The 115,343-nt window shown below is 37.1% G+C and carries 113 protein-coding genes, 3 pseudogenes, 1 riboswitch and 1 other annotated feature (1 of these 118 only partly in view); of the genes and pseudogenes, 44 read left to right on the plus strand and 72 right to left on the minus strand.

Annotated features, from left to right (window positions below; translation table 11 throughout):
* From QUF99_RS24355 to QUF99_RS24385, 7 genes are all read right to left on the minus strand, one after another.
* On the minus strand, positions 1-780 hold the beginning of the coding sequence (locus tag QUF99_RS24355) for a DNA translocase FtsK (RefSeq protein WP_289373525.1). It extends 3,003 nt beyond the left edge of the window; the window shows 780 of its 3,783 coding nt (coding positions 1-780); the start codon lies at positions 778-780; its stop codon lies off the left edge, out of view.
* Positions 781-954: 174 nt separating this feature from the next.
* Positions 955-1,854, minus strand: coding sequence for an N-acetylmuramoyl-L-alanine amidase (locus tag QUF99_RS24360; protein ID WP_289373527.1), 900 nt, complete (start codon positions 1,852-1,854; stop codon positions 955-957).
* Between the two features lie 227 nt (positions 1,855-2,081).
* Positions 2,082-2,696, minus strand: a complete 615-nt coding sequence (ytpR, locus tag QUF99_RS24365) for a YtpR family tRNA-binding protein (RefSeq protein ID WP_289373529.1) — start codon at positions 2,694-2,696, stop codon at positions 2,082-2,084.
* Positions 2,693-3,505, minus strand: a complete 813-nt coding sequence (locus tag QUF99_RS24370) for a DUF1444 domain-containing protein (RefSeq protein ID WP_289373531.1) — start codon at positions 3,503-3,505, stop codon at positions 2,693-2,695. Before QUF99_RS24370 ends, ytpR begins: the two co-directional genes overlap by 4 nt.
* A gap of 81 nt (positions 3,506-3,586) precedes the next feature.
* Complete coding sequence (locus tag QUF99_RS24375) at positions 3,587-3,901, minus strand: thioredoxin family protein (protein WP_289373532.1); 315 nt, start codon at positions 3,899-3,901, stop codon at positions 3,587-3,589.
* A gap of 82 nt (positions 3,902-3,983) precedes the next feature.
* Positions 3,984-4,493 carry a DUF84 family protein gene (locus QUF99_RS24380; protein WP_289373534.1) on the minus strand — a complete coding sequence of 170 codons (510 nt, stop codon included), beginning with the start codon at positions 4,491-4,493 and terminating at the stop codon, positions 3,984-3,986.
* A gap of 368 nt (positions 4,494-4,861) precedes the next feature.
* The gene (locus QUF99_RS24385) at positions 4,862-5,935 is read right to left on the minus strand and encodes a M42 family metallopeptidase (RefSeq protein ID WP_289373536.1); all 1,074 of its coding nucleotides are present in this window, start codon (positions 5,933-5,935) and stop codon (positions 4,862-4,864) included.
* Between the two features lie 142 nt (positions 5,936-6,077).
* Here QUF99_RS24385 and QUF99_RS24390 point away from each other — a divergent pair, with 142 nt between their 5' ends.
* Entirely contained in the window at positions 6,078-6,389 is a 312-nt protein-coding gene (locus QUF99_RS24390) for a PepSY domain-containing protein (RefSeq protein ID WP_289373538.1), read from the plus strand.
* Positions 6,390-6,599: 210 nt separating this feature from the next.
* Here the strand turns inward: QUF99_RS24390 and QUF99_RS24395 are convergent, their stop codons facing one another.
* The 7 genes from QUF99_RS24395 to trmB all read right to left on the minus strand — a co-directional run bounded on the left by QUF99_RS24395 (position 6,600) and on the right by trmB (position 14,684).
* A complete protein-coding gene (locus tag QUF99_RS24395) occupies positions 6,600-7,751 on the minus strand; it encodes a thiolase family protein (protein WP_289373539.1) in 1,152 nt (383 codons plus the stop codon).
* Complete coding sequence (locus QUF99_RS24400; protein ID WP_289373541.1) at positions 7,748-8,620, minus strand: 3-hydroxyacyl-CoA dehydrogenase family protein; 873 nt, start codon at positions 8,618-8,620, stop codon at positions 7,748-7,750. The genes QUF99_RS24395 and QUF99_RS24400 overlap by 4 nt, the downstream gene beginning before the upstream one ends.
* A 313-nt stretch (positions 8,621-8,933) precedes the next feature.
* Positions 8,934-10,049, minus strand: coding sequence for a CaiB/BaiF CoA transferase family protein (locus QUF99_RS24405; protein ID WP_483298642.1), 1,116 nt, complete (start codon positions 10,047-10,049; stop codon positions 8,934-8,936).
* A complete protein-coding gene (locus QUF99_RS24410) occupies positions 10,049-11,194 on the minus strand; it encodes an acyl-CoA dehydrogenase family protein (protein WP_289373544.1) in 1,146 nt (381 codons plus the stop codon). Before QUF99_RS24410 ends, QUF99_RS24405 begins: the two co-directional genes overlap by 1 nt.
* A complete protein-coding gene (locus QUF99_RS24415) occupies positions 11,191-12,762 on the minus strand; it encodes a fatty acid--CoA ligase (protein WP_289373546.1) in 1,572 nt (523 codons plus the stop codon). The genes QUF99_RS24410 and QUF99_RS24415 overlap by 4 nt, the downstream gene beginning before the upstream one ends.
* Before the next feature lie 324 nt (positions 12,763-13,086).
* Positions 13,087-13,950 (minus strand): YtnP family quorum-quenching lactonase, encoded by an 864-nt coding sequence (locus QUF99_RS24420; RefSeq protein ID WP_289373548.1) that lies wholly within the window; start codon positions 13,948-13,950, stop codon positions 13,087-13,089.
* An 80-nt stretch (positions 13,951-14,030) separates the two neighbouring features.
* Complete coding sequence (gene trmB, locus QUF99_RS24425) at positions 14,031-14,684, minus strand: tRNA (guanosine(46)-N7)-methyltransferase TrmB (RefSeq protein ID WP_289373550.1); 654 nt, start codon at positions 14,682-14,684, stop codon at positions 14,031-14,033.
* A gap of 449 nt (positions 14,685-15,133) precedes the next feature.
* Between trmB and QUF99_RS24430 the strand changes: the two genes are divergently transcribed.
* Positions 15,134-15,412 carry a YtzH-like family protein gene (locus tag QUF99_RS24430; protein WP_289373551.1) on the plus strand — a complete coding sequence of 93 codons (279 nt, stop codon included), beginning with the start codon at positions 15,134-15,136 and terminating at the stop codon, positions 15,410-15,412.
* A gap of 2 nt (positions 15,413-15,414) precedes the next feature.
* On the opposite strand, the gene QUF99_RS24435 is transcribed toward QUF99_RS24430, so the two are convergent.
* From QUF99_RS24435 to pepV, 4 genes are all read right to left on the minus strand, one after another.
* Entirely contained in the window at positions 15,415-16,212 is a 798-nt protein-coding gene (locus QUF99_RS24435; protein WP_289373552.1) for a phosphotransferase family protein, read from the minus strand.
* A gap of 426 nt (positions 16,213-16,638) precedes the next feature.
* Complete coding sequence (pulA, locus tag QUF99_RS24440) at positions 16,639-18,780, minus strand: type I pullulanase (RefSeq protein WP_289373553.1); 2,142 nt, start codon at positions 18,778-18,780, stop codon at positions 16,639-16,641.
* Positions 18,781-18,922: 142 nt separating this feature from the next.
* The gene (thpR, locus tag QUF99_RS24445; protein WP_289373555.1) at positions 18,923-19,477 is read right to left on the minus strand and encodes an RNA 2',3'-cyclic phosphodiesterase; all 555 of its coding nucleotides are present in this window, start codon (positions 19,475-19,477) and stop codon (positions 18,923-18,925) included.
* Between the two features lie 352 nt (positions 19,478-19,829).
* Complete coding sequence (gene pepV, locus QUF99_RS24450) at positions 19,830-21,236, minus strand: dipeptidase PepV (RefSeq protein ID WP_289373556.1); 1,407 nt, start codon at positions 21,234-21,236, stop codon at positions 19,830-19,832.
* 357 nt (positions 21,237-21,593) lie between these two features.
* Here pepV and QUF99_RS24455 point away from each other — a divergent pair, with 357 nt between their 5' ends.
* Positions 21,594-21,815, plus strand: coding sequence for a DeoR family transcriptional regulator (locus tag QUF99_RS24455; RefSeq protein ID WP_000805512.1), 222 nt, complete (start codon positions 21,594-21,596; stop codon positions 21,813-21,815).
* 64 nt (positions 21,816-21,879) lie between these two features.
* Here QUF99_RS24455 and QUF99_RS24460 read toward each other — a convergent pair whose 3' ends face one another.
* Positions 21,880-22,614 carry a pseudouridine synthase gene (locus tag QUF99_RS24460; RefSeq protein ID WP_289373558.1) on the minus strand — a complete coding sequence of 245 codons (735 nt, stop codon included), beginning with the start codon at positions 22,612-22,614 and terminating at the stop codon, positions 21,880-21,882.
* 42 nt (positions 22,615-22,656) lie between these two features.
* Positions 22,657-24,312, minus strand: a complete 1,656-nt coding sequence (locus QUF99_RS24465; protein WP_289373560.1) for a putative polysaccharide biosynthesis protein — start codon at positions 24,310-24,312, stop codon at positions 22,657-22,659.
* Positions 24,313-24,466: 154 nt separating this feature from the next.
* Between QUF99_RS24465 and QUF99_RS24470 the strand changes: the two genes are divergently transcribed.
* Both QUF99_RS24470 and QUF99_RS24475 read left to right on the plus strand, forming a co-directional pair.
* A complete protein-coding gene (locus tag QUF99_RS24470) occupies positions 24,467-25,738 on the plus strand; it encodes a BaiN/RdsA family NAD(P)/FAD-dependent oxidoreductase (RefSeq protein WP_289373561.1) in 1,272 nt (423 codons plus the stop codon).
* A gap of 269 nt (positions 25,739-26,007) precedes the next feature.
* Complete coding sequence (locus QUF99_RS24475; RefSeq protein WP_289373564.1) at positions 26,008-27,453, plus strand: MDR family MFS transporter; 1,446 nt, start codon at positions 26,008-26,010, stop codon at positions 27,451-27,453.
* A gap of 113 nt (positions 27,454-27,566) precedes the next feature.
* On the opposite strand, the gene QUF99_RS24480 is transcribed toward QUF99_RS24475, so the two are convergent.
* Positions 27,567-27,890, minus strand: a complete 324-nt coding sequence (locus tag QUF99_RS24480; RefSeq protein ID WP_289373566.1) for an ArsR/SmtB family transcription factor — start codon at positions 27,888-27,890, stop codon at positions 27,567-27,569.
* On the minus strand, positions 27,891-28,325 hold the full coding sequence (locus QUF99_RS24485; RefSeq protein ID WP_289373568.1) for an SRPBCC family protein: 435 nt from the start codon (positions 28,323-28,325) through the stop codon (positions 27,891-27,893).
* A 600-nt stretch (positions 28,326-28,925) separates the two neighbouring features.
* Between QUF99_RS24485 and QUF99_RS24490 the strand changes: the two genes are divergently transcribed.
* The gene (locus QUF99_RS24490; protein ID WP_289373569.1) at positions 28,926-29,147 is read left to right on the plus strand and encodes a DUF3973 domain-containing protein; all 222 of its coding nucleotides are present in this window, start codon (positions 28,926-28,928) and stop codon (positions 29,145-29,147) included.
* A 34-nt stretch (positions 29,148-29,181) separates the two neighbouring features.
* On the opposite strand, the gene QUF99_RS24495 is transcribed toward QUF99_RS24490, so the two are convergent.
* Both QUF99_RS24495 and QUF99_RS24500 read right to left on the minus strand, forming a co-directional pair.
* Positions 29,182-29,364, minus strand: a complete 183-nt coding sequence (locus QUF99_RS24495) for a sporulation protein Cse60 (protein WP_289373570.1) — start codon at positions 29,362-29,364, stop codon at positions 29,182-29,184.
* Between the two features lies 1 nt (position 29,365).
* On the minus strand, positions 29,366-29,602 hold the full coding sequence (locus QUF99_RS24500) for a DUF2553 family protein (RefSeq protein WP_289373572.1): 237 nt from the start codon (positions 29,600-29,602) through the stop codon (positions 29,366-29,368).
* Positions 29,603-29,934: 332 nt separating this feature from the next.
* Here QUF99_RS24500 and QUF99_RS24505 point away from each other — a divergent pair, with 332 nt between their 5' ends.
* Complete coding sequence (locus QUF99_RS24505; protein ID WP_289373573.1) at positions 29,935-30,429, plus strand: CarD family transcriptional regulator; 495 nt, start codon at positions 29,935-29,937, stop codon at positions 30,427-30,429.
* Positions 30,430-30,625: 196 nt separating this feature from the next.
* Here the strand turns inward: QUF99_RS24505 and QUF99_RS24510 are convergent, their stop codons facing one another.
* The 5 genes from QUF99_RS24510 to QUF99_RS24530 all read right to left on the minus strand — a co-directional run bounded on the left by QUF99_RS24510 (position 30,626) and on the right by QUF99_RS24530 (position 34,358).
* A complete protein-coding gene (locus tag QUF99_RS24510) occupies positions 30,626-31,795 on the minus strand; it encodes a nitrate/nitrite transporter (RefSeq protein ID WP_289373574.1) in 1,170 nt (389 codons plus the stop codon).
* A 91-nt stretch (positions 31,796-31,886) separates the two neighbouring features.
* The gene (gene moaD, locus QUF99_RS24515) at positions 31,887-32,120 is read right to left on the minus strand and encodes a molybdopterin converting factor subunit 1 (RefSeq protein WP_289373576.1); all 234 of its coding nucleotides are present in this window, start codon (positions 32,118-32,120) and stop codon (positions 31,887-31,889) included.
* Positions 32,117-32,587 carry a molybdenum cofactor biosynthesis protein MoaE gene (locus QUF99_RS24520; protein ID WP_286122328.1) on the minus strand — a complete coding sequence of 157 codons (471 nt, stop codon included), beginning with the start codon at positions 32,585-32,587 and terminating at the stop codon, positions 32,117-32,119. Before QUF99_RS24520 ends, moaD begins: the two co-directional genes overlap by 4 nt.
* Positions 32,584-33,105, minus strand: a complete 522-nt coding sequence (gene mobB / locus QUF99_RS24525; protein WP_289373578.1) for a molybdopterin-guanine dinucleotide biosynthesis protein B — start codon at positions 33,103-33,105, stop codon at positions 32,584-32,586. The genes QUF99_RS24520 and mobB overlap by 4 nt, the downstream gene beginning before the upstream one ends.
* Positions 33,069-34,358 (minus strand): molybdopterin molybdotransferase MoeA, encoded by a 1,290-nt coding sequence (locus tag QUF99_RS24530; protein ID WP_289373580.1) that lies wholly within the window; start codon positions 34,356-34,358, stop codon positions 33,069-33,071. Before QUF99_RS24530 ends, mobB begins: the two co-directional genes overlap by 37 nt.
* Positions 34,359-34,454: 96 nt before the next feature.
* Here QUF99_RS24530 and moaC point away from each other — a divergent pair, with 96 nt between their 5' ends.
* A complete protein-coding gene (moaC, locus tag QUF99_RS24535; protein ID WP_286122331.1) occupies positions 34,455-34,946 on the plus strand; it encodes a cyclic pyranopterin monophosphate synthase MoaC in 492 nt (163 codons plus the stop codon).
* A gap of 41 nt (positions 34,947-34,987) precedes the next feature.
* On the opposite strand, the gene QUF99_RS24540 is transcribed toward moaC, so the two are convergent.
* The 3 genes from QUF99_RS24540 to QUF99_RS24550 form a co-directional block, all read right to left on the minus strand.
* Complete coding sequence (locus tag QUF99_RS24540; RefSeq protein ID WP_289373582.1) at positions 34,988-36,001, minus strand: molybdopterin-synthase adenylyltransferase MoeB; 1,014 nt, start codon at positions 35,999-36,001, stop codon at positions 34,988-34,990.
* A gap of 17 nt (positions 36,002-36,018) precedes the next feature.
* Positions 36,019-37,032, minus strand: a complete 1,014-nt coding sequence (moaA, locus tag QUF99_RS24545) for a GTP 3',8-cyclase MoaA (RefSeq protein ID WP_289373584.1) — start codon at positions 37,030-37,032, stop codon at positions 36,019-36,021.
* Between the two features lie 561 nt (positions 37,033-37,593).
* A complete protein-coding gene (locus QUF99_RS24550; protein ID WP_289373586.1) occupies positions 37,594-37,929 on the minus strand; it encodes a winged helix-turn-helix transcriptional regulator in 336 nt (111 codons plus the stop codon).
* Positions 37,930-38,069: 140 nt separating this feature from the next.
* Here QUF99_RS24550 and QUF99_RS24555 point away from each other — a divergent pair, with 140 nt between their 5' ends.
* From QUF99_RS24555 to narI, 6 genes are all read left to right on the plus strand, one after another.
* Positions 38,070-38,741 carry an NAD(P)H-dependent oxidoreductase gene (locus QUF99_RS24555; RefSeq protein WP_289373587.1) on the plus strand — a complete coding sequence of 224 codons (672 nt, stop codon included), beginning with the start codon at positions 38,070-38,072 and terminating at the stop codon, positions 38,739-38,741.
* 131 nt (positions 38,742-38,872) lie between these two features.
* Positions 38,873-39,565, plus strand: coding sequence for a Crp/Fnr family transcriptional regulator (locus QUF99_RS24560; RefSeq protein ID WP_289373589.1), 693 nt, complete (start codon positions 38,873-38,875; stop codon positions 39,563-39,565).
* 217 nt (positions 39,566-39,782) lie between these two features.
* Positions 39,783-43,460 (plus strand): nitrate reductase subunit alpha, encoded by a 3,678-nt coding sequence (locus QUF99_RS24565; protein ID WP_289373591.1) that lies wholly within the window; start codon positions 39,783-39,785, stop codon positions 43,458-43,460.
* A complete protein-coding gene (gene narH, locus QUF99_RS24570) occupies positions 43,450-44,925 on the plus strand; it encodes a nitrate reductase subunit beta (RefSeq protein ID WP_289373593.1) in 1,476 nt (491 codons plus the stop codon). Before QUF99_RS24565 ends, narH begins: the two co-directional genes overlap by 11 nt.
* Before the next feature lie 19 nt (positions 44,926-44,944).
* Complete coding sequence (gene narJ / locus QUF99_RS24575) at positions 44,945-45,475, plus strand: nitrate reductase molybdenum cofactor assembly chaperone (protein ID WP_289373594.1); 531 nt, start codon at positions 44,945-44,947, stop codon at positions 45,473-45,475.
* A gap of 17 nt (positions 45,476-45,492) precedes the next feature.
* Positions 45,493-46,182, plus strand: a complete 690-nt coding sequence (gene narI, locus QUF99_RS24580) for a respiratory nitrate reductase subunit gamma (protein WP_289373596.1) — start codon at positions 45,493-45,495, stop codon at positions 46,180-46,182.
* A gap of 25 nt (positions 46,183-46,207) precedes the next feature.
* Here narI and QUF99_RS24585 read toward each other — a convergent pair whose 3' ends face one another.
* The 4 genes from QUF99_RS24585 to QUF99_RS24605 form a co-directional block, all read right to left on the minus strand.
* On the minus strand, positions 46,208-46,537 hold the full coding sequence (locus QUF99_RS24585; RefSeq protein ID WP_289373598.1) for a hypothetical protein: 330 nt from the start codon (positions 46,535-46,537) through the stop codon (positions 46,208-46,210).
* 18 nt (positions 46,538-46,555) lie between these two features.
* Positions 46,556-46,780 (minus strand): spore germination protein, encoded by a 225-nt coding sequence (locus QUF99_RS24590; RefSeq protein WP_289373599.1) that lies wholly within the window; start codon positions 46,778-46,780, stop codon positions 46,556-46,558.
* Positions 46,781-46,875: 95 nt separating this feature from the next.
* Positions 46,876-47,181, minus strand: coding sequence for a rhodanese-like domain-containing protein (locus QUF99_RS24595; protein ID WP_289373601.1), 306 nt, complete (start codon positions 47,179-47,181; stop codon positions 46,876-46,878).
* Positions 47,182-48,025: 844 nt separating this feature from the next.
* Positions 48,026-49,150 (minus strand): homoserine O-acetyltransferase family protein, encoded by a 1,125-nt coding sequence (locus QUF99_RS24605; protein WP_289373605.1) that lies wholly within the window; start codon positions 49,148-49,150, stop codon positions 48,026-48,028.
* 422 nt (positions 49,151-49,572) lie between these two features.
* Here QUF99_RS24605 and QUF99_RS24610 point away from each other — a divergent pair, with 422 nt between their 5' ends.
* The 5 genes from QUF99_RS24610 to QUF99_RS24630 all read left to right on the plus strand — a co-directional run bounded on the left by QUF99_RS24610 (position 49,573) and on the right by QUF99_RS24630 (position 54,404).
* Positions 49,573-51,366, plus strand: coding sequence for a spore germination protein (locus QUF99_RS24610; protein WP_289373606.1), 1,794 nt, complete (start codon positions 49,573-49,575; stop codon positions 51,364-51,366).
* Between the two features lie 16 nt (positions 51,367-51,382).
* Entirely contained in the window at positions 51,383-52,477 is a 1,095-nt protein-coding gene (locus tag QUF99_RS24615) for a spore germination protein (protein ID WP_289373607.1), read from the plus strand.
* Positions 52,453-53,532 carry a Ger(x)C family spore germination protein gene (locus QUF99_RS24620; protein ID WP_289373610.1) on the plus strand — a complete coding sequence of 360 codons (1,080 nt, stop codon included), beginning with the start codon at positions 52,453-52,455 and terminating at the stop codon, positions 53,530-53,532. The genes QUF99_RS24615 and QUF99_RS24620 overlap by 25 nt, the downstream gene beginning before the upstream one ends.
* 143 nt (positions 53,533-53,675) lie before the next feature.
* The gene (locus tag QUF99_RS24625; RefSeq protein WP_286122346.1) at positions 53,676-53,861 is read left to right on the plus strand and encodes a hypothetical protein; all 186 of its coding nucleotides are present in this window, start codon (positions 53,676-53,678) and stop codon (positions 53,859-53,861) included.
* Between the two features lie 114 nt (positions 53,862-53,975).
* Positions 53,976-54,404, plus strand: coding sequence for a pyrophosphohydrolase domain-containing protein (locus QUF99_RS24630; protein ID WP_289373612.1), 429 nt, complete (start codon positions 53,976-53,978; stop codon positions 54,402-54,404).
* A gap of 376 nt (positions 54,405-54,780) precedes the next feature.
* Here the strand turns inward: QUF99_RS24630 and QUF99_RS24635 are convergent, their stop codons facing one another.
* From QUF99_RS24635 to QUF99_RS24695, 13 genes are all read right to left on the minus strand, one after another.
* Positions 54,781-55,380, minus strand: coding sequence for a TasA family protein (locus tag QUF99_RS24635; RefSeq protein ID WP_289373614.1), 600 nt, complete (start codon positions 55,378-55,380; stop codon positions 54,781-54,783).
* Between the two features lie 267 nt (positions 55,381-55,647).
* Positions 55,648-59,883, minus strand: a complete 4,236-nt coding sequence (locus QUF99_RS24640; protein WP_289373616.1) for a S8 family serine peptidase — start codon at positions 59,881-59,883, stop codon at positions 55,648-55,650.
* A gap of 561 nt (positions 59,884-60,444) precedes the next feature.
* The gene (locus QUF99_RS24645; protein ID WP_289373618.1) at positions 60,445-61,734 is read right to left on the minus strand and encodes a helix-turn-helix transcriptional regulator; all 1,290 of its coding nucleotides are present in this window, start codon (positions 61,732-61,734) and stop codon (positions 60,445-60,447) included.
* A gap of 560 nt (positions 61,735-62,294) precedes the next feature.
* Positions 62,295-63,221, minus strand: coding sequence for a hypothetical protein (locus QUF99_RS24650; RefSeq protein ID WP_289373620.1), 927 nt, complete (start codon positions 63,219-63,221; stop codon positions 62,295-62,297).
* Positions 63,222-63,368: 147 nt separating this feature from the next.
* On the minus strand, positions 63,369-65,777 hold the full coding sequence (gene leuS / locus QUF99_RS24655; RefSeq protein WP_289373622.1) for a leucine--tRNA ligase: 2,409 nt from the start codon (positions 65,775-65,777) through the stop codon (positions 63,369-63,371).
* Positions 65,778-65,843: 66 nt separating this feature from the next.
* Positions 65,844-66,132 (minus strand) — a binding site (T-box leader).
* A gap of 50 nt (positions 66,133-66,182) precedes the next feature.
* A complete protein-coding gene (locus QUF99_RS24660) occupies positions 66,183-67,376 on the minus strand; it encodes an MDR family MFS transporter (RefSeq protein WP_289373624.1) in 1,194 nt (397 codons plus the stop codon).
* Positions 67,377-67,726: 350 nt separating this feature from the next.
* Entirely contained in the window at positions 67,727-68,527 is an 801-nt protein-coding gene (gene codY / locus QUF99_RS24665) for a GTP-sensing pleiotropic transcriptional regulator CodY (protein ID WP_289373625.1), read from the minus strand.
* 642 nt (positions 68,528-69,169) lie between these two features.
* Positions 69,170-71,020, minus strand: coding sequence for an FtsX-like permease family protein (locus QUF99_RS24670; protein WP_289373627.1), 1,851 nt, complete (start codon positions 71,018-71,020; stop codon positions 69,170-69,172).
* Between the two features lie 16 nt (positions 71,021-71,036).
* On the minus strand, positions 71,037-71,798 hold the full coding sequence (locus QUF99_RS24675) for an ABC transporter ATP-binding protein (RefSeq protein ID WP_289373628.1): 762 nt from the start codon (positions 71,796-71,798) through the stop codon (positions 71,037-71,039).
* 191 nt (positions 71,799-71,989) lie between these two features.
* Positions 71,990-72,682, minus strand: coding sequence for a hypothetical protein (locus tag QUF99_RS24680; protein ID WP_289373630.1), 693 nt, complete (start codon positions 72,680-72,682; stop codon positions 71,990-71,992).
* Between the two features lie 333 nt (positions 72,683-73,015).
* Complete coding sequence (locus QUF99_RS24685; RefSeq protein ID WP_289373632.1) at positions 73,016-73,378, minus strand: VOC family protein; 363 nt, start codon at positions 73,376-73,378, stop codon at positions 73,016-73,018.
* A gap of 137 nt (positions 73,379-73,515) precedes the next feature.
* A complete protein-coding gene (locus tag QUF99_RS24690) occupies positions 73,516-73,665 on the minus strand; it encodes a hypothetical protein (protein WP_017153776.1) in 150 nt (49 codons plus the stop codon).
* A gap of 15 nt (positions 73,666-73,680) precedes the next feature.
* Complete coding sequence (locus QUF99_RS24695) at positions 73,681-73,944, minus strand: YtzC family protein (RefSeq protein WP_289373633.1); 264 nt, start codon at positions 73,942-73,944, stop codon at positions 73,681-73,683.
* A gap of 120 nt (positions 73,945-74,064) precedes the next feature.
* Here QUF99_RS24695 and mnmL point away from each other — a divergent pair, with 120 nt between their 5' ends.
* The 5 genes from mnmL (at position 74,065) to QUF99_RS24720 (ending at position 78,012) form a co-directional block, all read left to right on the plus strand.
* Positions 74,065-75,024 (plus strand): tRNA modification radical SAM protein MnmL/YtqA, encoded by a 960-nt coding sequence (gene mnmL, locus QUF99_RS24700; protein WP_289373635.1) that lies wholly within the window; start codon positions 74,065-74,067, stop codon positions 75,022-75,024.
* Complete coding sequence (gene mnmM / locus QUF99_RS24705) at positions 75,021-75,593, plus strand: tRNA 5-(aminomethyl)-2-thiouridylate-methyltransferase MnmM (RefSeq protein WP_289373636.1); 573 nt, start codon at positions 75,021-75,023, stop codon at positions 75,591-75,593. Before mnmL ends, mnmM begins: the two co-directional genes overlap by 4 nt.
* 95 nt (positions 75,594-75,688) lie before the next feature.
* On the plus strand, positions 75,689-76,531 hold the full coding sequence (locus tag QUF99_RS24710; RefSeq protein WP_289373637.1) for an ABC transporter ATP-binding protein: 843 nt from the start codon (positions 75,689-75,691) through the stop codon (positions 76,529-76,531).
* An 18-nt stretch (positions 76,532-76,549) separates the two neighbouring features.
* A complete protein-coding gene (locus tag QUF99_RS24715) occupies positions 76,550-77,239 on the plus strand; it encodes an ABC transporter permease (protein WP_289373640.1) in 690 nt (229 codons plus the stop codon).
* A 77-nt stretch (positions 77,240-77,316) separates the two neighbouring features.
* Complete coding sequence (locus QUF99_RS24720) at positions 77,317-78,012, plus strand: aspartate/glutamate racemase family protein (protein WP_289373642.1); 696 nt, start codon at positions 77,317-77,319, stop codon at positions 78,010-78,012.
* A gap of 207 nt (positions 78,013-78,219) precedes the next feature.
* Here QUF99_RS24720 and QUF99_RS24725 read toward each other — a convergent pair whose 3' ends face one another.
* A complete protein-coding gene (locus QUF99_RS24725) occupies positions 78,220-78,432 on the minus strand; it encodes a hypothetical protein (protein ID WP_289373643.1) in 213 nt (70 codons plus the stop codon).
* Positions 78,433-78,568: 136 nt separating this feature from the next.
* Here QUF99_RS24725 and QUF99_RS24730 point away from each other — a divergent pair, with 136 nt between their 5' ends.
* Together QUF99_RS24730 and QUF99_RS24735 are read left to right on the plus strand one after the other, a co-directional pair.
* Positions 78,569-78,784 carry a helix-turn-helix transcriptional regulator gene (locus QUF99_RS24730; protein WP_289373645.1) on the plus strand — a complete coding sequence of 72 codons (216 nt, stop codon included), beginning with the start codon at positions 78,569-78,571 and terminating at the stop codon, positions 78,782-78,784.
* A gap of 2 nt (positions 78,785-78,786) precedes the next feature.
* The gene (locus QUF99_RS24735; RefSeq protein ID WP_289373647.1) at positions 78,787-79,077 is read left to right on the plus strand and encodes a hypothetical protein; all 291 of its coding nucleotides are present in this window, start codon (positions 78,787-78,789) and stop codon (positions 79,075-79,077) included.
* A gap of 50 nt (positions 79,078-79,127) precedes the next feature.
* Here the strand turns inward: QUF99_RS24735 and QUF99_RS24740 are convergent, their stop codons facing one another.
* Positions 79,128-80,189: a tetraprenyl-beta-curcumene synthase family protein gene (locus tag QUF99_RS24740; protein ID WP_289374760.1), complete on the minus strand. Its 1,062-nt coding sequence runs from the start codon at positions 80,187-80,189 to the stop codon at positions 79,128-79,130.
* Positions 80,190-80,254: 65 nt separating this feature from the next.
* Entirely contained in the window at positions 80,255-81,058 is an 804-nt protein-coding gene (locus QUF99_RS24745) for an alpha/beta hydrolase (RefSeq protein ID WP_289373649.1), read from the minus strand.
* Between the two features lie 73 nt (positions 81,059-81,131).
* On the opposite strand from QUF99_RS24745, the gene QUF99_RS24750 reads away from it, so the two are divergent.
* The 3 genes from QUF99_RS24750 (at position 81,132) to QUF99_RS24760 (ending at position 83,683) form a co-directional block, all read left to right on the plus strand.
* A complete protein-coding gene (locus QUF99_RS24750; RefSeq protein WP_289373650.1) occupies positions 81,132-81,644 on the plus strand; it encodes a gamma carbonic anhydrase in 513 nt (170 codons plus the stop codon).
* A gap of 303 nt (positions 81,645-81,947) precedes the next feature.
* Positions 81,948-82,490 carry a phosphatase PAP2 family protein gene (locus QUF99_RS24755; protein WP_289373651.1) on the plus strand — a complete coding sequence of 181 codons (543 nt, stop codon included), beginning with the start codon at positions 81,948-81,950 and terminating at the stop codon, positions 82,488-82,490.
* A 50-nt stretch (positions 82,491-82,540) separates the two neighbouring features.
* A complete protein-coding gene (locus tag QUF99_RS24760) occupies positions 82,541-83,683 on the plus strand; it encodes a glycosyltransferase family 4 protein (protein ID WP_289373653.1) in 1,143 nt (380 codons plus the stop codon).
* 54 nt (positions 83,684-83,737) lie between these two features.
* On the opposite strand, the gene QUF99_RS24765 is transcribed toward QUF99_RS24760, so the two are convergent.
* From QUF99_RS24765 to metK, 3 genes are all read right to left on the minus strand, one after another.
* Positions 83,738-84,331 carry a molybdenum cofactor guanylyltransferase gene (locus QUF99_RS24765; RefSeq protein ID WP_289373655.1) on the minus strand — a complete coding sequence of 198 codons (594 nt, stop codon included), beginning with the start codon at positions 84,329-84,331 and terminating at the stop codon, positions 83,738-83,740.
* Positions 84,328-84,837, minus strand: a complete 510-nt coding sequence (locus tag QUF99_RS24770; protein ID WP_289373657.1) for a MogA/MoaB family molybdenum cofactor biosynthesis protein — start codon at positions 84,835-84,837, stop codon at positions 84,328-84,330. The genes QUF99_RS24765 and QUF99_RS24770 overlap by 4 nt, the downstream gene beginning before the upstream one ends.
* 337 nt (positions 84,838-85,174) lie before the next feature.
* Positions 85,175-86,374, minus strand: coding sequence for a methionine adenosyltransferase (gene metK / locus QUF99_RS24775; RefSeq protein WP_289373659.1), 1,200 nt, complete (start codon positions 86,372-86,374; stop codon positions 85,175-85,177).
* Positions 86,375-86,541: 167 nt separating this feature from the next.
* Positions 86,542-86,663: riboswitch (SAM riboswitch) on the minus strand.
* 231 nt (positions 86,664-86,894) lie between these two features.
* Here metK and pckA point away from each other — a divergent pair.
* Positions 86,895-88,481, plus strand: a complete 1,587-nt coding sequence (gene pckA, locus QUF99_RS24780) for a phosphoenolpyruvate carboxykinase (ATP) (protein ID WP_289373660.1) — start codon at positions 86,895-86,897, stop codon at positions 88,479-88,481.
* Between the two features lie 291 nt (positions 88,482-88,772).
* Here pckA and QUF99_RS24785 read toward each other — a convergent pair whose 3' ends face one another.
* A complete protein-coding gene (locus QUF99_RS24785) occupies positions 88,773-89,153 on the minus strand; it encodes an ATP synthase subunit I (protein ID WP_289373662.1) in 381 nt (126 codons plus the stop codon).
* A 245-nt stretch (positions 89,154-89,398) separates the two neighbouring features.
* Here QUF99_RS24785 and QUF99_RS24790 point away from each other — a divergent pair, with 245 nt between their 5' ends.
* On the plus strand, positions 89,399-89,620 hold the full coding sequence (locus tag QUF99_RS24790; RefSeq protein ID WP_289373663.1) for a hypothetical protein: 222 nt from the start codon (positions 89,399-89,401) through the stop codon (positions 89,618-89,620).
* 28 nt (positions 89,621-89,648) lie between these two features.
* Here the strand turns inward: QUF99_RS24790 and QUF99_RS24795 are convergent, their stop codons facing one another.
* Both QUF99_RS24795 and QUF99_RS24800 read right to left on the minus strand, forming a co-directional pair.
* Entirely contained in the window at positions 89,649-90,554 is a 906-nt protein-coding gene (locus tag QUF99_RS24795; RefSeq protein ID WP_289373664.1) for a DMT family transporter, read from the minus strand.
* Positions 90,555-90,863: 309 nt separating this feature from the next.
* Positions 90,864-91,187, minus strand: coding sequence for an iron-sulfur cluster biosynthesis family protein (locus tag QUF99_RS24800; RefSeq protein ID WP_289373666.1), 324 nt, complete (start codon positions 91,185-91,187; stop codon positions 90,864-90,866).
* A 281-nt stretch (positions 91,188-91,468) separates the two neighbouring features.
* Here QUF99_RS24800 and QUF99_RS24805 point away from each other — a divergent pair, with 281 nt between their 5' ends.
* Positions 91,469-92,386: a Nif3-like dinuclear metal center hexameric protein gene (locus tag QUF99_RS24805; RefSeq protein WP_289373667.1), complete on the plus strand. Its 918-nt coding sequence runs from the start codon at positions 91,469-91,471 to the stop codon at positions 92,384-92,386.
* Positions 92,387-92,719: a hypothetical protein gene (locus QUF99_RS24810; protein ID WP_289373669.1), complete on the plus strand. Its 333-nt coding sequence runs from the start codon at positions 92,387-92,389 to the stop codon at positions 92,717-92,719.
* 353 nt (positions 92,720-93,072) lie between these two features.
* On the opposite strand, the gene QUF99_RS24815 is transcribed toward QUF99_RS24810, so the two are convergent.
* The 4 genes and pseudogenes from QUF99_RS24815 to ald all read right to left on the minus strand — a co-directional run bounded on the left by QUF99_RS24815 (position 93,073) and on the right by ald (position 97,745).
* Positions 93,073-94,881: an acyltransferase family protein gene (locus QUF99_RS24815; protein ID WP_289373671.1), complete on the minus strand. Its 1,809-nt coding sequence runs from the start codon at positions 94,879-94,881 to the stop codon at positions 93,073-93,075.
* A gap of 436 nt (positions 94,882-95,317) precedes the next feature.
* A pseudogene (locus QUF99_RS24820) lies at positions 95,318-95,533 on the minus strand (amino acid permease C-terminal domain-containing protein); the annotation flags it as partial.
* Positions 95,534-95,637: 104 nt separating this feature from the next.
* Positions 95,638-96,636 (minus strand): bifunctional threonine ammonia-lyase/L-serine ammonia-lyase TdcB, encoded by a 999-nt coding sequence (gene tdcB / locus QUF99_RS24825; RefSeq protein ID WP_289373672.1) that lies wholly within the window; start codon positions 96,634-96,636, stop codon positions 95,638-95,640.
* Positions 96,633-97,745, minus strand: coding sequence for an alanine dehydrogenase (ald, locus tag QUF99_RS24830; protein ID WP_289373674.1), 1,113 nt, complete (start codon positions 97,743-97,745; stop codon positions 96,633-96,635). The genes tdcB and ald overlap by 4 nt, the downstream gene beginning before the upstream one ends.
* A gap of 652 nt (positions 97,746-98,397) precedes the next feature.
* Between ald and QUF99_RS24835 the strand changes: the two genes are divergently transcribed.
* Positions 98,398-99,747: an APC family permease gene (locus QUF99_RS24835; protein WP_289373676.1), complete on the plus strand. Its 1,350-nt coding sequence runs from the start codon at positions 98,398-98,400 to the stop codon at positions 99,745-99,747.
* A 481-nt stretch (positions 99,748-100,228) separates the two neighbouring features.
* Here the strand turns inward: QUF99_RS24835 and QUF99_RS24840 are convergent, their stop codons facing one another.
* Positions 100,229-100,525, minus strand: a complete 297-nt coding sequence (locus tag QUF99_RS24840) for a DUF3986 family protein (protein ID WP_289373678.1) — start codon at positions 100,523-100,525, stop codon at positions 100,229-100,231.
* 121 nt (positions 100,526-100,646) lie between these two features.
* Here QUF99_RS24840 and QUF99_RS24845 point away from each other — a divergent pair, with 121 nt between their 5' ends.
* The 3 genes from QUF99_RS24845 to QUF99_RS24855 are packed head-to-tail and all read left to right on the plus strand — an operon-like array spanning position 100,647 to position 103,223.
* Entirely contained in the window at positions 100,647-101,648 is a 1,002-nt protein-coding gene (locus tag QUF99_RS24845; protein ID WP_289373679.1) for an ABC transporter substrate-binding protein, read from the plus strand.
* A gap of 11 nt (positions 101,649-101,659) precedes the next feature.
* Positions 101,660-102,424, plus strand: coding sequence for an ABC transporter ATP-binding protein (locus tag QUF99_RS24850; RefSeq protein ID WP_289373681.1), 765 nt, complete (start codon positions 101,660-101,662; stop codon positions 102,422-102,424).
* A complete protein-coding gene (locus QUF99_RS24855) occupies positions 102,417-103,223 on the plus strand; it encodes an ABC transporter permease (protein WP_289373683.1) in 807 nt (268 codons plus the stop codon). The genes QUF99_RS24850 and QUF99_RS24855 overlap by 8 nt, the downstream gene beginning before the upstream one ends.
* A gap of 59 nt (positions 103,224-103,282) precedes the next feature.
* Here QUF99_RS24855 and QUF99_RS24860 read toward each other — a convergent pair whose 3' ends face one another.
* The 3 genes from QUF99_RS24860 to QUF99_RS24870 all read right to left on the minus strand — a co-directional run bounded on the left by QUF99_RS24860 (position 103,283) and on the right by QUF99_RS24870 (position 105,660).
* Positions 103,283-104,224, minus strand: a complete 942-nt coding sequence (locus tag QUF99_RS24860) for an IS3 family transposase (protein WP_353958373.1) — start codon at positions 104,222-104,224, stop codon at positions 103,283-103,285.
* On the minus strand, positions 104,146-104,466 hold the full coding sequence (locus tag QUF99_RS24865) for a helix-turn-helix domain-containing protein (protein WP_289368028.1): 321 nt from the start codon (positions 104,464-104,466) through the stop codon (positions 104,146-104,148). Before QUF99_RS24865 ends, QUF99_RS24860 begins: the two co-directional genes overlap by 79 nt.
* Positions 104,467-104,565: 99 nt before the next feature.
* A complete protein-coding gene (locus tag QUF99_RS24870; protein WP_289373684.1) occupies positions 104,566-105,660 on the minus strand; it encodes a recombinase family protein in 1,095 nt (364 codons plus the stop codon).
* A gap of 305 nt (positions 105,661-105,965) precedes the next feature.
* Here QUF99_RS24870 and QUF99_RS28605 point away from each other — a divergent pair.
* Positions 105,966-106,052 (plus strand): annotated as a pseudogene (locus QUF99_RS28605) (HAD family hydrolase); the annotation flags it as partial.
* A 63-nt stretch (positions 106,053-106,115) separates the two neighbouring features.
* On the opposite strand, the gene mutTA reads toward QUF99_RS28605, so the two are convergent.
* Together mutTA and QUF99_RS24880 are read right to left on the minus strand one after the other, a co-directional pair.
* Positions 106,116-106,595 carry an antimutator 8-oxo-(dGTP/GTP)ase gene (mutTA, locus tag QUF99_RS24875; protein ID WP_286122389.1) on the minus strand — a complete coding sequence of 160 codons (480 nt, stop codon included), beginning with the start codon at positions 106,593-106,595 and terminating at the stop codon, positions 106,116-106,118.
* Positions 106,596-106,680: 85 nt separating this feature from the next.
* Positions 106,681-106,995 carry a hydrolase gene (locus QUF99_RS24880; RefSeq protein WP_289373689.1) on the minus strand — a complete coding sequence of 105 codons (315 nt, stop codon included), beginning with the start codon at positions 106,993-106,995 and terminating at the stop codon, positions 106,681-106,683.
* A gap of 108 nt (positions 106,996-107,103) precedes the next feature.
* On the opposite strand from QUF99_RS24880, the pseudogene ytzI reads away from it, so the two are divergent.
* Positions 107,104-107,187: pseudogene (gene ytzI, locus QUF99_RS24885) on the plus strand (YtzI protein); the annotation flags it as partial.
* Between the two features lie 115 nt (positions 107,188-107,302).
* Here ytzI and luxS read toward each other — a convergent pair.
* Positions 107,303-107,776 carry an S-ribosylhomocysteine lyase LuxS gene (gene luxS / locus QUF99_RS24890; RefSeq protein ID WP_289373690.1) on the minus strand — a complete coding sequence of 158 codons (474 nt, stop codon included), beginning with the start codon at positions 107,774-107,776 and terminating at the stop codon, positions 107,303-107,305.
* Between the two features lie 127 nt (positions 107,777-107,903).
* On the opposite strand from luxS, the gene yidD reads away from it, so the two are divergent.
* On the plus strand, positions 107,904-108,134 hold the full coding sequence (gene yidD / locus QUF99_RS24895) for a membrane protein insertion efficiency factor YidD (protein WP_289373692.1): 231 nt from the start codon (positions 107,904-107,906) through the stop codon (positions 108,132-108,134).
* Here the strand turns inward: yidD and QUF99_RS24900 are convergent.
* Positions 108,131-108,694, minus strand: a complete 564-nt coding sequence (locus QUF99_RS24900) for a beta-class carbonic anhydrase (protein WP_289373693.1) — start codon at positions 108,692-108,694, stop codon at positions 108,131-108,133. The two genes, yidD and QUF99_RS24900, sit on opposite strands and share 4 nt — an antisense overlap.
* Before the next feature lie 225 nt (positions 108,695-108,919).
* Here QUF99_RS24900 and cydA point away from each other — a divergent pair, with 225 nt between their 5' ends.
* Both cydA and cydB read left to right on the plus strand, forming a co-directional pair.
* Complete coding sequence (gene cydA, locus QUF99_RS24905) at positions 108,920-110,266, plus strand: cytochrome ubiquinol oxidase subunit I (RefSeq protein ID WP_289373694.1); 1,347 nt, start codon at positions 108,920-108,922, stop codon at positions 110,264-110,266.
* Positions 110,256-111,284 carry a cytochrome d ubiquinol oxidase subunit II gene (gene cydB / locus QUF99_RS24910; protein ID WP_289373696.1) on the plus strand — a complete coding sequence of 343 codons (1,029 nt, stop codon included), beginning with the start codon at positions 110,256-110,258 and terminating at the stop codon, positions 111,282-111,284. Before cydA ends, cydB begins: the two co-directional genes overlap by 11 nt.
* A gap of 274 nt (positions 111,285-111,558) precedes the next feature.
* Here cydB and QUF99_RS24915 read toward each other — a convergent pair whose 3' ends face one another.
* A complete protein-coding gene (locus QUF99_RS24915; protein WP_289374761.1) occupies positions 111,559-111,792 on the minus strand; it encodes a spore germination protein in 234 nt (77 codons plus the stop codon).
* Between the two features lie 271 nt (positions 111,793-112,063).
* Here QUF99_RS24915 and QUF99_RS24920 point away from each other — a divergent pair, with 271 nt between their 5' ends.
* Positions 112,064-113,092, plus strand: coding sequence for a YdcF family protein (locus QUF99_RS24920; protein WP_289373698.1), 1,029 nt, complete (start codon positions 112,064-112,066; stop codon positions 113,090-113,092).
* An 85-nt stretch (positions 113,093-113,177) separates the two neighbouring features.
* Here QUF99_RS24920 and QUF99_RS24925 read toward each other — a convergent pair whose 3' ends face one another.
* Positions 113,178-113,561: an FCD domain-containing protein gene (locus QUF99_RS24925; RefSeq protein ID WP_353958414.1), complete on the minus strand. Its 384-nt coding sequence runs from the start codon at positions 113,559-113,561 to the stop codon at positions 113,178-113,180.
* A 413-nt stretch (positions 113,562-113,974) separates the two neighbouring features.
* Here QUF99_RS24925 and QUF99_RS24930 point away from each other — a divergent pair, with 413 nt between their 5' ends.
* Positions 113,975-115,261 carry an erythromycin esterase family protein gene (locus QUF99_RS24930; RefSeq protein WP_289373701.1) on the plus strand — a complete coding sequence of 429 codons (1,287 nt, stop codon included), beginning with the start codon at positions 113,975-113,977 and terminating at the stop codon, positions 115,259-115,261.
* Positions 115,262-115,343 lie beyond the last annotated feature (82 nt).

Below are 115,343 nucleotides of genomic sequence, written 5' to 3' on the forward strand. Positions count from 1 at the left end.
TTGTTTTTCAGCTGAGGTTGCACGAGGTTGAGCAAATGCATCCACATCTTCCTGTTCTTCTGATGGAGTAAGTGAAAGATCGGAAACATAACCGTTTTTCTCCAGCCATTCATCAACAACTGATTTCTCTTCTGTTGAGCTCTTTTGTTGTTGCGCAGCATCATGTTCTGGCATATCCTCTTGTTGCTGCTTCTCAGCAGATTGATTAGGTACTGCTGATACATCAGACAGAGAATATCCTTTTTTCTCCAACCAAGCATCAACGACTGCTTTTCCTTCTACGCATATTTCAAGATCTTCCGTTTCTTTTTCTTCCACCTGAACCTCCTGATTTTCTACCGATGGACGATTATATCCAAAGATAGGCGAAATCATTTCTGTTGGACGAAACGGTCTTCGGCTACTCTCTTGCACTGGTATAGAAGTCTTCTTCACGACATGTTCAACTACCGGCTCTATGACTGTATCGACTTGTTCTACTTCTACATGTCGGTGCCTACGTCTCTCCCTATTCGGTGTTGGTCGTTGTACAAATTGCTGCTGAAAATGCAACGTTTCTTCTACATTCTCCTCATCAAATCCCTCATCAGGTATTAATGGGAAACGGCATTTTACACCTGCATTTCGACTAGACATTTGCGCTTCTCTTGCTTCAGTGTAGTGGTTTACACGAGGAATTCTTGGCTTACCTTCAGTTTGTATCGGTGTTTCTTTATTAACCACTGTTTTTTCTTCCTGTTGTTCCTCTTTGTTAAACAGCTTTTTCATCCAATCTAACATGCTTACCACTCTTTCTACTAAATAGTAACACCCTTTATTGTATCAGCATTCGGCAAAAAGTGCAGGTAAAATTACGCTCCTGCATTTTATCCTATGATATTCGAATTTTCTAGCCGAATTGTTCATAAGTGCTACAGTAAAAAAACAGCAGTCTCAAATAGATGGGACTGCTGTTTAGCTCTTACTTTTCTGATATTCTTCTACGCTATCTGCTACATTTTGTAGTAAAGGATCTAAATAGTTCCGATCTGATAGTTTCTGATCTTCTTCAGAATTGGACATAAACCCAAGCTCAAGTAAAACACCCGGGACTTTTGACCAATTGAATCCTGACAGGTCATCACGGAACTTGATCCCATTTACTTGTACTTGTTTGTTTTCTTTCATTCTGTTGATGATAAACTGAGAAACTTGTAAACTTTCTTCGTAAATCCCTTTTGTATATTCACTTCCTTCTGCGGGAGTCAAAACAGCAAAACCTTTTTGCGCTGGACTTTCAGAGCCATCTGCATGAAGACGCAAAAACAAATTAGCTTGCTGTTCATTAGCAAATGTTGCTCGCTCTCTATTGCTCATGTTTACATCTTGTGTTGTCCTTGTCATTCGCACATCGAACCCTTTCGCCTCTAACATTTCTTTCAATATAAAAGCGGCTTCTAACACAAGCTCGGATTCTCTCTTTTTCGTAACAACACCCGTCGTTCCATCGGTCACTTTATACTTTTGTTTTGTTGCACCTGGACCAATTGGTTCTAGATTTAAGTTTGCTTTTTGCTGATGACCTGGATCGATAACAACAATAAACTTTGGTTGTTCTTGCTTTATGGCAGGGGCTTTCTCAGTTTTTTCTGCTTGCTCTTCCTTTTGTTGTGCTGAAGGATCTGTCTCCACACTTTTCTCTTCATTTTGTTGTAAAGAAGGTGCTTCTTGTGTTTGTTCTACTTCCTTTTTAGTTTCTTCTTGTACAGAAGAAACTTCTTTTGTTTTCGAGATATCTTTTGTCGGTTCCTTAGAGCACGCTACCACGTATACCCCGAGTAATACAATCGTAAACATACCCTTTATATATTTCATTGTGCATCTCCTATCCGCTTTACACACTCGTTATAAAGTGAAACTGCCATCAGTGTAAGATGAAGCTACCCACTGATGGCAGTTTCACTTTATATTTTTCTAAATTTTAACTAATCTGTTTTTGAAATACAATCTAAATTTTAAAAATAATCATTACAATACAAACATATTTTTGCGAAAAAAAAATGGTCTCATTATTATAATGAGACCATTTTTAATGTATGAGATTAAAATGTAAATTCTTGTCCAATTTCATAGCCATCTTCTAACACAAGAATTCCTTTTTCTTGCGGAGCATCTGGAAGCTCTAATTCACGTGCAGAGCAAATCATTCCAGCGGATGGAATACCGCGAAGCTCAGCTGGCTTAATTAGCATACCACTTGGCATTACAGCACCGATTTTTGCGACAACAACTTTTTGTCCCGCATCAACGTTTGGTGCGCCACATACGATTTGTAATGTATCTGTACCGATTTCTACTTTACAAATGTTTAATTTATCAGCATTTGGATGCTTTTCTTTTTCAGCTACATAACCAACAACAAATTTTGGTGAAAGGTCTGCTTCTACTTTTTCTTCAAAGCCGTTCTTTGCTAAAATCTCATTGATTTTTTCAACAAGCTCTTTTGTTAAAGTAATGTTTCCAGATTCCTTTACTTCTACATAAGAAGACGCATTAAAGAGGTTAAATCCTCCTGTTACGTTGCTTTCACGATCATAAACGCGAGCAACATCTCCTTTGCGGTCAAATGTACGATTTTCTAATGTAATATCTTGCAAGGCAACAATTAATGTATCGCCAATTCCTTCAAGGTTGTAAAAAACGTTCACTTCGTTCATCCTTTCTCTTTTCCATTTGTCTGCTTCCGATTTTTCGCTAAAATAAAGATTGGCTCAAAGTCCCCATCTTCATATACGAATGAAAGTGATGTAATCGGAACATGACCTTCTGCAAAAAACTTCATTGTCATTTGTGCAATAATATCATAACCGATTTCGTTCACGATATCAGCAACAATTAATACATCTTGGTGCGGAACAGCCACAACCATGTCGCCAGAAATCTTCTCACGCATCGTTTGTAATAGCGATTCATTTAAAATCCGGCTTGCATCATAGCCATCATTTGTATTTAGGAAATAGAATGTATTGTCAGCTACTTCATCCTGTTTAAACGTATAGCTTAATGAACGAACATTAAACAATGCCATCTCACGTACTTGCTGCTCGGTAAGTCCTAGTTTTTGTAATAAACGTTCATCGATGAGTCGATATGTTTTATTCGAGTCTAATGCATAATAAATGCGCGTTTCCGCTGTATGGTCGGTCATGAGGAATGGATTTCCTTCTTCCGCTTGCTTTGGGAAAGAAGTAGAGCGAATAACCGGTAAAATTTTTGCTGCACTACTTTCTTCTTTATGCATAGCAAGCAGTGCTTCTTCTACGTAATACGCAACCTCTTCAATCGCCGTTTCCTTTTTCACTTCCCATTTCGCCACAACTCCTGGGAGCGAAACGTTAATTCCTTTTTTCGTATCTTTTTGTTCAATACGAAGTGTATCTTTTTCGCTATCATAATGAAATTCCCATTCTGGACGAGCCAATCTAGTCATTAACTCTTCTTTCATCTTTTTGCTTGTCATTTTCATTTCGTTTGCCTCCCTTCCAAAAAAAGAACCTCCCCCGCGAAGGTAGAGGTTGTTTCTTACAATTCAATTGGCGATATCGCCTTATCTTAACCCTTCAATAAACTCTTCAATTTGTTCTTGTGTTTTGCGATCTTTGTTTACATAGCGTCCAGTTTCTTCCCCTTTATTGTACGCTACAAAGCTAGGAATGCCAAATACATCTAATTTGATACATAAGTCAATGAACTCATCACGATCTACATAGTAAAATGAGAAATCGCTATATTTCTCTTCTACTTCCCGCATAAATGGGTCGATAAAACGGCAATCTGGGCACCATTCTGCTGAGAACATAAAAATGACTTTCTCTTCATTTTTTAACTCTTGAAATTGCTCCATACTTTCTAATGATTTCATCTATATTTCCTCCTCTAACGAAGTGTATCTTTTCATGTTTAATCTTCTTTTATACTACCATACATCACGCACTGTGCAAGATTTATGCTTGTTTTTCATCATACTTATATTGTCCAACTAACAGCTTTACAACGTGTACAAATAATTGTGTCCGATCAACATAATGATCAGTAAAAATTCCGATCGCACCTTCATGGCTACGAATATCTTTCCGCTTTACAAATGCCTCCATCACTTCACTCAGCTCTTTTCCCCTCTCAAGAGGAACAAGAAAATCATCAGGCAACTTAATTCTCGCACCGCCCGCAACAAACACTTTTCCCGCGCTTGTCGCTAAAGCACCCCAATTGCACATAAACAAACCGTGCTCTGTTTTCATTACACCGCCTTCTAGTCCTATACCGATGTCAGCTTGTTCTTCTTTTAGCGCTTGCTTCGCTCTATTGATTGCCCCTTGCATCGTTTCTTCATCAGAAAACGGCTGTGCTGCTACTCCTGAAGGAACAGAAACAGAAGTAATATTCGCCTCTTTCCATACTTCCTGTACGGCTCCTACTTTTGTTTGATTTTTCGATCCGACTGCTACTTTCATATTGTTCACCTCTATATAAATCAGTGCTACAAAGAACCAAAGATAATTGACACTCTTATTCTTTCTTTATTTTTAACTCTGTATGAAGTAAAAAAGGAACCGTCCGCCTTAAAAGAATGCTTTTTTATCAGTTCCTCACCATATATCCTTTTTGATTTCCCAACATATCAATTGCGGCTACGAAAACAAAAGAAGACCCCCACTCGTTTTCTCCTTTTGGTTTCACATGGCATGGGGCTAAAAAAGGCACTGACCGCCTCTATGCATGGTCAGATGCTCTCTCCCACCTAAAAAAGAAAGGTTTTATGTCGGTTTTGTAATTTGTATTTATATATACGAAAAGAAAAGGCCGAAGACGGCCCTTTCTTTTAAGCGTTGTTTTTAATTGTTTCCAATGTTGTTTTATCTGTTGCTTTTACAAGTTTCGTAATCAATTCTTTTGCCGCCGCATAATCATCAACATGTAAGATAGAAGCATGTGTATGAATGTAACGAGCACAAACACCAATTACTGCTGATGGAATACCAGAGTTACTTGTATGTACACGACCAGCATCTGTACCACCTTGTGAAATGAAGTATTGGTATGGAATATTATGTGTTTCTGCTGTATCTAAAATAAATTCACGCATTCCTCTATGTGTTACCATTGTACGGTCATAAATACGAAGTAATGCCCCTTTTCCTAACTGACCGAACTGTGTTGTATCACCAGATGCATCATTTGCAGGACTTGCATCAAGAGCGTAGAAAATATCAGGTTGAATCATATTCGCAGCTGTTTGTGCTCCACGAAGCCCAACTTCCTCTTGAACAGTTGCACCAGAGTATAACGTGTTTGGCAATGTTTCATCTTTTAATTCTTTTAACAATTCAATCGCAAGGCCGCAACCGTAACGGTTGTCCCAAGCTTTCGCCATAATTTTTTTTTCGTTTGCCATTGGCGTAAATGGACAAATTGGAACGATTTGCTGTCCTGGCTTTACACCAATTTCAAGTGCTTGCTCATAGCTATCTGCACCTATATCAATTAACATATTTTTTATATCCATCGGTTTGGCACGCTGCGCGTCACTTAATAAATGGGGTGGGATAGAACCAACAACCCCAACGATCGGACCATTCTTCGTCATAATTTGCACACGCTGCGCAAGCAATACTTGACTCCACCAGCCGCCTAGCGTTTGAAAACGAATCATCCCGTTTTTCGTAATTTGCGTGACCATAAAGCCAACTTCATCCATATGACCAGCTACAAGAACGCGCGGGCCGTTTTCATCCCCTTTTTTCAAACCGAACACACTACCTAATCCGTCTTGTACAATTTCATCTGCATATTTACTTAACTCTTGTTTCATAAAGTGGCGTACATCATGTTCGAATCCTGAAGTACCTTGTAATTCTGTTAATGTACGAAATAACTCTAATGTCTCTTTATTCACGAAGTTCCCTTCCTTCAAACCTTAGTAGAATGCTTCTTTTATTGTAACGAAATTTTCGAAATGTTTCTAGTTTCTTCTTTTTTCATTTGAATTGCATTATACTTATTATTGACATACTATTTCATAGAATTGAGGTGAATATATGAACTGGAAGGGTTTACTAGCTGGTCTTGGAGTAGGATTTGCAGCTGGTTATCTTGTTGCAAACAAAGTTCAAGAACAATCCCATATTTCTTCAGAAAAAGCATTAAAAATGGTGAAACAAGCATTAAGTCATAAAGGTGAAGTTACTGGCTCTTGGGTACATATGGTTCCAGAGACATTTGAAAAATACGATGTCGCATACGAAGTATATCGTGGCGGTCTCACAACAATGATGAACGACATACAAGAACGATTTGAATTTTTAGTAGATGCAAAAACAGGTACTGTTTTAGAAGTAAAAGCTGCTTGAAAGAACTCGAAAAATCCGAAAACATAAAGTGAACCTTTGATTAGTGGGGGATTCTTCATCCCCCACTAATCATTAGCCCTAACCAATCGGGCTTTTACGGACAGTAATAATCCCCCTAACTGCTTTGCTTCTTACAGAGCTTTGAGATGAGGGTATTACTGTCCGCCAATAGCGGGATAGCAGCGTGCAGATGAATTTCCGCACGCCTTTTCACATTCTTTCAATTATCATCGCTGTTGACATCCCATGTCCGATGCAAATTGTCAGTAGGCCGTACCTTCCCTTCCGCCTCTCCAATTCATGAAGAAGAGAAGTCATTAATTTTGCACCAGTTGCCCCAAGTGGATGACCTAATGCAATCGCACCACCGTTAACATTCACCTTTTGTAAATCTGCTTCCATTTCCTTTTGCCATGCTAAAACAACCGATGCAAATGCTTCATTGATTTCTACAACATCCATATCATGAATTGTTAAATTTGATTTTTGTAACACCTTTTTCGTCGCAGGGATAACGCCATCAAGCATTATCGTCGGATCAGAACCAACAACCACTTGATTAATAATACGAGCACGCGCTTTACAACCTAGCTCTTTAGCTTTTTCACTATCCATCAGCAAGATTGCTGCAGCACCATCACTAATTTGACTTGCATTTCCTGCTGTAATCGCTCCATTTTCTTTAAATACTGTTCTTAAATTGGCTAGCGCTTCGTAAGAAGTATCCCTTCTCGGACCTTCATCATTTTCAACTAATATTTCATTACCTTCTTTATCTACACCGCGCAGTGGTACAATCTCTCGCTGAAAGTGTCTAGATTCAATAGCTTGAAGTGCTCGTCTATGACTTTCTAGCGCGTAAGTATCTAACTGTTCACGGGTAATACCATATTTTTCAGCAATCATCTCAGCAGATACACCTTGATGCACAAATTGATACTTTTCATGAAGACTATTTGGGATTGTCTGTTCATTTCCATCACTTAAAATAGGAACTTTTGTCATATGTTCAACACCAGCCGCGATCGTAATATCCATATCCCCTGATTTAATTTCTTGCGCGGCAAAGTGAATAGCTTGTTGCCCAGAACCACAAAGCCGATTAATCGTTACCGCTGGAACTGTAATAGGAAAACCCGCTTCAAGTGCCGAAAGTCTCCCGATATTAAAACCTTGCTCGTTAATTGGCGTTACACACCCCATAACAATATCTTCTACGAGCTCTTTCTCAATATTCCCCCGTTTTGTTACTTCACCCAGTGCAACTGCTGCAAGTTGCACTGGGTGAAGTAAACGAAACGCCCCATTTCTTTTACCAACTGGCGTACGTACAGCCTCAACAATGACAACGTCCCGCTTCATATTTTCTCGCCTACTTTCCCTTTTTGATAATCATAAAAACCCTTACCAGTTTTTCTGCCAAGCTGTCCTGCTTCTACAAGTTTCACAAGTGTTTGCGGTGCTCTAAATCTATCACCAAATGCTTCCATTAGTCCTTCGCTCGCAAATAGCATCGTATCTAAACCTACATAATCTGCTAATTCAAATGGTCCCATTGGATAGTTCAAGCCAAGCCTAATCGCCTTATCAATATCCTCTTTACTTGCGATTCCTTCTTCATACATACGCATGCACTCTAACATATGAATAGCAATTGCCCGTGACGTCACAAATCCCTGCATATCTTTCACAACAACCGTTTCTTTCCCGCTTTCTTCTGACACTGTTCTTACTGCTTGTATCGTACTTTCTGCCGTAACCACTCCTCGTACAATCTCAACGAGCTTCATAACAGGAGCGGGATTAAACCAATGCATCCCCACTACTTTCTCTGGACGATTTGTTACACTTGCAATCGCAGTTACACTTAATTCAGACGTATTCGTTGCTAGAATAGTAGATTGCGATGTATACAAATCTAGCTTTTGAAAAATCTCCTTCTTTAACTGTAATTTTTCTGGTACCGCTTCAATAACAAGCTCTACATTTTGACAAGCTTCTTCCAGTATAACTGTAGAAGTAATATGAGTTAGAATGCTATTTTTATCTTCCTCTGTCATACGCCCTGCGTTCACGAACCGACTCAAGCTTGTCGTAATAGCTCCATACGCTTTTTGTAAACTTTCTTCTGATACGTCATACATTTTCACATATTTACCGCCCATTGCTAACGCTTGGACAATCCCACTCCCCATAATCCCTACACCAATTACTGCGATATTTTGAATCATTATTTTCCTCCTATAATTATTTTCTATATAAATCCATTTTGATTTTTCGACATATAAGCCGTGGCTATAGATAACAAGAGGTGACCTGCACTCGTTTTCTCTCTTTGTTTTCACTATGTCTGGGCAGGAAAAAGGATCTGACCCTGACCACTTCTATGCATGGCCGGATACTCTCTCCCACCTAAAAAGAAGGGCTTTATGTCGGTTTTTTAATTTGTATTTATATATTTACTCCTTTAGAATTCATTTCAAAAACGAATCATTTTTTCGAAATATTCTTACACATTAGTGAACAATGGATCTCTCTAATTATTCATACACGAACTCGCCCAATCACATCTAATTGTTCCAACCTCTCAATCTCTAACTTTGATAATCCAAGTTTTTGCAACACTTCTTCTGTATGCTCACCAAGCTTTGGCGGATTCGTAAATGTGTGACTCGTATGTGTAAATACATATCCTTTCTCGTTTACTAGATGTCTTGTAAATGGTGACGACGATAATTCATTTGTCTCCAAAATAGGCGCCAAACAACAATCCACTTCTATCGCAAATTTCGTCCAATACGCCAATGGCTTACTAGCAAAGATTACTTTCATTTGCTCATAAATGATTTGACCATCTTGAGCTAGTTCATATTGCTTATCGCTCCATTCTACTCTTCCTACCGCTTCACAAAAGGAATGCCAAAATTTATGTTCAACTGCTCCAAACGCAACAAACCTTTCATCACTCGTTTCATAGATGGAATAACATATAATCTTACCGCTAAGTAAATCTAACCCATGACGTTTGTTATACATTTTTTCAAGCATAATATGATTGTTCATTAACATCATTAAGCTATCTGCAAGGGAAATATCGAGATAACTCCCTTCCCCAGTTCGCTCTCTTTGAAACAATGCTGCCATAATTTTTTCTGACGTCATCATTCCGCCTACCTCATCTCCAAGGGTAATTTTGGGATGAACCGGGATGCCTTCTTGATCTTTCAACTGCGCTAATACGCCACTTACTGCCATAAAATTTATATCGTGGCTTGCAAGGTTCGAATGTTCTTTCTTTTGTCCATATCCAGTTAATGAAGCATAAATGACACTTTTATTTATCCGTTTAACTTCTTGGTATCCAAGGCCAAGACGGTTCATTACGTTAGGCCGGAAGCTTTCTATTAAAACGTCAGCTTTTTGAAGAAGTTTTTTCACTACCGCTACTCCTTCTGGATGCTTTACGTTTATTGCAATACTTTTCTTATTACGATTATTTGCATAAAAAAACGCCTGATTATCTGACTCCAACCCTCTTGCTAAATCACCATAAAGCGGTTCTACTTTGATTACTTCTGCACCTAAATCAGCAAGGCGCAGCGCGGCATACGGACCTGGTAAGTAATGAGAAAAATCAACAACTGTTATTCCTTTCAGCATCATAAGCCCATACTTTTCGCAATAATATTTTTCATAATCTCATTCGTTCCAGCATAAATCGTGCTTACTGGAATATCACGATAACGTCGCGCAATCTCATATTCTTCCATATATCCATATCCGCCGTGCAGCTGTACGCACTCTGCTGATACTTTTTTTGCAAGATCTGTTAACCACCACTTCGCCATCGATACTTTTGTCACGATGTTCTCACCATTCATATGAGCAGCAATACAGTCATCTACAAATGTTCTACCAATTTCAATTTCTGTATACATCTCTGCTAATCGAAACTGTACCGTTTGAAAATCACTTATATTTTTTCCGAATGCTTTTCGCTCTTGTACATAGTTTTTCGTTACATGTAGCATCACTTCTGCCGCTGTTTTAGCAGCAACTGCAACGATGAGACGTTCTTGCTGCAACTTTTCCATGAGATAATAAAAGCCTTTCCCTTCTTCTCCTAACAAATTCAAAGCAGGAACTTTTACATCTTCAAAAATAAGTTCTGCTGTATCTTGACTATGTAAGCCGATTTTTTTAAGTTTTTTCCCTCTCTTAAATCCTTCCATTCCTCTTTCTAAAACGAGTAAACTCATGCCCTGATGAGCTGGCTTGACACTTGTATCTGTCTTACAAACAACAACGATTAAATCCGCATGAATACCATTTGTAATAAATGTTTTTTCACCATTCACGACATAATAATCGCCTTCTTTTTTTGCAGTTGTTCCAATACTCGCCAAATCAGAACCTGTTCCTGGCTCCGTCATCGCAATTGCAGTTATATATTCGCCGCTTACGCATTTTGGTAACCAACGCTGCTTTTGTTCTTCTGTTCCATACTGCGTGAAGTATGGAACAACAATGTCATTATGCAAACCAATTCCAATTAAACTTGATCCAACCTTTTCAAGTTCCTCGTTAATGACAACCGAATATCCAAAATCAGTACCCGCTCCACCATACTGCTCATCTACCATTGGACAAAGAAAGCCTTTATTCCCCATACTTGTCCATAAAGAACGAGGAATCATTCCTTCTTTTTCCCATTCGTTATAGTATGGATATGCTTCTTTTTCTAAAAATTTATGAAAGGCATCACGAAAAATGTGATGCTCTTCCTGTAAATACTTATGTCTCATCGTATTCTCCCCTTAGCCTTCGCTTCTGCCCCTTGGCTGCGTAAAATAAATTTTTGAATTTTACCGCTCGCATTTCTTGGCAGTTGTTCAACAAATACATAGCGGCGCGGACGTTTATAATCAGCAAGCTTGTCACTTGTTTTGCAATACTCATCTAACATCTCTTCGGTAAGAGACTGATCTTTTGAAACAATGTATGCAAGGACACGTTCTCCCCAAATCTCATCTTTTTCTCCAAGCACCGCAACATCTAGAATGCTTTCATGTGTATACAAAAAGTCCTCGACCTCACGTGGATAAATGTTTTCTCCGCCACTAACGACCATATCATCAACACGGTCTGCAATGTACAAATAACCATCTGTATCTACATAACCTAAATCTCCTGAATGGTACCATCCTTTATATAATGCTTTTGCTGTCGCCTCTTCATCGTTGTAATACCCTTCCATCAAACAGGAACCTCGCATAATAATTTCTCCGATTTCATACGGTCGTAATATATCATTTGGTTCAGATAGCCCTTCTTCATTTGGACGAACAATACGAATTTCATGATTATAGGCAGCCTTTCCTGCAGAACCTACTTTAGAAAGCTGCTCATTCTCTCGTAAAAAAGTAACTGCCGGTCCCATTTCTGTCATACCATAAGCTTGTACTAATGAAACATTCAATTTTTCATCACAAGCTTTTACAAGTGCCGGTGCCATTGAAGCTGCCCCATATAAACCGTACCTGAGAGAAGATAAATCATACTGTACTAAATCTTCCTGCAACATCATATTCCACATTGTAGGTGCCGCAAACATAACAGTAACTTTCTCTTTTTCAATCGTTTCAAGCACATTCTTCGCATCAAAATGGTGCAGAATAATATTCGCTCCGCCGCTATGTACCCTTGGAACGAAGCAACAATGTAGCTCAGCACAATGAAACATCGGCGCTGTTACAAGACCACGACTATTTTCGGTATAATGTAAATATGCGATCCCTATTAAACTTTGATCAATAATTTCTCGATGACGGTGGAGTACTCCCTTCGGATAACCAGTTGTTCCACTTGTATACATAATGGAACAAATATCATCTTCTTTTACTTCTACTGTTTTAAATTTCGGTAATGCATTGGATAATTTTTCTTCATAAGAAATAGAAAACGGTGGATGATTTTGGTCAATGTACCAGAACTGAATATGAGGAAATTGTTTATGAATACTTTGTACTTGAGAGGATAATTGCTGTTCAAAAAGTACGATTTTTGGCGAAGCATCTTCTAATATATAAATGAGTTCTTGTGGTTTTAGCCTAAAATTAATTGGGTTAAATATGGCTCCAATTTTTGCACAAGCGAAACATGTAGTTGCTAGTTCACTACTATTAAAAAGAAATGTCGAGACGCGGTCACCTTTTTGTATACCACTTTTTTGAAGTGCATGAGCTAGCTTGTCCACCTGTTCATTCCATTCTGTATACGTCCAGCGAATCTTTTTTTTCGGTTCAACAATCGCTTCTTTATCTGGATAATTTCCAGTAGTCAATTCAAGCAGCTTTCCAATCGTCATATACAATATGTTTCCCCCTTTCAAATAAAATGCTTACACTGTAAAACGCATAATAATGTAGTAACTCAGGGATATTATAACAATTTTCAGAATATTTTAAAGATGATTCTTTCGACAAATAGTTACAATTACGTAGTTGGCAGTTGAAAGAGAACATAAAGTGAAACTTTAATCAGTAGGGGGGTTCTTCACCCCCCCTACTGATTATTAGCCCTCACGAATCGGGCTTTTACGAGCAGTTTATTCACCACCTAACTTCTTTGCTTCTTGCAGAACTTTGAGGTGGGGATATTACTGCACGCGAATAGCGGGATAAAAAATATAAAAGTCTTACACTTCACTTGATACATCTACTTCTTTTCGCTCTACCTTCTCTACCATAGTTCCTTCCTCATTCCACTTCACAGCCCGGTAATAAGCATCATGGTAAAATGTAAACCATGCCTTTTGCTCCGTGCCATACTTTATCCATTTTTGCTTATGTTCAATTGATGTCATTGGATAATCATCGTACGCCATAACCCACAGTACATTTTGATGGGCATGCGTTGGTAAAAGATCCGCTAAATGTAGCAACGTTTCTTCCTTACTTTGAACCACAATAACCGCATGTCCATCGCTGTGCCCACCTGTATGTACCATTCTTACTTCATCCGTCACATGAATTTCCTCTGGGAAAGTAACGACTTGCTGCACAATCGGCTCCCAATTTTCCTTCCAATATGTATTCCGTGAGCGAATATTAGGATTTCTCATTTCATCCCATTCCGTTTGTGACACATATATTTTTGCATTTGGAAATGTTGGAACAAGCTTATCATCTTCCCATTTCGTTAAGCCTGATGCATGATCAAAATGAAGATGCGTCATTAACACATAATCAATATCTTCATTTTTCAAGCCAAGCTCGCTAAGTGACTGTTCAACCGATGATTCTTCTGTCACTCCTTGATTTCGCTTCATCTTCTCATTCATTTTATTGTTTCCTATGCCTGAATCAATCAGCATATTTCCATCTTTCGTTTGTAAAAGCAATGGATCTGTTCGTAAACAAATATGATTTGTATCATTATGTTTATATTTACGTGACCAAAGCACTTTCGGCACAACGCCAAACATCGCTCCTCCATCTAAATGCGTATTTCCTCCATGTAGCCATGTCACTTGTATTTCTCCCACTTGTAAACGTTCCATTTTCCACTCCCCTTTTCTCTTTAATCTTAACATAAAATTCAGAAAAAAAAGTCTTTATACAATGTTAAAAAACCTGTGCATTACTGCACAGGTTCCGTACGATACTTCGCTTCTACGCGATAAATACGATTTCCTTTACTAGAAAACTTCTCTTCGTATTCTGTCATAATGTTACCTTCAAAATCACTCTTATGGAGATCTAAGCTAAGGAATGTTAATAACATGCCATACTCGGCCATGCTCATAAGCGAGTATTCGAATAACGCTTGGTTATCCGTTTTAAAATGAATTTCTCCGCCTTTTACAAGCACTTCTTCGTAATTGCGTAAAAATATTTCAGATGTTAAACGACGTTTTTCATGACGGTTTTTCGGCCATGGATCTGAGAAATTTAAATAAACACGGTCAATTTCACCTTCTGCAAAAAAGACAGTTAAATCTTCAGCGTCTTTATTAATTAACTTTAAATTCGGTACTTCTTCTTCAATCAATTTATCTAGTGCATCTACGATAACACTTGTGAATTTTTCAATCCCAATGTAATTAATATGTGGATTTGCTTTCGCCATTTCATAAACAAAGCGACCACGTCCTGTTCCAACTTCAATATGAATCGGATGGTCATTTTCAAACAACGCTTGCCAATTGCCGCGGTGCTCCTCCGGATTTCCAATTACAAACTGCGAATACTCATTGATTCGATCCATTGCATATGGTTTATGTCTTAAGCGCATAGTTGTCTTCCTCTCTTTATTTAGCTATTGTAGAATGTTCTTCTCCCAAATCGTTTCTTGAATCACTCATATTTTTCAGTAGATTACTTTCTTGTAACTCAGCTTACCGACTGTTTTAATAAAGTGAAACTTTAATCAGTGGGTTTTTCTTCATCCCCCACTGCCTAACTTCTTTGCCTCTTTCAGAACTTTGGGTGGGGGTATTACTGCATGCGAATAGCGGGATAAAAAATGAATATATCAAACAAAAAACCAAGTACGTACGAGCACTCGGTCCGTTTCTTTCAAGTATAAGATGTATCATTTTGATAAAGACTATAAAGAGCATACAACGAAACTTCCATTCGGATACAGAAGTTTTGTTAGCCTATGATTAACTACTTCATGACGAAACAGAACACTTCTCTTACTTGTTCAAGTAGAACAACAATCGAAAGGATGATCCAGTCATGCCGATTAATCAAAAACATCAATTAGAAATTTTAAAAGATATTTTAGTCAATCACCAAAGTGATTGCTGTGGAACAGTTTCTGAATGCGAACAATTAGAACGCCTCATTCAATCATTGCTTGTAAACGATAATGTGAATAGCGATGTGAAAGCAATGCTAAACGATGTATATTATTATAGTCAATCGGGTAAATACTCTCCTGATTTAGACAATCATATTTCCAACAATCAAGAGCAACTTTCACAATGGATTTCTGGAATGGATAGTTTTTCTTAAATTTACTCAGAAGCAAGTAGTTGTTTTAAATATTGATGCCAATATTTAACTTCTACTTGTTGATTTTTTGTCGTATGCCATTGAATAGAAATGATAGACTGTGCCACAACATACCACTTCATACGATAAAGCAGTGAGTCAGTCATTTCAATATCATAATACCCTAGCCATTCGTCCCACTGTTCACGGGGCACATACCAATATAATAGCATACCGATATCAAGGGCAGGATCCGCAATGACTGCCCCATCCCAATCAATTAAAAACAATTCATTTTCATCTGATAATAGCCAATTGTTATGATTTACATCACAATGGCAGACGACAAGCTCATCATATTCCACATTCACAAGGGACTTCTGTAAATACTGAAGTCCTTTATGAATGATTTCGTCTTTTTTTATATCATCTTTTAAAATAAAATGTACTTCTTGCAGCAAATCTTGCGCATGTAACGGCTGCTTACCAAGCCTTTGTATCATCTGCACAAGCGCTTTAGAAGAATGTATTTTTTTTAAAAGCTTCGCAACACGTTCTAGCTTCATGTCCTCTGGCTCTAGTTTCTGTCCTGGAAGCCATTTTTGTGCTGAAATCACATCACCATTTGTTACTCTTCTTGTCCAAAGTAACTTTGGAACAATTCCCTCTGCTGACAATACCGCCAAGAAGGGCGATGTATTCCGCTTTAAAAATAACTTTTGCTGCCCATTCTGCGCAATATAAGCGTCACCTGTCGCCCCACCAGCTGGTATAATTCCCCACTCTTCTCCTAATAATTGTTCCAACCATTCCATATTCATTACCCGTTAACAAATCCTTATCTTTTATAGTTATGAAAAGAAAAACCGCAACATCTTTTGAATCTGTTGTGGATTCATATAAATATTTTTTATTGTAAGAGGATGTTCAAAAAGTCCTGTAAAGATAGCTGCCCTATTTCTTCGTTGCGTCACCAGCCCAGTACTCATGTAACTCCATCTACACTCCGTATCCTCCTAGCTTCCGCGCCTCGAACTACTCGGCTCTCTTTATCCTCCTTTTTGAACACATACCGTAATTGAATGAAAGAAAAAGAAATCTTGGCACATGCCAAAAAAGTAGGACAAACAAAATGCCCAATCTTTTTACTTTATTTTATAAAATCAATGATAGAATGGCAACTTATCAAAATCGTCACCTTTATCAATTCTACATTTATTACATTCTCATCGTCAAGTGGCGATTTGTCACATTATCGCCACTATATACGAACTAATCGGAGCCATTTGCAGCTCATTTCCTTGAAATGCAGAAATCGGCTGTACATTTGCTACTTTATCATCTGCTAATACATACCACATTTCATTTTTTGGTAGAGAAATCGTTTCTGATTGTAATCCGCTATGAAACAAAACGACAATCTCCTTCCAAGGTCCAAATTGCTCGACATGCTGCAGACGGTAAGCAACGATAGAAGAAGGCGTTTGCAAAAAGGTCATATGTTTCTTTATTAAGTCAGAATTTGGTGAACGAAATGCCCCGTGTGCCATGCGAATTGCGATGATTCCTTGTATATAAGCGATCGTTTCCATTTCTCTTTCTTTTCGATCCCAATCTATTTGATTAATCTCGTCAAGCGCATTATAACTGTTTTCATTTCCATTCTTTGAACGGTAAAATTCTTGTCCTGCATGCAAAAACGGAATACCTTGTGCGAGTAACGTCATCACTGTCGCTAAACGATGACGACGTTTTTGTATATGCTCGGCTTCTTGATTACTGCACACCAATTTATCCCACATCGTCATATTGTCATGGCATTCGACATAATTAATCGTTTGAACAGGTTCTATAAATAGCCCTTGTTCTTTTACATGCGAAAGACTTCCTGTTAAAACATATTGCAGATGCTTCGGATCTACACTTCCTCCGAATGCAAATCCACGCTTACTCACATCAAACGTGCTGCCTTTTATCGCATCACGAAATTGATCGTTAAACTGTGCAATTTTCGGAATTTTATTCGCGTTATATAGCACTGCCTTTTCTTCTGCTGGAAGTGGCGTTTGTAAATTCCATCCTTCTCCCAATAACAGCGCATCCTTTTTTTTAGCCGCTACTTTCTTTTGCAGTGCATTCATTGTTTCTACATCTAAAATTCCCATTAAATCAAATCGAAAACCATCTACTCCATATTCAGTAAGCCAATACAAAACAGAATCAATGATAAATTTCCGCACCATTTTTCGTTCGGATGCTAGATCATTCCCGACGCCAGTTCCATTTGAGGGCATACCATTTTCATCGTGCCGAAAATAGTATCCTGGCACGAGTTTTTCAAAGGAAGACGTTTCTCGTTCATATACATGATTGTACACAACATCCAGAATCACCCGAAGTCCATGTTTATGGAACATCTGAATGAGCTGTTTGCACTCTAGAATTCGGTTATAAGGATCGAATGGATCTGTTGCATATACTCCTGTTGGAGCATTGTAATATAATGGGTTATATCCCCAGTTATAAGCTTCAAGTGGGTTTGCTTCGTCCACTCCTGCAAAATGATGCAGTGGTAATATTTGAACGTGCGTGACACCTAATTCTTTTATATATGAAAAAGAAGTTGCCGTTCCCAGCTTTCCCTTCGTATTTTCTTCCGCTAATCCAACATACGTCCCTTTTTGTTTCACACCACTATTTGGATGCATTGTAGCATCGCGAATATGCATTTCATAAAGAATTGCATCCGTTGGAGAAGCAAGTTCAGTTAATGACGTTTGTTCTTCCATACATGTTTTCGTAAGGTCGATCACAATTCCATACGTACCATTCACTGATACAGATTTCGCATATGGATCTACAGCTTCTCGCCATATTAAATTAATACAAACGAGAAACGTGTATTGTGCTCCCTCCCAATCACCATGTAAATCCTGAAACCAAACACCATTCTCTTCCCTTTTCATTTCATGATCTGTATATTCTTTATCATTTTTATAAATTCGTACTTTCGCAAGCGTTGCAGTTGGTGCCCACACTTTAAAAGTCGTTGCTTCATTTCCGTAACAAGCTCCTAAATCCGTACCGTCATAATAATATCTCTCATCGAATGCAGCTGTCCGAATAACCGCTCCGATTTGTAAATCTGTTTCCTCATTCCGCTCATCTCGCACTGTATAAGATTGGCCTACATCAAGCGGATGCTCTATATAACTTTCATACTTTGTTACACCTGAAAGAGAAAGCGTTTTAACAATAGAAAGCTCCCACACATGATTTTCGTCATGTACAAAAAATGTCCGGCTTGTTCCATACGCATGCGGGAGCAAAATTGTAATCTTATTCACTTCATCTAAATAGGCTTCAAATGGACGTTGCACTTTCAGCATAAAAAATCACCATCATTCTCGGAATTAAAGTGAAACTTCATTTAGAAGAAACTTGTTTCTCCTAAAGATGAATTGAACCAATCAGGCTCTAAATACCAAATAACTATTTTCTATAGTATATTCACAATTGTAAGAAACGTTTTTAAGCTTTACATGTATGTAACTTTATTTCATAAATCGGCTTATATTTTGGGGTTTGATTAACCTGCGATTCATACAGTGTAACAGTATCAACTTGAAATAAAGCCGTATCTATTTGTTTCAAACGCTTAAGATCAAATTGATTTTCTCCAATCCACTTACGAGCAACAGTAATATGCGGATGATACGGACGTATTTCTAGGGTAAAACCGTTTCTCTCACACATCGTATGTACTTGCTTTTGTAGTTGAAATAAAGCTGAATTTTCTTTAACACCTGCCCAAAACACACGCGGATGCTCCGCAACCCCAAATGTAGAAAACCCTTGCAATGTAAGGGGAAATGTTTCCGTAGATATGAGTTGTTGTAAGCCCCTTTCTACTCCTGCAAGCTGATCCGCACTTGCACTCCCTAAAAAAGCAAGTGTCATATGATAATCCTCTTGATGTACCCATGAGCGAAAGGGTAACTCACCTTTCATTTCCTCTTTAAAGCTCCCAAGGATCTCTTTTATATGTTGTGGTAAAGTAACCGCCACAAAATAATGTTTCACCATTTCCATCTTCTCCTTTCTGTTATTGTTGCTTTCCTTCTTTATCTCATTCATATAAATTGAAACTTTGAGCGGTGGGGGTTTTCTTCATCCCCCACTGATCATTAGCCCGTACGAATCCGGCTTTTTCGGGCAATTTATCCCCGAGCTAACCTCTTTTCTTGTAGAACTTTGAGGTGGGGATATTATCGCTCGTTAATACGGGATGAAATGCAGTAATATAGAACTACATTGGCAAATTAGTAAACAAGAAAAAAGTAAAAAGAATCCGCTCCCTAAATAGAGAGCGGTCATGTATCGTTACAAACGAAACTAGCCGTGGGGGGGATGTAGCCCCGCAGATGGAAGTTTCACCTTATTTTGCTAGTTCATAAATTGCTTCTGCATAAATCGCTGTTGCTTTTAATAAATCTTCAATTTCAATATATTCATCTTTTTGATGAGCAAGTTCTTCTTTTCCAGGGAACAACGGACCAAATGCTACACCTGCTTGTAATGAACGAGCATATGTACCACCACCAATCGCTAATAGTTCCGCTTTCTCTCCCGTTTGCTCCTCGTATACACGCTGTAATGTGCGAATTAACACATGCTCTTTATCAACATGATGGGGGCGCGAATTAGAAAAATCAGCTACTTGGAAATCTTTTGTGCTAACATAGTCTCTTAGTTTTTGCATTGTCTCTTCAAAATTTGTTGTTACCGGATAGCGTACATTTAAACCTAGTTTACCGCCTTCTTCTTTCGTATAAGAGAGACGACCTACATTAACTGTTAGCGGCCCGCTAATCTCATCTTCATAAGCAATGCCTGCTTTTTCTCCAAGTGTATCATCCGTAAATGTTTCAGCTGCAAATGCAGCAAATGATGCACCTTTTCCATCAAGAGCAATCTTTTTTAAAAAGTTGGCTAGCAATAAACCAGCATTTTCTCCTTTTTCAGGCGTAGAACCGTGTGCTGAAATTCCTTCTGCTTGCAATGTAACAGTATTTCCTTCTACATTTGCCGCGCCTGTTTTCCCAGCTTTCTGTAAGTATTGTTCATACGCAGCTTTAGCTTTTGCCACGTTCTCTCCTGCAAGAACTGCTTCCGCAAAGTCTGGAACCATGTTTAAACGACGACCAGAAGAGAATGAAACTAATTCATATTCTCCACCTGTTGTTTCCGTATGATTTTGCACAACTTGTATATCAGAAATCCCTTTTTCAGCATTAATAATTGGAAAATCTGCATCTGGTGCAAATCCCATCGTTGGCATTTCTTCATGTTTAAAATAATGATCTACACACTTCCAATTACTTTCTTCATCCGTTCCTAAAATCATGCGAACACGTTTAGAAAGTGGTAATTCTAGTTCTTTTACAATTTTCATTGCATAATAAGCCGCCATTGTCGGCCCTTTATCATCAATTGTACCACGTGCAAAAATCTTTCCATCACGAATATCCGCGCTATAAGCAGGCGTTGTCCAACCGTCTCCTTCTGGCACAACATCAACATGACAAAGAATACCGATTAGTTCTTCTCCTTGTCCCATTTCAAGATGGCCTGCATAGCCTTCTAAATTTTTGGAAATAAACCCATCTGTTTCCCCTTTATGTAACATGAAAGATAATGCTTTGGCTACACCATCTCCAAACGGTGCACCCTCTTTTGCTGTTTCTTCTTCCCATACACTTTTAATTTGTAAAAATTGCTGTGCATCATGAATCATTGCATCTTTTCTCTTTTCAACTTCTTGTGTCCAGTTAATTGCTGACATAACCCTTTCACCTTCTTCTCTATTCTCTCTCTCATCATAGCAAACGAAAATCTCTTATGCCAATACGAGTGTATTAGATAACGAATGATTTTAATATTTCAGATAATTTTCATTAGTTTTTCTTTTATTTTTCTAAAAAATTTTGCAGGAATTTGACGTTTTACGTAGAAATTTATGTGGTAGTTGATACGAGAGACATAGAATATCAGCTACCAATATTTTCAGATTTCATTATTTGTTAAACTTTTGTAAAATTTAAGTAAGTTAGAGCATGAATTTTGTCAGATGGAGTACAATGTAAGTAAAGACCTTCTTTCCTGAATGGGTCAAAAAAACTAGTAGAGGAGCGGTTTTCTCTTGAAACCTACAACTACTCGTATGCTAACACGCATTAAATCAATTTATATGTACATTAACGAAAATGGTACGGTAACGACGAAAGACCTTGTAGATGAGTTCGGGATCACACCACGAACGATACAACGTGATCTGAATGTGTTGCAGTTTAATGAGCTCGTGTATAGCCCTTGCCGCGGTAAGTGGACAACAACAGGAAAGAAAGTGAGAATGACTTCGTAATGTAAATAATTGTATCCAAAATATAATACATACCCCTTTCTAACAATTAAGAAAGGGGTTCTTTTTATTCTTTGGAATCGGTCTCAATACGGAACTCTTTCAGCATTTCCACTTCTTCATCTGTCAATTCACGATATTCACCAAGTTCTAATTCTTCATCTAACACTAAAGGTCCCATCTCTGTTCTCTTTAAATAGACAACTTTTTTTCCAACAGCTTCAAACATACGCTTCACTTGATGGAACTTTCCTTCTGTAATTACAAGTTCAATTTCAGAGACGTCATCGCTTTTTAAAATCGTAAGATATCCTGGCTTTGTTTCATAGCCATCATCTAAAATAACTCCTCTTTCAAATGCCTCTACATCTTCTTCCGTTACTTTCCCAGCTATTTCTGCATAATACTTTTTCGGTACGTGTTTTTTCGGAGCTAACAATTGATGTGCTAGCTTCCCGTCATTTGTTAATAAAAGAAAACCTTCTGTATCAATATCAAGTCTTCCTACTGGAAACGGATCAAAAATAGCATCTTCCAATTCTAATAAATCAACAACTGTTTCATGATTCTCATCTTCTGTTGCTGAGATTACACCTTGAGGTTTATGCATCATTAAGTAGACAAATTCTTTATACTCAATAGTCTCACCGTGAATTGTAACTTCTTGTTCTTCTACATTCACATGAAATTTCGCGTCTTTCACCGATGTCCCGTCTATTTTCACAACACCATCTTTTAATAATTTCTTTACTTCTTTTCTACTACCATATCCCATGTTTGCTAATAATTTATCTAATCTCACTTCATTCACCTTCTTTATTTATCATAGAAAAAGGGGACGTTATTACGCCCCTTTCGCTTTTATTTTCAATTTTAGTTTACCGCCAAGTTTGCGCTGAATCTTTTCTAAAAACTCTCCGCCAAATACTCTTTCAAGTACACCTGTACGAAGTGCTAAATATCCATATACACCAGCACCAAATATTGCACAAACTGCAACGGTAACAAGAGCTGCAAAGCGGCTTGTCTCATATGGAAGTATGAAAGAAAGCATCCACCCTGATAGTTTAACAGCAATAACCATTGTAACTGTCAATACTGCAATTTGGAATGTTCTCTTATATACAACACCAAATGAGTAGTGTGCGTATTTTCGAATTTGTTTATTCGTATACCAAATGGAAGCTAAGAATCCAACACCTGTTGCCACGACCGCCCCAATTGGTCCAAAATAACGAATCAAAACAACATTACCTAGAAACTTTAAAATAACTCCCATACCAAGAGCAATGATTGCATGTTTTTGTTGGTTAATGCCTTGCAAGATTGCCGCTGTTACTGTAAATAAAGCAAATAACAAAGCAACTGGCGCATACCACATGAGTATTTGTCCACCTAACGGATCAGCTTCGTAAAAAGCTGTATAGATTGGATAAGCCAGTGTAGAAATGCCGACAACTGCGGGTAATGTTAGAAACATATTTGCCTGGAATGTTTGCGTAATCTGTAGTTTCAAATATCGAAATTGTCTCTCTGTAAATGATTTTGTAATAGCTGGGACAAGCGTTAAACTAAATGCTGTCGCAAGTGAAACTGGAATCATAATTAATTTATGGGTCCACATTGTAAAAATACCAAGAGCTCGCTCTGCAATGTCACCTTGTCCAATCGCTTGCATAATCGAGTTAAACGTCAGTGTATCAATTTGTTGATACAGAGGAATCGTTAAACCAACCACAACATACGGAATCGCATAAGCAAATAATTCTTTAAATAATTGAACTGTACTTACTGTCGATTCTGGTGCGGTTTGTTCAATCAAATATTGATCTAAATGATTTTTGCGTTTCATCCAATACCAAATTAGTACACCGAGTGCACCAACTGCTGAAATGAAAGCTGCAAACGTCGCAACCCCAACAGCTGCCGCTACCGATCCGCCTATAACTTTAATCACGATAAAACTACCCGCTAATAAAAAGACAATACGAATAATTTGTTCAATGATTTGCGAAACGGTCGTTGGTCCCATTGATTGGTGACCTTGGAAATAACCACGAATTAAACTTGCTGCCGGTACAACAATAAGTGCAAAACTAACGAGACGAATAATCATCGTAACGTCTTCTATACTATTGTGTAAACTTTTTTTACCAAGCATTGCCTCTGCAAATAATGGTGCAGTCATATAGAGCACTAGGAAAGAAAGTATTCCAGTTATAATCATCATGATCATTCCCGAACGGAACATTCTCCGGCTCGTTTTATAATCTCCAAGTGCATTATATTTCGAAACAAACTTGGAAACGGCAAGCGGTACCCCGGCCGTTGCGATACTTAAAAAGATGGTGTATGGAATATACCCATACGTATATAGCGTTCCGCCTTCTGTGCCAACTAATGCATGAAACGGAAAGACGTAAATCATGCCTAAGAACTTTACTAAAAATGTTCCTAGTGTCACAATAAGCGTTCCGCGTAGAAATTTTGAATCGGACATATAATGTATCCTCCTACATATAAAAAACGCTGAACTCTAACTTTTGTATTGTACCACAATTTCTCATAGAAACAGTACTTCACCTTATTTTTCTTTTCAATGAAAACATGCTATTCTTTTAGGCAGTGAATGAAGAAAATGAGGTTGATATACTATGCATTATGATGTTATTGTCATCGGCGGCGGTCCTTCAGGATTAATGGCCGCTATCGGTGCTGCTGAAGAAGGCGCACGCGTCTTGCTTCTTGATAAAGGGAATAAACTTGGACGTAAACTTGCTATTTCTGGTGGTGGACGCTGTAACGTTACGAATCGTTTACCACTTGATGAAATTGTCAAACATATACCAGGAAACGGACGCTTTTTATACAGTGCTTTTTCTATCTTTAATAATGAAGATATTATTCAATTCTTCGAGAAGCTTGGTGTACAGCTAAAAGAAGAAGATCATGGTCGTATGTTCCCAGTATCAAATAAAGCACAATCTGTTGTTGACGCTTTATTAACAAGAATGAAGGAACTAGGCGTTACGATGCGTACCAATACACCTGTTCAAACAGTAGAATACGAAAATGGGCAAACGAAAGCTGTTGTGCTGCAAACTGGTGAGGTTCTTGAAACAAAACATGTGGTTATCGCTGTTGGCGGAAAATCCGTACCTCACACAGGTTCCACTGGAGACGGATACGCTTGGGCTGAAAAAGCTGGGCATACCATTACAGAGCTTTTTCCAACTGAAGTACCCATCACTTCTAATGAACCATTTATCCGTGAACGTACACTACAAGGATTGGCTTTACGTGATGTAACACTAAGCGTATTAAACCCAAAGGGAAAAGTTGTTGAATCACATACGATGGATATGCTTTTTACCCATTTCGGTATTTCTGGACCTGCCGCTCTTCGCTGTAGCCAGTTTGTTATTAAAACGATGAAAAAGTTTAAAACAAATACTGTGCAAATGAGCATCGATGCACTGCCAGACGAAAATAGTGAACAGCTCTTCCAGCGCATGATGAGACAAATTAAAGAAGAACCGAAAAAAGGAATCAAAAATGTTTTAAAAGGCTACGTTCCTGAACGTTATTTCTTGTTCCTATTAGAGAAAAATGAAATCGACGGTAGTGGGCAGGCCGGACAAACTTCTCATGAGAAAATCCGCGCACTTGTCAAAGACTTCAAGGAATTTACGTTAACAGTAAACGGAACACAGCCGCTTGAAAAAGCATTCGTTACAGGTGGTGGTGTCTCTGTAAAAGAAATTCATCCGAAAGAAATGTCTTCCAAACTAATGAATGGATTATACTTCTGCGGAGAAATTCTAGATATTCACGGATATACAGGTGGATATAATATTACTTCTGCTCTTGTCACTGGTCGAATCGCCGGAACAACTGCAGGGCAAAACGCGAAAATACAGTACTAAAAAAGAAACATGGGTGGATTCTTTCCACTCTTGTTTCTTTTTTGTTGCTTTATATAGCTTAGTACCTTTATATTTTATAATGTTGAATATTCGAAAAGGGATAAAGTGAAACTTCCATCAGTGGGGGAGTTTCTTCATCCCCCATTGATGGTTAGTTAAACGAATCGGGCTTTTACGGGCAGCTGTCCCTCACCTATCTTCCTCGTTTCTCTCTGAACCTTGAGGTGGGGGGATTATTGCCCGTTAACGCGGGGCAAAGGGGAAATTATATGAGAAAAAAAATCATGATATCTTTAATGTTAATGACGTTCCTTTCTGCTGTTGAAGGAACGATTGTTAGTACAGCTATCCCTCGTATAACGAGTGATTTATCTGGCGTTGAACTTGTTAGCTGGGTATATGCGATCTATATGCTAGCAACAGCTGTCTCGACTCCAATCTATGGAAAGCTAGCCGATTTATTCGGACGTAAAAAAATGCTGCTAATTGGTGCAGCTATCTTTTTAATCGGTTCTGCGCTGTGCGGAGTCGTGACGTCTATGGAGCAATTAATTCTCTTCCGCGCTCTGCAAGGTATAGGTGCCGGTGCCGTTATGCCAATTACAATGACGATTATTGGTGATTTATATAGCGAGGCGAAAGACCGTGCAAAAGCACAAGGCTGGATGAGTGCTGTTTGGGGCGTTTCAGGTGTTGTTGGACCGTTAGTAGGTGGATTTTTAGTTGATTCCCTTTCTTGGCGCTACATCTTCTTCTTAAACGTTCCATTTGGAATTCTTGCTTGCGCCATGATTGTAATTTCCTACAAAGAATCGATTAAACCAGCAAAGCACCATATCGATTATCCTGGTGCTCTTATCTTCTCACTTAGCACAATTGCTTTACTATATGCACTCTTAACGGGAAGCAGTAAGCAAAACTGGGGAGACATAACGATTATTGGACTATTATTATTTGCGGTTGTTTCATTTATCGTTTTCTTATTCATCGAGAAAAAGTCTCCGGAACCATTAATTCCGTTAACACTTTTCTCTAATCGTACGTTATCCACTGTAAACATATTAACACTTATTGCTGGTGCGATGATCATTAGTATTACAATGTATCTTCCAATTTGGAGCCAAGGTGTATTAGGAAAAAACGCTACAGAAGCTGGCCTTATTCTTATGCCGATTCCCGTTATGTGGACAGTCGGTGCTATTCTTTCTGGTAATTTAGTTGGTAAGTTACAAACAAAGCAAATTATTTTACTGGGAGCCAGCATCTTATCAATTGCTACCTTCTTATTGTTTACATTATCGACTCATTCACCAGCATTTCTTATTTATGTTGCAGTAGGGCTCTTCGGTTTAGGAATGGGGCTCATTACACCAATTTACATGGTAACGATTCAAGCAGCTGTCCCAGCTCATACACGCGGAACAGCAGTCGGTTTAAACACATTTATTAATACATTTAGCCAAACACTAGGTGCAGCTGTCTTTGGAACAATCTTTAATACGATGATTCATGCACGAGGCATCAAAAACCTTGATCTCGTATCTTCTGGAGGTCATGGGACTGCAACGAACGTAGTAACAGAATCACAAGAAGCATTAGCTTCGAGCGTGCATGTTATTTATATGTCAACATTCGTATTAGCACTGCTTACATTATTCATCGGATGGCTCATGTTAAAACCAGCTACAAATAAAACGGAAGCTACCGGACAATAAAAAAGAGGATGATCGTTTGTAACGATCATCCTCTTTTTATGTATCGGCGGAAATCATATATATATCGGTGTTTCGACACAACATATCGACTCTTCGACAATATACACCAACACCTACTCTTCATTTTCAACCACATGTTTAAGCATCGACAACTTATTATTCCAAAATTGCTCGTAAAACGAAAGCCACTGTTTTAATTCTGCTAACGGTTCAGGTTGTAACCGATACAACTTTTCTCTTCCTACCTTTTTTCCACTTACTAATTTCGCTTCTGAAAGAATGTGAAGGTGCTTCGCAACGGCTGTACGACTCATCGGAAAATGAGCTGTTATTTTAGAAATCGGTAATTCTTTTTCAATCAATAACCGGAGTACTTCTCGGCGTGTTGGATCAGCAATGGCTTGAAAAACATCATATTTTGCTGCTGATGAGGACACTTATCCTTCAACAACCTTTTTCAGTTTTTCATTTACAATTGCTACCCAGCCATTGCCCATTCTATCGCGAATCACAGAGCTTTTCTCGTTCGCTTTCGGAAGAATTGCATCAGGTTGTTTCCATCCGCCATGAATAAGAGTGAACTCCGTCTTATCGCCTAATTCTTTTAGAACAAATGAAATCACCCAACCATCTGTATCCCAGGAAAAAGATAAACGATGAGGTTCATCAATTTCTAACACCTTACATGGAGATGGTCCAAAAGGTGATTGCACATGAAATTCATGTCCTACCTTTGGCTCAAAATCATTTGGCATAAACCAAGACGCAATGCCTTCCGAAGTAGATACCGCACTCCATACTTTTTGAATAGACGCTTCAAGAATAACCGTTTGCTTAATGTCTTGTAATGTATTTTGATGATTTGTTTCCATAATAGCTCTCCTTCATTTTCACTTAAAATATAACACCTTTTGGTTTTATTTTTTTATAATATAACACCTTTTAGTTTCACGTCAAGATATGTCTATATGAAAAGAAATGAGTCATTTTGTTCCATACGAAGCCCAATAATGATTTCACTGCATTACATCTCTTTTTCAAATACATGATCTGTTCGTTCCACCACTTTTTTTGAATCAATAGCAGTCTTCCTCTAACTCATGTTTTCATTCATACAACTTCTTCATATACTTCTCAATGATTGTTGAGAAATTCTCAACATTTTTCAACAGGACAAACACCCTGCTCAACATTTCCTCATAATATACTCACAAAAGCAGTTCAATAAAAAAATTCTCTTCGTACGAAATCTCTTCATTCATACTGAGAAATAGTAGGCCATATTTTGCTCTTAGCATTAGTTTGTAACCTCGCTGCCTTCCCTCGCGACAAAAACATACTTGCATGGGCGAGATATGTGTAAATAACAGAAGAGGTATACTCTACAACCCATATAAACATTTTTGTATTCCCCCCCTCTTTGGAGGAAATTACTACCTGCTTATGCGGGATAAATGAAGGAGATGGCTAACATGTACTATTGCATCAACTGCTCTGAAATTCATAATGAAAAAAATACTAGGGATAAAATCTTTAAAAACGGCTTTTATATCGATCCATTTTTAGGAGAAATGTACCATTTAGGAATGTGTAATACTGAAATAACACAAGAAAGTCAAGATGATTCGCTAACTAAAACAGAATATCCACAAACGATTATGAACGACTTGCCAATCCATATAACTTCCCCTTAAAAACATAAAAAAGAGCTGGCTCCCCAGCTCTTTTTTATGTTTTATATACAACCATCGCCGAAAAACAATAAATTTGATTTTCATCATCATTAATGGATACAGCCACTTGATATTTAATATCTACTACTTGTTCGTCATTCATTTTCTTCAAAAATGTATTCACTGCATCTTCCAAATCTTTTTCGTGGCTTTCATCAAACATTTTTACGCGAATCATATTAACACCATCCTAGATCGCAGCCCTCTACTGCCGGATTCCTACCACGGTGCGTATCTATGATGCGATAAAACTTACCATCTTCATATAAGTATCCTTCTTCTAACACATATTGCTTATCTTTAGTATAGACATAAAACTTACCAATCATAAATGTACTAGAATATAATTCCAAATAATCCGTTTTAAATTTTGCAACTACCTTATTCGTAATATCAATTTTAATTGTGCGTCCCACCTTCAACCCTCCTTTCGAAAAAGAACGGATTTAGATTTATTTTATTAGCGATTTTATATTTTATGAATAAAAACCCATCATGACTCTTTGTCTTTTTTCCTATATGCATCCCTCTCCTCATTCTTTTGACATTTGCACTTCTTGACAAAATAAAACCTTCTTTTTCTTCATCTTCGCCACGTTTTTAGATGACATTTTTACCACCCAACATAACAAATAAAAAATATGCAAAATGATCACAAAAAATATTTGACATCAATATCAAATTCATGATAATATAATAAATTTGATATTTTCAGATTCGTATGTTATACTTGAGAAGGTTACCACATATGGAGGTGGATGATTTGTTTCAAATTGGTGATAAAATTGTTTATCCCATGCATGGGGCAGGTGTAATTGAAGCGATCGAGGATAAAGAAGTGTTAGGAAAAACACGTCAGTATTGTGTTATCAACATGCTCATTAGTGATATGCAAGTGATGATTCCTATGGATAAAGTCGAAAGTTCAGGCATACGTTGTATTGTCGACAAAGATACATTAGAAAATGTATTATGTGTCGTTCACAATGGAGAACCAGACCACTCACTCTCCTGGAAGCAAAGATATACGATAAACATGGAAAAAATGAAAAAGGGCAAAATACAAGAAGGCGCTGAAGTGGTTCGTGATTTAATACATCGAAATAAAGAGAGAGCGCTAAATGCGAGTGAGAAACAAATGCTAGATAATGCACGAAAAATTTTAATTAGTGAAGTTGCACTCGTACAAGACGTCTCTGAAAATCAAGCAACTGATTTGTTATATGATACGATGAATCATTAAAAAAACGTTTCCTATTTTTCAAATAGATAGAAGCTTTATATGTAAACTAAAAATAGCTGAAAGCTATTTTTTTTTGCATATAAAGCTTCTAAATAGAAAAAGATGCCTGTATCAGTGATCATACAGACATCTTTTTCTATTTTCTCTAAACGAATCATCCATACCGATGAGTGACAATCGCTTATTCTATTTTCTATTATTTACGATTCAACATCATTAACAACTTTTCTTGACTATACATCCACACTGTAATAATTAAACAAGCAAGTGCGACTTCTGATAACGCCATAAATCCAATCGCATAATGACCTGTTAATTGGAATAATAGGGTTAAAATTAATGGTGGGAAGAAACCACCTAATCCTCCTAAAGCTGAGACAAGTCCATTCACGATTCCCGCTTGCTCAGAAAAGTACATCGGCACAAGTTTAAAGATTGTTCCATTCCCGATTCCCGCACAAAACGCGACAAGTAAACAACCAAATGTATATACGTTCATACTTGGCATAAACGATAAAATGATACCTGATAACGTTAAACCAATAAATACAAGCATTAATATTTTAAAAGCATTAAATTTATCGCCGAGCCATCCACCAATCGGACGCATTACTGTTGCTAATAAGATGAATCCAGCTGTCCGCATGCCTGCATCTACTTTTTCTAATCCAAAGTGAGATACTAAAAAGTTTGGTAGATATACTGTAAATGCAACAAACGATCCAAATGTTAAAAAGTAGAAAATACATAAGAACCAAAGCTTTTCATTTTTGTATACACCCTTTATTTGTTCCATTAATGGTGTATTCACTTTTTTCTCCTTGCGATCACCTAATAAAAAGTTCATAAGTGCAAACACAGCAAGTAAAATTAAATAGCACTGTACAGTTGTTCTCCAACCAAATGAAGTTGCAATCACAGGTGCTAAGAAAGAGGTAATTGCTGTTCCAGCGTTACCCACACCATAAATCCCATTCACAAAACCGTGACGCTCTTTCGGATAATATTTCGGCAAGGACGTTACACCAACAGAAAATACAGCTCCGCCAACTCCTACAAATAAACCACCAATAATTAAATCCATCATAGTACTCGCAGTACTAATATAAAAGACAGGGAATAATAAAATAATAAAGCTTATAAAAAATAATTTTCTTGCTCCGTAACGATTAGTCCAATAACCAATTGGGATCCGAAGTACCGATCCTAAAATAACAGGTACTGCTGTAACAAGGGAAATTTGTCCTACCGTTAACGCAATGTCTACTTTAATAAACGGCATTAACGAAGATAAAATCACCCATACCATAAAACCAATAACAAGATTAGAAGTTTGTAAACCTAACTGAAAATTCGGACTTCTCATCCTTTCCGCCTCCTATTTTGTTCAATATTTCACAATGTATATTGTTTCCCTCCTGTCTAATCATGATAGAGCATGATTAGACAGGAAAAAATCAACCACCGCTCACTGGTGGAATCAATGCTACAACATCACCAGCTTGTATTTTGTCATCTTCATTTGCATATTCTTCATTTACAGCAACCATAATCTCCCCTGAAACTGCTATATGATGTTCCTTTGTAAGGATATCTTTTAATTCTGCAACGGTAATATTTTCACAATCTATTTTTAGCTCATTTGTTCCCGCTTCTTCTTGCAAATGCGCAAATAATAATACTTGAATCATTTCCTCATCTCCTTTCCCGGTTCTCCGTTTGGATACGGTGTTTTTTCTAATTGATCACCAATCCATGAATCGCCATCTTCCCAAAACTCCTTTTTCCAAATCGGAACAATTTGTTTAATGCGTTCCATGATGTATTCATTTGCTTCATAGGCTGCTTTTCGGTGCGGTGTTGATACAGCAACAACAACGGCAATATCAGAAATTTGCAATGTACCGATGCGATGTGTAATCGCAACATGTGTCCCAGGCCATTTCTCTTTCACCTCAGCACCAATTTTCGCAAGCATTTTTTCTGCCATTGTATGATAAGCTGCGTACTCTAAATATAATGTACGACGCCCTTTCGTAAATTCTCTCACAGTGCCAATAAAAGTTGTCACAGCACCGCATTCACGACGAATCACTTTATTTGTTACCTCTTCAATCGAAATAGGTGTATCTATTACTTCATAATGCGTTTGTGTCATTTTGCACCCCTTACCATTTGGACGAACCATTCCATATATAATTCTTCCTCTTTTATATGAAATGTTTTATATGTTTTTTGTAGCCTTTGTGTAATTCCATTCCATGTAATGACTGCCATCACATTCTCTACTTTATCTAGCAAAGCAAGATCTTCATCTGTTCGAAGCAACACTATCTTTGGATACGTTTCTTTTTTGTACCCTTCAATCAAAATCATGTCTACTTCGAAAAATGTATATAAACGAATGATTTCTTGTAAGGACCACTTATCATGAAGAGCAGATAGTGATAATAATCCCGCTCCTTCTACGCTACTCACGACAGCCCCCGCCTGTAAGTGGCGTTCACTATCTTTTTTCGGTACTTCCGGATAGCCACCATGTCCGTGATGCTTAATTGTGGCCACTTTCATTCCTTCATATGTCAAAGCTTGAATCAGCTTCTCCATAAGCGTCGTTTTCCCGCTATTTTGATAACCTACTATTTGTAAGATTGGAGCGGTTCTGCCCACGGCCACTCACTTCCTTGGCTCGATTCTAGTAACAATACCGAAACTGGCATTCCTGCCTCAAACCCCCTGGTTCCTCCTGGCAATACAATAAAAGCCGTCGCATCTGCAAGAGAAGAAACCGCGCTTGATTTATCTAAACCAACTGGCATCGCTTGCAACTGACCATTGATGATTTCTACTTTTCCTCTTACAAACCGTGTAAATGGATTTGCTTTTGAAAAGTCTTTCTGTAAGATAGCGTCTGCGCGATATGCATGTGGTTTTTTCACATGAAGGAACGTTTGAATAATCGGATGAACGAATAACTCAAATCCAACATAGCAGGCAGATGGGTTACCAGATAAGCCGAATAACAGTTTTCCATTTACTTCAGCTACCGTTGTTACACTACCTGGTCGCATCGCTATTTTATTAAAAAGAACATTGGCATTTAACTTTTCGTAAATAGCAGGCAAGTAATCATAATCACCTACCGAAACACCGCCGGTTGTAATAAGAATGTCTACTTCATCAGTCGCTGCTTTCACAGCCTCATAGCAAGCTTCTAAATTATCAGCAAGTTGTCCATAATACCGTACTTTTCCGCCAGCTCTAGCAATTTGAGCTGCAATCATATATGAATTGCTATTTCTAATCTTTCCTGGTTCAAGCGGTTCATGTACATCTAACAGCTCACTTCCCGTTGTGACAATCCCAACAATCGGCTGTTTGATAACCTTTACTGAGCTATAGCCAAACGTTGCCAAAAGTGCGGCTACACCTGGATTAATTGCCGTACCTTTTTCTACAAGTACATGATTTTGTTTTACATCTTCACCTTTGAATGAAACATTATCACCATTTGCGAAGGTGCGCTTTAGCTTCATGTATGTTTTTCCGCTTCTTTCAAACCCTTCCGTGAGTTCTAACATCACAACTGCATCACAGTCTTCTGGAATGGCTGCTCCTGTCATAATCCGAACAGCTTGAAAGGCCTTCACTTCGTCTGTAAAAACAGCGCCAGCTCCAATCTCACCTATTACCTCAAATTCAATTGGGTGATCGCCACTCGCCTCTTTTGTATCTTCCGCCCGAATCGCAAATCCATCATATGGAGAGCGATCGAAATGCGGGACATCGTGATCTGCTACAACATCTTCCCCAAGAATTCTTCCATAGCTTTCGATAATAGAAACCTTTTCTGTTTTACCTTGCTGCGCATATTTCATCACACGCGCGACTGCTTCAGCAACAGGAATTGGAAATCGTTTTTCTAGCATTCTTTTTCACCCCATATTTGCAAAATATCACATCTTGGTTACACTTTATATTGTACAATGCTAATCATACTAGCAATTACTTCAAGGAGGAATTCCATGTCTTCATTCACTCATTTTAATGACCAAGGTCGTGCCAAAATGGTCGATATTAGCGATAAAAAAGTTACAGTGCGAACAGCAATTGCATGCTCTAGCATCCTTGTTACGAAAGAAATTTACAATAAAATCTCTCATAATGAAATTGGAAAGGGCGATGTATTAGCAGTCGCACAAATTGCGGGTATTATGGCCGCGAAACGCACTGCTGATATTATCCCAATGTGTCATCCCTTACTTTTAAAAGGAGTAGATGTCTCCTTCAATTGGGAAATTACTGAAGAGCAACACCGTTTACGAATTGAAGTAAAAGTAAAAACTGAAGGTAGCACCGGTGTTGAGATGGAAGCTTTAACGGCCGCTTCTGCAACAGCTCTTACTGTGTATGACATGTGTAAGGCCGTTGATAAAGGCATGGTTATTGGCGAGACATACCTGCTTGAAAAAACAGGTGGAAAAAGTGGAGATTACGTAAGAAATTCACTTTCCTAACTCGTCCCTTCTCCCCGAACCTAAAGGACATTCCTTTAGGTTCATCCTATATAACGGGCATATAATCGCTTGGCAACTTGCATATCATTTGTCCCATGAATAAATGCCCTACCATCTGTAAATAGAACAAAACGATATTCGTCAATCGGAAACGACAATAAATACGGTGTCGTTTTTACATCCACACTTTTTTGTAAGCGCTTTTTAATTTCTTCTAAATTAAAAAGTTGCGGTATCCCTGGGCGGATTTGAACCGTATTTCGGCCACATAGTACCTCTGTTTTCGTCTGCGATTCAAACGTTAAACTTGGATACGTACGCAGCTTTCCGCAAGATGGGCATGTATCCTTTTTCTGTCTGTTTACTTTAAACGCCATATGTTGATTATTCCAAAGGTCGAATGATAACATCGTTCCCCGCAGTGACTGAAAATCTTCTACTAATATTTTCAAAGCTTCTGTCACTTGATGCGCAACGACCATTTGTACAGCTGGTTGTATAATTCCGGCCGTATCACATGTTGCTCCGCTCGTTGGATGTTCCATCAAACAACGAAAACATGGTGTTTTTCCTGGAAGAATTGTATATGTGACCCCGTAGCTTCCAACGCATCCTCCGTATATCCAAGGAATATTGTATTTTTGTGAAATATCATTTATAAGAAGGCGTGTATCAAAATTGTCGGTCGCATCTAGTATTAAATCCACACTCTTGATTAACTTTTCCATTTCTTGCACTGTAACGTCTGTTACGACTGGTACGATTTCTACTTCAGAATTAATCTTCCCTAAATGCTCGGCCGCTGCAACTGCTTTCGGCTTATACTGCTTTGCATCTTCTTCTGTATATAACTGCTGTCGCTGTAAGTTGCTCCACTCGACATAATCGCGGTCAGCAATCGTCAGTTTTCCAATTCCTGCTCTGACAATCGCTTCTGCATTTGCCGCTCCGAGTGCACCAGCACCGATAATAAGTACATGCTTCTCTCTTATCTTTCGTTGCCCGTCTTCACCAACCCCAGAAAATAATATTTGCCTTGAGTAACGCTCCTGCACGCTTCATCCCCCTTTCTTTATCCTCCGATATAAGACATTTCAATTTTTGGACGATTTTTTGCAGTTTCTTCCGTTCGTTCATCTGAATACCGATCTTTTCGGTATCTCCATACATCTTGCACTATCTTTAATAAATCGGAATCAGAAATATCTTCTCGAAGAAGAGTCCGTAAATCTGTTCCTTTCGTTGCAAACAAACATGTATAAAACTTACCGTCTGCCGAAAGCCGTGCTCTCGTACAAGAAGAACAGAAAGACTCAGAAACTGAAGTGATAAATCCGACTTCTACATCACTTCCAACATAACGGTAACGCTTGGCAACCTCTCCAAAATAATGGGGTTCAGCAGGTTCAATTGGGTATACTCGGCCGATTTTCTCAATCAATTCTTGTTTCGTAATCACCTGTTCAAAATTCCATCCGTTCGTACTACCGACATCCATAAACTCGATAAAGCGAAGCGAAATTTCCTGTTCTTTGAAATAAGCGGCCATCGGAAGAATTTGACTATCATTCATTCCCTTTTTCACAACCATATTTACCTTTACTTCAAGTCCTGCCGCTTTTGCTGCCGCAATCCCTTTTAGCACAGGTTTTGTACTAATATTCCGGCCATTAATTTTGCGAAATACATCATCTTCTATCGCATCTAAACTAACATTCACTCGTTGTAATCCTGCTTCTTTTAACGCCTTCGCTTGCTTTGTTAAGTGAATACCGTTTGTCGTCAGCCCAATATCCGTTAAACCCTCAATCTTCACAAGCCGTTCAATGAGCTGCGTTAAGTCTTTACGCAGTAATGGTTCACCGCCCGTAAGCCTAATTTTCTTTACGCCCATGCTAACAAACAATTTTGCTAATCGTTCAATTTCATCGAATGTAAGCAAAAATTCCTCTTGTAAAAATGCATACTCAGGCCCGAACACTTCAGCTGGCATACAATATGTGCACCGAAAGTTACAACGATCAATGACAGAGATGCGTAAATCTTGAAGTGGACGTTGTAAGGAATCTCTAATCTTCTCGCGCATCGTCACCCCTCCTTTTCTGCTAAATTCATATCTATCTTCATTCTATTATAATATATTTTTAAACTGCGATGTTTCTGCTCAAGTTCTTTATTGATTTTCCTTTTTTTATGTGCCTTCATCATAAAAAAGAAGAGCGATATACGTTGTGACATTTCTCACATTGCATTCTCCATTCAAAAAATCTTCACAAATCCGTTCGAATTTTGTTCACATTTCTATGCGAATTACCTTTTACAAATTGAAACTTCTTATATATCTTTTCCTTACACTCATTTTTTTAAATATATAAATCCATTTTGATTTTTTGACATATAAGCCGCGGCTGTGGATAACAAAAGGTGACCTGCACTCGTTTTCTCTCTTTGTTTTCACTATGTCTGGGCAAGAAAAGGATCTGACCGCTTCTATGCATGGCCGGATGCTCTCTCCCACCTAAAAAGAAGGGTTTTATGTCGGTTTTTTAATTTGTATTTATATAGAAACCTTGAGACCTCACAATCCCAAGACAGAAGTTTATATTATATGAAATTTTTCAACTTATTATGAAAGATGAGGAAATATCTATTCTGTATCCATTTGTATTTGTGCGCGATACTGATCTCCCCAATCACGTATCATTACAATAATTGGAATTAACGACTTTCCAAATTCCGTTAATGAATACTCAACCTTCGGCGGTACTTCTTTATATACTTCACGGTGGATAACGCCATCAGCCTCCAATTCTCTTAATTGTCTTGTTAACATCCTTTGAGTAATACCAGGCATCAATCGTAAAAATTGATTAAAGCGAATTTCCCCATTAATTAAATGAAATAAAATAACTCCTTTCCATTTCCCACCGATTACATCTAACGTTAATTCTACCGAACAACGATATATATCTTTATTTTCCATTTCTTCACTCTCCATTAGTATACAAATTGATACTATATGCTAAAAATGTGCGTACTTACATCATTCATTGTACTATTGTAGAATCTATTTTGTAATCAACTTACTAAAAAAAAGTAAATTATCAAAGGGTGGTTATCTAAATGGAACATACAAAAGAAGAAATTTTAAAAGCTTATCACTTTAGACATGCGTGTAAAGAATTTGATGTAAATAAAAAAATCTCTGATGAAAATTTTCATTTTATTTTAGAAACTGGTCGCCTTTCTCCAAGTTCATTTGGTTTCGAACCTTGGAAGTTTGTTGTGATTCAAAATCAAGAGCTTCGCGAAAAACTTCTCCCTGTATCCTGGGGTGCTCAAAAACAATTACCAACAGCGAGCCATTTTGTTGTTATATTAGCTCGCAAACAAGAAGAGATGCGCTATAACTCTTCCTATATTTCAAACTTCATGAAACATGTTCAACACCTTCCTGAGGAAGTCATCACAATGAAAAGTGGTGTTTATAAGACATTTCAAGAATCCGATTTTCACTTATTAGAAAGTGATCGCGCAATGTTTGATTGGGCTTCTAAGCAAACATACATCGCTCTCGGTAATATGATGACTGCAGCTGCTCAGATTGGCATTGATTCTTGTCCAATTGAAGGATTCAATAAAGAAAAAGTAGCAACGGTTTTAAAAGAAGAAGGGATTATTTCAGAAGATACATTTGGAGTCTCTTGTTTAGTTGCTTTCGGTTATCGTACAGAAGAACCACAGCGTGAAAAAACTCGTCAAACAATGGATCAGGTTGTTGAATGGATCAAATAATCTAAAAATGCGCTTGCTCACAGATAAAAATCAGCTTATCGCTTATACTATATTGAAAATATTTCTTGCATTTTTACCATAATTACATCCACAATAGGGGATAGACTGCTTTAAGAAGAAAGGTGCTTGCTGTGACAAACCATACGGCATTATCGAAAGATTTAAAAGAATTACTTGCATCTGTTGAATATAAAATGCAGATGAATAAAGGAAGTTATATTTTCCAAGAAGGTATGGAAGCGAACGAACTCTATATCGTTCACTCTGGAAAAGTGCAGATTAGTAAAATTAGTGCTGACGGGCAAGAATTAACACTTCGCATTTGTTCACAGCATGATATTATCGGGGAATTAACATTGTTTACGGAGAATGCAAAGTATTTATTAAATTCGAAGTGCCTTGAAGACGTTGAGGTGGGAGTCATTAAACGGGATGCCTTAGAAAAGGCATTGCTCCAAAAGCCCACTCTTGTATTTGAATTTATGAAATGGATTAGCGAACATCTCAGAAGAATGCAAACAAAATTCCGTGATTTAGTGTTACATGGCAAAAAAGGCGCGCTGTATTCTACCCTTATCCGTATGACAAATAGTTATGGTGTTTTAAAAGAAAATGGGATTCTCATCGATTTACCCTTAACAAATCAAGAGCTTGCGAACTTTTGCGCAACCTCACGTGAAAGCGTAAATCGAATGTTAAATGATTTAAAAAAACAAGGTACCATTTCTATTTATAAAGGAAAAATTACCATTCATGATTTAAAATTCTTAAAATGTGAAATTGCTTGTGAAGATTGTCCTACCTCTGTTTGTAGTATTGAGTAGCCTCTCTATTTGAGATGTTACTCTTTTTTTCTGTCTCCTTTACTCTACATAAAAAAATCCTTCTGTGATGTGTAAAAAATCACAACTTTTTGGAAATCTTTTGATACTGATCTGATTTTTGACAATCTGTTGAACTGTGATAGATATCACATCCCTATTTTGCACGCTCTCTTATAGTAAAAGTAAGCAAGAGAGACGTAATAAAGGAGTGAACAGTATGAAAAAGAAACCTTCGGCACTAATGAAACGTTTAAAATATTTTTCTCCAATAGATCGCTACAACGACAATCATACACAAGAAACATATGAAGACCGCGAATGGGAAAATGTGTACAGAAAGCGTTGGCAGCATGATAAAGTAATCCGTTCTACACACGGTGTAAACTGTACTGGTTCTTGTAGCTGGAACATTTATGTAAAAGATGGAATCGTAACCTGGGAAGGCCAAGAACTTAACTATCCATCTACTGGCCCTGATATGCCTGATTTTGAACCACGAGGATGTCCACGTGGAGCAAGTTTTTCTTGGTACATTTATAGTCCACTTCGCGTGAAATACCCATATGTACGCGGCGTCCTTTGGAATATGTGGCAAGAGGAACTTCAAAATCATAAATCACCACTAGACGCTTGGAAAAGCATCGTAGAAAATCCTGAAAAAGCACGCACGTATAAAGGGGCGCGTGGTAAAGGTGGATTTGTTCGCGCAAATTGGAAAGAAGTATTACAACTTGTTGCTGCTTCTATGCTCTATACGATAACTAAATATGGTCCAGACCGAAATGTCGGATTCTCACCAATTCCAGCAATGTCTATGTTAAGCTATGCTGCTGGTAGCCGGTTTATGCATCTTATGGGCGGCCCAATGCTTAGTTTCTATGATTGGTACGCTGACTTACCACCAGCTTCACCACAAATTTGGGGCGATCAAACCGATGTTCCAGAAAGTAGTGATTGGTACAACTCTGGTTACATTATGACATGGGGTTCAAACGTACCGATGACACGGACACCAGATGCTCATTTCTTAGCAGAGGTACGCTATAAAGGAACGAAAGTCGTTTCCGTAAGTCCTGATTTTGCTGAATCAACAAAATTTGCAGATGATTGGATGAGCGTAAAACAAGGTACAGATGGTGCTCTTGCAATGGCAATGGGTCACGTCATTTTACAAGAGTTTTACGTGGACAAACAAGTGGAATACTTCACAAATTATGCAAAGCAATATACTGATTTCCCATTCCTTGTCACACTAAAACAGCAAGGAGACCAATTCGTTGCAGATCGTTTCTTAAACGCTACTGATATTGGTCGTGAAACAAAACTTGGTGAATGGAAACCAATTCTTTGGAACGATAATTCGAATGATTTCGCACTACCGCATGGCACGATGGGATCGCGCTGGGATAACGAAAAGAAATGGAATTTACGCTTAGAAGACGAACAAACAGGTGAAAAAATTGATCCACGTCTTTCTTTACTTGGTATGGAAGATGCAGTGGGAACTGTACAAATTCCATATTTCTCCGATGACGGAAACAAAGTATTAGAGCGTACAATTCCAGTGAAAAAAATTGCTACACAAGAAGGCGATATTTTCGTTACAACTGTATACGACTTAACTTTAGCAAACTACGGTGTCAACCGCGGACTTGGTGGTCAAGAACCGAAAGACTTTAATGATGATGTGCCATTTACACCAGCATGGCAAGAAAAAATGACTGGAGTAAAAAGAGAACTTGTTATTCAGATTGCCCGTGAATTTGCTCAAAACGCAGTTGATACAAACGGACGCTCGATGATTATTGTCGGTGCTGGTATTAACCATTGGTTTAACTCTGATACGATTTACCGTGCTGTTCTCAATCTTGTTCTTCTCGTTGGTGCACAAGGTGTAAACGGCGGTGGTTGGGCGCATTACGTTGGACAAGAAAAATTACGCCCAGCAGAAGGTTGGCAAACCGTCGCAACAGCAAAAGATTGGGGAGTTTTACCAAAACTACAAAATGGTACATCCTTCTTCTACTTTGTAACGGATCAATGGCGCTATGAAGATACACCAGTTGGACACTTGGCATCACCAATTGTCGGAAACTCTCGTTACCAACATCACGGTGATTACAATGTGTTAGCGGCTCGTCTTGGCTGGTTACCTTCTTATCCAACATTCGAGAAAAGTGGAATTGAAATATATAAAGACGCAGTTGCTGCTGGAGCGACAACCCAAGAAGAAATCGGGAATTACGTTGCTCAAAAGCTAAAAGAAAAAGAACTGAAATTTGCAATTGAAGACCCTGATAACAAAAATAACTTCCCGCGCAACTTATTTGTTTGGCGCGCAAACTTAATTTCAAGTTCTGGTAAAGGACATGAATATTTCTTAAAACATTTACTAGGCACAACAAATGGATTACTGAATGATGATAATGATTCATTACGACCAGAAGAAATCAAGTGGCGTGAAGAAGCACCTGAAGGAAAACTTGATTTATTAATCAACCTAGATTTCCGTATGGCCGGAACAGCACTATATTCTGATATCGTCCTTCCTGCCTCAACTTGGTATGAAAAACACGATTTAAGTAGTACTGATATGCATCCGTTCGTACATCCATTCAATCCAGCAATCGGTTCACCTTGGGAAGCACGTTCTGACTGGGATATTTTCACCTCGCTTTCAAAAGTAGTCTCTGATTTAGCCCAGGAGCTCGATCTTGAACCAATGAAAGAGGTTGTGGCGACACCACTTCTTCACGATACGCCGCAAGAATTAGCACAACCGCTTGGCCGAATTAAAGATTGGAGTAAAGGTGAGTGCGAACCAATTACAGGTAAAACAATGCCGAAAATTCAGGTTGTGGAGTATGATTATAAAACGATTTATGACAAAATGACTGCACTTGGACCAAATCTTAAAACAATTGGTACAAAAGGCATTTCCTGGTCAGCCGAAAAAGAATACGAGCAATTAAAGAGCAAATTAGGTGTAAATCGCACTGATTCGATTGCAAAAGGATGCCCTGATATAACAGAAGCAATCCACGCAGCGGAAGCAGTCTTAACGCTTTCTTCTACAACAAACGGGCATATGGCCGTTAAAGCATGGGAAGCTCTTGAAAAACAAACAGATTTAAAACTGCGTGATTTAGCGGAAGAACGCGAAGAAGAATGCTTCACATTCGACCAAATTACAGCACAGCCAAAAACAGTTATTACCTCTCCTGCTTTCTCAGGTTCTGAAAAAGGCGGACGCCGTTACTCACCATTTACAACAAATGTCGAGCGCCTTATTCCTTGGAGAACGATAACTGGACGTCAATCTTTCTATTTAGATCATGACATGATGAAAGAGTTTGGTGAAACAATGGCAACATTCAAGCCAATTCTGCAGCATAAGCCATTCCGTAAATCGCGTCCTGAAGTAGAAGGAAAAGAAATTACACTCAACTATTTAACACCGCATAATAAGTGGTCGATTCATAGTATGTACTTCGATTCCTTACCGATGTTAACACTGTTCCGTGGTGGTCCGACTGTTTGGATGAACAAAGATGATGCCGCCGAAGCTGGCGTTGCTGATAATGATTGGATTGAATGCTTTAACCGTAACGGCGTTGTCGTAGCACGCGCTGTCGTAACGCATCGTATCCCAAGAGGAATGGCCTTTATGCATCACGCACAAGATCGCCATATTAACGTGCCTGGTACAAACTTAACAAGTAATCGCGGAGGAACACATAATAGTCCAACGCGCATTCATGTCAAACCAACACATATGATTGGTGGGTACGGTCAATTAAGCTATGGCTTTAACTACTATGGCCCAACCGGGAACCAACGTGATTTAAACGTCGTTATCCGTAAACTGAAGGAGGTAGATTGGCTTGAAGATTAAAGCACAAGTCGGAATGGTAATGAACCTAGATAAATGCATCGGCTGCCATACTTGTAGCGTAACATGCAAAAACACCTGGACAAATCGTCCAGGTGCTGAATATATGTATTTCAACAACGTAGAAACAAAACCTGGTATCGGCTATCCAAAACAGTGGGAAGATCAAGAAAAATATAAAGGCGGCTGGGAATTAAAAAAAGGTGAACTCCAGCTGAAATCTGGTTCAAAAATGAAACGCCTTACGAACATTTTTCATAACCCAGATCAACCTACCATTGATGATTATTTTGAACCTTGGAACTATGATTATGAAACATTAACAAATAGTCCACAGCGTAAGCATCAACCTGTAGCTCGCCCAAAATCGGCAATTACTGGTGAATTTATCGATAAAATTGAATGGGGTCCTAACTGGGAAGATGATTTAGCAGGTGGACATATAACAGGTTTGCAAGATCCTAACGTAAAGAAAATGGAAGAAGAGATTAAAACAGACTTTGAAAATGTCTTTATGATGTATCTACCTCGCATTTGCGAACATTGTTTAAATCCATCTTGCGTGTCTTCTTGTCCATCTGGGGCGATGTATAAGCGTGAAGAAGATGGTATTGTACTTGTCGATCAAAACGCATGCCGCGCTTGGAGATTCTGTGTATCTTCTTGCCCATATAAAAAAGTATATTTCAACTGGCAAACAAATAAAGCTGAAAAATGTACAATGTGCTTCCCGCGTATCGAAGCTGGTATGCCAACAATTTGTTCTGAAACATGCGTAGGACGTATCCGTTATATTGGAGTCATGTTATATGACGCTGACAAGGTAAAAGAAGCTGCTTCTGTAGAGGATGAAAAAGATTTATATGAATCTCAGCTTACTGTCTTCTTAGATCCAAACGATCCAGAAGTAGCTGCTGAAGCAATAAAACAAGGTATTCCAGAAGAGTGGATCAAAGCAGCTCAGCAATCACCAATTTATAAAATGATTATTGATTGGAAAATTGCACTTCCTCTTCACCCAGAATATCGCACTATGCCGATGGTTTGGTATATTCCACCGTTAAGCCCAATTATGAACATGGTAGAAGGTAAAGGAAGCAATTGGCAAGCAGAAGAGATTTTCCCTGCTATCGATAATATGCGTATTCCAATTGAATATTTAGCTAACTTACTCACTGCAGGCGATGAATCGCACATTCGTCTTACATTGAAAAAAATGGCCGTGATGCGTGCTCATATGAGAGCACTCCAAATTAATAAAGAACCAAATGAAGATGTGTTAAAAGAACTTGGCCTAACAAAACAAGATGTGGAAGATATGTATCGCCTTCTTGCCATCGCAAAATATAAAGATCGCTTTGTCATTCCGACGTCTCACCGTGAGCAAGTAGCAGACCTGTATAGCGAGCAAGGAAGCTGTGGTCTTTCCTTCGCAGGTGGTCCAGGTGCTTGTACGACGATTTCTTAAATGACAGGAGGTAACAAATATGAAACAGAGTTTACAAACGGCTTTTTCTTGTTCTTCCTTTCTTCTCTCCTATCCTGAATCAGGGTGGAGAGAGGCTTTATCAGAACTACAAGAAAATATCGATACGATTACACATGAAGAAATTCGCACGACACTTACAGCTTTCATAAAACAAGTGCAAGAAAAAACAAATAATCAACTCATCGACTCTTACGTATACACATTCGACTTCGGAAAGAAGACAAACCTGTATCTTACTTATATGAATACAGGTGAACAACGGGAACGCGGCGTTGAATTATTAGAGTTAAAACAGCACTATAAAAAGGCTGGCTTTGCTGTAACAGATAAAGAACTGCCGGATTATTTACCGCTATTATTAGAATTTCTTGCGAATGCAGATGAAGAAGATAGTAAACCAATTATGAATAAGTACGTTACAAATATACAAGCACTACATGAACAGTTACAAGATGCAAATTCTATGTATGAGCCAATTATAGCTTCCATCCTACTCGCTATTAATGCGTGGGAATTACAAACGAACTAGAAAGGAGTGTCGTAAAAATGATGGATCAATTTTTATGGGTGCTGTTCCCTTATATCATTTTCGCAATCTTCATTGGTGGACACATCTTCAGATACAACTACGATCAATTTGGCTGGACCTCTAAATCTAGTGAATTGTTAGAGAAAAAACTGCTCCGAATTGGAAGTCTGTTATTTCACTTTGGGATTATATTCGTAATCGGCGGACACGTTATGGGGATCTTAATTCCAGAAGAAGTATACAATTTACTAGGTATTTCTGAACATACGTATCATATAATGGCAATTAGCTTCGGACTTCCTGCAGGCGTTGCTTCTATTATTGGGCTAGTTATTTTAACATATCGCCGATTTACAGTAAAACGCATTATCGCAACAAGTACAACAGGAGATTATGTTGCTCTCATCTTATTGCTCATTGTTATGCTGGCAGGACTTTCTTCAACCTTTTTAAATATTGACCCAAAAGGGTTTGATTACCGTACAACAATTGGACCATGGTTCCGCAGTCTCTTTATTTTTCAGCCGAAAGTCGAATATATGATGGAAGTACCTCTTTGGTTTAAAATTCATATCATTGCAGCGATGGGACTCTTTGCTACATGGCCATTTACAAGACTTGTGCATGTTTTTAGTGCTCCAATTAAATATTTACGCCGTAGTTATGTGGTTTACCGCAAACGTATGCCGCTGCAAATGAAGAAATAATCCCCTGCCTCTACAGGGGATTTTTTTATAAACCTGGTACAGAATCAAGGCTATCTGTATTAGGAGTAGACTGCATGGTACCTGCTATATTCGCACTTGAAGTATTGATATTAGATGCATTACTAGTACTTATTCCTGCTGCAGATCCTTTCGTATAGGTAGTAGTTACGGTATCTCCTGGATTCAAGCAAAGGTTCGTCTCCGTTCCAATTACAGTTACAACATCAATACAAGTTGGTCCTGTTGAACCGCTATATATTTTAGATGCAACAAATGAAGTATCCCTCAAATTATCTCCTGTAAATAAATTCCCATAATTATTCACAATTACAAATTCCTTAATATTTGCAGGCATTGGCATTCAACCTTTCTATTATGCGCCTAGTGTTAGTTCACTCGTTTCTAACGGAGGGATAAATACTGTACCTCTTGGTACAACTGCTGGCATACGTTTTCCATTTAGGAAAGTAGCAAAACTCGAGCCTCCCGAGCCAGCATACAATTTTACTGCAGAAAATGGTTCAATATTATAACGATCACCTACATTTACTGCTCCTCGATTATTTATAATTTTAATCTTACGAAAAAACGCACTCATGAGCTTCCCTCTCTTCTATAGAAAATATCCTCTTCGTACACTGTATGCAAAAGAAAAAAACTTGAAACAGACACGTTTCAAGTTTTACAAACCAATTATTGAATTTCACCTTCATACTGTAGCATACCGCCAACCATATTAACTGTTTTGTATCCAAGCTCATTTAAATAATGGCAAACATTTTCACTACGCATTCCTGATCGACAAATAAAAATATATTCATTTTCTTTATCAAAGAAATCTACTTTGTTCGGGATATCTCCCATTTTAATATGTACAGCCTCTGGAATCTTCCCAGACTCAACTTCTTCATCTTCACGTACATCCACTAAAAATAATGTTTCCCCTTTTTCTAAACGCTCTTGCACTTCTTGTCCTGTAACTGTTTTTATATCAGACATTTACAATTCCTCCTTTTATAAAGTGAAACTTTAATCAGTGAGGGGCTTTCTTCATCCCCACTAATTATTAGCCCTTACCAATCGGGCTTTTACGGCCAGTTTATCCCGCACCTAGCTTCTTTGCTTTTCGCTGAACTTTGAGGTGGGATATTACGCCCCGCAGTGAAATTTGCCTTCAGGCTCACTGTGGATTCTTACTTCTATGGGCAATTGCTTTCCCTCTCTTTTTTAATTGCTTAAAATCTTATCATTAGAAAAGTTAGTTTCCCATAAAGCAGCATCGATTCATCACCAATTTTAGCACGCAAAAGCATGAACGCAAAGAATTGACGCTTTCTTTCCTCCATTATTTCTCAACACAATTGTAAATTTACACCATTTACAAAATAGACTCTTACATTGTATTCTCAATATACTTGTTTTACGAAAGGAGTGGCTTTATATGACACTTTTGCTTTTCTTTATAGGTATCGTCTGTTTGATTTTTTCCTTAAGCACACTCGGTGCATTTAACAAGAGAAAAAAGACCAAGTCCTCTCAAGAAGTGCCATTCATTTTTCTACTACTAGGTATGGCTTTCCTTGGACTATCAATTTCTACATACGTCTTTCGCTTACATATTCTATAGCTCTGTTTATTTTATACTTTTCAATCTAATATAATGAAAAATAGTGTAAGCAAAGAAAGTAAAAAAACTTTTGTATAAATAACACATAGGCCAATCGCAAAAAGTCTATAACATAATACAGTCAGGCTTCCTTCCCAATCGATGATTACTTAAACCAATTTGATTCTTACCGGATAAAGCCTACTGTACATATCCTCCATCATACTTTCGTCTTCTTTACACACAACTAGATACCTTTCCCATCAAAAACTCATACACTTTCTTTTCAAATAAATGAACATCTAATACCCCAGCCATATGGCCTTTTATACTTTCAATTTCATAGACTTCCGCACATTTTCCTTTTTTCTTCAACAATTCTACCATTTCATAATTATAGCGAGATGGCTGGAGTAAATCTTGTTTGCATGGAATCATAAGTACATTTGCTTCCATTTGAGAAAGTGCTTCTTCTAAAGAAGAAAAACCATGTGAAATATCATGTAATAATGTTGCTTTCGCTGTATACAACCATGAATTGGCATCAACAAAAGCAATATTATTTAAAGTTAATTCATTTATATTTTGCTCAAATGATGTCAACGTAGATACATCCACATAAGGTGCTACTTCCGCACGCTTACGCGGAAATGTAGTTTCATAATAATGAGCATCAAACGCATTTACAAACATCATTTTCCCTGCCAAATGTAATCCTTTCGTCGGCTGTTCTTCTCCATAGTTTCCTCCATCCCACTTTGGATCAAGTTGAATTGCTTCAATCGCATTTTGCAATACATTAAAAGACGTCACAATTGGGTTTTGTGGATTTGTAATGACACCAATCATCCGCTCCACCATATGCGGATAATGAACAGCCCACTGCTGAGCGATCATCCCTCCAGCTGATGGTCCAATTACCGCATGCAATCTTGTAATTCCCATCTCCCGCACTAATTCATATTGCAAACGTGCTACATCTAAAAATGTAAATACTGGGAAGTCCATCGCATACGGGGATCCAGTTGTTGGATTCATTGACTTTGGTCCTGTTGTGATAACATATGGATTTTTCACTTGTACATTACAAAGATTATCTGTACAAATCACAAAATATTGATCTGTATCAATTGCCTTTCCCGGTCCTATAAGTTCATCCCACCAACCCGGGAGCTCGTCTTCCTCTGTATATTTTCCTGCAGCATGGCTCGTTGCACTAAAATAGTGACAGACTACAATCACATTTGATTTTTCTTTATTTAACTTACCGTATGTTTCATATCCAACTTGAACAGGTAGCGTTATGCCATTTTCAAATGTAAACTTTTCTAAGTGAAATGTTTCTTTTTTCACATATAACATAGACTATCCCCCTACATTGAAATTTTTTCTGGCACCTTCTGCTTCTAGAAGTTAAGAAACAACAAATACGCAATTGTAAACTTGGTCCAATCATGAGGAGTTAATTTTCTTGCTACCGAAACTATTATACATTTCGAAAGAAACCCCTTCTTTTTAGAACAGATTGGATGATAAACCAATCATTCTCTCTTCTTCATAAAGTGAAACTTTAATCAGCGGGGGGTTTCTTCATCCCCCACTGATTATTAGCCCTCACCAATCGGGCTTTTACAGGCAGTTTATCCCCCACCTAACTTCTTTACTTCCTGCCGATTTTTGAAGTGGGGGGTATTACTGCCCGTTAATGCGGGATAAATAGGTGCATAATATATAAAAATTCCCACAAACTAACATTATCTTACATCATTAAAGAGGGAATACACATGCTATGGAAATGGTTTCGTAAACGAAAACAGAGTGAAGATACGGATTTTACCGAAACAAATCAAGAACAACAGCAAGACCAAGCTAGCGATCCAACCGAGCAAGAAGAAGGGCAAGTTCAATCTACAAACCAAGACAAACAGGATAAACAGGTTCAAATTAACAATCAAGCCGAAGAAGATCAACAACAAATTCAGACCACAAATCAAAATCAAGAACAACAGCAAAGTCAAACTGACGATCGAGCTAAACAAGAAGAAGATCAACAGCAAAACCAAACGAATCATCAAGATACTAGTGGTCATAATAGTATTTATGATTTTAGTAAACCAAAACCCAAGACTACTCATTCTCTACAAGAGTTACTGGAAAAATTTAAAACATCTAGTGATTTTGTAAATTATCACACATCAGATGATGAGGCGATGCCCTATTGGATTTCCTATTATCGTCCATCTCTTGATGGAGAAAAGCTCCAAAAATATTTAATGCCTGCTTTATTAGAACGCACATGCTCAACATTAGAAGAGTTAAAAGAACATATTCCAATGAGTGGAATTACAATTACAAATGACCTCCAAAAAATAGAAGACATGGTTCTAAAAGGGCACGCTATTATACAGTTACATGAACAAGATCAGAAATGTATGCTCGCAAATATCGCAATTGATAATTATCGGGCACCAACTGTTCCATTAAACGAATCTACAGTTGTCGGTCCTCAAGAGGGCTTTGTAGAAGATATTGATACCAATATTAACTTAGTACGTAAACGCCTTCCGGTGTTAGCACTACAAACAAAGGAAGTTATAATTGGGAAATTCTCTAAAACAAAAGTTGTGATGATGTATTTAGAGAATCTGGCTGAAAAAGACAGTGTTGATTATTTAGAAGAATCGCTTCGTATAATTGAATATGATCAAATTAACGACAGCTCCTTTATTCAAGAATTGATGGGAGAAAAATCAATCTTCCCATTATTTATTAATACAGAACGTACAGACCGAGTAACAACCGCATTAATCGATGGGAAAATTGCTATTTTTGTGGATGGTTCACCAAACGTCTTACTCACTCCTGTTTCATACTTTGATTTTTTCGTTTCACCAGAGGATTACAATGTCTCTTGGCTTTACGCTACATTTTCTAGATGTTTACGACTCATTGCTGTACTTTTCTCAATTTGTGCTACTCCACTATACGTCGCTATTTTAAGTTATCATTACGAATTAATTCCGAGCGATTTGCTAGAGACGTTAATTTTATCTCGGGCACAGGTCCCTTTTCCTCCTCTTATAGAAGCAATTTTCCTAGAGCTGGCTATCGATTTATTGCGTGAAGCTGGGGCAAGATTGCCAATGAAAGTTGGACAAACACTTGGTATTGTAGGCGGTATCGTAATCGGACAAGCATCTGTTCAAGCAGGACTAACAAGTAATATTTTATTAATCATTGTCGCCTTATCCGCGTTAGCTTCCTTTATCACACCAATCTATAAGATGGGGAACGCAGTCCGTTTACTACGATTTCCATTCCTTTTATTTGCAGAATTAGGTGGACTATTAGGAGTTTCACTTGGGTTTATTTTTTTATTTACACATCTATTCAGGCTTTCTTCTTTACGAAAACCATTTGCACTCTTTTATCCAGCAAGGCGACAAGCACTAAAAGACTCTTGGATTCGTTTTCCATTATCTATGATTGATACAAGAGATATCCAAGCAAGGCCGCAACACGTAAAAAAATCAGCAAATGGGATTTCAACAAAACATACATCTGATTTTGATGAATAAGAAACGAGGTGCACATATGAGTAAAGTCAAAACAAAATATCAAGTATCACCTATATTTGTTTTCTTCTTAGTTCATAGTGCACAGTTCGGCGCTGGAGTTCTCGGGTTTGCACGCATTATTGCCAAAGCTGCGGGCTACGACGCTTGGATTGGTGTTCTCATCACAGGAATCATCATTCACATTCTCGTTTGGATGATGTATTACTTATTAAAAAATACAAAAGGCAACCTAATAGATCTTCATCAGCAAACCTTTGGAAAGTGGCTCGGTAATGGCATTAATATTGTATTCATGCTGTATTTTTTCGCTTTGAGTATATCCGTTGTTCGAACGTATGTTGAGATTGTTCAAGTATGGATGTTTCCTACCGGGTCCACTTGGATGTTCACAATCTTTTTATGTTTATTAAGTTACTACGTCATCTCATCAGGATTTCGCGTCATGACCGGTATCTGTGTACTTTCAATCATGGGAACATTAGGTTATATTTTTCTTAGTTTTTTTATGTTGCGATACGCACATTGGGAAAATTTACTTCCTGTTTTTTCGCATTCTTTTGGAGATATTTTAAAAGCATCTCAATTGTCAACTTATACTATGACAGGCTTTGAAATCTTTCTTATGATATACCCATTTGTGAAGAATCCCGAGAAATCTCATAAATTTGCACAATATGGTGTATTATTTTCTAACCTGTTGTATTTATATAGTACATTGTTGGCATTTGCTTTTTTTAGCGAAAAACAGTTATCAAAAACAATTTGGTCTCAGCTTTCAATGACACAAGTTATTAAATTACCCTTTATCGAACGTCTAGAATACATTGCCATCTCCGGCTATGCACTTGTAATTCTTACAAGTTTTATTCTTCCATTATGGGCTGCTACAAGAGGAACGCATGAAATCTTTCATGTAAAGCAAAAATACATTTTACTTTCTTTCATACTAATTACCATTATTGTTTCACAACTTTTAACAAACAGGCACGATATCAACGATTTTATTAGTTATATTTCCAAAACTAGTCTTTGGCTTATGTATGTTTACATCCCAATCTTATTTCTTATCGTGTGGGTGAAAAAAAAATGGAAAAAATCAAGAGAAAACTAACTCTTCTTTCATGTATTTGTTTGTTCACCATAACAGGCTGTTTGCAAAAAAATATTGTTGATGATGTTCAGTTAATTCAAGGGGTTGTTTTTGATACAGCAAAAAACAATAAAGTAAAGGTGACATTGGTTTGTCCTATACAGCGAAAAGGAAATAAAGTACAAGTCTACGAAGGAGTAGGAAATGCCGTTAAACAAGTAAAAGCTGATACTTCTTTGGAATCTTCTCAACCATTTGCAAGCGGACAAATGCGCATTGCTTTGTTTACTACAAGAATTGCCAAAAAAGGATTGTCGACCTCCTTTGACACACTGGCTCGTGATGTCAGCATCGGAAACTCATTGTATGTTGGATTATTAGAAGGAAATGGACTTGAGCTGTTAAAAGGAAAATATACAACTTCATCTAATGTTGCTATTTATATAACAAAAATGTTAGAGCATAACATGCAAACAGGTTCCTTACCAACTGATAATTTACATTTAGGTGCATTTCGTTATTATCGTGAAGGCCAAGATTCTTATATGCCTATCCTAAAAAAGAGTAAAGACAAAATCAAAATCACTGGCATTGGGCTTTTAAAAAAGGATAAGTATGTCGGAAAAATTGATCAACAAGATATGTTCATATTTAAAGGGTTATTGGAAAAACATCGGTTAGATTCACAAGAATTTAAAAGTAATAATGGATACGTACTGATCAATAACATACATTCCAAACCAACGTACACTATAAATATAAAAAATGGAAAACCTTCCTTTTTAATTAAAGTAAAAATAGATGCACGCATTCTAGAACTTTCAAAACAAGTAAACCTAGAAAATAAAAAGAACACAAAAAAAATATCAAGAGAGGTTGAAAATCAATTAAATATTACAGCCACAAAACTCATCAAAAAATTTCAATCTCTAAATGTTGATCCGCTTGGTCTCGGAGCAAAATTCCGGCAAAATTATCGGCCATTCAAGTTAGAGGAATGGAAAAAGATGTACAAGGACGTTCCCATTAAAGTGAAATACGAAGTCAATATTACAAATTCAGGTGTTATTGAATAACCTGAACCTGCATATTTTAAAAAAATATGCTTCACTAAATGTCAGATAAAGATTGAACTCCTCTTTCCAACATGATACAACGGAGAGAGGAGTTTTTATTGATAGCACTTACATATAGAAAAAAGAGATTTACGGGGGAGCTTATGTCCAAAAAGTTAGTAAAGCCTATTTTAAATGGGATTCTATTTCTCGGCGTCTTTTTATTTGCTCATACATACTTAAAAAATGTTTCTTTCACACGTTATTTACTTGTTGTTGTACCGATGCTACTTGTTGGGATATTTGGGATTGATCTTGTTTTATCATTTTTAATAAAGAAAGAAGAATAGGGAAAGAACATCTTATTTCATATAGGATGTTCTTTTTCTATTCTATTCTTTTCGTTACACTCCCTCCTTATGTTACAATGAAATTCGGCACAAAACGCGAAAGGATGAAACAACATGGCTAACGAAAAAGGTTTAGATAAGGGGTACGAACTTGTTGCAAAAATGCATGAAGTATTCGGACACCCTGTTGCAGATGTACCAACGAAATTAACAGAAGAGCGCGCGAAAATCCGCGCAAGCTTTATGCAAGAAGAACTAGAAGAATTTTTAGAAGCAAATACTGTAGAAGATCAATATGATGCATTGATTGATCTTATTTATTTTGCATTCGGAACATTTGCAGAAATGGGAGTGCGCCCAGATAAGGGATTTGAAATTGTAAACAATGCAAATATGGCAAAACTATTCCCTGATGGAAAACCACGTTTCCGTGAAGGCGACGGCAAAATTTTAAAACCAGAAGGCTGGCAGGCACCAGAACCACAGCTTCGTGCTGAAATTGAGCGTCAACGTCAAGAAGCATTAGAAAAAGCAGGGAAATAAAGTGAAATTTGAATCAGTGGGGTGTTCTTCATCCCCATTGATTATTAGCCCTCACAAATCGGGCTTTTACGGACAGTTTATCCCCCACCTCAGCTAAATGTTGAGGTGGGGGTATTACTGCCTGCGAATAGTGGTATAAAAGCCTCTCCCTGAATTACTTTTTTCTCTTACTCAGGTGGGTGTAAAATAATTACCTAAGCAAAATATCGAATTGCCTCTACATTGATTTGATATTTTAATCTGTAAATCCGTTCGATGATTTCAATCGTTATTATTCTTTTCAGAGACTCTTTACGCAAAACGATGATGATTGTTCAATAACAATCTCCACTAAAAAAGGCAGGATTTCTCCCGCCTGAATACATTCCATTTAAGCTTATTTTTCTTCTCCTTCTGTTTGAGTCGCATTGAACGTCCAGTTCAATTTCAACGTGTCTCCTTGGAATATATTTTGCTCTTCTTTATTATCAACAAATGTCAATTTCACATAAAGAGTATCATCATCACCCGGAGCAAGTCCATCCCCTTCATGGTTTACAATATCTTTTTCTACAAGATTAAGAACGTCACCAGCTTGCGTCGCTTTCTTTAGTTCAGACAATGTAGTAGACCATATAGGAACACTGTTTTTATCCAAGTTCCATAAGAAATCTACGCGAATGTGATCGCCAAAATCAGCGTTTCCATTGTCACCTTTTGCATCTGTTACAGTGTAATCAGTAAGAAGGTGCACATCTTTAATTTTTAAAGTCCCGTTATTAATTAATTGGAAGCCTCGCTCCATTTCATCGCCTGGTTTTATTTTGTCCACGTTCAAGATAACTTGCGGATCAACGCTTAAGTCCAAAGTACTTGCCGCAAAAGTATTTTCTGTTACTTCTTTATCGCTGAAGTACGCAAACGTTCCGCCTCCAATTAAAGTTAAACCAAGCGCCGCAGATACAACACCCATACCTAATTTTTGTTTTATCCCCATTTTAATCCCCCTCTAAAAATCTAAATGTTCAGATTATAAAAATGAATTACTCCCACATGCATGATAACGAATTGAAATAATTTTAGAATCATTTCTATCTCACGCCACTCTTTCTATCTTCAAATACAAAAATATGAAAAATCGGAAACGTCATTTTAGAGCGTCTCCGATTTTTACTTCTCGTGTCAATCATTCAAAATCTATCAGGTTATGTGCACACGTATGGAGTCATCTCTAGAATCCTTCTATTAAAATGTACAATGATATTTATTTATTTTTTGGCTCCAGTCCGATGGAACGCAGAATTTTCTCCAATGTTACTGGTCCAACATTTTCTGCTGGTTTTTGATTTGGCTTTGCATCAGTTCCCTTTTTCAAGAAGTTCTTTTCAATGAAACGAATATCCGTTTCATTCACTACACCATCTTGATTAATGTCACCATCAGCTACTGATACTTTCTCTTTCCCATAAGATAGAGCTGCTATTCTCGCATCTTTAATATCTATCATCTTATCGCCGTTTAGATCACCAGCAAGATTATTATCCATATACGCAGTGTAATATTGTCCGACTAGCTCCCCATCGCTTATTTTACCGATTTTTGTTGTAAGTTTACTTTGCAGATGACCCGGCATCTCTACAATAATGTCATATTCTTTATCACTAACAGGAACATTATGAATCTCAAATAGAGCATTTTTGTCGATTGTTCCTGTATATTTCTTCCCATCTCCAGACACGGCATATACTTTTGCACCTAATTTCGTGTAATCGTTGTTAAGAGGATAGCCTTCTGGGGCAAGGAAAGCTTCTGCCTTAATATATCCTCTAATTCTCGAATGTTTTGAAGCGAAGATAAACGTTTTATCTTGAAAAACAGGAATTGTAACTGCTTCTGCTGCACCTAATTTTGTATAAGTAAACTTTTCTGGTTTAAATGAAGCTAGCTCCATATGATATTCATCGTTCGTTATTTCAAATGTAACATCTAAAAAAGGAATATCTTCATCTATCCCTTTAAATCCATTCCCCTCTAAAGACGCAGCAACTTTCACTATATTGTTCACATTACCTTCAGTAATAGTTGGATTTGAAAGCTTCACGTTTAATCCATGCTCTTCTGCGTATTTTGTAAGTGCAGCATTTGGTTTGACATCTGTAAATTTATAAAATTGTTTATCATATGGCACTTCAAAACTACCAGAGAGGAGCTGTTTCACGTTATTTAAGTTCAAAGTCATCGTAATTTTGTCACCTAATTTAACTTTATCCTTGTTATAACTCGGTGCAGCATATTCTGTTCCTTCTTTAACGAATGTATATCTTTGATATCCACGAATTACATCACCTGCTGTCGCAGCATCCAATCCAAACAAACTTAAATTTAACGGTTGGTTCACTTCTTCTGGTGCTACCCCGAATTTAAAGTCACCATTTGGTTGAATCGAATTTAATGTACCAGAAGGGAAAAAAGAGTTTTCAAAATATACAATTTTATTCGCCTTTTGATCATACGAAAGTCCTTTTGCCTTTAACGCATCTATTCCAGCATCATAAATATTGCCATGTACCCAAAATCCACGTTGTCCGTCTTCCTCTGTAAACATGGATTCACCAATTTCATGGACACCAGGCTTTACATCACTGAATTTCATTTCTGGCGCCACATTATCAATCATGATCGTGTCACCTTTTGTATAGGATTTTCCTTCTTTATCGTATCCGATAAATTCAAGTTCATAATCCCCATCAGGCAACGTGACAGGTTTATCCCCAATCGGATGATTCGGATCACCTGTAAATGGAAGCACATTCCCCATCATTCCATATAGAATATAATATTCTTTATTAGGTGTCTTATTGCTTGCGTCAAATGTGCCAGCAAGCCCCAACGCATTTCCTGTTTTTCGATCCTTCACAATCGCATCAATCGTTTCCAGTGGACTATTCAATTTAAATGACACCGGTGAGAACGGTCCGTCCATAAAAGAATGCCATTTCGTCAAATCCGTCGCCATCGTATCTCGAAGTAAATTTACAGATGCAAGCCCTTGCTCTGTTAAGCGAACGGCAAACGGAACTTGATATGTTTCTTTTTCATTATCTTTGTTTGTAATGTGAATATATCCTTCATATCTACCCAATTCCGCATTTTCTGGAATGAAAATTTCAGGATTAATTTCTCCAGATGTCTTCGGAGTTACTTTAATGGACTCCTGTACGTTTAATTTCACACCATTTTTTGCTGCATCCTGCACGCCTACATTTTCCGATGAATACTCTACTTCAATTTTGAACTCTTTTGCTTCTTGTTGATTATTATTTCGAATCACAACTTTTCTGCTTTCTGTAATTGAAGAATTTTTCGATTGATATTTACGGCCAAATGCAATAGAGCCAGTTTTCTCTTCAATTTCCACCGCTTGACCATTCTCGATATTCGATGTTTTGTCGATAACCTCAATAGAGGTATCTGCATGCACTGCTCGATACGCGTCAATTCTTCCCGCTCCCATTTCGTATACAGAACGCTCTTCTTTTAAATCGATTGCTGTGTTCATGAGTGCTTCTTTCACGTCAAACGGGCTGTAGTCCGGGTGCGCTTGTAACATCAATGCTGCTACCCCAGCTGTGTGAGGAGCCGCCATCGATGTCCCAGACATACGCCCATATGCTACCGTATAATTGTCGCCATCTTTTGGATCATTTATATATTCAGGAACAGTAGAGAAAATAGACACACCCGGCGCTACAACATCCGGTTTAATATCATCTGTTTTATTTGCCGGGCCTCGGGAACTGAAATCTGCTAAATGATCACCTTCTGTTTTTGTGTTACTCAGTTCTCCAAATGTAAAGGTCACATCTCCTTGCGCTGCTTTTGCTTGCAGTTTCTCACCATCTGCTTTTGTTAAGCGGAAAGATGGAATCGATGATGTACTTTCTCCAAGATAACTTGTTATTTCACCATCCACATTGTTGTACACAATCACAGCTTTTGCGCCTGCTTGCTTAGCATTTTTAATTTTTTCATCCAACGTAATCTCACCACGTTGGATGAGCGCCTGCTTTCCTTTCACATCTTTCCCAGTAAAATCACTTGATTTTCCAAGCCCTGCATATACAATAGGTAATGCTTGTCCTTTTAAATCTTCAAGCTTGTCCGTAAAACTTTTGCCTAAGAGCATCATCTTTTCTATACGTAAATCTCCTACATCCCCTGTAAATGTTGGTACGCTTACAGCAGAATCACTTGCACCAACTGTAATCGGAAGAGCTGCGGCTCCAGGCGATCCAAGACTTCCCTCTCCAGGCCCTGCATTTCCAGCTGCCACAACCGTTACAACTCCAGATAACATTGCATTATTTAATGCTACCGATGTAGGATATAAAGGATCGTTAATAGATGCACCTAATGACAAGTTGATGACGTTCATACCATCTTTCACTGCCTTATCAATAGCAGCAAGAATACCATTCGTGCTCCCGCCTCCATATGGACCCAACGCACGGTACGCATACAAATCTACATCAGGAGCTACCCCTTCTACGGCGTAATCTACAGTATTTTTCTTATCTGCAGCAATTGTACCGGATACATGTGTTCCATGCGATGTGTAGTAGGCACTACCATTATTGACTTCAGGAGCCCCTCCTGAATTTTTCCAATCCTTATATGTTGTTTCCATTGGATCGGCATCATTATCAATGAAATCCCAGCCTTTTACAGAATTCGGGTCAACTGTTTTTGAATCCACCCCAGCTTGCGCACGATATCCTTTATACGCATCTTTTAAATCAGGATGGTTATAATCAGCTCCTGTATCAATTACACCGACTTTAATGCCTTTACCTGTTATATGTTCTGCATGAAGCTTATCCACGCCGATTTGCGGAACACTATCAATCATCTTTGGCTGTACAGTGGCCTTATTTGTTTCTTTTGGCAAATCAAGTTTTACATCAGAATCTTTCCAAACACGTTTGACAACACCAGAGCGCACTAAATCTTCAATTGTATTTCCAGGCAATGTCATTGCCACACCATTGAATGCGTTTTTATATTCTCTTGTAATCTTGGAAGATTGAAAGTCCTTCTCCACATCTTTCTTTTTTTGTAATTGTTGAAGTATTCCTTTAAACTCTTGATGAGATTCTTCTACTTTTTTTTCTGCAGCAGAAAGAGTCATTTTCTTCCCTTTAGCTGTCTGCTTTAATATTTCAATTTTGGCAGGTGCTTGTTTAAACTCCACAATAACGTTCACTTTATCAGGAGTTGTTGTGTTGACATCTGGAGAAATCGTAAACTCCGGTCTAGCATCTAATGTTTTCAAAGCGGCTCTCTGTTCTTTTGTAAGACCGCTCAATACAGATTTCGAATCAGCAATTCCCTCTATCTTAGACGTACTTTCCGCCAATACGTTATACGGGATAGCAGATGATAATAGCATGCCAGCAACCAATGCTCCTGTAAGAATTTTAATAGATTTCTTCCCCTTCATGTTGTTTCCCCCCATTTACAATTGTTCTCTCTATATAAGATTATTACTTTTTCAACGCTTTACTTAGCAGAAATGTTTTAATCTATTCCTTTATGTAATCTCATTATATATAAGTCGGAAAAATCTGTTTATTGGGAAAATTACTGTCATTTACAGTCTAATCTTATACTTTGCAGGAGGTTTTTCTCGAAAAAACAAAAAAAACATAGCGTATTGTATGTTTTAAACTTGGGAAAATATCAACAGACAAAATAATTTCAAGCTTTAATCATGAAAATAATAAAGTAAAACTTTTATCAGTGGGGGTTTCCTTCATCCTCCACTGATAATTATATAAATCCATTTTGATTTTTCGACATATAAGCCGCGGCTATGGATAACAAAGGGGGACCTGCACTCGTTTTCTCTCTTTGTTTTCACTATGTCTGGGCAGGAAAAGGATCTGACCGCTTCTATGCATGGCCGAATGCTCTCTCCCACCTAAAAAGAAGGGTTTTATGTCGGTTTTTTAATTTGTATTTATATAGCTCTCACCAATTGGACTTTTCATCTATCAAAATACTAATTATTCTCCTCCAAATTCCCAAGCATCGCAGGGTTTGCGGCATTAAAAAGTAACTTCTTAAGAATCCGGTTGGATGCTTGCAAATAATAGTTCGCGGAAGAGATATCTTTTTTTTCCTTATAATATAATATCACTATATCTAAATACCTTATCATCTTACTGAGATTCATATGCTTCTCTAACATCGGCAGCCCATACTTTATTAAATATTGAACAAGCGTCTTTTGATTGCCAAGAGCTTCAAGATACATTATTTTTAGCTCTATATAATTTGATGATTTGCGGTCTTGAAAGGAATCTAATTCTTGTTTTAATCGTACAGCTGCTTTTTCATGTTGATTCAATTCGATAAGTGCTTCTGCCATACTTGAGACTGTCACATAATAGGAGGTTGTATGTTTTTTCTTTAATTCAAGAGCTTGAGAGTAATATTCGAACATCTTTTTAGAGTCACCTTGTCTATAATATAAAAAACCCAAATTCTGAAGAGCTATTGCTTTCATTCCTGTATCCTGCAGTAGTTCCACATCACTTAAAACGGGAATAAGCATCTGTTCTGCCTCTTCAAATTCGCCCATGTATATGAGATTTACAGCGATAATCATCTTGATATATACAATGCGCAAAATGTTATTCGTATTTTGCATAATACGTAATGCTTTGTATGCATAATGAATAGATAAAGAATACTGATACAAATGGCCATGCATTGTCGATCTATAGTAATAATACTCAGTGATTTTTTCGCTGTACTGTTCTGCTTTTTCTTCTATACGATTCAGAATTTCGAGCGCTTGTACATATCGTTCTGTTCGGCCATAATAAAGAGCTTGAAGGAAAGTCCATAGATATAGTTCATATGAAGAATATTTTGTTACATCCCTTTTCATTTTTGAGGATGCTTTTTTAAATTCCGAGAATTGATTCAAGAATAATAAGTAACGAAGCATATATAACTCGTATACATATATCATCTCCGTGCATTGAACATATTCTTTCTGTTCTGATAGTTCTTTATATAACGTTGCCGCTTGCTCTTTATGAAGCCGTTCCATAGCATCGTTGAAAAGTTCCAGCTTCCATTTTAAAAGCTGTGTTTTTTTATTCTCTTCCTCAATTGATATCTGCAATCTTTCACATAGCATTTGCAATGTTTTTGTATTTGCTTCTTTGCAATTGTTTTCAATTTTACTCAGGTGAGTAATAGAACAAATCCCGTGACAAAGCTGTTCTTGTGTCTTATTTTGCTTTTTACGATGATAATAAATGATTTTTCCTATAGACATAGATTATCCCCCTTTATTATCTGAATTTTTATATAATTAATTATACTACATAATATAAAAAAACTCGGTTGAGAAATAAGATCACTAGGTCCATATTTTACTTTTCAAATTATATCCACGAATTTCGGTTAACACTGAGAATATAATAATTTGCTAAAAAATATAGAGAAGAAGAACACATGGACGCACAAAAAAAACCTCAAAGACAAAAGCAAAGCTCCGCACAGAATTGATCAAGCATCTAACCTCACTCTTAACTGTCCTGCTTCATACGAAAAGGAGCCATCCTTATAGATAGCTCCTTTTCCTGTATACCTCATTAACGTACTGTAACCTCCACTGATGGAAGTTTGTCTTTATTTCTTCTTCGGTTCTGTCGTTTGACTTTGTTTCCCTTTAGAGAAATTAGATGAATCATCGAAATTCGGTTGCTTTTTACCAGCATTATTGCTTCTACCTTTTCCCATATGTAATGCACCTCCTCTCACCCTTACTATTCCCAAAATAAAAAATCCCCTTACATCCAAGAGAATTTTTTAATATGTTGTTTATTTAATTTTTTAATGTTCCACATGTCCAGCATGCCCTGCCGCTCCAGCTGTTCCTGCAGTACTTCCAGCACTTCCAGCCCCGCCATACCATACTGGATGCTGGTGTTGCTGACCGTGTTGTTGGTGTTGGCCATGGTGCTGATGTTGACCATGGTGTTGGTGATGTACTTGTTGCTGATGTTGACCGTGGTGCTGATGTTGACCGTGGTGCTGATGTTGACCATGGTGTTGGTGATGACCATGGTGCTGCGCTTGATAAAGAACAGCTTGCGGATGAATTTGATGTTGGCCATGATGTTGGTGATGTACTTGTTGCTGATGTTGACCGTGGTGCTGATGTTGACCGTGGTGCTGGTGATGACCGTGTTGCTGGTGATGACCATGGTGCTGGTGATGACCATGGTGCTGGTGATGACCATGGTGTTGGTGATGACCATGGTGTTGGTGATGACCATGGTGCTGGTGATGACCATGGTGCTGGTGATGACCATGGTGCTGGTGATGACCATGAATCACTTGCGGAGACGTACCTACTCCTCCTACTAGAATAGGGAAAGCACCACCAAACCCTGACTGCGGAGCACTTGGTGCAGGAAATCCTGTTTGTGCGCCGCCTACAAATGTAGGAAATGTAGTTGGTGCTCCTACAGGCACTCCGCCTTGTGCTCCGCCTACAAATGTAGGTAATGTAGTTGGTGCTCCTACAGGCACTCCGCCTTGTGCCCCTCCTACAAATGTTGGGAATGTAGTTGGTGCTCCTACAGGTACCCCGCCTTGTGCTCCGCCTACGAATGTTGGGATTCCAGTTTGAACTCCCGCAACAGATGTAGGCATTCCACCGTGCGTTCCTCCCATTAACATATGTGAATATTCATCATGTCCGTCCATCAAATGTGGCATAAAACCGTACGGTGCGTTATTATCCATCCCTTTCATTTCTTTCACCTCTTTCTCGCAAATTAATGTGTCCTTGTTATCATATTTCATAAGAAAGAATAGGTGTTTGTCTATACTTGAATTCCGCTATTTCCTTAGTTGTCTCTAAAAAAAAAGAGCAGCCCTTAACAGGACTGCTCTTTCTCATTAATTTGCAACGATATTAACAAGTTTTCCAGGAACAACAATTACTTTACGTACTGTTTTCCCTTCAATTTGCTCTTGAATTGCTTCAATTGCAAGTTGTTCCATTTCTTCTTTTGATGCATCTTTTTTCATTGTTAACTTCGCACGTACTTTACCCATTACTTGAACAACGATTTCAACTTCGTCTTCTACAAGTTTAGACTCATCAAATGTTGGCCAGCTTGCATATGTGATCGTTTCGTTATATCCAAGCTTGTTCCAAAGCTCTTCCGCAACGTGCGGTGCAACTGGTGCTAACATTTTCACGAAACCTTCTACATACTCTTTTGGAAGTGATTCCGCTTTATATGCATCATTCACAAACATCATCATTTGAGAGATCGCAGTGTTAAAGCGAAGCTCTGCATAGTCTTCTGTTACTTTCTTCACTGTTTGATGATACGCTTTTTCAAGATTTTTGTTTGCTGCACCTGTAATTTTCTCGCTTAGTTCACCGTTTTCTTGAACAAATAGACGCCAAACACGATCTAAGAAGCGACGAGCTCCATCAAGACCATTTTCAGACCAAGCAATCGAAGCATCTAATGGTCCCATAAACATTTCATATAGACGAAGTGTATCTGCACCATGGCTTGCTACGATATCATCAGGATTTACAACATTACCTTTTGATTTACTCATTTTTTCGTTGTTTTCACCTAAGATCATACCTTGGTTAAATAGTTGTTGGAATGGCTCTTTCGTTGGAACAACTCCTACATCGTATAACACTTTATGCCAGAAGCGTGCGTATAGTAAATGAAGTACCGCATGCTCTGCACCGCCGATATAAATATCAACTGGAAGCCATTGTTTTATTTTTTCTGGATCAGCAAGGTGTTCGCTGTTTGTTGGATCAATATAACGTAAATAGTACCAACAGCTACCTGCCCATTGTGGCATTGTATTTGTTTCACGGCGACCTTTTTTTCCAATCTCAGGGTCTACAACATTTACCCACTCTTCAATATTTGCAAGTGGCGATTCACCTGTACCAGAAGGACGGATGTTTTCTGTTTTCGGAAGAATTAATGGTAATTCTTCTTCTTTTACAGCTGACATTGTGCCATCTTCCCAATGGATAATTGGAATCGGCTCACCCCAGTAACGTTGACGGCTAAATAACCAGTCACGTAAGCGGTATGTTACTTTTTGATTTCCTGCGCTTGTTACTTCAAGCCATTCAATCATTTTTACAATTGCTTCTTCTTTGTTTAACCCATCTAAGAATGCTGAGTTTACGTGCGCTCCATCACCTGTATGTGCTTCTTTCGTGATGTCTCCGCCTTCTACAACTTCTTTCATTGAAAGCTCGAACGTTTGTGCAAATTCATAATCACGCTCGTCATGTGCTGGAACTGCCATTACTGCACCTGTTCCGTAAGTTGCAAGAACATAGTCAGCAATCCAAATTGGTAATTTCTCACCGTTTACTGGGTTAACTGCATAAGCACCTGTAAATACGCCTGTTTTTTCTTTTGCAAGCTCTGTACGCTCTAAATCACTTTTCGCTTTTACAGAGTCAATGTATGCTTCCACTGCTTCTTTTTGATCTGCGGTTGTAATCCCAGCAACAAGCGTATGCTCTGGAGCTAATACGCAGTATGTTGCACCAAATAGTGTATCTGGGCGCGTTGTGAAAACTGTAAATTTCTCTTCTGTACCGTCAATATTGAAGTGTACTTCTGCACCTTCAGAACGACCGATCCAGTTGCGTTGCATATCTTTTAAGCTTTCCGGCCAATCAAGCTCATCTAGGTCTTCTAGTAAACGATCTGCATACGCCGTAATTTTTAGCATCCATTGTCTCATTGGACGACGTTCAACTGGATGATCACCGCGCTCACTCTTGCCATCGATTACTTCTTCGTTTGCAAGTACTGTACCAAGTGCTGGGCACCAGTTTACTGGTACTTCATCTACATAAGCTAAACCTTTTTCATATAGCTTTAAGAAAATCCATTGTGTCCATTTATAATAACTTGGATCCGTTGTATTTACTTCACGATCCCAATCATAAGAGAAACCTAATGATTTAATTTGGTTACGGAATGTGTTAATGTTTTTCTCAGTAAATTCTGCTGGGCTGTTTCCAGTATCAAGTGCATATTGCTCTGCTGGAAGACCGAATGCATCCCATCCCATTGGATGAAGAACGTTATAGCCTTGCATACGTTTCTGACGAGATAAAATATCTGTTGCCGTATATCCTTCTGGATGCCCTACGTGTAAGCCTGCACCTGATGGATATGGGAACATATCTAGTGCATAAAATTTCGGTTTGTCTGTTTCATCTGGCGTACGGAATGTTTTATTCTCTTCCCAATACGCTTGCCACTTTTTCTCAATCTCTTGATGATTAAAGCTCATTAAACACCCTCCATTCAAATTCTATATATTTTCACCGCCTAAAATACAAAAAACCCCTCATCCCAGAAAAGGGACGAGAGGTTATAGATTCCCGCGGTACCACCCTAAATTAATGTAATAGAGGATATTCAAAACGCCCGGTAAAGATAGCTGTCGCATTTCTTTATCCTCCTTTTTGAACAAGCACTAATATATACATTCGCTTAGATCCGTAACGTGGATAGACGGCAATTGCTACTTCATTTCACAACTGCAACTCAAAGGCGAGTTCATAATGAAACGTGGATTGACTTGCACCGACCGTCAACTCTCTAAACCAGCTTCTATTACTACTACTCCTTCTCACTGTTATTACATATAAGTTATATTACATATATTCTAAAACATGTTACATGTTCCGTCAAACTAAACTGCAATTTTTTCTTGGGCAGTTTCTTCTACTTTTACTCGTTTATCATATATACTCGCTGCTAATATCGCTACTACAAGCATTACCATTATGGCAATGAACAATACTTCCATATTATATATGTCAACAATCGCTCCGCCAACAACAGGTCCAAACATTTTCCCAACAGTTGCTGCACTATTAACCACGCCTTGATAAAAACCGATTTTATCCTTTGGTGCTAATATGTTTGCAATCGTTGGCACAGCTGGCCATACGAATAATTCACCAATTGTTAATGTTACCATTGCGACAAGAAACATCGTAAACTGCTGCGCTTGGCTGAGCACAATAAAGGATGCAGCAAAAATACAAATTCCGATCATAATCTGTTGCTTTAAAGAACGTTTCATCGCTCGAATGATCATGCTTACAAGTGGCTGTGCGCAAACAATCATCGCCCCATTTATCGTCCATAATAAACTATAATGACGCAAGCTAATATTTAACTCCTGCATATGCGTTGCAATTGCACCTTGCCACTGTACATATGTAACCCAGCATAAAGCATATGCGACACACACAATAAGAAGTGCACGAAATCCTGGTGTAAGCGACCATGCTTTCTTCGTTTTCTCTGGTGTTTGTAAACTCTTTTCTTTATTGTCTTCCATACCACGGAAGCCAATAAAGGCAATTAAAAAGAAAATAAAATATAAAATAAAGTTCGCTAAGAAAATATAATCAAAACGGTAAGAAGCAACTAAACCACCGCATGCTGTTCCAACGGCAATCCCAACGTTCTGTCCGACATACATCGCATTAAATGCTCTCCGGCCACCTTCTGGCCAAACCGTTCCAACCATCGCATACATCGATGGAAATACCATACCAGAACCAAATCCAATTAATGCAAGCCAGACGACATATAATGGCCAGCCATGATAAAATACAAGGCCGAGAATCGATACTAATGTAATGATAATTCCAACTAAAATAGATTTATATCCACCCCATTTATCAAATAGCACACCACCGAGCAAGTTACCGATTACACCAGTGAGCGAGTTAATCATTAATACCATTCCGGCCACAGATAATGATTTTCCTAAATGATCATGTAAATAAATTGTATTAAAAGGCCATAAAAAAGAAGCACCCGTGACATTAATGATCATCCCAGCTACTAATAGCCATACTTTCCTTGGCATAGTTTCCCCTCCTATTCTGTTTCTTTCGTCCTATACTATAACAGTAAAATTGTAGTCGTTTTTAAATAGGAAGGCAACTGATTAATAGTTGGTGAAATTCTGATAATATCATGAAATCGTGCTCATTTGGCCGAGATAAATATATCGACGATTCTACAAAATACAACTGGGATACATACGCAAGATAAATTTGTATTGGTTAAAGAAGTCGATTCCCAACTTATAAAGTGAAACTTTTATCAGTAGGGGCTTTCTTCATCCCCCACTGATTATTTAGCCCCCACCTAACTTCTTTGCTTCCTGCAGAAATTTGAGGTGGGGGTATTACTGCTAAAAAAGACAGCTCCATTTTAAATTATTTTTCTGTGCTTATTGTTAGTTTTTAAATTTGCAAGTTCTTGTAAAAACTCGTCATTTAATATTTTAATACGTGTTCCTTTCATACCCAAAGAACGAGATTCAATGATACCTGCACTCGCGAGTTTACGAAATCCGTTTACGATTACAGAACGAGTGATACCTACACGGTCAGCAATTTTACTTGCAACAAGTAATCCTTCTGTTCCATCTAATTCTTCAAAAATGTGCTCAATTGCTTCTAACTCACTGTATGATAATGAGCGGATTGCCATTCGAACAATGGCTTTACTACGAGCTTCCTCTTCAACTTTTTCCGCTTTTTCATGTAAGATTTTCATACCTACTACAGTAGAGCTATACTCAGCAAGAACTAAATCATCATCTAAAAACTCTTGATGGGTACGAACTAACACTATTGTACCTAAACGCTCGCCACCACCAACGATTGGTATAATGGTAGTTAAGCCTTGACCAAACAATTCTTTGTTTTCTCCAGGGAACGCTGTATATTTACTATTTACATCTAAGTTTGAAGATATTTCTGTAATATTGAATAGGCTTCGTGTATATTCTTCTGGGAATTGACGCCCCGCAAGCATTTGTTTCATGCGCTCATTTTCAATTTGTTGATGAATTGCATATCCTAATAACTTACCACGATTGTTTACTATGAATACGTTTGCTTCAATTACTTCACACATTGTATCTGCCATTTCTCTAAAGTTTACAGTTTGTCCTGCTGCACTTTGTAATAACGCGTTTAACGTTCTTGTTTTTACTAATAGTCCCATTTCTAAATTTCCTCCTTCATATTACCTACATATTGAGATATTATCGTTATCTTTTTTAGCGTAATTTCAAATGATAAATTAAGTTCTGGTACAACAATAAAGTGAAACTTTTATCAGTGTGGGTTTTCTTCATCCCCCACTGATCATTAATCACGAATCGGGCTTTTACGAGCAGTTTATCTCCCAGCTAACTTCTTTGCTTTCTCCAGAACTTTGAGGTAGGGATATTATTACCCGCAAATAGCGGGATAAAATTTGCATACTCTCTACGCAATATTGCGATAAGTTCATTATCTGGATTAAATTTTGAATATTTATTCTAGAATTCTATGTGCTATAAACGTTTTGCACCCGAACTTTATTCCTCATATAAGGTAATATTGTAAATACAATTACATGATAAATTAAAAACGCATACAAGTTCGCATTTTTTTGAATCGTCACAATGATTTCAAATTTTCATGACAATATGTGTAATGTTATTTTCGGAAATTATGGTAGCATCAGGGAAATACTGATTTACAACTCTTAATATTGTTATTGGTTTCAGTGGAACTATATAAATCGGTATATCAGTATAATTAAATAAAATAAGAAAGTCGAACGAGATGTAATCATCTAGTTCGACTTCTTTTCAAAACCCTATTCCTCTTTTGGAAGAACGATTCCTTTATACAATTGAACTGTAATGAAGTAGTAAATCGCGTAAATGACTACGAAAATAACAATTGGAAGCCAAATACGGAAGTACGGATCAAGTAAAATGAAACCGAAAATATTCATCCCAACTAATACGTGAACGATACCCACAATCGCCGGGAATAAGAACACTAAGAATAACTCTTTATAGATTGACTTTGTTAATAATTCACGGCGAACACCGATTTTACGAAGCATTTGATAACGCGTAATATCGCTTGATGCACCGGAAAGGATCTTAAACATTAAACAACTTGCCATCATTGCTAGGAAAGCAATTCCTAAGAAGAAGCCCATAAATACTGTTCCACTTGCAATGCCGTAAAAGCCAGTATACAGTTGGTTCTTACTTTGCAAGGAACCCTCTTTTACGTTTTTATATTTAGCTATCTGCAACTCGTCAATTTTTTTCCATTCTTTTTTATATGTTAAGAAATTATCTACTTTTCCAAGTAATGCAACGCCTTCTTTACCTTGTACACCATCATACATCTTTTTATCTACAATTTTGATTGTTTGATCAGGATGTACATAGAACGGCTGGATAGACCTTAAAGCATTATCCCACTTTTCCGGAATTACCTTTGCATTCGCATCTTTTTCTTGACTATATCTTGAAATAGCACCTACTGGAAGATCTTCAGAAACAGGTTTAAATTTACCAACACTTTCTTTTCCTACACCATCCTGTACTAATGGACGATTTTTTTCTAGGTCTTCTTTTAAGTAGTAAACGAACTTATCATCTACTTTGTAACGATATTCATTTTTCTCTTTAAATGTAATACCATCTAAAATTTTCTTTTCTTCTGCTGTTGGGTTATGAATTGCGACATCATAAATTGCAAAACCATCGACAGTAAGCATAACGTTATTTTTGAACGCCATACCACCAGAGATTGCGCCTGCTCCAAGAGCAACTAGCATAGCTACTGTCGCTAGTACCTTTGTTAAGCTATTAATACGGAAGTTTAATTGTGCAAATGTAAAAGCATTAAGTCCTTTTTCACTACGTTTTTTATTGCTTTTTAACTTTTTAATAATAAGCGGAAGGAACGTTCCAAATAACATGTAAGTTCCTGACGTTACGGTAATTAATGCAATAATAATCCCGAATTGCGCCAACTTATCCATGTAAACCATAGAAGCATAGCCGATTGCTAATAGAATAATTCCAACGAATGCAAGTGCAACAGTCTTTGCTCCTTTTACAGAAACACGATCCGTTTTGGAATCTGCATGAACCAGTTGTAGAACCGTAATACGTGATAATTTAATACTATTCATAATTGCTGATAAAACAAATAGTACAAGGAAGAAAATACAAGTAACAATCGTAGATGGAACATAAAATGCATGGTAACCACCTGCAGTAAACTCAAGCTGCTGCATAAGTAGTTTACCAATTCCTTGTGCTAGCCCTACACCAACTACAATACCAACTACAAGAGATGCAATTCCTAATACAATTGTTTCAATAAACATAAGCAATGTAACCTTATGTTTTTTTGCTCCTAACATCATATACATACCGAATTCTTTTTGACGAAGTGATAGTAAGAAAGAATTGGCATATAAAATATAGAAGAATGTAATAATAGCTAATAGTACTGCACCAGCATGGAATACGAACTGAATACTGCTAATTACAGAATTCGCTTCAATAAATGCTTTATTCAGTGCTAGCGTTTGAAACATATAAAAAATTGAAATGGACATTACAAGACCAACAAGTAAGACGATATAGTCTTTCAGCTTACTTTTTAGTCCTGACATGGAAAGTTTGAATAACATGTCTGTGCCTCCTTTCTTATGCTTTTTGTGTGCCTAAGTCTGCAAGCACATCTAAAATTTCTTTATAGAACGCTTCACGCGTCCCACTGCGGTGAATTTCTTTATATAATTCTCCATCTTGAATGAATAGAATACGTCGGCAGTAACTTGCGCTAAACGGATCATGTGTAACCATCATAATAGACACACCTTGTTCTTCATTTAAATTTGTCATCGCATCTAAAAGACTAGTTGCGTTTTTAGAATCAAGTGCTCCTGTTGGCTCATCACCTAAAATAATTGCTGGTTCATGTACAAGCGCACGCGCTGCTGCTGAACGTTGCTTTTGTCCACCTGAAACTTCAGATGGATACTTTTGAAGCATTTCTGAAATTCCTAACATTCCCGCTACCTTTTCTACTTTTGGTCCAATCTTTCTAGACGGAACGCCTTGCAAAGAAAGTGGTAATGCAATGTTTTCATAGATTGATAAGTTTTCTAGCAAGTTAAAGTCTTGGAAAATAAATCCTAGTTTTTGTGAACGAAAATCAGATAGCTCACCTTGCTTCATTTTTGTAATATCCGTACCTGCAATTTCAACAACACCGTCCGTCGCTTTATCTAATGTCGAAATTACATTTAGTAATGTTGTTTTCCCTGAACCAGATGGTCCCATAATTCCAACAAATTCGCCTTCTTGAATTGAGAACGAAACGCCTTTTAATGCATGTGATTGGCTTTCGCCTTTTTTACCGTATACTTTTTTGACGTTTTTCACGTCTACAACTGGTGTTTTCATATATATCCTCCTCTTTGTTTTCCTGTTCCTATTTTGCTATTTTTAGGCATTATCTGCCATCGGTTAACATTACATTTACCTTACATTTTTGTAATATAAACAAACGGCTCCATATGTTACATGTAAACATGTAACATATGGAGCCGTTTGTTATTTCAGGATAGATACTTTCATTTTGCGAAAAAGTTACATTACAGACGTGTTATCTTTCCAATTGTTGCACTTGGATGCACATCTAATGTACCGCTATATTCAACTTCACTCACAGTGCAATTTGGACCGATTTTTATATTATGGCCAGATACAAGTGATGCATCTGTTTTACTCAAAGTAATGTCGTTTCCTTTGATGGTTTTGCAAGTAATTGTTTTCTTTATGCCTGGGATGAAATTTGTAAGAGATATAAATTTACGAGATGGCGCTATCATGATTATATCCCCTTCAACATTTTGCAATTCACTAGGTGTAATAAATTGTATCCCAATCTTTTTAGCTTGTAGATTTCCATGTACTCGCACAGATCCTTGTACTGTAAGTGTTTCTGTATGCACATCTTCCTTCAGCGATAAAGTACCCGATGAGTGTATATGTTTTGCCTGTATTTTTCCTATTTTACAACTACCAGTGTTTTTCATTTCGCTAAACTGACTTACCCCTTCAATTTTGCATGCACCAGAATTGCTAAAACTTTTAGCAATTAAACTTCCTCGAATTACACAGTCCCCGATTATACTGAATTCATTAGCCTGTACATCCTTTTTAAAAGATGCAACGCCTTTCACACGGATACTTTCGGCAATAACTGGTTGTAAAAAAGATTTACTCCCAAATACATTGAGCTTTTCCTGTGCATTAGCAACTCTTGTTTCCATCGTATTTTTCATCTATATCCCCTCCCCTTTTCTTTTTCCTCGCCGTGCTTTTATAAAGTGAAACTTTAATCAGTGGGGGTTTTTTTCATCCCCCACTGATTATTAGTTGAACCAATCGGGCTTTTACGGGCAGTTTATCCCCCACCTAACTTCTTTGCTTTCGCTGAATTTTGAGGTGAGGGTATTACTGCCCGTTAATGCGGGATAAACAAATCAATAATTTCAATATTTCGCTCTCTATTAAATGTACCACATATTCCCATAATTAATATTTATAAATTCAAATTATAATATTAAACATAAAAAATCTGAGCCCATACAAGCTCAGCCTTTATTTTTATTAAATTAACCCTTTAAAACAAACTCATTACCTTCGTTATCTTTAAAGATAGAAAATGTGCCCCATGCCATTTCATTTGGTTCTTGCGTAAATTCCACACCGTTATTCTTCATTGTTTCATACGTTTCTGTAATGTTTTCTGTTACGAATACAATGGATGCTTTTAATTCATTGGCATTTGGCATCATTGTTTTTGGATAAATAACTAAGTGAGAACGAGTGCCCTTTGGTCCTACTTCAATCCAGCTTGCATTTGGCCCCATTGGATCATTACGGTATACTTCGAATCCTGCTTTCTCTGTCCAAAATTCAAGTGCTTTTTGTTGATCATCTACGTAAACCGCTACTGTGCCGATATGCGCAATCATCGTTTATTCCTCCAAATCTTTTCTAGGTCATTAAGTATAATATATTTTTGAAATAAAAGTTACTGTTTATACAATAAGAAAAAACGCTCTATTTTTGTAAGATCAAAAAATAAAGCCAGGTCATACTGCGACCTGGCTTACTCTGATTGTTTTGATTTTTGCGGTTGTCCTTTTTTACGATTCCGTTGCTTCGCTTCTACAACTGGATCGAGTTCATTGGAAAATTCAGCATTATGTCCATTTTGTGTTTTTTGTTCTGGGTTATTTTGATCCGAACGCTTCGCCATTTCTTTCACTCCTTATTAGTGCGGTGTAACAATCATTTGATGCTGCAACTGACGAACTGCCATACGTGCACGATTTAACTGCTCACGCTGTTCATCATTTGCATGTTGCTGCATGATTTGTAAATCATTATAAGCCTGTTCTAATTGTAATTGTGCATCGGAGTATTCCATTGTATTGTAATGCTCTTGTCTACTTCCGATATCTAATTGCTCTTTTGCATATTCTATCGCTTGCTCTGCTTGTGTAATATATGTTTCAAGTGATTGACGCTCTGCCATTATACAGCCTCCTTGCCTTTAGTTCCCCTTTAGTGTGTCCCTTCCATATCAACCTTATGAGTATGTTATAATGGATTTTGTTTTTACATGTACGCCCTTAGATTTAGGAGGAATATAGGCATGAAAGTTCAAAACCCTTTTCCATATACAAATGACAATAAACGTTACCATACGTGGAACTATCATCTACGCAAGGAATTTGGTGAAAAAATCTTTAAAGTTTCGTTAGACGCTGGCTTTGATTGTCCAAACCGTGACGGTACAGTGGCATATGGTGGTTGCACATTTTGTAGTGCTGCTGGTTCTGGTGATTTTGCTGGTGATCGCCGTGACGACGTTGTAACGCAATATCATGAAATGAAAGAAAAAATGCATGAGAAGTGGAAAGATGGAAAATGTATCGCTTACTTCCAAGCATACACAAATACACACGCTCCAGTAGAAGTGTTAAAAGAAAAATTCGAACCGCTTTTAGAACAAGATGACGTTGTTGGTCTTTCTATTGCCACTCGTCCAGATTGTTTACCTGACGATGTTGTGGAATATTTAGCGGATTTAAATAAACGTACGTATCTTTGGGTGGAGCTTGGACTACAAACTGTTCATGAGCGTACAGCTAACCTGATTAACCGCGCGCATGACTATCCTTCATACGTAGAAGGCGTGAACAAACTCCGTAAGCATAATATTAACGTATGTTCCCATATTATTAACGGCCTTCCTCTTGAAAATTACGACATGATGATGGAAACAACACGTGAAGTAGCAAAGCTTGATATTCAGGGTATTAAAATTCATTTGCTTCATTTATTAAAAGGAACGCCGATGGTGAAACAATATGAAAAAGGACAACTCGAATTCCTTTCTCTTGAAGAGTATGTAAGTCTTGTTGTCGATCAACTTGAAATCATCCCATCAGACGTCATTGTGCACCGTATTACAGGTGACGGTCCACCAGACTTAATGATTGGTCCAATGTGGAGCTTAAAAAAATGGGAAGTATTAAATTCCATCGATGCAGAATTTGTACGCCGCGGCACTTGGCAAGGGAAATATGCAAATGAGGTGAAGTCATTATGAAATTAGAGCGTGTTTTACCATTTGCACGTACACTACTGCAAACTGCTGTAAAAGAAGGCGACTATGCGATTGATGCAACGCTTGGCAATGGTCATGATACTTGCTTTTTAGCGGAGATTGTCGGGAAGAACGGCAAAGTCTTTGGCTTTGATATTCAACGTGAAGCTATTGAAAGCTCAGCTACTCGGCTAAAAGAAAAAGGACTCGAAGAGCAAACAGTTCTCGTTCATGATAGTCATGATACTTTGTTATCCGTATTGCCAGAGGAGGCAAAAGGAAATGTAACCGGAGCAATTTTTAACTTAGGTTACCTTCCCGGGGGTGACAAACATATCGTTACAAAACCAAACTCTACAATTTCTGCTATCGAGCAATTATTAGAAGTGATGGCACCAGAAGGCATCATCGTCCTTGTCATCTATCATGGACACCCAGAAGGACAAGTAGAACGCGATGCCGTTGTGAAGTTTGCAGAAGAGCTTGATCAAAAACAAGCACACGTACTCCGATATGGATTTATCAATCAACAAAATCATCCACCATTTATTGTGGCGATTGAGAAACGCTAAGACGTGCAATGTATGCACGTCTTTTTTATTGTCTCAAGAACAAAACCTACCATATAATGGATATATAAACACTCTGAAGAAGGAAGGCAACTATTTTGTTGATAGAACTAAAGGAGATAAAAAAGAAATATGGCAAACAGCTTATACTAGAAAACATTTATTTGTCTATTCCAAAGGGACAAGCGGTTGCCATTATTGGTGGCAATGGTACTGGAAAAAGCACTTTACTCAAAATCATCGCTGGATTTATTGCTCCTACAGGAGGAACAATCCAAAGAAAGTCAGATATACAAATCGGATATGTACCTGAACATTTCCCAGAAGATATTCGTTTTACACTCGAAGACTATTTGTATCATCTCGGCCGTATTCATGGCTTATCCAAAGACTATTTACAAAATAAAATCCCCGTACTACTAAAACTTTTTCATTTGGAACATGCCGATCATTCCGTTATAAAAAACTTTTCAAAAGGAATGAAACAAAAAACAGGCATCATGCAAGCACTTCTAAGTGATGCTGATTTATTAATTTTAGATGAACCCCTTTCTGGACTTGATCCAAGGTCCCAACAAGAACTTGAACATGTATTACTCACATTGAAACAACAAGGTCTCACCGTTCTCTTTACTTGCCATGAGAAGCAGCTACTAGAAAACTTTGCAGATCGAATTGTGACATTAGCTAATCATACGATTGCAGAGGATAAACTTTTACTATGCGATAAAATTCCGAAAGAGCACATCTATATAGAAGCAACTGTACCTCACACATTTTCTATCACAGAATTACAGAAGCAATCCGGCTACATACATGTCGCATATAACGCAAAACTGTATCTCATTCAATTACAAATTGAAAAGAATTACACAGGCGATATACTTCAATATTTATTACATAAAAAAGCATTCATTACGTTGTTACACCCTAATTCCTAAACCGAAAGAAGGCTCTTTATGCTCGCGCTCATTCGTTACAATTTTCTCGATTATACAAAGTCATATAAGTACGTTCCGCCCATCGCGATGTACATTGTAAGTTTACTTTTTGTCTATACCTATAAACCAAATCCAATTGTTCCAGCATATTTAGAAACAGCACTTCCGCTCTACTTACTTTCAGCTTGGATTACCGTGACACTGTTTCATACGGAAGACCCTGTTCAAGAACAAATTACCCTTTCTCATACAAAAAATATACACACCCTATATCTTGGCAAATATGTAACAGTGCTTCTCATTTGTAGCTTCCTGTCCTTTGTATCTGTTATATATCCAATTGTCTTTGATATGTTTCATGAAAAAATGACAATGTCATTATTTATAATTGGTATCCTTGCACACATTTCTTTATCTATACTTGGTATTTCAATCGCAACATTATTTACACGAAACATCATCAAAAAAGCAAGTACCGCTTGGCTTAGCCTTTCTTTTGTACTACTTATCACGATTGCGTCAATTCGTCTAAAAAAAGAGACGCCAGAACTATTATGGTTTTTCCCGCCTATCGACAGTTTCATGGTGCTAGGGCATTATGAGCAGGAATTGCTCTCGCATACACTTTGGCTCACTGCATGGGCGCTTGTATATTCATTTGTATTAATTGCTTTATTTCTTTATCTTGTTCGGAAAAGACGTTTTTAAAGAAGGAACTTTTAAACAAAGACAAGAATCCATAGAGTTAGAATTACTAAATGGATTTTACAGGAGGATGTACAACTATGATTGGAATACTAGCAGGAATGGGACCAAAATCTACAGGCCCATTCATTGATACAGTAGTCGAACAGTGCCAAGAGATTTATGGTGCGAAAGACGACATGGACTTTCCTCATATGATGATTTATTCATGTCCAACGCCATTCTACATGGATCGACCTATTAATCATACCGACATGGAAAAAGCCATTATACATGGTGCACAAAAGCTTGAAAGTACTGGTATCAACTTTATTGCAATACCCTGTAATACGGCACATCTCTACTTTAATCAGGTAAAGAATTCGATTTCAGTTCCTCTATTAAACATGGTGGATGAGACTATAAAAGAAATACCTAATCACGCAAAGAGAGTAGCCCTTTTAGCTACCGATGCTACCGTTCAGTCTGGCATGTATCAAGAGGCTTTTTTGAAATTTGGTATGAATTATATTTATAAAAACAGTTGGCAAACTGATATAAATATAATCATATCAAAAATAAAAATAGGTCAAATGAATGATTCCATTCAATTGTGGAGTCAGCTCTGCACAGAATTAGCTACTACTGTAGATGCCGTAATCATAGCATGTACAGATTTGAATGTTATATTAGATAAGAAATCGAATAACATTTGCTTTGTTGATTCTTCTACCTGTCTTGCAAGGGCCGTTGTAAAAAAGTATTTATCTATTAGAGAATCAATAACTGAGATGTAAATTTTTTTGAAAATACATATGAACGAAAACAGATTGAGCTCATCAGCGTACCAATCTACTGCTTTTTGTAAATCTTTTACGTGAATAAAAACAGTGTTAATTTTGTTCATAATCGTCTGTTGTATTTGATTATCCATTTTCAAACCTCCTCAAATAAAAAAGCATTTGTACATCTTTTTGTGTACAAATGCTTTTTTATTTTTCTATCTATGATTCAGTTTTTCTTTTTCTCTCACTAGCTAAAAAATAAATCAATCCAATAATAATGATTCCTAATATTCCATGTGCAACATAATCCATTGTTGTTGGCCCACCCATTTTCGTTGCCATGTTATAAATTCCAAGAGTAAATGAAACACAAAGGCAAACCAACAATACGATATCAATATGTTCATATAATTTTTGCAACAAACGTTTCATTTTATCACTCCCTCGTCTATATTTTACCATAAATTTCATATTTAAATTGACACTTCGAACTGAATGTAATATATTTTATACGTAAGTTAAAAATATATTACATAAGTAATTTATTTCAGTCATTACGGAGGTGCTTATGGGAAAAAAGGGAACATTGCAAAATAACTTATATTTGTTACGAGCCGAGCGACGTTGGTCACAAAAGTATGTTGCTGAGATTCTCGGTGTCAGTAGACAAACAATTCATTCGTTAGAAAGCAATAAATACAATCCTTCACTTATGCTTGCTTTTCAAATTGCAAAATTATTTGAAGTAGAAATTACAGACATTTTTCAATACTTGGAGGAATAATGATGTTAGGGGATACAATTTTCATTGCAGCAACAATCATTTTTTGTATTGCATGTGGTATTTTTGTAGGTTTCACTTTTTCAGAGGGTAAAGATGAGCGCGGGCAACAAATTCTCGGAAAAGCTTTTAATGTTTCTTTTGTTTTTATTCTTTTCGGTTTTATCACTTACTCTCTTCTTTCTAGATATGCAAATGTTGACCTAGAATTTATGAGAATATATGTTACTATTTGGATGGCTGTAGTTATGACGGGAAATGCAGTTACAATTCGTGTATTAAGACAACGAATTTAAATAGAAAAAACCACTCTTTTTACAATCCTAAAAAGAGTGGTTTTTCTTCATCACTGCGCCATTTTCTTTCGGTACATCTTCCCGTTCCAATAGAAGAATCGTGAAGTGAATCCCCCGTATTTCACAATGCGCCGTGCCATATGTTGCATGTTTTTTTGCTGCGATACTTTTTGATCAGATAAATACATCCCTAATAAACCGCGGCTGATAAGACGATGAAACTTTGCATGCGGTAATTGTTCAATACTTCGTTCTGCTTCTAGAACAAAATACTTGAGTCGCTCTAATGTTACATGTTCATTCTCATAATAACTACAGAAATTTAAATCCCCGCCAAGTCGATCTTCTTCTTGATCAATGAAATAATCAAGTAAAATATGAAGCCCTTGTACGTATGGGAAATAGCCTTGCTTAATCTTCGCAATATCTTCATCCAATAATTCATCATGAAACGCATACGCCACAAGACAGAAAATCCCAAGCGTTGATCCTGCACATGCTGAAAATTCAAACCAACTCATCGGTGGTAACTTTTCCTTATGAGCCTCAAACCATGTTTGCAGACGCGGTTCTCTCTCTTCTTGCTTCACATGCTTATGAATTTGTAAATCACAATAATAACAAGCGAGTTCGTGAAGAATTGGGGCAATTTTGTCATAGTGTTTTGTATTCTTTAAAACATCCTGACATGTTGCAACAAGTTCATCCAAATAACCACCATCGTCTTGATCATCACGATAACGATAGTAATTGCTTCCTTCACTCTCTGGCGTTAATGCCGTCAGCATTGATTCATGCAGTGCGGCAAAATCATTTGGATCAAGCGATGTGCTGCGATCACATAAGTTATCTAAGTAATCACTAATCGTTTGATACGCTACAATAAAGCGAATACATTCTTCGCGATGTCCATTGGCAAGCAGCGCTAAAATACCACCGCCCTCACAATGAAACGTTTTATTCTCAATACTTGCAATCGCTTGGCTATGAAGCTCATCATTAGGAATATGGTAGGCACGCTCTTTCCACATTGCTAGCTCATGGTGTACAACCGGAAACACATCGCGGTATACTTTCGCCATGAGCGTTATGGGGTTACTCGGTACTTTCACTTCTTCCTTCATCTCCTCTATCAAATGTACAAATAAGTAAGAAATAGTACTGCTTATCCATTTCATTATTTATTTGTTTCTATTATGTTATTTACATGTGTTTCAGTAAATGCTTTCGCATAGGTGAAAATTTCATCTCGTTCATACTCATTAAATAGCTCATGATAACATTTCGGCCATTCTTTGTATGTTTTATCATTTATTTTCAGCCTATCAAACCATTCACGGACACGTGTTTTATCTACAAGTTTATCCTCACACGCCTGCATTAGCAAGAGCGGAACATCTGGAAATTCAGCTATTTTTTCATGAGCAATTTCAATAGATTTTATCAATTCACTATACCAACGAACTGACACTTTACGCAAGAACAATGAATCATTTTCCATCGCATCTCGAACTTCTTTATTTCGCGTAGACATTTCTACTGTAATATGAGACTGAAATTGCATTTTCGGTGCGATGACATTTAACACTTTTGAAATTGCGCGAAGCGGTGCTGCTGGTACAGATAACACCCCTAAGCACGGGGAACTTAATAGGATACCTTGTATATCATCCATCTTAGTTTCTTCCATCATACGGATTGAAATTAATCCGCCCATACTATGTCCGAATAAAAAAATAGGTAACTTATATTTTTTCGCTTCTGTTACCCAAGTTTTGACTTCCTCTATGTATTCATCAAACGAATCAATATGTCCTCTATTTCTTGAAGTTGTTCCATGAGCTGGCAAGTCACCCATTACCACATGATAACCGAAATGGTTCCACATTTCAGCAAACGCCTCATAACGTCCGTGGTATTCCATCGCACCGTGTACAATGACGAGCACAGCTTTCGCCTCTTCTGCTTCATAGTTCCACATGAAAAATCCTCCGTTTCACTCCGTATTGTAATTTGTTACACTAAGAATAGTTTCTAGGAAAGGAAGGCTTTATATGATATATCCTTACAAAGATAAAAATCCGAAAATTGCGAGTAGTGCTTTTATCGCTGACTACGTTACTATTACAGGCGATGTGACAATTGGCGAAGAATCAAGTATTTGGTTTAATACGGTTATCCGTGGTGATGTTTCCAAAACGATAATTGGAGACCGGGTCAATGTACAAGATCAATGCACGCTTCATCAAAGTCCGCTCTATCCTCTTATTTTAGAAGATGATGTGACAGTTGGACATCAAGTCATTTTACATAGCTGTACACTAAAAAAAGATGCTTTAATCGGGATGGGGTCCATTATTTTAGATGGTGCTGAAGTTGGTGAAGGTGCTTTTATTGGTGCTGGTAGCTTAGTTTCACAAGGCAAGAAAATCCCTCCCAATACACTGGCATTCGGCCGTCCAGCAAAAGTGATTCGTGAATTAACAGACGAAGACCGTAAAGATATGGCGCGCATCCGTCGCCAATATGTAGAAAAAGGACAATATTATAAATCACTGCAAAAATAAAGTGAAACTTTGAGCAACGGAGCGTTTTCTTCATCCCTACAGATCGATCATTAGCCCTCACTCATCGGGATTTTACGGGCAGTTTCTCCGCCATCTTAAACTTCTTTACTTCTTGCAGAACTTTAAGGTGGATGATTACTGCTCTTTAATGCGGGATAGTCTCTATCGCTGCCGTTATATCGGCAGCTTTTTTTCTTGATAAAACTCTACCTTTTCTTTACAAAACCTTATTATTCCCTCAATAAAATCTTATTAAAATAAAAGATAAGATTTCAATATATATAAACGAGGAGGAGAGATTTCGTGAAGGTAAAATCCGTCAGCTCCTTATATAAAATAGAATGTTACATTTTCAAGGGAATTAATCGTTACTTTGAGCAAAAAGTATTAAACGTCTTTTTTCGTACCATTACACATATCGGCGGGGCTCGTTTTTCCATCTCGCTCGCTTTATGCTTTCTTTTATTTTCAAAAGGCTCTTTGCATGGTGCTGCAATTGCAAGTGCAATTGCATTAGCACTCAGTCATATTCCAGTACAAATTTTAAAAAGATGGTACCCGCGTAAACGGCCTTATTTAACAATTCAAGATGCAAAATATCCATTACATCCATTAACTGATCATTCTTTTCCATCCGGTCACACAACAGCTATTTTTTCATTTATCGTTCCTTTCATTTGTTACGATCCAAATTTGTTTATTTTTCTACTTCCATTAGCAATTAGTGTAGGCGTTTCCCGCATTTATCTTGGGCTTCATTATCCATCAGATGTATTTGTAGGTATGTGTTTAGGCACATTTGCTGGCATTATTTCTTTTTATCAATTCATTCCGTTTTTTATATAATGAAAAGCTCTGAGAATATTTCTGTCAGAGCTTTGTAAAGGAGAGATTTGATGAGACTCGCCATATTTACCGATACATTTACACCACAAGTTAATGGCGTTGCAAAAACACTCGATCGCTTGACTCATTTTTTACAAAAGCAAAACATCGCCTATTCCGTATTTGCACCGCAACATACAGCAGAAGATGATTTTGTAGCCAATGTGAATAAAATGAAAAGTATTCCGCTAAAAGTACTCTATCCAGAATGTCGCTTCGCTTTTCCAACCCCACGCATCAAGCGGGAACTTCTCCATTTTCAGCCTGATATTATTCATGTTGCCACTCCTTTTAATATGGGACTGTGCGGCATGTATTACGCAAAAAAATTAAACATCCCTCTTGTCGGTTCCTATCACACCGACTTCGATGCGTACTTACAATATTATAAAATCGAATTGTTTTCCAATATGTTATGGAACTATTTAAAGTGGTTTCATAGTACCATGCAAAAAAACTTCGTCCCATCTCATGAAACATTGCAGCAATTAAAACAAAAGGGATTTCACAATTTACATATATGGAGCCGCGGTGTTGATTGCTCTATATTCCATCCAGGGTACAATAAAGAAGCATTTCGAAAAAAATATAATATTACCGCACCCTATATTCTTTCCTATGTCGGTCGCATCGCACCGGAAAAAGATATCAACACACTTCGTACACTCATTCAAACAACAATAAAAGAGAGAGAAAATGATATTCATTGGCTCATTGCAGGAGATGGCCCTCTTGCGGAAGAATTGCGTGAAGCAGTACCAAGTGCAGTAACGTTTACTGGATATTTACAAGAAGAACAGTTGGCAGAGGCATATGCTTGCTCTGATATGATGGTCTTTCCCTCTGCAACAGAAACATTCGGCAATGTTGTGCTCGAATCACTCGCATGCGGTACCCCTGTTATTGGTGCAAATGCGGGCGGTGTTAAAAATATTATTACAGAAAGAAAAACTGGTTTCCTCTGTGAATCTAAAAATCCAGATTCATTTTTATCATCTATTTATACATTGCTAGATAACATAGAAATGCGTACAGAAATGCAGATAGCGGCTAAATCCTATGCTGTAACACAAAGCTGGGATGAGATTTTTAATGACTTAATTATGCAGTATGAAGACGCCCTCCAACAAAATAAAACAGAATTACTCGCATAATGAAACAAGGAGCTGATAAGCTCCTTGTTTCATTATGCCAATAGATGATTAACTTCACCTTTTATTTTGTAATCGAACATATTCTTCCTTTGTATTTACATTTAAAAACAACTCTTTTGGCAAATGTAACTCTTCCTCCATCACATACTGTACATTACATTGTGATAAAAGTTGCCCCATACTTCTTTTTTCTTCGTTCAACAATGCATACACTTTGTCCTTTACCTGGTGATGATATGCGGCTAAAAGCGGTTGTTTTCTTCCATCTATAATGGGAACAATCGCCTGACATTCTTCATTCATTCGTGCTACTAACGCCATTGCCCACTCTTTTGAAACATTCGGCGTATCGCACGGGGTAATAATGTACCACTCTGCCTCCACGCACTCCATTCCTGATATAATTCCTGCAAGTGGACCGTTTCCTTTATATAGAGGAATATCTTCTACTACTTGTGCATGAACTAAAGTAGTGATTTGCTCTTTCGTATCAGCATGACTAATAATTACCAGATCTTGCACGACTGATTGCATCACCGTAGCAATATGCTCTATAAATGTTTGACCTTGCCAAACTGCCAATGCTTTCGGTTCTCCAAAACGCCGGGATTGCCCTCCCGCTAAAATAATTCCTGCAATACGTTTCATTGACGGTTCAACTCAAATGTAATGTGCCCCAGCTCTGGCAAGATTAATTTGTTCATTGCAAGACGAACCGCTCCTGTTGAACCTGGCATAGAAAAGACAACTTTTCTTCCGATTGTTCCGCCAATTGCCCTACTTAGCATTGCTGCACTACCGATATCTTCTAAGTAACTAATCATTCTAAATAACTCACCAAATCCAACAATTTCCTTATCTAATAATGCCGAAACAGCTTCAATCGTCACATCACGTTTTGTAATACCTGTTCCTCCATTTGTTAACACAACATCTACATCTTCTTGCCCATAACCTATTAATACCGCCTGCCTAATGCTTTCTTTATCATCTTTTACAATTTCATAAGCTGTCACTTCATGACCAGCTTCCATTAATAACTCGTGTAATAATTTACCGCTTTTATCTGTTTCTTCTGTTCGTGTATCAGAAATTGTAATGATTTTGCAACGAACCTGTGCAGGTGCCTGTTTTTTATGTTCTGTAACGCTCATTGTCATTCTCCCTCTCTTATGAACTTCTCTAAAGTTTATCATAAACCATACACCCGCTAACAAATGTGCGGCACATCACAAAAATAGAAATATCTACAAAGTCACTAAAATACCATGATACAATATCAAATATCCAAAAAAAGGTATTTTTCACTAATCCAAACTACACTTCATGCGTTGGATTAGTGAAAAGAAATAACAATGAGGTGAAGTAGAACGATATGACGATAAGTGATAGGATAATCATCACTTTAAAAACATATAGGCAAGACAACTTCATGTACTTCTATAAATAAAAGAAGCTTTGCGCCCAGCGCAAAGCCTCTTTCTTCTTATATTATAGACTAGCTTGCTCTTTTAAATCTGCTGCTTTGTCTGTACGTTCCCATGAAAGGTCTACATCAGTACGTCCGAAGTGGCCGTAAGCTGCTGTTTGTTTGTAAATTGGGCGACGTAAGTCTAACATTTTGATAATACCAGCTGGGCGAAGATCGAAGTTGCTACGTACTAGTTCTACTAATACATCTTCAGATACTTTACCAGTGCCGAATGTATCAACTGAAATTGATACTGGTTGCGCTACGCCGATTGCGTATGCAAGTTGTACTTCTGCTTTTTCAGCAAGACCAGCTGCTACGATGTTTTTCGCAACATAACGAGCTGCGTATGCTGCAGAACGGTCAACCTTTGTTGCATCCTTACCAGAGAATGCACCGCCGCCGTGACGAGCATATCCACCATAAGTATCAACAATAATTTTACGTCCTGTTAACCCAGCATCCCCTTGCGGTCCACCGATTACAAAACGGCCAGTTGGGTTAATGAAGAATTTCGTTTCTTCATCCATTAATTCTGCTGGTACTACAGATTTGATTACGTGCTCTTTTAAGTCGCTATCGATTTGTTCCCATGTAACTTCTGGATGATGTTGTGTAGAAATTACAATTGTATCGATACGTACTGGTTTACCATTTTCATCATACTCAACTGTAACTTGCGTTTTACCGTCTGGACGTAAATATTCTAATGTTTCATCTTTACGAACCTCCGTTAAACGACGAGCTAATTTGTGAGCAAGTGAGATTGGAAGTGGCATTAATTCTTTTGTTTCATTACATGCGAAACCAAACATTAAACCTTGATCACCCGCACCAATTGCTTCAATCTCTTTATCAGTCATTTGACCTTCACGCGCTTCTAACGCTTGGTCAACACCCATTGCGATGTCAGCAGATTGCTCATCGATAGCTGTTAAAACTGCACAAGTTTCTGCATCGAATCCGTATTTTGCACGCGTATAGCCGATGCCTTGAATTGTTTCGCGAACGATTTTTGGAATATCTACATAAGTAGAAGTTGTAATTTCTCCCGCTACCAATACTAAACCAGTTGTTACTGTTGTTTCACAAGCTACACGTGCATTTGCGTCTTTTGCTAAGATCGCGTCTAAAATTGAATCAGAAATTTGGTCACAAATCTTATCTGGATGTCCTTCAGTTACAGACTCAGATGTGAACAGATGACGTTTTTTTGTCATGGGGTAAACCTCCCTACAGTAATTGTATATATTGTACGGAACTCATCCTTAATTTGCCACAAACTGCGACATTCATATATTCTCCCACAAGTATAAAGAAAAACCTTTCCTATTTATAATAGAGGAAAGGTTTAATTTGCTACTTGCATACTGCTTTTTGCCCTTTACTCTTATCGTTCGAGACCAATAAGCCTCGCACAGGTTTTAGCACCTATTCACTTGTTTTTACCGTACAAGTGAGGTTGCTGGGCTTCATCGGGCCTGTCCCTCCGCCAGCTCGGGATAAGAGAGTATCCGTCCCAACCTATACTAAAGAAATGATATTTATTTGTCAATTAATATTCACATATTCCTACAAGTTTTTCATATTTTTTATCGAATAAAATATCTAGAAAAGCAATAATACATTCGCACAAACAAAAACAAATAAATAGTATACATTATTTATATAATTGTGTTATACTCTTGATGGGGATTACGAGAAATAATTCATTAAATAAAAAAAGGATGGTATGTAACTATGAGTACTGTGAATGTCCAAATTGGATTACATGAATTACTGAACGGAAGCAATGCACAGGTTCAACTAAGTGTTCCACAATTAGTGGAAAAAGTACTAATGAGAAATGAAGGAAAATTAACTTCTACTGGTGCAGTTTCTGCTTCAACAGGAAAATATACAGGACGTTCTCCTAAAGATAAATTCATTGTGAAAGAAGCATCGGTTGCGGATAAAATTGCTTGGGGACCTGTGAATCAACCGATTTCTGAAGAACATTTTAATAAATTATATACGAAAGTATTGGAATACTTAAAAGAAAAAGAAGAATTATTCGTATTTAAAGGATTCGCTGGTGCTGACCATAACTATCGTCTTCCAATTCAAGTTGTTAACGAATACGCATGGCATAATTTATTCGTACATCAATTATTCATTCGCCCAACTGAAGAAGAAGAAAAAAATCATGAAGCACAATTTACAATTGTCTCTGCACCAAACTTTAAAGCAGATCCAGAAATTGATGGTACAAATTCTGAAGCATTTATTATGGTGTCTTTTGAAAAACGTATCGTATTAATCGGTGGTACTGAGTATGCTGGAGAAATGAAAAAATCAATCTTCTCTATTATGAACTTCTTACTTCCAGAACAAGACATTCTTTCTATGCACTGCTCTTCAAACGTAGGTGAAGAAGGTGACGTTGCTTTATTCTTCGGTTTATCTGGAACTGGTAAAACAACATTATCTGCTGATCCACACCGTAAATTAATTGGTGATGATGAACACGGCTGGTCTGATAACGGCGTATTCAATATTGAAGGCGGTTGCTATGCAAAATGTATCAACCTTTCTGAAGAGAAAGAACCACAAATCTTTAATGCCATTACATTTGGATCTGTTTTAGAAAACGTTGTCATTGATGAAAATACACGTATTGCAGACTATAATGATACAGCATTAACAGAAAATACTCGTGCTGCATACCCAATTCATGCGATCGATAATATCGTATTACCAAGCGTTGCAGGACATCCTAATACAATCATTTTCTTAACAGCTGATGCGTCTGGCGTATTACCTCCAATCAGTAAATTAACAAAAGAGCAAGCTATGTATCATTTCTTAAGCGGTTACACTAGTAAACTTGCTGGAACAGAACGTGGTGTTACATCTCCGCAAGCTACATTCTCAACTTGCTTCGGTTCTCCATTCTTACCGCTTGATGCATCTCGTTATGCAGAAATGCTTGGTGAAAAAATTGAGAAACATGATGCAAAAGTGTTCTTAGTTAACACTGGCTGGACTGGCGGCGAATATGGCGTTGGTAAACGTATGAACTTAGGTTACACTCGTGCAATGGTGCAAGCTGCATTAAACGGTGAGCTTGATAACGCTGAAACAGTGAAACATGACATCTTTGGTCTTGAAGTACCACTTCATGTACCAGGTGTACCTGATGAAGTATTAATGCCTCAACAAACATGGGCTGATAAAGCTGCTTACAACGCAAAAGCAAATGAGCTTGCAGGTAAATTCCAAGAAAACTTCAAGAAGTTTGATACCGTTTCTGAAAATATCATAAAACTTGGTGGCCCAATCGCTTAATTTGAATTTTACTGTTGAAATACCCCTTACTCATATGAATAAGTATGCTGTTATTGTAAAGTCTGCGTACTCACCGACAAAACCCATGCGGCTTTGCAATCACACACACTTAGATAAAAAAGAGGCTTACGAAAAACTCGTAAGCCTCTTTCTTTTATTTATCCCCCATTAACAGGTAGTAATACCCCCGCCTTAAAATTCTGCAAGAAGCAACGAAGTTAAGTGGGCTAAACCGTCCGTAAAAGCCCTATTGGTGAGGGCTAATAATCAGTCGGGAATGTCCCCCACCGATCAAAGTTTCACTTTATTCTCATCTTTCATACTGTAATATCCTAAGTTAATCACAATTAAAAAATAACCACCCATAATCCCAACAGCAAATGCCCACATGACCATATGGTGTTCAATTTCATACATAATAACAGCACCTAGTATTGCTGCAGCAAATCGATTAATCATACCTAGTGATGGTGCTTTGCTCTTTTTTACAATACTATCTCCAAGCTTTTCAATACGTCTTCCTAAAATCCAAACACAATACATACTAACAAGTAAACCAATTCCTATACCTAAAAAATGAGCAGAAAAAGGTGTGATTGCCCATCCTAATAACATAGCACCTAACAAATAATACATTTGTACTTTAAATGCTCGTAATGACATACTAATCATGCGATTCTCCTTTACAACTATCATCAGATCTTATCTGTTACGTTCAAAAGAAAAAACACTATAAACATAGTTTTTATAGTGTTAAAATATTTTTCGAAAATAATATTATACAAGATTTCTTTTATGAACGTAGGGCGAATTGTGACGTTTTTGCAAACATTTTTTCTAGATTCATAAAAAAAAAGATATCAATCTATAAAAAAGTGGATATGATGTAGTAAGTACAAAACGAAAGGGGGCGTATGATGATTTACCTTTTAATAGCTCTCATTCATTTTCTCATTCCGGCACTTATTGGATTAACTTTATATTGGTACACAAAAAACCATAGCATTTTCTATGCAGTCCTCGGTGTTCTTCTTACTGGTATGATACTCATCGCATTTTTCCGCTTACCTTTTCTCAACTTAATTCCGTTTATTACCTCTATTTTGTTTCTAATTTTATTACCTAAAATAAAAAAATAGGAAAGCAGATCATTTCTGATCTGTTTTCCTATTTTGATATATTTTCTTGTATAACTGGCTGTTCTTCCAACTTTTCAGACTTCACAAACCATAATCCGAGAAAAATAATACATCCGCCAATGATTTGCTGCAATGATATTTGCTCTTTTGCCCATACAGCCGCAAATACAACCGCCACAAGCGGTGTAATATACATATACACCATCGTATGAGACGCACCGATTTTTTGAATCCCTACATACCACATGACTAGCCCAAATACCGTTACAAAAAAAATAGAATATAATAGCGCGAACCATGTAATTCCATTTTCAATCCGAAACGGCAACCAAACAATATACCACCCGCTCAGTATAACGAGCGGAATCGCCCCAACAACAGCTGACCATGCAGTCACGCGCAGTGCCGAATACTTTTTGATAAGTGGCGCTGCTAATACTGGGTACAGTCCCCAACAAATAGATGTAATAAGCCCAATTCCATTTCCGTAAAAAGATTGCGCCAGCGAATGTCCAGCCACTAAAACCAGTGCCGCACCAATACAAGCTGTAACAGAACCAACTAATTTTCGTGAGGAAAATTTCTCTTGTTTCAAAAAAATTGCAAACATCGTTGTAAAAATAGGTGAAATAGAAATGAGTAACGAAGCGTTCGTCGCGGAAGTATATTTGATGGTCTCCATAAATAATGTTTGATACAATATTATACCAACAATACTAACAACAATTAGTCTTGGTACGTCTCTTCGCTCCATGTACAATGATTTTTCAATATAAAATGTAAGCAATAATAATAGCGGTGCTGCTGAAACCATACGGAGTGCGGTAAACTCAACCACCGTAAACTCCTCGAGTCCATATTTCCCAATCGTATAATTCACACCCCAAATGATGACAACACTTAACAGTAATAATTCAATCCCCCATTTTCTCATGTGCAATCCCCTCCGCAAATAAAATTATACAGAAAATTCAATCTAGTGTACATTTTATTAACTATATAAATTCATTTTGATTTTTCGACATATAAGCCGTGGCTATAGATAACAAAAGGTGACCTGCACTCGTTTCCTTTCTTTGTTTTCACTGTGTCTGGGGCAGGAAAAGGATCTGACCGCTTCTATGCATGGCCGGATGCTCTCTCCCACCTAAAAAGAAGGGGTTTATGTCGTTTTTTTAATTTGTATTTATATAACAAAGTTTCATAAGAAAAAGGAGCACACAATTCGCTCCTTCTAAATCAATTACACTCTAATATGAAGTTTCATGTTTGGATTATAAAATTGACTCGAGCTTTTTAATTGAAAATGCCCCCCTGATTCATGCAAATCAACAGTCAAGTTATCATCCATGAAAACAAGCTTTGTTCGATCCGCAATAAACTGGAACTTGTTTGATGCAATATCCACATCACGCTCATCTTTTTCTGATACAGCAACTAAGTCAATAATCCCACACATTACACAGCCGCATCCTTCTGTATCGTAAAATAATTTTATGTAGTTTGCCTCACTTGGAATCGTATCCACAATTTTTTTATATGCTGCATCTGTTACGGTAACATTCATATATTATTCCTCCTACGTCATTACATAGCACTTCTTATATTGTACCATCCTTTTTGTGAATTCTATCCGTTTATTGTATACAGAAAATTAAGACTAATATACAATATATGTCATACAGTGAAACTTTAATCAGTGGGGGTTTTCTCCATCTCCCACTGATTATTAGTTGAACCAATCGGGCTTTTACGGACAGTTTATCCCCCACCTAACTTCTTTGCTTTTGCTGAATTTTGAGGTGGGGGTATTACTGCCCGTTAATGCGGGATAAAGGAGGATGTACAATGTCAACTTTACAAGAAGTACAACACGCATTAGATGATTTATTTCAAATTAGAAAGTACGGAAAGGACACTGCCTTCAGCTGCTTTATTCCTGCTGTATATGATTCAATTAAGTTCCCTTGGCAACAATTCTTCGAAACTGATTTTGTTACTTATTTTAACGGTCTAATGATGAAAGGTGCCGAAACAGTAAATACCATCTTTTTAGCAGTATTCCCAACAGATGATGTCCTTGAAAAGTTTATCACGCAGGCTCAGCCAGGAGATCTATTGTTTATGCATCATCCACTTGTTATGGAATGCGGTGATCCACTTGGAAAATCAGGTAGAGGCTTTGTCTCCATCCCGCCTCGCTACCTACAGGCTATCAAGGAAAAAGAACTATCTGTATACACATGTCACGTTCCTATGGACCACCATCAAACTTACGGAACAAGCTTCGCTATTGCCAAAGCACTGCAAGCACATGTAGTAGATGGATTTTGCTACAACGGAACGGATGAACCAGTTGGACTAATTTGCGAAATCTCTGAAACAACAACGAGTGTTCTTGAGCAGCACCTACAAGAAATGTTTGAGATTCCATATATAGACTTTGAAGGAAAAAGACACGAAGCAATTACGAAAGTTGCCATTATTGCTGGATGTGGTGATAAAGTTGATCTACTAAAAGAAGCAGAAACAAAAGGGGCGCAAGCATATATCACAGGAGAAATTCATTGCCATATCGATAACAAATATGGACGATATCAATATTCATTAATTGAAGATTATGTCACACAAACGAATATGTCACTCATTGGTGTTTCCCATTCCGCTTCTGAATACTTAGTGAAGAAAACATTGATGCGAGACTGGTTTATACAAAATTTCAATGCAGACACTGTTTTACTACCCCAGAAAAAATGGTGGTATTAAATGCGTATCCGAATATTCTTATTCAGTATCATAGCTGTTGCGTGTTTTCTGTTAAGCGCATGTACAAATAATCCAGATGACAAAATAAAGAAAGCCGTATGGGATCAATTATCTGAACATCATAAAGAAGAAGTAGTTGGTGACTGGAAAAATGCTAAAGTTACAATCGAAGCATTGCAATCAGGAATATCTTCTGTAAAAGATTCATCTTATATTGGAAAAGAAGTATACCGCGTCTCCTTTTCATCCAATCGCTCTCCAAGTCTAGGTAATTTAGATGCAATTGTTGATATGGAAACAAAGAAAGTAATTGGGTTTAGTATGCGAGACTAATTGGAGGAGTTTATGAAATATATACTCGCGAATTTTTAAATTCACATAATTTTCAATACTAAACTCATGCAAATGTTGCGACCTGTTATATACTAGACTTATAAGTTCCTAAGTAACACTCCCTGTTAAACTGTTTTGTTTAATTACCCTGTTATCCAATATAACCAAAAAAAGAACTTGTAGATATGCTACAAGTTCTTTTTTTGGTTATATTTTAATGATCCTAATATCATAAAAAAACATCTTATTAAGGATACATACACGAATCTGTTTGTAAGTGATTCTATTCAAAATCAAGCCAAATACCATTTTACAGTTATACCAGGGTTCTTAACATTCTTGATTGAATCGAATCACTCATTAGAACGATTAAGTTGATTTGCTACAAGTGAAGCGTATGCTTCTGCACCCACTTTCGTTAAATGTACGCCATCTGGTTCAAAGTACGTCTTATTTCCAGCGCTTGCTGAATACCAATCGACTAACGTCACATTTGGGTAAGCTGATGCTACTTCCTTTAATTTTTGATTAACCAATGATTCCCATGGACGTGGTACCCTTGTATTGATTAACACAATTTTACGTTCATTCCCGATCAATTGTATTAGTGATACCAATTGATCATTGGTAAAAGCTCCGTTGGTACCTAATCCAATAATGACACGATTGCCTAAATTCCCCTCACTCTTCATTTTCTCTACCGCAGTAATTGCTTGAGACATTTGTCGACCAATCTCTGCATCAATCTTAATATTAGGAAAAGTATTTTTCAAATATGGAGCAATGTCAATCATAATTGAATCACCAATGGCCGTAACGGTTAGAGGCTCTTCAGGCTTTGAAGAAACGGCTTCTTTTTCTTCTTTATTTTGAGGTGGTTCCTCTCTTACTACAGTTGGATGTTTAGGCTGCTCTTGTTGCACCGTTTCCGCTGTATCTTTCTTCGGATTATTCTTTGCCTGGCTAGCCGTTGTTAAACCAAAAGCAGCTATCGCAGAAATTAATAGTGCACTTACTAAAGCTAGCTTACCACCTAATACTAAATTTCTTATTCTCCAGTTCTTGAAACTAACATTCTTCAGTGCCCCTTGACGTATTGGATTTTCAATAAACTTCCACGAAATTTGTGCAACAAATATAATAAGTACAAATTGCAAAATCGCCCTCGTAAGCTGAAATTCACCCGTACTTACTTGCGGGCTCGTCAATGTAATAATCGGATAATGCCAAAGATATATTCCATAAGATCGTACACCCATCCACCGTAAAGGTCTAAAGTTTAGAACTTTAGCGATTCGGCTTGTAGGATGAGCAAGATTTGCTACTAACAAGGCAGTCGCAACCGATAAAAGGACCATTCCTCCTCGGTATAGAAAAGGATCATACTGATTCGTCTTCCAAAACATAATGAGAATGACGATTAAAGCAATCCCGCCTATAATATCCAAAACGAGACGTGCTGGCGGCAAAATTCTATGAGCAAGCCTTCTGCTCGGCCAAATTAAAGCCAGTGCTGCGCCAATAAGTAATGAAAAAGCCCTTGTATCAGTACCGTAATAAATTCTACTCGGATCAGCCCCTGGTTCATACATGATTCCCATTGCTAACGCTGAGGCAATTGCTCCTAGAAGAATGAATAAAATGATGCGCGACTGCTTTTTTATGTAACGGAATGCTAGGCTAATCATAAACGGCCAGATTACATAAAACTGTTCTTCAACAGCTAACGACCAAAAATGATTCAGCGGAGAAAGTTGGCTAAAGCTATCAAAGTATGATACTTTATGGTAAATATACCACCAGTTACTGAAATATAATAAAGCTGCGAGTGAATCTCCACGCATCTTTCCTAGCAAAGAACTATGGAAAATTGTAATCCATGCCAAGACCACTATGAGCATAACAAGCATTCCAGGAAGTAATCGCTTTGCTCTACTGAGCCAAAACTTCTTCAAATCAATTTTCTCACTTCGTATCCATTCAGCAGCAAGAATATCCGTAATTAAATAACCAGAAAGCACAAAAAATACAGTAACACCTAGAAATCCCCCAGGCATCCAATTAAAATTGATATGATACAAAATAACACCTAGTATAGCTAGGCCTCTTAGACTATCTAATCCAACCATATAGCGGCTATTTTTTTTTATTGGTGTGGGCATTCACAGTCCCCTCCATATCTATCCAAAAATTCAGAAAAATACCTACAATATAAGATTCTATCAATCGTTTCTTTCTGTTTTACACCTAAAAAGTATAAAATAAATGCAAAATGAAAAAGTTACAAACATATTACAAAACGCACCAACAAAAATACTTATTTTTTTACGATTACATACGCAATATATAGAATTTTATCATGTCCTCCGGTATCATAGAATAGTTTGTATGAATAAACTTTCTCTTGTAATGACTTCCTACTCATCGAAGTAAAAAAAAGGATGCCCTAAAAGCTTTACTTTTAGGACATCCTCTTTTCTTATTAACCAACACTGTGAACCTGACCAATTTGTCCAATTACTGCCCGTTAATGCGGGATAAAAAGAAATTGTAATACTTTAAAACCTACTATTTAATTTTTTGAGAGTTGTCCCTATCTCAATTTACTTCTTTAAAGCTATCTTTCGAACTTCCATCTTCTTTTAGATGACTATGTTTTATCGAATAAGTAAAATATACGAATACCCCGATTGCTAACCAAATCCCAAAATAGATCCACGTTTGTAACGGCAAGTTAACCATTAAGAATAGACAACATGCGATTGAAATAATCGGTAAGATTGGTACAAGTGGAACCATAAATCCACGTTGTATGCCCCTTTTACTGAGAAGAGCTAAGAGGTTTTCTCTCTTAGCTCTTCTTATATTCTATGAAACTATTACGCAACTTTATTTTTATATCAACACTGTTTTCAATGTTATTTTACTTCATTGGCAAAGAAATGTTCGCACACATTTGAAATACGTTGTAAATCAACATTTCCTCCTGATACAACCGCTACTACTTTTTTACCTTTTATATATTTATCAACTTTACCTGCGAGTAGGGCTGCTGTAGCTAATGCTCCTGCACCTTCTACAACTGCTTTACCACGTTGTAGTAAATCTTTCATGGACAATTCTAATTCTTCTTCTGATACAGTTACAATATCATCAACTAATTCTTTAACAATCTCAAAAGTTAAACTTCCCGGAACTTTAACTGCACATCCATCTGCCATAGTTGGTGCCACATAATGATCTACTATTTTATTCGCATCGTAAGAAGCTTTCATTCCGTGAACATTATCCGCTTGAACACCAATTATATTAATAGCAGAATTAAATGATTTAAGTGCAACAGCTACACCTGAAATAAGTCCGCCGCCGCCAATTGGAACAATTACAGTATCAACATCCCACATGTCATCAAGAATATCTAAACCAATTGTTCCTTGACCTGCCATTACATCGACGTCATCATATGGGTGTAAGAATGTTTCTCCAGTCTCTTTTGTAATTTTCTCACATCTAGCTTTTGCATCGTCGAAAGTGTCACCATATAAAATGACTTCTGAACCATAACCTTCTGTGGCATCAACTTTTGCTTTTGGTGCAGAAGTTGGCATAACAATTTTACTTTTGATACCAAGTAAATGTGAAGATAGTGCAACACCTTGTGCATGGTTACCAGCTGAACAAGCAATAACACCACGTGCTTTTTCTTCATCTGTTAAATGTGAAATTTTATTAAATGCACCACGAAATTTAAAGGAACCCGTTAATTGCATATTTTCTAATTTCAAATGGATTTCTCCACCCGTTTTACTAGTTAAATAAAAGGATTTAACTAAAGGCGTTTTACGAACATTTCCATCAAGAACTTGTTTGGCTTTTTTGATATCAACAATATGTAATGGCAATGTTTTGTTAATCATATTAACACTTCCTTCAATTGCTTATAATCTAGCCCTAACGTTTTTCCTAAATTTTCATAGGTAATAGTTCCCTTATAGATGTTTATACCATATGCTAATGCTGGTTTATTTTTAATTGTATCTTCTAAGCCATCTTTAGCAATTGCTAATAAATATTCAATATTTCCATTTGCTAACGCCATAGTAGCAGTACGTGGGGTGGCTCCAGGCATATTTGGTACGGCATAATGTAGTACATCATGTTTAATAAATACAGGATCATTATGTGTTGTATAGTGATCAACTGTTTCTACTGTACCACCTTGGTCAATTGCAATATCAACTATGATACTTCCAGGTTTCATTGATTGAACCATATATTCTTTAACAATTTTTGGTGGCTTAGAACCTGGTATTAAGATTGTTGAAATGAATAAGTCTGCTTCTTTTATATACTTCTCTAAATTTTCAGTATTAGATTCAAAAACCTTAACTGGAGCATTGGTATATTTATCTTTTAAATACTCAATTTGTTTTTTGTTTAGTTCTAAAATAGTTACATAGCAACCAATTCCAATAGCCATATCACACGCATTAATCGCAGCATTACCCCCACCTAAAATCACAACATTACCAGCAGGTATACCATCTATTCCTGATAATAAAATCCCTTCTCCTTGATGTTGCTTTTCCAAATAGTAAGCTCCCATAAATACTGCACGACGACCAGCAATTGCACTCATAGGTTTTAATAGAGTTAAAACACCATTTTCGCTAATTGTTTCTCCTGCAATTGCAGTAGTTCCCGCTTTTTTCATTGCTTCAACGCATTCTTTTGAAGCTGCTAAATGTAAAAATCCCCATACAATTAAATCTTTTTTAAAATACTTATACTCTTCAGCTAGTGGTTCTTTAACTTTTACCACCATATCAACATCCCAAGCTTGATCTTGGTTTACTAAACGTGCACCTGCACCTATGTATTCATCATTTGTATAACCGGATCCTACACCTGCATCTTTTTCTATTAATACTTGATGTCCATCTATAACTAATTTTTGAACATTTTCAGGGGTCATCCCAACACGGGCTTCTCCTTTTTTAATCTCTTTAACTACTCCAATCTTCACATTAACACACCCTTTTGAATTTAATATAAATTACATGGCTTGTTATGTTATTGAAATGAAAGTGATGAAACATATAAATAAAAATATCAAATAGAATAACATAGTTATAGCGATATAATTTATTTTTTCTTATAAGCTATTACACTTACACGATAGCACCACAATAAATAGCATGTCAATAAAATCATGTGAAATATTTCACATGATTTTATTGTTTTATTATTCTTTCAAATCATTAAATTCTAATTATATAAATCTTGTTAATATACACAAAAATATTTTTTTTGTAACTACTTAGATATCTATACAGCGAACTTTTATACGATCAATCATCTGTACTCTATTCATTTTTCAATATACATTGCTTACTAATAATAGACTTCCTGCGATTGATTATTTCGATAATTTAATCTTTATTTTTATTGTTTACTTTTCTGTGTAAAAAAAATATGATGTACGTATAAAATGATTATTCAAATATAACAACAAATTAGGGCTCTATACTGAATCACCTTAATTAATGTAAACATTCTCATACAATGTTTCATTAAATGTCTTTTCTATTTTTATTTATGTGAAACACTTCACATAATGTATGTGGATTTCTAAAACGGAAATTAAAAAATGATCTTTTAATCGAGGAGGGATTCTTTTGTCACAGCAACAACTAAAAAAAGAGATTGGCTTCTTTTCAGCTTTGATGACTGTTATTGGTACAGTTATCGGCGCAGGTGTATTCTTTAAACCAACTGCATTATATGGCGTAACAGGATCTGGAAGCTTAGGATTACTTGCATGGATAATAGGAGGCATCATGACTGTTTGCGCTGGATTAACTGCGGCTGAACTCTCTGCAGCTATTCCAAAAACAGGTGGAATGATGGCGTATTTAAAACGGACTTATGGTGATTTAATTGCCTTTCTACTAGGATGGGCACAAACTGTAATCTATTTTCCAGCAAACATTGCTGCACTTGCCATTATTTTCGGTACACAAGCAGTTAGCTTATTCGGATTAGATGCGAGTGAGAATAAAATGCTGATTATTGGTATCGCTGTTTTTACTGCAACTTTTGTAACACTCATGAATTTTTTGGGGGCTAAAGCTGCCGGAGGAATTCAGGTCGTTTCTACAATATGCAAATTATTCCCTTTAGCTCTTCTCATTATTTTTGGATTACTACACAAAAGTGATGTAACTTTTCAATTATTCCCAATAGAAGCAGGACCAGATAAATCATTCATCTCTGCCCTTGGCTCTGGCTTACTTGCAACAATGTTTGCGTATGATGGATGGATTCATGTTGGTAATATCGCTGGAGAAATGAAAAATCCTAAAAAAGACTTACCTAAAGCGATTGTTTTAGGCTTATCAACTGTTACGGTCGTTTACTTACTAATCAATATCGCATTCCTAATGGTCATGTCTGCAGGAGCACTTGCAGGAACTGATACACCAGCATCTGAAGTAGCAACAATTATTTTCGGCTCAATTGGCGGAAAACTAGTTACAATCGGTATCTTAATTTCAGTATTCGGGACTATTAATGGCTATATCATGACTGGTATGCGTATTCCTTATGCAATGGCAATAGAAAACAAATTACCTTTCAGCAACTGGTTCGCTAAATTATCTAAAAATAGCCGCATTCCTTATAACTGCGGGATTTTTATCTTATTGGTCTCTGCAATTATGATGCTTATAGGCGGATTTAATACATTAACAGATATGTTGGTATTTGTTATATGGATATTCTATACACTGACATTTCTAGCTGTATTCATTTTACGGAAGAGAGAGCCAGAACTTAAGCGTCCTTACAAAGTACCACTATACCCATTTATCCCGATCATCGCTATTTTAAGCGGATTATTCATCGTTATTAATACGCTATTCACGCAAACCTTATTAGCATCATGTGGAATAGGACTAACTCTCTTAGGTCTTCCCATTTACTTTGCAATGCGTAGTAAACACATTAAAACGGAAGACAATGATTAGTTTTTTAGTAATCCTGTTACTCAGATTAAGCAGTTAATCTAAGTAACATTCTAGAGTTTTTTCTCCGCGAAACGAATATGCTATATAATTTTCACAAAAATCAAAGCATTGTTAAACGAAATTTCAAAAATATGTAACAAAATCCTTTAATTGTATATGTTATACTGAGCATGTAGTGATTCTAATTGTGTCCAAGTAGAATTATTTATTCTAACAATCTCTCACTACATGTTAAATACTTATTACTAGGGAAACAAAAAGTCATTCTAATTAGAATGACTTTTTGTTTTTTCCATTTAAACTGTGAATAAAAACTCATCTCTTTACATGAGCACTAGAAAACTTGTAAGTACCAAAATTTCAATGAAAGGGCTAAAAATAAGTATTTCTAGTACATGCCGCTTCGCCTCTTCTTTTATCCATTCCTCAATCAAATCTTTAACTGTATCCATCTTTTTCTTTAATAATATAAATGAAATCCCTATTTCTTCATTACCTTCTCTAATATACGATTTTTCAGTAACCATTCTTCAAACTTTGCACTTCCAAATTCCCAGCTTAAATCATGGACAGGTATGGAACACACGTGATATCCCGAATAATCGTCCATATATGCATCTTCCTGTACTCGTATTGGCTGAATCCCGTAAAAAGCAAAGTTAAAAAAGACATCCCACACATCTTCGCTCTTTCTCTTATAAGCAACCGATTCCACATCATACTCCTCTCCAAAATAGTCGAGATGTAAATGCATGTTATCATCATATTCATATTTCATCTCAATCACCCCTTATATTTGTACTTCTATTTCTCCCAAAAAATCCCTCCTCTGTCCACTCACATCTGGGCACTTACCTACATATCATGGCAGTAGATCCATTTCTAGGAGGTGTCTGATATTGAAAAAATGTATAGCTGTTTTTTGTATACTTGTCCTTACCGTTTTTACATTTGTGGCGTGTAATAAAAAAGATGATACAGAGCAGACGCAAAAGATTCGCGTCGGTGAAGTCACGCATTCTCTCTTCTATGCACCGCTATATGTCGGCATGGAAAAGGGCTTCTTTAAAGAGGAAGGGCTAGACATTGACCTGCAAACGACGGCTGGCGGCGATAAAACGATGACTGCACTGTTATCAGGCGGGATTGATGTCGCACTTGTCGGTTCCGAAACATCTATTTATGTTCATCAACAAGGAGCAAAGGATCCAATTATTAACTTTGCACAGCTCACACAAACAGATGGCACATTTCTTGTCTCACGCAAAAAATTAGACTCCTTTAATTGGAACGATATAAAAGGTGTTACATTCCTTGGCCAAAGAAAAGGCGGTATGCCGCAAATGGTCGGTGAATACGTTCTGAAAAAAAATGGTATTGATCCGCACAAAGATACAAATTTAGTACAAAACATTGAGTTTGCAAATATTGCAAATGCCTTCGCATCTGGTACAGGGGAATTTGTACAGCTCTTTGAACCGACAGCAAGCATTTTTGAAAAAGAAGGAAAGGGCTACATCGTTGCTTCTTTTGGCGCTGAGTCTGGAACTGTCCCGTACACAACCTTTATGGCAAAACAAAGTTTCTTAAAGAAAGACAAAGTGGCTGCTGAGAAGTTCACGCGTGCATTATACAAAGCACAGCAATGGGTCGATACACATAGCCCTGAAGAAATCGCAACAGCTGTTACACCACTGTTTAAAGATACTTCAAAAGATATTACCGTAAAAGTAATTGAGCGTTACAAAAAACAGCATTCCTATGCGACAAATCCATTATTAGACGCGGAAGAATGGAAACAGTTGCAAAAGATTATGAAGGAAGCTGGCGAATTACAAAAAGAAGCCCCACACGAGGCGCTCGTTAATACAAAAATTGCCGAGAGCGTTATTAAGAAATAGAGGCGAATCCTATGAGTTTTTTACAGATTGCTAACGTTTTCCATTGCTTTTTTGCAAAAGAAAATGCTCGTCTCGTTTTAGAAGATATTAATTTACACGTAGAAGAGGGCGAGTTTATTTCTTTTCTTGGCCCAAGCGGCTGCGGAAAAACAACGCTCCTTTCTATTATTGCAGGTTTAGTAAAACCCATTGAAGGCATCGTCCTTCTTGATGAGGAGCCGATTATAAAATCCACGTCTTCCATGGGCTATATGCTACAGCAAGATTATTTGTTCCCCTGGAAAACGATTGAAGAAAATATTATGCTTGGACTTCACATTACAAAAACATATCAGTCCGACGCGAAAAATCATACATTGCAGCTCTTACAACAAGTTGGCTTACAAGGGGTAGAAAAACAATATCCACGAGAATTATCTGGCGGCATGCGTCAGCGGGCAGCACTCGTTCGTACACTCGCAACGAATCCGAAAATACTTTTACTTGACGAACCGTTTTCAGCACTTGACTATCAAACGAAATTAAAATTAGAGGAACTCGTTTTCTCTCTATTACAAACATATAAGAAAACATCCCTTCTCGTAACACATGATATTGAAGAGGCGATTGCCATGAGCGACCGCATTTATTTACTGCAAGCAAACCCTGGAAAAATCGCACAAACCTTTACCGTACCGGATAGCATTCGTTCCTTGTCACCGTTAGAATCACGGCAGCATCCTGACTTTCCCGCTCTCTTTCAAGTCATATGGAAGGAGCTTGAACGCCTTGGTTAATATAAAAGCATTACATGAACAGTTTCGAAAAAAAGAACGGCAGCGCACTTGGATGGCTGTAACTTTACAGTTATTGCTTATGATCCTCTTCTTTACCTTATGGGAAATTGCAAGTAAACAAGAGTGGATTGATCCCCTTCTCTTCAGCTCTCCATCAAGTATTTGGGAATTATTTTTGAGTAAATGGAGCGATGGATCACTTTTGGTTCACATGTGGACGACACTGCTTGAAACAAGTGTAGGATTTATACTGGGAACCGCACTCGGCACCTTCATTGCGACAATCCTTTGGTGGTTGCCACTGTTAGCCCGTGTATTAGATCCGTATCTTGTTGTTTTAAATGCGATGCCAAAAGTAGCGCTTGGTCCGATTATTATCGTTATTTTTGGTCCGAACATCTCCTCTTCTATCGCAATGGGCGTTATTATTTCGATTATCGTTACCATTCTTGTCATTTACAGCGCCTTCCAAGAAGTTGATTCAAATTATATAAAAGTAATGGACACATTCGGTGCTAGTAAATGGCAATGTTATCAACAAGTCATTTTACCTTCTTCCTTCCCTGCAATCATTTCAACGCTAAAAGTAAACGTTGGATTATCTTGGGTTGGGGTCATTTTCGGAGAACTTCTTGTTTCAAAGCAAGGGCTTGGTTATTTAATTAGCTACGGATTCCAAGTATTTAACTTTACACTTGTCCTGCTAAGTGTTTTACTCACATGTGTCCTCGCAACGCTCATGTATGTGTTCGTTGAAGGTTTTGAGAAGCTTATAGTGAAGACGAGAAAAAGAAGCTGACCCAAAATGTTTGGTCTTACCCCTGTCAAGTAGACAGTAAAAGATTAGATGCCTTTTCATTAAGCAGCCTTAGTTCCAAATTCAGCAGGACTAAGGTTGTTTAATTTTTTTTGGAATCGTTTGTTATTGTAATACCTCATATATCTTCTAATGGCTTTGAAAACTTGCTCTTTTTCATGAAACTCATTTCTGTAAAAACATTCTGTCTTAAAATGACTAAAAAAACTCTCTACACATGCATTATCATAACAATTGCCCTTCCTAGACATACTTACATTCATTTTGTATTTTTTAAGTAATAGGTTGTATTTTTTGGACGTGTATTGATACCCTTGATCGCTATGTAATACTGTTCCGTGGACATTTCTTTTTCTTAAGGCCTTATTCACTGTGTCTATAACTAATTTTAAATTGTTGCTTTCGCTTACTTGGTAGGCTACAATTTCGTTATTATAAAGATCCATTATCACTGAAAGATACATACGCTTACCGTTAAAAGTGAGATAGGTTATATCTGTAACCCATTTTTCATTTGGCTTGCTGGCTGAAAATTCCCTGTTTAAACGATTTTTTGATACGACACATTGTTCTTTTAAGCCAAAATGCCTCCACTTTTTCTTTCGAATCTTAGCTTGTATCCCCATTTTCTTCATTAAACGGTACACTCTTTTATGATTTATCTGTAAACCACAATACTTTTTGAGCCATGTACAAACTCTTGGATAACCAAAACTACCATTTATATCTGGATCTAGTTCGCATTCCACTATTTTGGACATAATAAATTGGTCTTCCTTCATCTTTTCAGAGGGATTAGTTCTTCTTTTTTCCCATTTGTAATATCCACTTCTTGAGACCCCCGCAATTTCACAAAGAAACACAATTGGAAAGCTATGCTTTAATGTATGAATGATCTCGTATTCTATTGATTTGTCTCTTTTGACCTCATCTCCTTTTTCGCAGCTAAGAGCTTTTTTAAGTATGCATTTTCTACTTCTAATCGTTCTATTCTATCATCATGACTTGTTTTTATTGAACTTGCATTTGTTTGTCTAGATCTCCCTCGTTTTTCTTGTAGGCCAAGAATACCCTCACTATTGTAGTTTTTAATCCATCTGTCTATAACTGAATATGTAACTCCTAATTCCCTTCCAATTAATTTACTACCCATTCCTCTATGTAAGTACATTTCAATAGCTTTCATTTTAAAATCAATCGAAAAAGTTCTTCTAATTTTCCCCATAAAAAAATCCCCTCCATAATAAACAGTACAGTAACTTTCTTTCAACTGTCTACTATGAGGGGATAATACCAGTTTTTTTGAGTCAGCTCTTTTTCTTTATTATATTTCTTTTACTTCCTTGGAAATTTTATATAAGCCAGTTAACACTTCTGCTCGCATTTTTACAAGCTCAGGAAACTGATAGAAGAACGCCATCTTTTTATATTTTAACTCTTCGCCCTCTTTCACTTGCTTTGAATCTTGTAAAATGAACGCTGTAAATGTATCAGCAATATCCTCTGCTACATTGGTTGTTCCATATTCCGAAACGAATTGATCATGCTTTTCTTCAAAAAATTGTATTTGTGCTTCTAAATTTGTTTCAATCTGTTTCTCTTGCCATTCTTTTTCGATTTGTTTCCAAAACGATTCATGAAATTTATTTATGTAGGAATCCGCCTTCGTACAACCTTCTTGCAAGAAAAGATTTTTACATTTTTCTTTATAAGAGGAAATATCTTTATCTTCTTCGAATGCTTGTAAATACTTTTTATCTACCGGAATGTGCGCATCATTTAACGTTAACACGTGAGCCGTTTCATGAATTAACGTCTTCATCACTTCCTCTATATTCACACCTGAATCAAGCGTATCTAAACTTAATACCCAGTCCTTTGGTTCTTCTGGGTTTTGTGCCACATGAGCAACCATACCATCATATCCATCTGTTACAATAGCAAACTCTTTCATACTTTCTCGATATTTAGCGGGTATGAGTGTACGATAGATCTCCCATAATGTTCCATGATAATCCATATCTTCATGCTGTGTGACAACTTCATCCTTTGCTTCTTTATCCTCAGCAAATACTTTATTTAAACGCTTCTTATCTAGCTTTTCAAAATAAGGATCTGTTATTTCTTCATTATCAATGTAATAAGATGCTAGAAAGAAATAACTTTCAACGTCATCTTTCTTTTGTTCTATCATTTTAATTTCTTCTATACTTTCTATATCCTCTACAGGTTCTTCCAGCTTAGAAATGCCTTCCATCTTTTTATTTATTTTTTGAACCATTTCATCGCCAATCCTAGTGCACTCTTCTTGGTTTTTACATATTTCTTTTTCCTCTGCGACATCTACCGCTTTGCTACAACCTGCGATGAAATAAACTCCCATGAGAAAACATAATAGTTTTACATAAAACTTCCCCATATAGACCTCCCTCATTCCATTCTTATTAGATATCATAATCATTCTTTTGAAAATATGCGATAATTATTTGAAAGGGTTTACTATTTTTTAGGAGGCTGTAATATGCTACGTGCGGTACTATATAAATACAAATTAAAAAACCGACATAAAGCCCTTCTTTTTAGGTGGGAAAGAGCATCCGGCCATGCATAGAAGCGGTCAGTTCCTTTTCCTGCCCAGACATAGTGAAAACAAAGAGAGAAAACGAGTGCAGGTCACCTTTTGTTATCCATAGCCGTGGCTTATATGTTGAAAAATCAAAATGAATTTATATATTTGATTTAGATGGAACATTACTAGATCGACGTCGTTCTTTGCAATATTTTATAAGTCAGCAATATGATCGTTATGCTCAGCTCATTCAAGAATATAGTATTACAAAATTTCTTAGACAAAACAAAAAGAACTCGGCTCCTTTACTTCGTAAAACAGCCGAGTTCTTCTATATGTTTCATTGTACGTGCTAATACGTCATCACGCATGATAAAACTAAATTTTCTATCAGTTTTGATATTATTCGGGATATCTTTTAATAAAACAGATCCCTTCGTTTCTTCGTAGTGCGTATGTGCTTCTACTGCACGAATTGTTGCGAAATAAATATTTTTAATGATTATTTTGTCTTTTCCAGATACTTTATATTGCCCTATGTAAGTTAAATCAGAAACAATTCCGCCGGTTTCTTCATGAACTTCTCGAACTGCCGCTTCTTCCGGTGTTTCCCCAATTTCTACTTTGCCACCTGGAAATTCAAGACCGCGACGTAAATGATGCGTTAATAACCATTGATCCCCGTACCGGCATACAACCCAAACATGCTTTGGCTCAGGAGAAAATGGGTAACGTTCAAACGATAATTGTACAGTGTTGTGGTAATAATCTTTAAATGTATACATGCCATTACTCCCCTATTGATGGTTACAAGTTTTTTCTTACCACAAATTGTAGCACATTCTGGCTTGTATGCATAATGTTATACGATTACAATCCATTGATTATTCCCATTTGCGCGACTAATTCTTTCGTTTCGTGATCCCCTAGATCATAAATAAGCTTATATGCTTTTTGTAATTGTTCATCATACCGATCGTTATTGGAATCATGATGATACTCGACAAATGGCACATGCGAGCGCACAAAAGAACCAAGATCTTCGCGATATGCTTGATCAAAATATTCACGTAGCTCGATAATCTCTTCATCTGTCGCTTGAATGGCAAAGTTATACGTATCTGCCGTTTTCACCTGTGAAATCTCGCCGTTCCCTACCGATATATAGTAGGTTTTCTTATCCATATAACGTCCCTTCTTTCATCATTTTACTTTCTATTGTTTTCAACAATTACAAAATTATGTAAATCATCGTTCTGTTTCATGATAAAATGAAGAAAAGGTGATTTCAGAATGATCAAAATATTAATCATCGCGGTTATTATCGTTGTAATCATATTAGTACTCTCTGTGCTTACGATTAATAAAGGCTACTCGTAAATTCATAGGCATTGCCTGTTTCTTTGTTTCTGGGCTTTGTTTGTACGTATCTATAGTAGAATTTCTTCGCTAAATAAAAAAACTGCCCTTTCACAGGCAGTTTCTCTATTTATTAACCAAACACTTTCTCAAGTTTATCTTTATCCTGGCTTAACCAGAAATTCATCAAGCGCTTTGCTCCTTCTAAATCATGAAGCTTCGCTTGACCACACTGCGTTTCATTTGCAGCTGGAATTTCTGTAATTTGTACCGCATCTTTTAGTGTAAGTTCCAATAAATCAATTACTTCACGAACTGTTGGCGTACCACTAACAACAAGATAATATCCTGTTTGGCAACCCATTGGTGAAATATCAATAATATCAAAATGTGGATAGCGATCAATATATTTACGTAAATTAAATGCTAATAAATGCTCTAATGTATGAATAACATCCGGTTTCATCGCTTGTTTATTTGGCTGACAGAAACGAATATCAAATTTATTTACAATACCGTCACTACCCACTTTATGAACACCACAATGTCTTACATAAGGTGCTTTTACAATCGTATGATCTAATTCAAAGCTTTCTACTGATGGCATAATCATCTCTCCCGCTTTCATTTTAATTCCGTTATATCCAATATGATATAACGGAATTCGCAAATAGTAAAGCATTATGTACAGTCATGCTATAATACTAGAAGAATATGCTGAAAAGGAGATCGTTATGAAACAGATTTTTATTGGTATCATACGCTTTTATCAAAAGTTCATTTCCCCGATGACACCACCAACATGTCGCTTTCATCCATCATGTTCTCAATATGGACTAGAATCATTTCAAAAACATGGTGCACTAAAAGGCTTTTGGCTGACAATAAAGCGCATTTTAAAATGTCATCCTTTTCATCCAGGAGGCTTTGATCCCGTCCCGGACAAAAAGGAAAAAGAAAACTAAGCTTCGTATCCATTCACAACAAGGTCTAATTTACCTGTATCAGGATGAATTACAAGACCATGTACAGGAACATCTGTCGGAAGTAGCGGATGGTTACGAAGTACAGAAACGCTGTGCTCTACACTTTCTTCTACACTAGAAAACCCTTGTAAAAATCTCTCTAAACTGATCCCAGAATAACGAAGTATATCTAATTTCTCTTCTGTCACGCCGCGTTCTTTCATTTTTTCAATTGTACTGCTCGCCTGAATTTTTGTCATCCCACAATCATGGTGACCAACAACACATACTTCATCTGCACCAAGCTCATACACGGCAACTAAAATACTACGCATAATACTTCCAAATGGATGTGAAATAACAGCGCCTGCTACTTTAATAATTTTCACATCACCATTACGCATATTCATTGCTTTTGGTAATAATTCAACAAGGCGTGTATCCATGCAAGAGATGATAACCATTTTTTTGTTTGGGTATTTCCCAGTTTCATACTCTTCATATTTTTTTTCTTCAACAAATTTTTCATTGTACTGCAAAATTTCTTCTAATGACTTCATAGTAAAAAGACCCTCTTTTCTCTCATTTAGACTACATACTAAGTGTATCAAAATCTAAAAAATCCCAAAAGTATATTACTTTATTGTAAATATATGATTTTTTCAGATAACCGACATAATTCTTTCAAAATATACACACACCTCTGTAACAACTCCCCTCCACTTTGTTCATCTTCTCACTATAAACTATATGTAGATAATGTTAAAAAGGAGTGAATCTTTATTATGTCCGACGTTCTGTTACTGAGTCGTTTTCAATTTGCAATTACTATCTTCTATCATTTCTTGTTTGTACCGTTAACAATCGGACTTGTTATTTTAGTAGCGTGTATGGAAACACAATATGCACGTACATTAAATCCAACGTATCGGAAAATGGCAAATTTCTGGGGTAAGCTATTTACGATTAACTTCGTCATGGGGATTATAACCGGGATTACGATGGAGTTCCAATTCGGAACAAACTGGTCTGAGTACTCGAAATATATGGGAGATATTTTCGGATCACCACTCGCAATAGAAGCACTTGTTGCTTTCTTCTTAGAATCTACCTTTATGGGAATTTGGTTATTCGGTAAAGATAAAATCTCACCAAAGTTCCGTGCTTTTTGTATGTGGATGGTCGCACTTGGAACCAATATTTCCGCTCTTTGGATTATTACAGCAAACGGCTTTATGCAAAACCCTGTTGGCTACGTGATACGTAACAACCGTGCTGAATTAAATGATTTTTGGGCACTTGTAACAAACCCATATGCATGGCATATGTTCTTCCATACAGTTGTTGGGTGCTATATTGTTGGAGCATTCTTCGTTATGGCGATTAGTGCCTATCATTTGTTACGCAAAAATAACGTGGAATTCTTTAAGAAATCCTTTAAATTCGGATTAATCTTAGGGTTATTAGCAGCAACTGCAACACCTTTCATCGGTCACCAATCCGGTGCTTTCGCTGCCAAAATGCAACCTGCAAAAGGTGCAGCAATGGAAGCAGTTTGGGAAACTGGAAAAGGCCAAGGTTTCTCAATCATTCAAATTCCTGATGTGAAAACCGAGAAAAACTTCGAACTTTTCACAATTCCAAAACTCGGCAGCTTCTTCTATACAAACTCATTTGATGGAGAAATTGTCGGTTTGAAAGATATTCCGAAAGAAGATCGTCCAAACGTAAATCTTGTTTATTACAGCTTCCGTTTAATGGTCGCACTTGGCGTATTCTTCATGGCACTAACATGGTTTGGTTTCTATTTAAACCGTAAAGGAAAACTAGAAAACTCAAAACGATTCTTAAAAATTACAATGTGGTCTGTCTTACTTCCATATATAGCAATTAATGCTGGTTGGATTGTTGCAGAAGCAGGGCGTCAACCATGGACAGTATACAAATTGATGCGTACCGCTGAATCTGTCTCACCAATTTCAGTACCACAAATTTGGTTCTCGTTAATTAGCTTAATATTATTCTACACATTGCTCTTAATCGCCGATGTATACCTCATGCTGAAGTTCGCGAAAAAAGGACCAACGGCATTAGAAGAATCTAATCAAGGGGGTGCAGCTCATGTCTCATGATATGCTTGCAGTCATTTGGTTCGGTTTATGGGGCGTGATTTGGACAGTTTATTTTATTCTCGATGGCTACGCACTCGGTAACGGAATGATTTTCCCGTTCGTTACAAAAGATCGTAAAGAACGCAATCAAATGCAAGAAGCGATCGGACCGTTCTGGGGTGGCAATGAAGTATGGTTAATTACAGCAGGCGGTGCAACATTTGCCGCTTTCCCTATCACATATGCAAATATGTTTAGTTACTTATATACACCATTATTTTTAGTACTATTAGCTCTTTTCGCTCGTGCAGCAGGACTTGAATTTATGCATAAAGATGATTCACCAATTTGGCAGAGTGTTTGTAAATGGGTATATGCAATTGGTAGCTTCTTAATTGCTTTCCTATTCGGTGTTACATTTGCAAATCTATACTATGGACTGCAAATCGGGAAAGACGGCTATGAAGGAACATTATTTAGTTTATTAAATCATTACGGCATTTTAGGTGGGCTCTTCTTCACGGCAATCTTTGTCGTATCTGGTGCACTTTGGGTCATGATTAAAACGTCTGGCGAAGTATCAGATCGTGCTTATAAAATTGCAAAACCATTTTCGATGGTATCGGCAATTATTTTAGCAATATTCTACGTTGCAACTGCAAATCGTACAAACTTATTCCAAAACTTTACGGAATATCCTGTACTATTCATTCTTCCGCTACTAGCAATGTTAATGAGTGTCCTAACAATCATTATGATTTTAAAACACAAAATTGGTTTCGCATTCACATTTGTTTGTCTAACAATCGCAATGTTTATGACAACTGGTTTTGCAGGCATGTTCCCAAGAATGTTGCCATCACGCATTAACGATGCCTATAGCACAACTTTATATCAAGCAGCCGGCAGTGAATTAAACTTAAAAATTATGTTCTTCGTCGCGATGGTAATGGTACCAATCGTTATCGGATATCAGCTATGGAGCTACACAATCTTTAAAGAAAAAATTCATAAGGATTCTGCGAAAGGGTATCACTAAAATACAAAAAAGACACTCGGAATGAGTGTCTTTTTTGCCTACATGTATGATTACCTCTATAAATCCATTTTGATTTTTCGACATATAAGCCGCGGCTATGGATAACAAAAGGTGACCTGCACTCGTTTCCTCTCTTTGTTTTCACTTGGCACGGGGCAGGAAAAGGATCTGACCGCTTCTATGTATGGCCGGATGCTCTCTCCCACCTAAAAAGAAGGGCTTTATGTCGGTTTTTTAATTTGTATTTATATCTATGCAATTTCACCTATATAACTTATAGCGTAGATTGTATTACTTGATCATACATATCATTATCATATACATCTGTAGTACTAATTCCATTAAAGGCTTTCAAAGTAAATCCCACATTAGATGATCCAGAACCATTATATGATTTCGTGTGTTCTATTGGGTGTACATTGTATTTATCACCTAGATTGATTGTTCCATTGCAGTTTTCTATAATCACACCATCGATAACAGCAGGCATCGTATCACTCACTTTCATTATGTTATTTTTCATTTTATGAAGAATGCCTAAAAAAATAGCATGTTTAGAAAAAAAAAGACACTCCAAAGAGTGCCCTTCCCTAACTTAAACCACTTTACTTTTAATATATCGCTTTGAATATATTTTACCACTTCTATATATATTGTTTATTGAGAAAATTTAAAACATTTATTTTTCTAACTATATTTTTTTTGGATAATGTAATATACAATAAAGTGAAACTTTGATCTATAACAATTATATAAAAATTGAGGTGTTTACAAAAGTTATGTTTTTTGGAGTTATTACACTTATTTTACTTATTATTTTTCTATTCTTTTATTTAAGAGATCCTCGAAGTTTAATAATCGGATTTTTATTTAACTTATTCTTTTGCTCATCCCTTATCCTTGTCCTTTATTTAGGTTTCAGTTCAAATAATGCGATATTTAGAGTTATTGCAATTATACCATTTATAATCATTTTCTTGATATTAACCTTTGGCGTATTTGCATTAATGGTTGGACTATTTCTTAATGCAAGAATTCTAATGCGAAAAGAAGGACGACGTTTTTCTAACTGTTTAACTTTGATTGCTGGGCTAGGCATTTTATGCACTATACTATTCTCACTATTGGATCCAACTCGATTTTTATCTCCCCATTTCCAGCCGATTTTTGCAGGAGTATCTTTCATTATTGTATATTTCTTTTTCCACTTATCAACTTTCTTAACAGCTTATTTTCTGTATCAATTTAACAGACCGAGACGTAACCAAGATTTCATTATCGTTCTTGGCAGTGGATTAATCAATGATAAAGTGCCACCACTTTTAGCAAGCAGAATTAATAAAGCTATCGATTTCTATTGGAAACAAGCAGTTGTCGCTTCTCCGCCTACAATCATTTTCTCCGGTGGACAAGGACCAGATGAGAATCTTCCTGAAGCAGAGGCAATGCAAATGTATGCTGTTGAAAAAGGCATCCCTATTGAACATACAATACAAGAAAATCGTTCTGTAAATACGTATCAAAACATGCTCTTCTCAAAACAAATCATGGATTCGTTAAAAGACAAGTATAGAAGTATCTTTACAACGAACAATTTCCATCTTTTCCGTGCTGGCTTATATGCAAAACAAGCTGGCCTCAATAGCCAAGGAATCGCATCAAAAACCGCTTTCTATTACTGGCCAAATGCAATGATTCGAGAGTATATTGCGATCGTTGTTATGAGCCGTAAGCGTCATACTAAGGTCGTAGGAGTTGTTTTAGGATTCTCTGTAATCATAACGGCTATTAGCTTTTTAGTTAGCTAACTTAAATCAGAAAAGCCTTCCTCTCTTGAGGAAGGCTTTCTGATTTATCATATTAACTTATTTCTCTTTTTGACTCATCCAATTTCTATAATAACCCTAAAGTAATTTCCTTATTAATCTGTTCGAAAGTTTGAATCGCTTTTTCATATTCTTTTTCTTCCAGATGCATAAGAAAATCTGTCATCAGACCAAGTAGTTCACTTTCATATGGTTTTCGTTTCATATATGTAAGTTCTACAGAACCTAGTAGTTTCTTTTCTTGTATATCTTGCATCACTTGCATAATCGTTTTATTTTCAGCTGGAGACAGTAATAATTCATGTATGTTCCACAAAGTATTATGAAATTTTTCGGCATCATCATTCTCTAAAGCATTTGGAAGTTCTCTCACGCATTTTCTTAAGTTGACTATGTCAAAGCTTTTCTTACTTTTAATAACTTTTTCAATGGAAAGTTTAAAAAATAACAAACGAATTTCTAAAAATTTAATGATATCTTCAAATGAAAATTTTGTTTTTGCGACAGTTATCCCACAATGACTTTAATGTTTTAGAAATCCTTCTGATGTTAAACGAGACAGGGCATTACGAATCGGTGTTCTACTCATATTTAACTCTTTTCTAATCTAGCTTCAGTTAAACGAAGTCCCTCCTCATATTGTAGCTTTTAAATAAAGTTTAACCGTTTAAAAAATGACTAACTTGAGCATTAAGCTTGCGAAATGAATAACAAAATAACCTGCTCCCTGTATTTTGGGATGGCAGGTTATTTTGTTTTTTGTATTGATATGAGTAAATTAAGGGTTTCTTAAGAATCTATTAAGAAATAAGTGAGTTTTAGGAGCTAGAATAAATTTATCTTAACAGTGAGAGGAAGATTAATATGACTAATTTTGTAGAAAGTACTTATGCAACTTCGAAAACAGAAGTTTCTGTTACAGCTCCCTACAATACAAATCAAATAGCCGAATGGTTGGCAGAGCATGCAAAGCCTTTAAAAACAACTAATCCAACTGCATCTCTTAATGATTTAAAACCACTTAAGAATATGGTAGGATCAGCTTCAATCGTAGGTTTAGGTGAAGCTACGCATGGGGCTCATGAAGTTTTTACAATGAAACACCGCATTGTTAATTATTTAGTATCTGAAAAGGGCTTTACCAACTTAGTTTTAGAAGAGGGATGGGACAGAGCTTTGGAACTTGATCGTTATGTTCTTACTGGTAAAGGGAACCCAAGCCAACATCTATCACCTGAATTTAACACGAAAGAAATAGTAAATCTATTTAATTGGATACAACAATATAATGCTGATCCAAAACATAAATCTAAAGTGCGTGTCATTGGGATGGATATACAATCAGTAAACGAAAATGTTTATAATAATATAACAGAATATGTAAAAAGAAACAATCCAGATCTTGTGCCTAGTGTAGAAGAGAAGATAAAAGGCCTTATTCCTGTAACAAAGGATATTAATATCTTTGGCAGCCTTACGAAAGAAAATAAAGAAAAATATATTTCAGATGCTAAACAAATCAGTGCTTTATTAGAACAAAATAAAAGTAATCTAAATAGAAAATCCAAAGAGTTCGCATGGATAAAACAAAATGCCCGTATTATTGAGCAGTTTACTACAATGTTAGCGTCATTTCCTGATAAACCGTCAGATCTTTTTTTGAAACATGATATTGCAATGTATGAAAATGCGAAGTGGACAGAAGAACATTTAGGAAAAACAATTGTATGGGGACATAATGGACACGTTTCGAAAACAAATATGATACCTTTTATATACCCTAAAGTAGCTGGGCAACATTTAGCAGAACATTATGGAAAACGGTATATATCTATTGGAACATCTGTTTATGAAGGACGATATAATGTATATAATAGTAACCGTGAATTTGGCCCATATGGAACATTAAAATCAGATGATCCAAACAGTTATAACTACATCTTTGGACAAGTCAAAAAAGACCAATTTTTTATTGATTTACGTAAGGCAAACGGAGTGACAAAAACTTGGTTAAACGAACAACATCCAATTTTTCCTGGAATAACTACCGAAGGCCCTGACATACCAACAACTGTTGATATATCATTAGGTAAATCGTTTGACATACTTGTTCAAATTCAAAAAGTGAGTCCATCTCAACTACATCAATAAATCTGTAATAATGTGGCTCAACGAGGTGTAGTATTGATAGTAGTGTAAGTGACAGTAGAGTTGTTTAAAAATGTCAGTCATG

Origin of the sequence: Bacillus sp. DX4.1 (assembly GCF_030348195.1) — a bacterium.
Classification (GTDB): domain Bacteria; phylum Bacillota; class Bacilli; order Bacillales; family Bacillaceae_G; genus Bacillus_A.

What these genes read in the sequence shown, in the direction of transcription:
- QUF99_RS24510 (WP_289373574.1), bottom strand. Translation starts at nt 31,795, where the DNA reads ATGAGAAGTCCGAATTTTCAGTTAGGTTTACAAACTTCTAATCTTGTT.
- QUF99_RS24670 (WP_289373627.1), bottom strand. Translation starts at nt 71,020, where the DNA reads ATGTTATTCAAACTTTCCATGTCAGGACTAAAAAGTAAGCTGAAAGAC.
- QUF99_RS24605 (WP_289373605.1), bottom strand. Translation starts at nt 49,150, where the DNA reads ATGTTATATGTGAAAAAAGAAACATTTCACTTAGAAAAGTTTACATTT.
- QUF99_RS24730 (WP_289373645.1), top strand. Translation starts at nt 78,569, where the DNA reads ATGGGAAAAAAGGGAACATTGCAAAATAACTTATATTTGTTACGAGCC.
- QUF99_RS24650 (WP_289373620.1), bottom strand. Translation starts at nt 63,221, where the DNA reads ATGAAAGGGATGGATAATAACGCACCGTACGGTTTTATGCCACATTTG.
- QUF99_RS24680 (WP_289373630.1), bottom strand. Translation starts at nt 72,682, where the DNA reads ATGAAAAATACGATGGAAACAAGAGTTGCTAATGCACAGGAAAAGCTC.
- pulA (WP_289373553.1), bottom strand. Translation starts at nt 18,780, where the DNA reads ATGCTGAAAGTGCAACGTCCATTTGAAGCCTATTTAGATGAAGTGAAT.
- QUF99_RS24750 (WP_289373650.1), top strand. Translation starts at nt 81,132, where the DNA reads ATGATATATCCTTACAAAGATAAAAATCCGAAAATTGCGAGTAGTGCT.
- QUF99_RS24485 (WP_289373568.1), bottom strand. Translation starts at nt 28,325, where the DNA reads ATGGAAACAAATCATCAAAATACATTACAAGACATTAAGCAAACGGTT.
- QUF99_RS24675 (WP_289373628.1), bottom strand. Translation starts at nt 71,798, where the DNA reads ATGAAAACACCAGTTGTAGACGTGAAAAACGTCAAAAAAGTATACGGT.
- QUF99_RS24625 (WP_286122346.1), top strand. Translation starts at nt 53,676, where the DNA reads ATGTCCAAAAAGTTAGTAAAGCCTATTTTAAATGGGATTCTATTTCTC.
- QUF99_RS24520 (WP_286122328.1), bottom strand. Translation starts at nt 32,587, where the DNA reads ATGACACAAACGCATTATGAAGTAATAGATACACCTATTTCGATTGAA.
- QUF99_RS24420 (WP_289373548.1), bottom strand. Translation starts at nt 13,950, where the DNA reads ATGGAACGTTTACAAGTGGGAGAAATACAAGTGACATGGCTACATGGA.
- QUF99_RS24785 (WP_289373662.1), bottom strand. Translation starts at nt 89,153, where the DNA reads ATGATTAGTATGTCATTACGAGCATTTAAAGTACAAATGTATTATTTG.
- QUF99_RS24630 (WP_289373612.1), top strand. Translation starts at nt 53,976, where the DNA reads ATGGCTAACGAAAAAGGTTTAGATAAGGGGTACGAACTTGTTGCAAAA.
- QUF99_RS24395 (WP_289373539.1), bottom strand. Translation starts at nt 7,751, where the DNA reads ATGAAGCGGGACGTTGTCATTGTTGAGGCTGTACGTACGCCAGTTGGT.
- QUF99_RS24810 (WP_289373669.1), top strand. Translation starts at nt 92,387, where the DNA reads ATGCGTATCCGAATATTCTTATTCAGTATCATAGCTGTTGCGTGTTTT.
- metK (WP_289373659.1), bottom strand. Translation starts at nt 86,374, where the DNA reads ATGACAAAAAAACGTCATCTGTTCACATCTGAGTCTGTAACTGAAGGA.
- pckA (WP_289373660.1), top strand. Translation starts at nt 86,895, where the DNA reads ATGAGTACTGTGAATGTCCAAATTGGATTACATGAATTACTGAACGGA.
- QUF99_RS24880 (WP_289373689.1), bottom strand. Translation starts at nt 106,995, where the DNA reads ATGGATAAGAAAACCTACTATATATCGGTAGGGAACGGCGAGATTTCA.
- QUF99_RS24475 (WP_289373564.1), top strand. Translation starts at nt 26,008, where the DNA reads ATGAGAAAAAAAATCATGATATCTTTAATGTTAATGACGTTCCTTTCT.
- QUF99_RS24800 (WP_289373666.1), bottom strand. Translation starts at nt 91,187, where the DNA reads ATGAATGTTACCGTAACAGATGCAGCATATAAAAAAATTGTGGATACG.
- moaD (WP_289373576.1), bottom strand. Translation starts at nt 32,120, where the DNA reads ATGATTCAAGTATTATTATTTGCGCATTTGCAAGAAGAAGCGGGAACA.
- mutTA (WP_286122389.1), bottom strand. Translation starts at nt 106,595, where the DNA reads ATGTATACATTTAAAGATTATTACCACAACACTGTACAATTATCGTTT.
- QUF99_RS24565 (WP_289373591.1), top strand. Translation starts at nt 39,783, where the DNA reads ATGAAAAAGAAACCTTCGGCACTAATGAAACGTTTAAAATATTTTTCT.
- QUF99_RS24865 (WP_289368028.1), bottom strand. Translation starts at nt 104,466, where the DNA reads ATGGGGAAAATTAGAAGAACTTTTTCGATTGATTTTAAAATGAAAGCT.
- QUF99_RS24590 (WP_289373599.1), bottom strand. Translation starts at nt 46,780, where the DNA reads ATGAGTGCGTTTTTTCGTAAGATTAAAATTATAAATAATCGAGGAGCA.
- QUF99_RS24400 (WP_289373541.1), bottom strand. Translation starts at nt 8,620, where the DNA reads ATGATTCAAAATATCGCAGTAATTGGTGTAGGGATTATGGGGAGTGGG.
- QUF99_RS24815 (WP_289373671.1), bottom strand. Translation starts at nt 94,881, where the DNA reads ATGCCCACACCAATAAAAAAAAATAGCCGCTATATGGTTGGATTAGAT.
- QUF99_RS24430 (WP_289373551.1), top strand. Translation starts at nt 15,134, where the DNA reads ATGCCGATTAATCAAAAACATCAATTAGAAATTTTAAAAGATATTTTA.
- trmB (WP_289373550.1), bottom strand. Translation starts at nt 14,684, where the DNA reads ATGCGCTTAAGACATAAACCATATGCAATGGATCGAATCAATGAGTAT.
- QUF99_RS24660 (WP_289373624.1), bottom strand. Translation starts at nt 67,376, where the DNA reads ATGCCAAGGAAAGTATGGCTATTAGTAGCTGGGATGATCATTAATGTC.
- QUF99_RS24870 (WP_289373684.1), bottom strand. Translation starts at nt 105,660, where the DNA reads ATGGGGAAGTTTTATGTAAAACTATTATGTTTTCTCATGGGAGTTTAT.
- QUF99_RS24645 (WP_289373618.1), bottom strand. Translation starts at nt 61,734, where the DNA reads ATGTCTATAGGAAAAATCATTTATTATCATCGTAAAAAGCAAAATAAG.
- QUF99_RS24360 (WP_289373527.1), bottom strand. Translation starts at nt 1,854, where the DNA reads ATGAAATATATAAAGGGTATGTTTACGATTGTATTACTCGGGGTATAC.
- narI (WP_289373596.1), top strand. Translation starts at nt 45,493, where the DNA reads ATGATGGATCAATTTTTATGGGTGCTGTTCCCTTATATCATTTTCGCA.
- luxS (WP_289373690.1), bottom strand. Translation starts at nt 107,776, where the DNA reads ATGCCATCAGTAGAAAGCTTTGAATTAGATCATACGATTGTAAAAGCA.
- QUF99_RS24720 (WP_289373642.1), top strand. Translation starts at nt 77,317, where the DNA reads ATGATTGGAATACTAGCAGGAATGGGACCAAAATCTACAGGCCCATTC.
- QUF99_RS24470 (WP_289373561.1), top strand. Translation starts at nt 24,467, where the DNA reads ATGCATTATGATGTTATTGTCATCGGCGGCGGTCCTTCAGGATTAATG.
- leuS (WP_289373622.1), bottom strand. Translation starts at nt 65,777, where the DNA reads ATGAGCTTTAATCATCAAGAGATTGAGAAAAAGTGGCAAGCGTATTGG.
- thpR (WP_289373555.1), bottom strand. Translation starts at nt 19,477, where the DNA reads ATGGTGAAACATTATTTTGTGGCGGTTACTTTACCACAACATATAAAA.
- QUF99_RS24495 (WP_289373570.1), bottom strand. Translation starts at nt 29,364, where the DNA reads ATGATTCGCGTAAAAATGTTTGATGAAAGCCACGAAAAAGATTTGGAA.
- QUF99_RS24850 (WP_289373681.1), top strand. Translation starts at nt 101,660, where the DNA reads ATGAGTTTTTTACAGATTGCTAACGTTTTCCATTGCTTTTTTGCAAAA.
- moaA (WP_289373584.1), bottom strand. Translation starts at nt 37,032, where the DNA reads ATGCGCGAGAAGATTAGAGATTCCTTACAACGTCCACTTCAAGATTTA.
- QUF99_RS24690 (WP_017153776.1), bottom strand. Translation starts at nt 73,665, where the DNA reads ATGGCGAAGCGTTCGGATCAAAATAACCCAGAACAAAAAACACAAAAT.
- QUF99_RS24735 (WP_289373647.1), top strand. Translation starts at nt 78,787, where the DNA reads ATGTTAGGGGATACAATTTTCATTGCAGCAACAATCATTTTTTGTATT.
- QUF99_RS24375 (WP_289373532.1), bottom strand. Translation starts at nt 3,901, where the DNA reads ATGAAATCATTAGAAAGTATGGAGCAATTTCAAGAGTTAAAAAATGAA.
- ytpR (WP_289373529.1), bottom strand. Translation starts at nt 2,696, where the DNA reads ATGAACGAAGTGAACGTTTTTTACAACCTTGAAGGAATTGGCGATACA.
- QUF99_RS24770 (WP_289373657.1), bottom strand. Translation starts at nt 84,837, where the DNA reads ATGAGCGTTACAGAACATAAAAAACAGGCACCTGCACAGGTTCGTTGC.
- QUF99_RS24805 (WP_289373667.1), top strand. Translation starts at nt 91,469, where the DNA reads ATGTCAACTTTACAAGAAGTACAACACGCATTAGATGATTTATTTCAA.
- yidD (WP_289373692.1), top strand. Translation starts at nt 107,904, where the DNA reads ATGAAACAGATTTTTATTGGTATCATACGCTTTTATCAAAAGTTCATT.
- QUF99_RS24685 (WP_289373632.1), bottom strand. Translation starts at nt 73,378, where the DNA reads ATGATTGCGCATATCGGCACAGTAGCGGTTTACGTAGATGATCAACAA.
- moaC (WP_286122331.1), top strand. Translation starts at nt 34,455, where the DNA reads ATGTCTTCATTCACTCATTTTAATGACCAAGGTCGTGCCAAAATGGTC.
- narJ (WP_289373594.1), top strand. Translation starts at nt 44,945, where the DNA reads ATGAAACAGAGTTTACAAACGGCTTTTTCTTGTTCTTCCTTTCTTCTC.
- QUF99_RS24790 (WP_289373663.1), top strand. Translation starts at nt 89,399, where the DNA reads ATGATTTACCTTTTAATAGCTCTCATTCATTTTCTCATTCCGGCACTT.
- mnmL (WP_289373635.1), top strand. Translation starts at nt 74,065, where the DNA reads ATGAAAGTTCAAAACCCTTTTCCATATACAAATGACAATAAACGTTAC.
- QUF99_RS24930 (WP_289373701.1), top strand. Translation starts at nt 113,975, where the DNA reads ATGACTAATTTTGTAGAAAGTACTTATGCAACTTCGAAAACAGAAGTT.
- QUF99_RS24640 (WP_289373616.1), bottom strand. Translation starts at nt 59,883, where the DNA reads ATGAAGGGGAAGAAATCTATTAAAATTCTTACAGGAGCATTGGTTGCT.
- QUF99_RS24465 (WP_289373560.1), bottom strand. Translation starts at nt 24,312, where the DNA reads ATGTCCGATTCAAAATTTCTACGCGGAACGCTTATTGTGACACTAGGA.
- QUF99_RS24745 (WP_289373649.1), bottom strand. Translation starts at nt 81,058, where the DNA reads ATGTGGAACTATGAAGCAGAAGAGGCGAAAGCTGTGCTCGTCATTGTA.
- QUF99_RS24490 (WP_289373569.1), top strand. Translation starts at nt 28,926, where the DNA reads ATGTACTATTGCATCAACTGCTCTGAAATTCATAATGAAAAAAATACT.
- QUF99_RS24900 (WP_289373693.1), bottom strand. Translation starts at nt 108,694, where the DNA reads ATGAAGTCATTAGAAGAAATTTTGCAGTACAATGAAAAATTTGTTGAA.
- QUF99_RS24765 (WP_289373655.1), bottom strand. Translation starts at nt 84,331, where the DNA reads ATGAAACGTATTGCAGGAATTATTTTAGCGGGAGGGCAATCCCGGCGT.
- QUF99_RS24435 (WP_289373552.1), bottom strand. Translation starts at nt 16,212, where the DNA reads ATGAATATGGAATGGTTGGAACAATTATTAGGAGAAGAGTGGGGAATT.
- pepV (WP_289373556.1), bottom strand. Translation starts at nt 21,236, where the DNA reads ATGTCAGCAATTAACTGGACACAAGAAGTTGAAAAGAGAAAAGATGCA.
- QUF99_RS24615 (WP_289373607.1), top strand. Translation starts at nt 51,383, where the DNA reads ATGAGTAAAGTCAAAACAAAATATCAAGTATCACCTATATTTGTTTTC.
- QUF99_RS24635 (WP_289373614.1), bottom strand. Translation starts at nt 55,380, where the DNA reads ATGGGGATAAAACAAAAATTAGGTATGGGTGTTGTATCTGCGGCGCTT.
- cydB (WP_289373696.1), top strand. Translation starts at nt 110,256, where the DNA reads ATGTCTCATGATATGCTTGCAGTCATTTGGTTCGGTTTATGGGGCGTG.
- QUF99_RS24555 (WP_289373587.1), top strand. Translation starts at nt 38,070, where the DNA reads ATGGAACATACAAAAGAAGAAATTTTAAAAGCTTATCACTTTAGACAT.
- QUF99_RS24505 (WP_289373573.1), top strand. Translation starts at nt 29,935, where the DNA reads ATGGAGGTGGATGATTTGTTTCAAATTGGTGATAAAATTGTTTATCCC.
- QUF99_RS24715 (WP_289373640.1), top strand. Translation starts at nt 76,550, where the DNA reads ATGCTCGCGCTCATTCGTTACAATTTTCTCGATTATACAAAGTCATAT.
- QUF99_RS24725 (WP_289373643.1), bottom strand. Translation starts at nt 78,432, where the DNA reads ATGAAACGTTTGTTGCAAAAATTATATGAACATATTGATATCGTATTG.
- QUF99_RS24595 (WP_289373601.1), bottom strand. Translation starts at nt 47,181, where the DNA reads ATGTCTGATATAAAAACAGTTACAGGACAAGAAGTGCAAGAGCGTTTA.
- QUF99_RS24530 (WP_289373580.1), bottom strand. Translation starts at nt 34,358, where the DNA reads ATGCTAGAAAAACGATTTCCAATTCCTGTTGCTGAAGCAGTCGCGCGT.
- QUF99_RS24390 (WP_289373538.1), top strand. Translation starts at nt 6,078, where the DNA reads ATGAACTGGAAGGGTTTACTAGCTGGTCTTGGAGTAGGATTTGCAGCT.
- QUF99_RS24410 (WP_289373544.1), bottom strand. Translation starts at nt 11,194, where the DNA reads ATGAGACATAAGTATTTACAGGAAGAGCATCACATTTTTCGTGATGCC.
- QUF99_RS24920 (WP_289373698.1), top strand. Translation starts at nt 112,064, where the DNA reads ATGTTTTTTGGAGTTATTACACTTATTTTACTTATTATTTTTCTATTC.
- QUF99_RS24370 (WP_289373531.1), bottom strand. Translation starts at nt 3,505, where the DNA reads ATGAAAATGACAAGCAAAAAGATGAAAGAAGAGTTAATGACTAGATTG.
- QUF99_RS24620 (WP_289373610.1), top strand. Translation starts at nt 52,453, where the DNA reads ATGGAAAAAATCAAGAGAAAACTAACTCTTCTTTCATGTATTTGTTTG.
- QUF99_RS24695 (WP_289373633.1), bottom strand. Translation starts at nt 73,944, where the DNA reads ATGGCAGAGCGTCAATCACTTGAAACATATATTACACAAGCAGAGCAA.
- QUF99_RS24550 (WP_289373586.1), bottom strand. Translation starts at nt 37,929, where the DNA reads ATGGAAAATAAAGATATATATCGTTGTTCGGTAGAATTAACGTTAGAT.
- QUF99_RS24760 (WP_289373653.1), top strand. Translation starts at nt 82,541, where the DNA reads ATGAGACTCGCCATATTTACCGATACATTTACACCACAAGTTAATGGC.
- mnmM (WP_289373636.1), top strand. Translation starts at nt 75,021, where the DNA reads ATGAAATTAGAGCGTGTTTTACCATTTGCACGTACACTACTGCAAACT.
- QUF99_RS24585 (WP_289373598.1), bottom strand. Translation starts at nt 46,537, where the DNA reads ATGCCTGCAAATATTAAGGAATTTGTAATTGTGAATAATTATGGGAAT.
- tdcB (WP_289373672.1), bottom strand. Translation starts at nt 96,636, where the DNA reads ATGATTAACAAAACATTGCCATTACATATTGTTGATATCAAAAAAGCC.
- QUF99_RS24840 (WP_289373678.1), bottom strand. Translation starts at nt 100,525, where the DNA reads ATGAAATATGAATATGATGATAACATGCATTTACATCTCGACTATTTT.
- QUF99_RS24795 (WP_289373664.1), bottom strand. Translation starts at nt 90,554, where the DNA reads ATGAGAAAATGGGGGATTGAATTATTACTGTTAAGTGTTGTCATCATT.
- codY (WP_289373625.1), bottom strand. Translation starts at nt 68,527, where the DNA reads ATGGGACTATTAGTAAAAACAAGAACGTTAAACGCGTTATTACAAAGT.
- QUF99_RS24405 (WP_483298642.1), bottom strand. Translation starts at nt 10,049, where the DNA reads ATGCTGAAAGGAATAACAGTTGTTGATTTTTCTCATTACTTACCAGGT.
- QUF99_RS24380 (WP_289373534.1), bottom strand. Translation starts at nt 4,493, where the DNA reads ATGAAAGTAGCAGTCGGATCGAAAAATCAAACAAAAGTAGGAGCCGTA.
- cydA (WP_289373694.1), top strand. Translation starts at nt 108,920, where the DNA reads ATGTCCGACGTTCTGTTACTGAGTCGTTTTCAATTTGCAATTACTATC.
- QUF99_RS24610 (WP_289373606.1), top strand. Translation starts at nt 49,573, where the DNA reads ATGCTATGGAAATGGTTTCGTAAACGAAAACAGAGTGAAGATACGGAT.
- QUF99_RS24915 (WP_289374761.1), bottom strand. Translation starts at nt 111,792, where the DNA reads ATGAAAGTGAGTGATACGATGCCTGCTGTTATCGATGGTGTGATTATA.